Source organism: Embleya sp. NBC_00896 (assembly GCF_045207785.1).
Taxonomy (GTDB): Bacteria; Actinomycetota; Actinomycetes; order Streptomycetales; family Streptomycetaceae; genus Embleya.
On sequence record NZ_CP108776.1, the window covers coordinates 1 to 115,343 of the forward strand.

At 69.7% G+C, this 115,343-nt stretch carries 105 protein-coding genes and 10 pseudogenes (1 of these 115 running past the window's edge); 64 read left to right on the top strand and 51 right to left on the bottom strand.

The features are described 5' to 3' along the window. Positions 1-509: 509 nt before the first annotated feature. Complete coding sequence (locus OG928_RS00005; RefSeq protein ID WP_406277154.1) at positions 510-3,515, top strand: Helicase associated domain protein; 3,006 nt, start codon at positions 510-512, stop codon at positions 3,513-3,515. Between the two features lie 472 nt (positions 3,516-3,987). Here the strand turns inward: OG928_RS00005 and OG928_RS00010 are convergent, their stop codons facing one another. Further along, positions 3,988-4,371 (bottom strand): hypothetical protein, encoded by a 384-nt coding sequence (locus tag OG928_RS00010; RefSeq protein WP_406277157.1) that lies wholly within the window; start codon positions 4,369-4,371, stop codon positions 3,988-3,990. 212 nt (positions 4,372-4,583) lie between these two features. Here OG928_RS00010 and OG928_RS00015 point away from each other — a divergent pair, with 212 nt between their 5' ends. The 10 genes and pseudogenes from OG928_RS00015 (at position 4,584) to OG928_RS00060 (ending at position 12,612) form a co-directional block, all read left to right on the top strand. Further along, positions 4,584-4,985: a hypothetical protein gene (locus OG928_RS00015; protein WP_406277160.1), complete on the top strand. Its 402-nt coding sequence runs from the start codon at positions 4,584-4,586 to the stop codon at positions 4,983-4,985. A 350-nt stretch (positions 4,986-5,335) separates the two neighbouring features. Further along, entirely contained in the window at positions 5,336-6,001 is a 666-nt protein-coding gene (locus OG928_RS00020; protein WP_406277163.1) for a TnsA-like heteromeric transposase endonuclease subunit, read from the top strand. Further along, positions 5,998-7,017 (top strand): hypothetical protein, encoded by a 1,020-nt coding sequence (locus OG928_RS00025; protein ID WP_406277165.1) that lies wholly within the window; start codon positions 5,998-6,000, stop codon positions 7,015-7,017. The genes OG928_RS00020 and OG928_RS00025 overlap by 4 nt, the downstream gene beginning before the upstream one ends. Positions 7,018-7,311: 294 nt before the next feature. Then, positions 7,312-7,707 carry a hypothetical protein gene (locus OG928_RS00030; RefSeq protein WP_406277168.1) on the top strand — a complete coding sequence of 132 codons (396 nt, stop codon included), beginning with the start codon at positions 7,312-7,314 and terminating at the stop codon, positions 7,705-7,707. Positions 7,708-7,770: 63 nt separating this feature from the next. Continuing rightward, positions 7,771-8,172 (top strand): hypothetical protein, encoded by a 402-nt coding sequence (locus OG928_RS00035; RefSeq protein ID WP_406277171.1) that lies wholly within the window; start codon positions 7,771-7,773, stop codon positions 8,170-8,172. A gap of 355 nt (positions 8,173-8,527) precedes the next feature. Then, complete coding sequence (locus OG928_RS00040) at positions 8,528-8,917, top strand: ATP-binding protein (protein ID WP_406277174.1); 390 nt, start codon at positions 8,528-8,530, stop codon at positions 8,915-8,917. A gap of 423 nt (positions 8,918-9,340) precedes the next feature. Continuing rightward, positions 9,341-10,240 carry a TniQ family protein gene (locus OG928_RS00045; protein ID WP_406277177.1) on the top strand — a complete coding sequence of 300 codons (900 nt, stop codon included), beginning with the start codon at positions 9,341-9,343 and terminating at the stop codon, positions 10,238-10,240. Between the two features lie 298 nt (positions 10,241-10,538). Next, positions 10,539-10,932: pseudogene (locus tag OG928_RS00050) on the top strand (amino acid ABC transporter ATP-binding protein); the annotation flags it as partial. A 599-nt stretch (positions 10,933-11,531) separates the two neighbouring features. Next, positions 11,532-11,818 (top strand): annotated as a pseudogene (locus OG928_RS00055) (IS5/IS1182 family transposase); the annotation flags it as partial. A gap of 329 nt (positions 11,819-12,147) precedes the next feature. Further along, on the top strand, positions 12,148-12,612 hold the full coding sequence (locus OG928_RS00060; protein ID WP_406277180.1) for a hypothetical protein: 465 nt from the start codon (positions 12,148-12,150) through the stop codon (positions 12,610-12,612). Between the two features lie 56 nt (positions 12,613-12,668). On the opposite strand, the pseudogene OG928_RS00065 reads toward OG928_RS00060, so the two are convergent. The 3 genes and pseudogenes from OG928_RS00065 to OG928_RS00075 all read right to left on the bottom strand — a co-directional run bounded on the left by OG928_RS00065 (position 12,669) and on the right by OG928_RS00075 (position 15,297). After that, positions 12,669-13,480, bottom strand: a pseudogene (locus tag OG928_RS00065) (transposase family protein). Positions 13,481-14,422: 942 nt separating this feature from the next. Further along, complete coding sequence (locus OG928_RS00070; protein ID WP_406277183.1) at positions 14,423-14,920, bottom strand: ATP-binding protein; 498 nt, start codon at positions 14,918-14,920, stop codon at positions 14,423-14,425. 62 nt (positions 14,921-14,982) lie between these two features. Continuing rightward, positions 14,983-15,297 carry a hypothetical protein gene (locus OG928_RS00075; RefSeq protein ID WP_406277186.1) on the bottom strand — a complete coding sequence of 105 codons (315 nt, stop codon included), beginning with the start codon at positions 15,295-15,297 and terminating at the stop codon, positions 14,983-14,985. A gap of 194 nt (positions 15,298-15,491) precedes the next feature. Here OG928_RS00075 and OG928_RS00080 point away from each other — a divergent pair, with 194 nt between their 5' ends. Further along, complete coding sequence (locus OG928_RS00080; protein WP_406277189.1) at positions 15,492-16,004, top strand: Lrp/AsnC family transcriptional regulator; 513 nt, start codon at positions 15,492-15,494, stop codon at positions 16,002-16,004. Positions 16,005-16,545: 541 nt separating this feature from the next. Here OG928_RS00080 and OG928_RS00085 read toward each other — a convergent pair. Beyond that, positions 16,546-16,871 (bottom strand): annotated as a pseudogene (locus tag OG928_RS00085) (ribonuclease E/G); the annotation flags it as partial. A 180-nt stretch (positions 16,872-17,051) separates the two neighbouring features. Between OG928_RS00085 and OG928_RS00090 the strand changes: the two are divergent. After that, positions 17,052-17,324 (top strand): annotated as a pseudogene (locus OG928_RS00090) (aldo/keto reductase); the annotation flags it as partial. Beyond that, positions 17,321-17,884: a hypothetical protein gene (locus tag OG928_RS00095; protein ID WP_406277192.1), complete on the top strand. Its 564-nt coding sequence runs from the start codon at positions 17,321-17,323 to the stop codon at positions 17,882-17,884. The pseudogene OG928_RS00090 and the gene OG928_RS00095, both read left to right, overlap by 4 nt. Here the strand turns inward: OG928_RS00095 and OG928_RS00100 are convergent. After that, positions 17,834-19,252 (bottom strand): APC family permease, encoded by a 1,419-nt coding sequence (locus tag OG928_RS00100; protein ID WP_406277195.1) that lies wholly within the window; start codon positions 19,250-19,252, stop codon positions 17,834-17,836. The genes OG928_RS00095 and OG928_RS00100 overlap by 51 nt on opposite strands. 294 nt (positions 19,253-19,546) lie before the next feature. Between OG928_RS00100 and OG928_RS00105 the strand changes: the two genes are divergently transcribed. Then, a complete protein-coding gene (locus tag OG928_RS00105) occupies positions 19,547-19,768 on the top strand; it encodes a DUF4267 domain-containing protein (RefSeq protein ID WP_406277198.1) in 222 nt (73 codons plus the stop codon). A 510-nt stretch (positions 19,769-20,278) separates the two neighbouring features. Here the strand turns inward: OG928_RS00105 and OG928_RS00110 are convergent. The 5 genes from OG928_RS00110 to OG928_RS00130 all read right to left on the bottom strand — a co-directional run bounded on the left by OG928_RS00110 (position 20,279) and on the right by OG928_RS00130 (position 26,903). Next, on the bottom strand, positions 20,279-21,565 hold the full coding sequence (locus OG928_RS00110) for a sugar ABC transporter permease (RefSeq protein WP_406277201.1): 1,287 nt from the start codon (positions 21,563-21,565) through the stop codon (positions 20,279-20,281). Further along, positions 21,562-22,356 carry an ATP-binding cassette domain-containing protein gene (locus OG928_RS00115; protein WP_406277204.1) on the bottom strand — a complete coding sequence of 265 codons (795 nt, stop codon included), beginning with the start codon at positions 22,354-22,356 and terminating at the stop codon, positions 21,562-21,564. Before OG928_RS00115 ends, OG928_RS00110 begins: the two co-directional genes overlap by 4 nt. 24 nt (positions 22,357-22,380) lie before the next feature. Beyond that, entirely contained in the window at positions 22,381-23,508 is a 1,128-nt protein-coding gene (locus OG928_RS00120; protein ID WP_406277207.1) for a substrate-binding domain-containing protein, read from the bottom strand. 83 nt (positions 23,509-23,591) lie between these two features. Then, a complete protein-coding gene (locus tag OG928_RS00125) occupies positions 23,592-26,099 on the bottom strand; it encodes a SpoIIE family protein phosphatase (RefSeq protein ID WP_406290689.1) in 2,508 nt (835 codons plus the stop codon). Positions 26,100-26,741: 642 nt separating this feature from the next. Then, on the bottom strand, positions 26,742-26,903 hold the full coding sequence (locus tag OG928_RS00130; protein WP_406277210.1) for a hypothetical protein: 162 nt from the start codon (positions 26,901-26,903) through the stop codon (positions 26,742-26,744). 52 nt (positions 26,904-26,955) lie between these two features. Here OG928_RS00130 and OG928_RS00135 point away from each other — a divergent pair, with 52 nt between their 5' ends. From OG928_RS00135 to OG928_RS00145, 3 genes and pseudogenes are all read left to right on the top strand, one after another. Further along, positions 26,956-27,186, top strand: coding sequence for a hypothetical protein (locus OG928_RS00135; RefSeq protein WP_406277213.1), 231 nt, complete (start codon positions 26,956-26,958; stop codon positions 27,184-27,186). Positions 27,187-27,233: 47 nt separating this feature from the next. Beyond that, positions 27,234-27,518, top strand: a pseudogene (locus OG928_RS00140) (transposase); the annotation flags it as partial. Positions 27,519-27,788: 270 nt separating this feature from the next. Then, positions 27,789-30,041, top strand: a pseudogene (locus OG928_RS00145) (IS4 family transposase); the annotation flags it as partial. A 713-nt stretch (positions 30,042-30,754) separates the two neighbouring features. Here the strand turns inward: OG928_RS00145 and OG928_RS00150 are convergent. Then, a complete protein-coding gene (locus OG928_RS00150; RefSeq protein WP_406290691.1) occupies positions 30,755-31,570 on the bottom strand; it encodes an IS5 family transposase in 816 nt (271 codons plus the stop codon). Positions 31,571-32,404: 834 nt separating this feature from the next. Between OG928_RS00150 and OG928_RS00155 the strand changes: the two genes are divergently transcribed. Further along, positions 32,405-32,764: a hypothetical protein gene (locus OG928_RS00155; protein WP_406277216.1), complete on the top strand. Its 360-nt coding sequence runs from the start codon at positions 32,405-32,407 to the stop codon at positions 32,762-32,764. Positions 32,765-32,791: 27 nt separating this feature from the next. On the opposite strand, the gene OG928_RS00160 is transcribed toward OG928_RS00155, so the two are convergent. From OG928_RS00160 to OG928_RS00170, 3 genes are all read right to left on the bottom strand, one after another. Then, the gene (locus tag OG928_RS00160) at positions 32,792-33,277 is read right to left on the bottom strand and encodes a hypothetical protein (RefSeq protein WP_406277219.1); all 486 of its coding nucleotides are present in this window, start codon (positions 33,275-33,277) and stop codon (positions 32,792-32,794) included. Positions 33,278-33,384: 107 nt separating this feature from the next. Then, positions 33,385-34,056 carry a hypothetical protein gene (locus OG928_RS00165; RefSeq protein WP_406277222.1) on the bottom strand — a complete coding sequence of 224 codons (672 nt, stop codon included), beginning with the start codon at positions 34,054-34,056 and terminating at the stop codon, positions 33,385-33,387. 3 nt (positions 34,057-34,059) lie between these two features. After that, positions 34,060-34,989 carry a hypothetical protein gene (locus tag OG928_RS00170; RefSeq protein WP_406277225.1) on the bottom strand — a complete coding sequence of 310 codons (930 nt, stop codon included), beginning with the start codon at positions 34,987-34,989 and terminating at the stop codon, positions 34,060-34,062. Between the two features lie 261 nt (positions 34,990-35,250). Here OG928_RS00170 and OG928_RS00175 point away from each other — a divergent pair. Further along, positions 35,251-36,056 (top strand): IS5 family transposase gene (locus OG928_RS00175; RefSeq protein WP_406290693.1). Its coding sequence is split into 2 segments (ribosomal slippage): positions 35,251-35,581 and positions 35,581-36,056, totalling 807 coding nucleotides; the frame shifts between segments, so codons are not numbered across the junction. 9 nt (positions 36,057-36,065) lie between these two features. On the opposite strand, the gene OG928_RS00180 is transcribed toward OG928_RS00175, so the two are convergent. Continuing rightward, positions 36,066-37,478 (bottom strand): oxygenase MpaB family protein, encoded by a 1,413-nt coding sequence (locus OG928_RS00180; protein ID WP_406277228.1) that lies wholly within the window; start codon positions 37,476-37,478, stop codon positions 36,066-36,068. A 525-nt stretch (positions 37,479-38,003) separates the two neighbouring features. On the opposite strand from OG928_RS00180, the pseudogene OG928_RS00185 reads away from it, so the two are divergent. Beyond that, positions 38,004-38,509: pseudogene (locus tag OG928_RS00185) on the top strand (IS21 family transposase); the annotation flags it as partial. Positions 38,510-38,610: 101 nt separating this feature from the next. Next, complete coding sequence (locus OG928_RS00190) at positions 38,611-38,892, top strand: transposase (RefSeq protein WP_406277231.1); 282 nt, start codon at positions 38,611-38,613, stop codon at positions 38,890-38,892. Positions 38,893-38,933: 41 nt separating this feature from the next. Here the strand turns inward: OG928_RS00190 and OG928_RS00195 are convergent, their stop codons facing one another. Further along, the gene (locus OG928_RS00195) at positions 38,934-39,584 is read right to left on the bottom strand and encodes a hypothetical protein (protein WP_406277234.1); all 651 of its coding nucleotides are present in this window, start codon (positions 39,582-39,584) and stop codon (positions 38,934-38,936) included. A gap of 200 nt (positions 39,585-39,784) precedes the next feature. Then, complete coding sequence (locus OG928_RS00200) at positions 39,785-40,024, bottom strand: hypothetical protein (protein WP_406277237.1); 240 nt, start codon at positions 40,022-40,024, stop codon at positions 39,785-39,787. 463 nt (positions 40,025-40,487) lie between these two features. Between OG928_RS00200 and OG928_RS00205 the strand changes: the two genes are divergently transcribed. Together OG928_RS00205 and OG928_RS00210 are read left to right on the top strand one after the other, a co-directional pair. After that, positions 40,488-41,606 carry a hypothetical protein gene (locus OG928_RS00205; RefSeq protein ID WP_406277240.1) on the top strand — a complete coding sequence of 373 codons (1,119 nt, stop codon included), beginning with the start codon at positions 40,488-40,490 and terminating at the stop codon, positions 41,604-41,606. Then, positions 41,600-41,872 (top strand): hypothetical protein, encoded by a 273-nt coding sequence (locus OG928_RS00210; protein ID WP_406277243.1) that lies wholly within the window; start codon positions 41,600-41,602, stop codon positions 41,870-41,872. Before OG928_RS00205 ends, OG928_RS00210 begins: the two co-directional genes overlap by 7 nt. Before the next feature lie 309 nt (positions 41,873-42,181). Here the strand turns inward: OG928_RS00210 and OG928_RS00215 are convergent, their stop codons facing one another. Continuing rightward, positions 42,182-42,778: a hypothetical protein gene (locus OG928_RS00215; protein ID WP_406277246.1), complete on the bottom strand. Its 597-nt coding sequence runs from the start codon at positions 42,776-42,778 to the stop codon at positions 42,182-42,184. 726 nt (positions 42,779-43,504) lie between these two features. On the opposite strand from OG928_RS00215, the gene OG928_RS00220 reads away from it, so the two are divergent. Beyond that, positions 43,505-44,161, top strand: coding sequence for a hypothetical protein (locus OG928_RS00220; RefSeq protein ID WP_406277249.1), 657 nt, complete (start codon positions 43,505-43,507; stop codon positions 44,159-44,161). Then, positions 44,158-44,628, top strand: coding sequence for a hypothetical protein (locus tag OG928_RS00225; RefSeq protein WP_406277252.1), 471 nt, complete (start codon positions 44,158-44,160; stop codon positions 44,626-44,628). Before OG928_RS00220 ends, OG928_RS00225 begins: the two co-directional genes overlap by 4 nt. Positions 44,629-44,833: 205 nt before the next feature. Here OG928_RS00225 and OG928_RS00230 read toward each other — a convergent pair whose 3' ends face one another. The 3 genes from OG928_RS00230 to OG928_RS00240 form a co-directional block, all read right to left on the bottom strand. Beyond that, positions 44,834-47,209, bottom strand: a complete 2,376-nt coding sequence (locus OG928_RS00230) for an ATP-binding protein (RefSeq protein ID WP_406290695.1) — start codon at positions 47,207-47,209, stop codon at positions 44,834-44,836. After that, positions 47,092-48,024: an alpha/beta fold hydrolase gene (locus OG928_RS00235; RefSeq protein WP_406277255.1), complete on the bottom strand. Its 933-nt coding sequence runs from the start codon at positions 48,022-48,024 to the stop codon at positions 47,092-47,094. Before OG928_RS00235 ends, OG928_RS00230 begins: the two co-directional genes overlap by 118 nt. Before the next feature lie 241 nt (positions 48,025-48,265). Further along, on the bottom strand, positions 48,266-48,973 hold the full coding sequence (locus OG928_RS00240; RefSeq protein ID WP_406277258.1) for an MBL fold metallo-hydrolase: 708 nt from the start codon (positions 48,971-48,973) through the stop codon (positions 48,266-48,268). A gap of 97 nt (positions 48,974-49,070) precedes the next feature. Here OG928_RS00240 and OG928_RS00245 point away from each other — a divergent pair, with 97 nt between their 5' ends. After that, on the top strand, positions 49,071-49,658 hold the full coding sequence (locus tag OG928_RS00245) for a TetR/AcrR family transcriptional regulator (RefSeq protein ID WP_406277261.1): 588 nt from the start codon (positions 49,071-49,073) through the stop codon (positions 49,656-49,658). A gap of 95 nt (positions 49,659-49,753) precedes the next feature. Here OG928_RS00245 and OG928_RS00250 read toward each other — a convergent pair whose 3' ends face one another. The 3 genes from OG928_RS00250 to OG928_RS00260 are packed head-to-tail and all read right to left on the bottom strand — an operon-like array spanning position 49,754 to position 52,222. Beyond that, positions 49,754-50,959, bottom strand: a complete 1,206-nt coding sequence (locus OG928_RS00250; protein ID WP_406277264.1) for a methyltransferase domain-containing protein — start codon at positions 50,957-50,959, stop codon at positions 49,754-49,756. Further along, positions 50,956-51,966, bottom strand: a complete 1,011-nt coding sequence (tgmB, locus tag OG928_RS00255; protein ID WP_406277267.1) for an ATP-grasp ribosomal peptide maturase — start codon at positions 51,964-51,966, stop codon at positions 50,956-50,958. The genes OG928_RS00250 and tgmB overlap by 4 nt, the downstream gene beginning before the upstream one ends. Continuing rightward, positions 51,956-52,222 (bottom strand): hypothetical protein, encoded by a 267-nt coding sequence (locus tag OG928_RS00260; protein WP_406277270.1) that lies wholly within the window; start codon positions 52,220-52,222, stop codon positions 51,956-51,958. Before OG928_RS00260 ends, tgmB begins: the two co-directional genes overlap by 11 nt. Positions 52,223-52,803: 581 nt before the next feature. On the opposite strand from OG928_RS00260, the gene OG928_RS00265 reads away from it, so the two are divergent. Next, positions 52,804-53,265 carry a hypothetical protein gene (locus OG928_RS00265; RefSeq protein ID WP_406277273.1) on the top strand — a complete coding sequence of 154 codons (462 nt, stop codon included), beginning with the start codon at positions 52,804-52,806 and terminating at the stop codon, positions 53,263-53,265. Then, a complete protein-coding gene (locus tag OG928_RS00270; protein WP_406277276.1) occupies positions 53,262-53,585 on the top strand; it encodes a transcriptional regulator in 324 nt (107 codons plus the stop codon). The genes OG928_RS00265 and OG928_RS00270 overlap by 4 nt, the downstream gene beginning before the upstream one ends. A gap of 168 nt (positions 53,586-53,753) precedes the next feature. Here OG928_RS00270 and OG928_RS00275 read toward each other — a convergent pair whose 3' ends face one another. Continuing rightward, positions 53,754-54,446, bottom strand: coding sequence for a hypothetical protein (locus OG928_RS00275; protein WP_406277279.1), 693 nt, complete (start codon positions 54,444-54,446; stop codon positions 53,754-53,756). 1,573 nt (positions 54,447-56,019) lie between these two features. Here OG928_RS00275 and OG928_RS00280 point away from each other — a divergent pair. The 3 genes from OG928_RS00280 (at position 56,020) to OG928_RS00290 (ending at position 58,609) form a co-directional block, all read left to right on the top strand. After that, a complete protein-coding gene (locus OG928_RS00280; RefSeq protein ID WP_406277282.1) occupies positions 56,020-56,676 on the top strand; it encodes a hypothetical protein in 657 nt (218 codons plus the stop codon). Between the two features lie 15 nt (positions 56,677-56,691). Then, positions 56,692-56,979, top strand: coding sequence for a helicase associated domain-containing protein (locus OG928_RS00285; RefSeq protein WP_406277285.1), 288 nt, complete (start codon positions 56,692-56,694; stop codon positions 56,977-56,979). Between the two features lie 1,147 nt (positions 56,980-58,126). Continuing rightward, the gene (locus tag OG928_RS00290; protein WP_406277288.1) at positions 58,127-58,609 is read left to right on the top strand and encodes an HAD family hydrolase; all 483 of its coding nucleotides are present in this window, start codon (positions 58,127-58,129) and stop codon (positions 58,607-58,609) included. A gap of 967 nt (positions 58,610-59,576) precedes the next feature. On the opposite strand, the gene OG928_RS00295 is transcribed toward OG928_RS00290, so the two are convergent. Beyond that, positions 59,577-59,975 carry a hypothetical protein gene (locus tag OG928_RS00295; RefSeq protein WP_406277291.1) on the bottom strand — a complete coding sequence of 133 codons (399 nt, stop codon included), beginning with the start codon at positions 59,973-59,975 and terminating at the stop codon, positions 59,577-59,579. 273 nt (positions 59,976-60,248) lie between these two features. On the opposite strand from OG928_RS00295, the gene OG928_RS00300 reads away from it, so the two are divergent. Next, a complete protein-coding gene (locus OG928_RS00300; protein ID WP_406277294.1) occupies positions 60,249-60,569 on the top strand; it encodes a carboxymuconolactone decarboxylase family protein in 321 nt (106 codons plus the stop codon). Positions 60,570-61,387: 818 nt separating this feature from the next. Here the strand turns inward: OG928_RS00300 and OG928_RS00305 are convergent. Further along, complete coding sequence (locus OG928_RS00305; protein ID WP_406277297.1) at positions 61,388-61,738, bottom strand: hypothetical protein; 351 nt, start codon at positions 61,736-61,738, stop codon at positions 61,388-61,390. A 97-nt stretch (positions 61,739-61,835) separates the two neighbouring features. After that, positions 61,836-62,285 carry an SRPBCC family protein gene (locus OG928_RS00310; RefSeq protein ID WP_406277300.1) on the bottom strand — a complete coding sequence of 150 codons (450 nt, stop codon included), beginning with the start codon at positions 62,283-62,285 and terminating at the stop codon, positions 61,836-61,838. Between the two features lie 741 nt (positions 62,286-63,026). Here OG928_RS00310 and OG928_RS00315 point away from each other — a divergent pair. Next, positions 63,027-65,378, top strand: a complete 2,352-nt coding sequence (locus OG928_RS00315; RefSeq protein ID WP_406277303.1) for an arylsulfatase — start codon at positions 63,027-63,029, stop codon at positions 65,376-65,378. A gap of 307 nt (positions 65,379-65,685) precedes the next feature. Here the strand turns inward: OG928_RS00315 and OG928_RS00320 are convergent, their stop codons facing one another. Beyond that, positions 65,686-66,684, bottom strand: coding sequence for an anion permease (locus tag OG928_RS00320; RefSeq protein WP_406277306.1), 999 nt, complete (start codon positions 66,682-66,684; stop codon positions 65,686-65,688). A 130-nt stretch (positions 66,685-66,814) separates the two neighbouring features. Between OG928_RS00320 and OG928_RS00325 the strand changes: the two genes are divergently transcribed. Next, entirely contained in the window at positions 66,815-67,522 is a 708-nt protein-coding gene (locus OG928_RS00325) for a hypothetical protein (RefSeq protein ID WP_406277309.1), read from the top strand. A 484-nt stretch (positions 67,523-68,006) separates the two neighbouring features. Here OG928_RS00325 and OG928_RS00330 read toward each other — a convergent pair whose 3' ends face one another. Continuing rightward, positions 68,007-68,276 carry a hypothetical protein gene (locus OG928_RS00330; protein ID WP_406290696.1) on the bottom strand — a complete coding sequence of 90 codons (270 nt, stop codon included), beginning with the start codon at positions 68,274-68,276 and terminating at the stop codon, positions 68,007-68,009. 885 nt (positions 68,277-69,161) lie between these two features. After that, positions 69,162-69,377: a hypothetical protein gene (locus OG928_RS00335; RefSeq protein ID WP_406277312.1), complete on the bottom strand. Its 216-nt coding sequence runs from the start codon at positions 69,375-69,377 to the stop codon at positions 69,162-69,164. Between the two features lie 1,373 nt (positions 69,378-70,750). On the opposite strand from OG928_RS00335, the gene OG928_RS00340 reads away from it, so the two are divergent. The 8 genes from OG928_RS00340 to OG928_RS00375 all read left to right on the top strand — a co-directional run bounded on the left by OG928_RS00340 (position 70,751) and on the right by OG928_RS00375 (position 76,506). Continuing rightward, on the top strand, positions 70,751-71,410 hold the full coding sequence (locus tag OG928_RS00340; protein WP_406277315.1) for a DUF559 domain-containing protein: 660 nt from the start codon (positions 70,751-70,753) through the stop codon (positions 71,408-71,410). A gap of 154 nt (positions 71,411-71,564) precedes the next feature. Continuing rightward, positions 71,565-71,969 (top strand): hypothetical protein, encoded by a 405-nt coding sequence (locus OG928_RS00345; protein WP_406277318.1) that lies wholly within the window; start codon positions 71,565-71,567, stop codon positions 71,967-71,969. 18 nt (positions 71,970-71,987) lie between these two features. Then, entirely contained in the window at positions 71,988-73,238 is a 1,251-nt protein-coding gene (locus OG928_RS00350) for a hypothetical protein (protein ID WP_406277321.1), read from the top strand. Further along, a complete protein-coding gene (locus tag OG928_RS00355; RefSeq protein WP_406277324.1) occupies positions 73,235-73,477 on the top strand; it encodes a hypothetical protein in 243 nt (80 codons plus the stop codon). Before OG928_RS00350 ends, OG928_RS00355 begins: the two co-directional genes overlap by 4 nt. A 154-nt stretch (positions 73,478-73,631) precedes the next feature. Beyond that, a complete protein-coding gene (locus tag OG928_RS00360) occupies positions 73,632-73,841 on the top strand; it encodes a hypothetical protein (protein ID WP_406277326.1) in 210 nt (69 codons plus the stop codon). 556 nt (positions 73,842-74,397) lie between these two features. Further along, positions 74,398-75,006 carry a hypothetical protein gene (locus tag OG928_RS00365; protein WP_406277329.1) on the top strand — a complete coding sequence of 203 codons (609 nt, stop codon included), beginning with the start codon at positions 74,398-74,400 and terminating at the stop codon, positions 75,004-75,006. Between the two features lie 204 nt (positions 75,007-75,210). Further along, complete coding sequence (locus OG928_RS00370) at positions 75,211-75,369, top strand: hypothetical protein (RefSeq protein WP_406291327.1); 159 nt, start codon at positions 75,211-75,213, stop codon at positions 75,367-75,369. A 132-nt stretch (positions 75,370-75,501) separates the two neighbouring features. Beyond that, positions 75,502-76,506, top strand: coding sequence for an LAETG motif-containing sortase-dependent surface protein (locus OG928_RS00375; protein ID WP_406277332.1), 1,005 nt, complete (start codon positions 75,502-75,504; stop codon positions 76,504-76,506). A 1,024-nt stretch (positions 76,507-77,530) separates the two neighbouring features. Here OG928_RS00375 and OG928_RS00380 read toward each other — a convergent pair. Then, complete coding sequence (locus OG928_RS00380) at positions 77,531-77,875, bottom strand: hypothetical protein (protein WP_406277335.1); 345 nt, start codon at positions 77,873-77,875, stop codon at positions 77,531-77,533. Between the two features lie 746 nt (positions 77,876-78,621). Here OG928_RS00380 and OG928_RS00385 point away from each other — a divergent pair. The 6 genes from OG928_RS00385 to OG928_RS00410 all read left to right on the top strand — a co-directional run bounded on the left by OG928_RS00385 (position 78,622) and on the right by OG928_RS00410 (position 83,653). After that, positions 78,622-78,897, top strand: a complete 276-nt coding sequence (locus OG928_RS00385) for a hypothetical protein (protein ID WP_406277338.1) — start codon at positions 78,622-78,624, stop codon at positions 78,895-78,897. A gap of 895 nt (positions 78,898-79,792) precedes the next feature. Then, positions 79,793-80,203, top strand: coding sequence for a hypothetical protein (locus tag OG928_RS00390; protein WP_406277341.1), 411 nt, complete (start codon positions 79,793-79,795; stop codon positions 80,201-80,203). A 126-nt stretch (positions 80,204-80,329) separates the two neighbouring features. Continuing rightward, positions 80,330-80,494, top strand: a complete 165-nt coding sequence (locus OG928_RS00395) for a hypothetical protein (protein ID WP_406277344.1) — start codon at positions 80,330-80,332, stop codon at positions 80,492-80,494. 541 nt (positions 80,495-81,035) lie between these two features. After that, positions 81,036-81,164, top strand: a complete 129-nt coding sequence (locus tag OG928_RS00400) for a hypothetical protein (protein ID WP_406277347.1) — start codon at positions 81,036-81,038, stop codon at positions 81,162-81,164. A 258-nt stretch (positions 81,165-81,422) separates the two neighbouring features. Next, the gene (locus OG928_RS00405; protein ID WP_406277349.1) at positions 81,423-82,706 is read left to right on the top strand and encodes a hypothetical protein; all 1,284 of its coding nucleotides are present in this window, start codon (positions 81,423-81,425) and stop codon (positions 82,704-82,706) included. A 434-nt stretch (positions 82,707-83,140) separates the two neighbouring features. Continuing rightward, positions 83,141-83,653 (top strand): DUF1877 domain-containing protein, encoded by a 513-nt coding sequence (locus OG928_RS00410; protein WP_406277352.1) that lies wholly within the window; start codon positions 83,141-83,143, stop codon positions 83,651-83,653. Positions 83,654-83,729: 76 nt separating this feature from the next. On the opposite strand, the gene OG928_RS00415 is transcribed toward OG928_RS00410, so the two are convergent. Further along, on the bottom strand, positions 83,730-84,557 hold the full coding sequence (locus tag OG928_RS00415; RefSeq protein WP_406277355.1) for a hypothetical protein: 828 nt from the start codon (positions 84,555-84,557) through the stop codon (positions 83,730-83,732). Between the two features lie 215 nt (positions 84,558-84,772). Here OG928_RS00415 and OG928_RS00420 point away from each other — a divergent pair, with 215 nt between their 5' ends. Further along, positions 84,773-85,552: an NYN domain-containing protein gene (locus OG928_RS00420; RefSeq protein ID WP_406277358.1), complete on the top strand. Its 780-nt coding sequence runs from the start codon at positions 84,773-84,775 to the stop codon at positions 85,550-85,552. An 831-nt stretch (positions 85,553-86,383) separates the two neighbouring features. On the opposite strand, the gene OG928_RS00425 is transcribed toward OG928_RS00420, so the two are convergent. The 3 genes and pseudogenes from OG928_RS00425 to OG928_RS00435 form a co-directional block, all read right to left on the bottom strand. Beyond that, positions 86,384-86,878, bottom strand: coding sequence for an IS3 family transposase (locus OG928_RS00425; RefSeq protein WP_406290697.1), 495 nt, complete (start codon positions 86,876-86,878; stop codon positions 86,384-86,386). Continuing rightward, positions 86,875-87,165: pseudogene (locus tag OG928_RS00430) on the bottom strand (transposase); the annotation flags it as partial. The gene OG928_RS00425 and the pseudogene OG928_RS00430, both read right to left, overlap by 4 nt. Before the next feature lie 278 nt (positions 87,166-87,443). Next, the gene (locus OG928_RS00435; RefSeq protein WP_406277361.1) at positions 87,444-87,947 is read right to left on the bottom strand and encodes a hypothetical protein; all 504 of its coding nucleotides are present in this window, start codon (positions 87,945-87,947) and stop codon (positions 87,444-87,446) included. A 560-nt stretch (positions 87,948-88,507) separates the two neighbouring features. On the opposite strand from OG928_RS00435, the gene OG928_RS00440 reads away from it, so the two are divergent. After that, complete coding sequence (locus tag OG928_RS00440) at positions 88,508-88,639, top strand: hypothetical protein (RefSeq protein WP_406277364.1); 132 nt, start codon at positions 88,508-88,510, stop codon at positions 88,637-88,639. A 340-nt stretch (positions 88,640-88,979) separates the two neighbouring features. Here OG928_RS00440 and OG928_RS00445 read toward each other — a convergent pair whose 3' ends face one another. Beyond that, entirely contained in the window at positions 88,980-89,354 is a 375-nt protein-coding gene (locus OG928_RS00445) for a hypothetical protein (protein WP_406277367.1), read from the bottom strand. Between the two features lie 361 nt (positions 89,355-89,715). Next, positions 89,716-90,642, bottom strand: coding sequence for an NADP-dependent oxidoreductase (locus OG928_RS00450; protein WP_406277370.1), 927 nt, complete (start codon positions 90,640-90,642; stop codon positions 89,716-89,718). A gap of 152 nt (positions 90,643-90,794) precedes the next feature. On the opposite strand from OG928_RS00450, the gene OG928_RS00455 reads away from it, so the two are divergent. Then, positions 90,795-91,475, top strand: a complete 681-nt coding sequence (locus OG928_RS00455; RefSeq protein ID WP_406277373.1) for a TetR/AcrR family transcriptional regulator — start codon at positions 90,795-90,797, stop codon at positions 91,473-91,475. Positions 91,476-92,723: 1,248 nt separating this feature from the next. On the opposite strand, the gene OG928_RS00460 is transcribed toward OG928_RS00455, so the two are convergent. Beyond that, entirely contained in the window at positions 92,724-93,320 is a 597-nt protein-coding gene (locus OG928_RS00460) for a TetR/AcrR family transcriptional regulator (protein WP_406277376.1), read from the bottom strand. A 128-nt stretch (positions 93,321-93,448) separates the two neighbouring features. Here OG928_RS00460 and OG928_RS00465 point away from each other — a divergent pair, with 128 nt between their 5' ends. From OG928_RS00465 to OG928_RS00480, 4 genes are all read left to right on the top strand, one after another. Beyond that, the gene (locus OG928_RS00465; protein ID WP_406277379.1) at positions 93,449-94,153 is read left to right on the top strand and encodes a siderophore-interacting protein; all 705 of its coding nucleotides are present in this window, start codon (positions 93,449-93,451) and stop codon (positions 94,151-94,153) included. Positions 94,154-94,203: 50 nt separating this feature from the next. Next, positions 94,204-95,421 carry an MFS transporter gene (locus tag OG928_RS00470; protein WP_406277382.1) on the top strand — a complete coding sequence of 406 codons (1,218 nt, stop codon included), beginning with the start codon at positions 94,204-94,206 and terminating at the stop codon, positions 95,419-95,421. Positions 95,422-95,844: 423 nt separating this feature from the next. Beyond that, complete coding sequence (locus OG928_RS00475) at positions 95,845-96,195, top strand: hypothetical protein (protein WP_406277385.1); 351 nt, start codon at positions 95,845-95,847, stop codon at positions 96,193-96,195. After that, positions 96,192-96,452, top strand: coding sequence for a hypothetical protein (locus OG928_RS00480; RefSeq protein ID WP_406277388.1), 261 nt, complete (start codon positions 96,192-96,194; stop codon positions 96,450-96,452). Before OG928_RS00475 ends, OG928_RS00480 begins: the two co-directional genes overlap by 4 nt. 607 nt (positions 96,453-97,059) lie before the next feature. On the opposite strand, the gene OG928_RS00485 is transcribed toward OG928_RS00480, so the two are convergent. Beyond that, the gene (locus tag OG928_RS00485; RefSeq protein ID WP_406277391.1) at positions 97,060-97,467 is read right to left on the bottom strand and encodes a peptidase inhibitor family I36 protein; all 408 of its coding nucleotides are present in this window, start codon (positions 97,465-97,467) and stop codon (positions 97,060-97,062) included. A gap of 469 nt (positions 97,468-97,936) precedes the next feature. Between OG928_RS00485 and OG928_RS00490 the strand changes: the two genes are divergently transcribed. Next, positions 97,937-98,146, top strand: coding sequence for a hypothetical protein (locus tag OG928_RS00490; RefSeq protein ID WP_406277394.1), 210 nt, complete (start codon positions 97,937-97,939; stop codon positions 98,144-98,146). Between the two features lie 273 nt (positions 98,147-98,419). Beyond that, entirely contained in the window at positions 98,420-98,683 is a 264-nt protein-coding gene (locus OG928_RS00495; protein ID WP_406277397.1) for a hypothetical protein, read from the top strand. A gap of 402 nt (positions 98,684-99,085) precedes the next feature. On the opposite strand, the gene OG928_RS00500 is transcribed toward OG928_RS00495, so the two are convergent. Continuing rightward, a complete protein-coding gene (locus OG928_RS00500) occupies positions 99,086-99,820 on the bottom strand; it encodes an IS3 family transposase (protein WP_406277400.1) in 735 nt (244 codons plus the stop codon). A gap of 287 nt (positions 99,821-100,107) precedes the next feature. Further along, on the bottom strand, positions 100,108-100,239 hold the full coding sequence (locus OG928_RS00505; RefSeq protein WP_406277403.1) for a transposase: 132 nt from the start codon (positions 100,237-100,239) through the stop codon (positions 100,108-100,110). Positions 100,240-100,661: 422 nt separating this feature from the next. Here OG928_RS00505 and OG928_RS00510 point away from each other — a divergent pair, with 422 nt between their 5' ends. Next, entirely contained in the window at positions 100,662-101,978 is a 1,317-nt protein-coding gene (locus tag OG928_RS00510; RefSeq protein ID WP_406277406.1) for a hypothetical protein, read from the top strand. 286 nt (positions 101,979-102,264) lie between these two features. Here OG928_RS00510 and OG928_RS00515 read toward each other — a convergent pair whose 3' ends face one another. Together OG928_RS00515 and OG928_RS00520 are read right to left on the bottom strand one after the other, a co-directional pair. Further along, a complete protein-coding gene (locus OG928_RS00515; RefSeq protein WP_406277409.1) occupies positions 102,265-102,744 on the bottom strand; it encodes a hypothetical protein in 480 nt (159 codons plus the stop codon). Then, positions 102,732-103,787, bottom strand: coding sequence for a serine/threonine-protein kinase (locus OG928_RS00520; RefSeq protein WP_406277412.1), 1,056 nt, complete (start codon positions 103,785-103,787; stop codon positions 102,732-102,734). Before OG928_RS00520 ends, OG928_RS00515 begins: the two co-directional genes overlap by 13 nt. A gap of 353 nt (positions 103,788-104,140) precedes the next feature. Between OG928_RS00520 and OG928_RS00525 the strand changes: the two genes are divergently transcribed. Then, positions 104,141-104,362 carry a hypothetical protein gene (locus OG928_RS00525; protein WP_406291328.1) on the top strand — a complete coding sequence of 74 codons (222 nt, stop codon included), beginning with the start codon at positions 104,141-104,143 and terminating at the stop codon, positions 104,360-104,362. On the opposite strand, the pseudogene OG928_RS00530 reads toward OG928_RS00525, so the two are convergent. Then, a pseudogene (locus OG928_RS00530) lies at positions 104,338-104,590 on the bottom strand (superoxide dismutase [Fe]); the annotation flags it as partial. The gene OG928_RS00525 and the pseudogene OG928_RS00530 sit on opposite strands and share 25 nt — an antisense overlap. 632 nt (positions 104,591-105,222) lie before the next feature. On the opposite strand from OG928_RS00530, the gene OG928_RS00535 reads away from it, so the two are divergent. From OG928_RS00535 to OG928_RS00550, 4 genes are all read left to right on the top strand, one after another. Next, a complete protein-coding gene (locus OG928_RS00535) occupies positions 105,223-106,224 on the top strand; it encodes a phosphotransferase family protein (protein WP_406277415.1) in 1,002 nt (333 codons plus the stop codon). Continuing rightward, the gene (locus tag OG928_RS00540) at positions 106,221-107,555 is read left to right on the top strand and encodes an MATE family efflux transporter (RefSeq protein WP_406277418.1); all 1,335 of its coding nucleotides are present in this window, start codon (positions 106,221-106,223) and stop codon (positions 107,553-107,555) included. Before OG928_RS00535 ends, OG928_RS00540 begins: the two co-directional genes overlap by 4 nt. Positions 107,556-108,422: 867 nt before the next feature. Then, positions 108,423-108,767 carry a hypothetical protein gene (locus OG928_RS00545; RefSeq protein ID WP_406277421.1) on the top strand — a complete coding sequence of 115 codons (345 nt, stop codon included), beginning with the start codon at positions 108,423-108,425 and terminating at the stop codon, positions 108,765-108,767. Positions 108,768-109,723: 956 nt separating this feature from the next. Then, positions 109,724-110,182: a hypothetical protein gene (locus tag OG928_RS00550; protein WP_406277424.1), complete on the top strand. Its 459-nt coding sequence runs from the start codon at positions 109,724-109,726 to the stop codon at positions 110,180-110,182. 310 nt (positions 110,183-110,492) lie between these two features. On the opposite strand, the gene OG928_RS00555 is transcribed toward OG928_RS00550, so the two are convergent. From OG928_RS00555 to OG928_RS00575, 5 genes are all read right to left on the bottom strand, one after another. Continuing rightward, positions 110,493-111,509 (bottom strand): LacI family DNA-binding transcriptional regulator, encoded by a 1,017-nt coding sequence (locus tag OG928_RS00555; protein WP_406277427.1) that lies wholly within the window; start codon positions 111,507-111,509, stop codon positions 110,493-110,495. Positions 111,510-111,543: 34 nt separating this feature from the next. Further along, complete coding sequence (locus OG928_RS00560) at positions 111,544-113,223, bottom strand: glycoside hydrolase family 36 protein (protein WP_406277430.1); 1,680 nt, start codon at positions 113,221-113,223, stop codon at positions 111,544-111,546. A gap of 77 nt (positions 113,224-113,300) precedes the next feature. After that, positions 113,301-114,164 (bottom strand): carbohydrate ABC transporter permease, encoded by an 864-nt coding sequence (locus OG928_RS00565; protein WP_406277433.1) that lies wholly within the window; start codon positions 114,162-114,164, stop codon positions 113,301-113,303. Further along, on the bottom strand, positions 114,161-114,982 hold the full coding sequence (locus tag OG928_RS00570) for a carbohydrate ABC transporter permease (RefSeq protein WP_406277435.1): 822 nt from the start codon (positions 114,980-114,982) through the stop codon (positions 114,161-114,163). Before OG928_RS00570 ends, OG928_RS00565 begins: the two co-directional genes overlap by 4 nt. Before the next feature lie 119 nt (positions 114,983-115,101). Beyond that, positions 115,102-115,343, bottom strand: partial view of an ABC transporter substrate-binding protein gene (locus tag OG928_RS00575; protein ID WP_406277438.1) — the end only. 1,105 nt of this gene lie beyond the right edge of the window; 242 of the gene's 1,347 nt are visible here — the last part of the coding sequence; the start codon falls outside the window, past its right edge — the gene reads right to left on this strand; its stop codon occupies positions 115,102-115,104.

The following is a 115,343-nucleotide window of genomic DNA, read 5'->3' on the forward strand; positions in this document are numbered from 1 at the left end:
CTGCGCGGCTTGCGAGTGAAAGGCCGCCGCGTTGCGGCGGCCGGATGGCGCGTTGCGCCATCAAGTGAAGGACAGCCGCTTCGCGGCTGTCGGAGTCCGCGTTGCGGACTCCCCGGGTCCCGCTGCGCGGGACCCCGACGCCACCCGCTTCGCGGGTGCCTGCGGCGCCGCGCGGCCAGCTGGCAAGTGGGTCCGGGCGTTGGCTTGTTGGTGGAGTCGACTTTGACGTAGGCGAGTTGCCGAAGTGGGCTTCCGTATACGGGGGTTGACGTCTCTTGTCTTTCCCTCGCTGGTGCGACGGAGCCCGGTGCCGGGTCCACCTCACCGCCACGGCCTCCCTCGGCGGCCGAATCCTCCGGGCGCGTCACCGTTCGAGACATCTCGAATCCAACATTCAGACACGTTCGTACGGAAGACAGGGACTAGCGGTGACTCAATTCTTCCACAGGTAAGATTAGACATGTAGCGGGCACCCCGGCAGGTACTCCGGAACCGAATGGAGAAGGTCCATGCGTAATTCCACACCACGGCTTCGACCGCATCAGGTCGAGGCCGTCGACGCCGCCGTGCGAGGCCTGGAAGGCCCTGTGGGGCCCGGAGGAAACCGCGGGCTCCTCGTCTCCGCCACCGGGACCGGCAAGACCCTCATCGCCGCCGAGACCGCCAGATGCCTCGCCCCCACCGGCGGCACCCTCGTCCTGGTCCCCACCCTCGACCTCCTCACCCAGACCGTCACCGCCTGGCGCACCCTCGGACACGACGAACCCATGCTCGCCATCTGCTCCCTCGAAGGCGACACCGCACTCGGCGCAGCGGGCGTGCGCGCCACCACCAGCGGACCCAGCCTCGCCCTGTGGGCCCAACAACACGCCCGGTACACCGTGTTCAGCACCTACGCGTCTCTCGGCGCCATCATCCACGCCCACACCGGGCCCTACGGAATCCCCGCCCTACCGGCTTGGACCCTCATCCTCAGCGACGAAGCCCACAGAGCCGCCGGCCACATCGACAAGACCTGGACCGACGTCCACGACAACACACTCGTCCCGGCGCAGCGGCGGTTGTACATGACCGCCACACCCCGCATCTACGAACCCTTCAAAGGCCGGCGCAGGCGGCGGCGTGGCGAGCGGCGGCGCGGTGGCGCCGGGCGTCCGGGTGGTCAGGAGGCGCTCTTCGAGGCGGGACACGTGCCCAGGGCCCCGAGCCTCGGTCTCGGGGCGGGAGACCACACCGAACCTCACACCCGACCTCACATCGAGCTCCCGCCGATCCCCGACGATATCGATCCGGAAATCGATTCGGAAGACGAGTATTTCTCGCCGGAACTGCAAACGGAAATGATCTACGAAACCGGTGAAATGTCCGCTTTCGCTGACGGTGCGTCAGATGACGACGGCGACGGCGATACGTCGCAGACCCGGGGATCGCGACGCTCGCGCGTCCCCGCACTGCCCGAGGAACTCGCCGTGTCCATGGACGCGATCGAGATCTACGGGCCGCGTTTGTTTCAGCTCGGGCTCGCCGAAAGTGTGCAGCGCGGTCTGCTCGCGAGGTTCGTGGTGCTGGTGGCCGACATCAGGGACAAGGAACTCAACCAGGCCCGGCGCGACGCGCGAAAGGCCCTCGACGACGAGAGCCCGAACGCGCCGAAGCTGGTCGAGGCCTGGCGCGGCAAACGCCTCGCCGCGTTGCAGACCGCGCTCCTCAAGACCGCGCGCGAGAACAACCTGCGCACCGTCATCACGTTCCACCACCGCGTCGCCGAAGCCAAAGCCTTCGCCCTCGGACTGCCCGACGTCGGCCGACGGCTGCGCGCCGAACTCCCGGACCAGGCGCCCGCGGACGTGCGGGCCCAATGGCTGCATGGCGATCACCCGGCCGAGCATCGGCGGCGAGTTCTCGGCCGGTTCGCCGAACCCGGCACACCGGGCGACCTGTCCGTGGTCTCGAACGTGCGGATCCTCGGCGAGGGGATCGACTGTCCCGCCGTCGACGCCGTAGCCATTTTCGACGAAATGTCAAGTATTGTGAGTATCACTCAGGCCCTGGGTAGGGCTCTGCGGCAGCAACCGGGGCAGGGCAAGGTCGCCGGCATCGTCGTCCCCGTCTTCCTCGACGACCACGAACACCCCGACGACATGCTCCTGTCGGATGGCCATCGCTACTTGGTGACGGTGCTCGAGGCCCTGAGGGCCCACGCCCCCGAGCTCGTCGAAGCCCTCGCCGTCCCCCAGGCCACCGCACACGGCGCAGCCAGGGCGGTCGTCGAGGACGAACCCGACGACGACGCGGACAGCGCGGCCGACGGCGGTACAGCGGAAGCCGGCGCAGCGGCGGGCGGCGCGGGGGCCGCCGAGGGCGTGGGAGGGGTCGTGGGAGGGGTCGTGGAGGGCGCGGCCGGGCCGGTGGGTCCGGATGTGCCGGGCGGCCCGGGCGGGGGCGTGGAGGCGGAGACACGGCCGTTCCTGCGGTTCTCCAGCCCACGGGACCCCGCGATCGTCGCCGACTTCGTGCGGCTACGGGTCATCGACCCCGACGAACGCGACTGGAACCGCGGCTACCTCGCCGCACGCCGCTTCCTCCGGACGCGGGGCCACCTCAGAATTCCGCTCGATACACGCGACGAGCACGACCACGACTACCCGGTCGGGCAATGGGCGGCAGTACAACGGAGGGAGTACGCCGCCGGGCGGCTCGACGCCGGCCGCGTCCGCAAACTCGTCATGCTCGGCATGGTCTGGTCACACCCCGACGCCGCCTTCGACGACGGACTCGCCGTCGCACGACGGTATGTCGAACGCGTCGGACACCTCGCCGCGCCACCGGGAGCCGTCCAGGACGGCATCCGCGTCGGCCAATGGCTCGCCAACCAGCGACGTGCCGGGGTTCTCGACGCGCACCCCGAACGCCGCCGGGCCCTGGAGGAGTTGGACCCGTGGTGGCAGCCCGACGGGTGGACCATCGCCTGGCAGCGGGCCGCCAACGAAGTACGCCTGCACCTCGCCCGCGGCGGAGCCCTCGAGGAGCTGACACCCGGACACGTCGCCGGCGGCCAGGACATCGGCAGATGGGCGCAGCGGCACCGGCGAGCAGCCGTGCGGGCACGGCTGGGGCCCGGACAACTCGAACAGCTCGACGCACTCGGCATCCGCCCCGAACACGACGGCGGCGCAGCGGACGGCGACGTGGCGGTGGCTGCGGGCGTCGATGTCGGCGGGTCTGCGGCCGACCGCGACGGGGCGCGGGCGCGCAGGCGCGGTCGGGGCGCGTGGGAGACGGCGTTTGCGGCGGCCGTCGCCTACCGCGAACGCGAAGGCGATCTCGAAGTTCCCCGCGCACACGTGGAGACCGTGGCGACACAGACGGCGACCGGACTCGGTGGTGGCGCGGGCAAGGGTGGCGGTGCCGTCGAGGTCCGGCTCGGCAAGTGGGTCAACAACCAACGCACTCGGCGCGGATCGCTGACCGAGGAACGGGTGCGGCTGCTCACCGAACTCGGCATGCGGTGGTGAGGGGCGGTGTCGGCCGGGGGGGGTCGTGTTTGGCGGGTGTGAGGTTCGGAGTGAGGTCGGGGGATGTCGGTGGGGGTGTTTCGGGTCGCTCCGGTCGGGGGTGAGACGACGTGGTCGTTCATGGGCCGGGTCGCCGGGTGTTACGGGGTGGACGCCGATGCCCTGGCGGGGCACTGGGGGTGGCTCAACCACCGTCCCCGGCACCGGGGTGGAGGGCTGCGGGCGGACGCGGAGGTGGTCCTGGACGCGGCGGGGCGGCGGGTGTTGGTGGAGTTGTGTGGGGTCGGGGAGGAGGTGCTCGGGCGGGCGTTGCCGTCCTGGGGCCGGGAAGAGGACGAGGTTGCCGGGTGGGGCACGGCGGGGATGCCGCAGGGGATGTGGCGTGGGTGGGCGGCGCCGTGGTGGGCCCGGTGGCGTTCGGGTGTCGATTGTGTGCGGCGCGGCGTACCGGCGGGCCGGTGCGGGTGGTTCGCTACGCGGCGCGGTGGGAGCGGGTGTGCGTGCGGCACGGGCGGTGGGGTTTGGACGCGGACGCGGGTGGGGTTCCGGAACACCTGGACTTGCGTGAGGTGCCGGAGGTGGTGGCGGCGCGGCGGCGGTGGGCGGGTGTGGCGCGGCGGGCGGCGCGGGCGGGGGTGGGTCCCGGAAGGGTGTTCGGGGTCGCGTGGGCGGTGGTGTGCCGGTGGTGGGAGTCGGCGTTGCACTGGGAGCGGGAGGAGGTCTGGCCGCAGCGGCTGCACGCGGTCGCGGGCGGGGACGCCGGGGGTGATTTCGGGTGGTGGCGGGTGGTGGGGCGGGACGCGGTCGTCTTCCCGGAGGTGGTCGCGGTGGCGGACGCGTTGCTGGATCCGGGCATGGTGGAGCGGTTGTGGCGCGACAGTGGTGCCGGGCGGCCTCGGATGTTGCGGGTGGACGGGGCGTTTTGCCGTGAACTCGGGGAGCGGGTCAGGCGGGCGTGGTTGGGGTCGGTGGTCGTGGTCGAGGACGGCGGGCCCTTGATCGCGTGGATGGGCGCCGTCGTCCGCCGTCGGCGTGGGGGCGCGGGTGCGGGGTGTGGGGTTGGGGTGGGTGGACGATCCGTGGCGGGTGCGGCAGGAGGATCGGCCGGCGACCGCGGCCGCGCTGTTGCGGTCTCCGGGCAGGGAGCGGAAGGCGGGCGGTTCGGGGACGCTGTGGCGCACGATGGTGCCGGCGGAGGAACGCATGCTGATCGACGAGCTCGTGGGGGAAGCGGAGGAGCAGCTGCTCCCGTTGCGCGGGGCGCAGACCGGCAGCACCGCGGACGCGGCCCGGCACCTGCTGGGGAACCTCTCCTGGGGTGTCGAATTCCTCGAGCGGGCTTTGTGGCGGACCGCTGTCGCGGCGTTGAACGCCGGGGTGCCCGTGCAGGACGTCGCCGGCTGGGCCGGGTTGTCGGCCGCGGAGTTGACGGATGTGCTCACGGCCGGCCGGGACGAGAACGACGAATAGGCGCGTGGCCGGCCCGGGTCGGGTCGGACCGAGGTGGTCGGCGCGTAGGGGCGGGGGCGGACCTGTTGCGGCGCAGCGGTTATCACGGGCTCGGTGTGTGCGTGGGGTGTTCGTGCGGGGGTGCGCTCGTTCGGGTGGTGGTGGGGTTCTCTGTCTTTCTGAGGATTTCTCGCGTACTTGACTACGGGCATGGATGAGCGGTTCGCGGTGGGCGGCGGGGGTTCGGACCCCGGCGGTCTCGGCGGAGAAGTGGCCGGTGTCGAGGCGGAGTTCGTCGACGCGGTGGGGGGCGGTGCAGCGGCCGTGGGTGGAGGCGGCGGGGCTCGACGCGGTTCGAGGAGTTGGCGCCGGTGTCGGCGTTTGCGGTGGTGCCGGGGCGGCGGTGGGGGCCGGGCTGGTGGTGGTCGGCGACCACCGGCGGCCATGTGGTGCACGGGTCGGCCGTGATGCGTGATCGGTTGATGTTCTTGGATCGGGATCCGCGGGTGGTCGGGTTGGCGGGGCGGCCGGTGCGGTTGGTGTGGCGCGACGCGGCGGACGGGCGGGTGCGGTCGTGGGTCCCGCAGGTGTTCGCCCGGTACGCGGACGGCACCGCGCTGCTGGCCGACTGCCCGGGTTCGCCCGGTGCGGGTGGGGTGCGGGCGTTGCGGGCCGGTGGGGTGGTCGCGGCGGCGTGCGAGGCGGTCGGCTGGTCGTATCGGCGGCTCGAGCCACCGGACCCGGTTCTCGTGGCGAACGTGCGGTGGCTGGCCGGATACCGGCATCCCCGTCATCGGGGCTCGCCCGCCGTGGAGGCGGCCGTGATGGACGCGTTCGCCCGGGCGCGGCCGTTGATCGAGGGTGTGCGGGCGGTGGGTGATCCGATCGTGGTGTGGCCGGTGGTCTTTCACGCGTTGTGGTCGGGGCGGTTGTCGGTGGTGTTGTCGCGGCCGTTGCACGAGCGGGTGCCGGCCTGGGCGGGACCGGGGGTCGAGGCGGTGGTCGGCGCGGCGGCCGAGGGTGGGGTGTCGTGGTGAGCGGCGGGGGTCGGCGGCCGGTGGTCGCGGTGGGCGCGCATGTGGTGTTCGAGGGGCGTTCGTGGCAGGTGGTCGCTCTGGAGGGTCCGGTGGTGCGGCTGGTGGACGAGCGGGGTGTGGTCGGGTCGATGCTGGTCGGGTACCTGTGCGCGGCCCCGGACTTCGCGCTGGTGGGTGCGGCGCCTGTGGCGGGGGTGCCGCGGTGGGGGCTGTTCCAGACGGTGCCGTTGCGAGAGCGCGAGCGGGCGCTCGCGTGGCAGCGGCACATCCACGAGATCGAGTGCGGGTTGCCGGACGGCCCGGGCGGTGTGGGGGTGGCGCGTGCGCAGTACGGCCCGGGTCGGTCCATGGCGGAGCGGGAGCGGGCCAAGGTCGAGGAGATGCGGGCGTCGGGGTGGGCGGTGAGTGTGGCGACGGTGCAGCGGATGCGCGGCCGGTATCGGCGGCAGGGCCTGTGGGGGCTGGTCGACAAGCGCGCCACGCGCGGCGCGAGTGCGACCGGGCGCAGCGACGAGCGGGTGGTGGTGGCCGTGTTGGAGGCGTTGCGGCGGCAGCGGGGGCGGTCGAAGGGGACGGTGGAGGGGTTGCGGCGGTTGGCCGGGGAGATCCTGGACCGGGCGCATGGGCCGGGTGTGGTGGCCTTGCCGTCGCGGGCGACGTTCTATCGGTTGGTGAACGCTTTGGCCGATCCGGCGGAGTTGCCGGGGCGGCCGGCGCGGACCGCGAGCGCGACGACGCCGCCGTTCGCTCCCGTGGGTGCGTCGCGGCCGGGTGAGCAGGTCCAGGTCGACAGCACCCGCTTGGACGTGATGGCCGTTTTGGACGACGGGCGGTTGGGGCGGCCGGAGTTGACGATCGCGGTGGACGTGGCGATGCGGCGCTCGGCGCGGTGTTGCGGCCGGAGGGTCTGCGGCGGCCGACGCCGCTTTGTTGCTCGCGGAGATGGTGGTGCCGCATCCGATGCGCCCGCACTGGCCCGAGGCGTTGGAGCTGTCGCGGGCGAGCGTGCCGTATGAGCGGCTGGCGACGGTGGATGGGCGGTTGGAGGGCGCGGCGGCGCGGCCGGTGATCGTGCCGGAGACGATCGTGGTCGACCGGGGCAGGGTGTTCGTGTCCGAGGCGTTCCTGGCGGCGTGCGAGACGTTGGGGGTGAGCGCAGCGCCACCCGCCGCGCAGGCCCGCGGCGAAAGGGGTGGTGTGGTTTTGATGTTCGGCGCGATCAACACGCTGTTCTGCCAACACGTGGTTGGTACACGCCGGGTCGAACACGACCCGGCGCGGACAGGGTGGAGGACGAGGCGTGTTGGACGGTGCCGCAGTTGCAGGACCTGCTCGACGAATGGATCACCGTCGGGTGGCAGGGCCGGCCCCACGAGGGGCTGCGGCATCCGATGATGGCCAGGGCGGCGCTGACGCCGAACGAGATGTGGGGCGCCCTGGTGGGGGCGTGCGGGTATGTGCCGGTGCCGCTCACGGGGCGGGACTATGTGGAATTGCTGCCGGTGCGGTGGCATCGGGTCACCGACCGCGGGATCCGCATCGACCACCGCACCTACGACCATCCGGTCCTGGGGGCGTGTCGGGGACGGTCCTCGGGAGTGACCGCGCGGCAGGGCAGGTGGAAAACGACCTACACGGCCGCCAGGCGTGGGTGCGCCTGCCCGGCGGGGAGTTCGCCGAGCCGTGGATCCACCGCGACCACGTGAACGCGCCGTTCGACGTCCACGCGTGGAGGCACGTGAGGGAGAGCGTCGAACGACGCGGGGACCGTGAGCGCAGGACTCGCCGGCGCCCTCGCGGCGCTCCTGCGCGAGGTCCGCCCCGCCGTGGGGCCCGCCCGCGGCGGGAGCCGAAGAAGTCGTGGACGCGAGGACACCGCGGCGGGTCGGGCGGTTCCCGGGGCGCGCCGCGTCGTGGAGCAGGCGGGCACCGGGCACGACGGGCATGCCGCGAACTCGGAGGGGGTCGCGGGATTCGTCTTCCCGGGACGCGTACCGGGCGCGGCGGCGCACGACGGTGCCGGTGTTGGTGTGGAGAGTCTGGACGACCTCGACGGCGGCGGCGAGTTCCTCGACGAGGACACGGACTCCGAGTCGAAGTCGGGTGGGGCGTCCGGCGGAGCGGGCGGGTTCGGGTTGTACGACGCGCACGCCGAGGCCGAGTTGTGGTGACCGGCGCGGAGGCGGCGGAGGGCCGGTGGCCGTCGCCCGTGACGTGGGACGGGTTCCGGGACTTCGTCGAACGGCCGCCTGTCACACCGCCCGAAGCGGGCGAGGCCGGGCGTGGGGTGGAGGAGCGTTTGGCGTATCACTCGCGGTTCGCCGTCGTGCGCACCCCGACGATCGACGCGATCTCGCGGACGGTGCGCACCCTGATGATCCTGGGCCGCCACCAGGAGACGGGCGCGCGGCCGTGTGATCGTCACCGGGCCGCCGACCACGGGCAAGACCACCGCGCTGTTGCAGGTGGGTCGGGCATGCCACAATTGCCGAGCGCCGACGCGGCGGAAGGGCGTTGGAGGGGTGGGTGGCGTACGTCCTGGTCCCGCCCGGTGCCAGCGCGAAGGCCCTTTCCACCGAGTTCGCGCGCTTCCTCGGGGTTCCGGTGACCGCGAGGGCGACCCAGGCGCAGATTGTCGACGCGGTGTGCCACACCTACCGCGAGGCGGGGGTGAGGTTGGTCGCGATCGACGAGATCCACCGCCTCAACCCACGCACCACGACGGGGGCGGAGGCCGTCGATTTGTTGAAGGATCTGACCGAACGCATCGGCGCGACGTTCGTGTTCGCGGGCATCGACGTGGTCGCCACACCGTTGTTCGGGGGTGTGCGCGGGGCGCACGGCTTCGAGCAAGCGCCACGGTCGTCGATCAGGCCCGTCTCTCGGCGGCGGGGGCGGGCGGACGCCGTTCCGTGACCTGGTCGCGGCGATGGAAGCCTGTCTGGACCTGCGGGCACACCGCGCGGGGACACTCCCTCGCGCGGCGTCGTATCTCCACGCCCGCACCGGCGGACGCATCGGCAGCCTCGCCCGCCTGCTCCGCCAGGCCGCGATCGCAGCGATCCTCGACGGCACCGAGAAAATCACCAAACCGGCCTCGAGGGGATCGTGCTGGACCACACCGCCGAGGACCACTACCGCCCCCGCGTCACCGGACGCACCCGCACCGGTGGCCGCACACGGCGACACGACACGTGAAGGCGACCGGGACCGGCCCGCTCCCGGGAGCAGGGTCGGGGTCGGGAGCACTTGCAACACACGATGGCGCGAACCCTCGGGGCCCGGCTGCCGAACCCAAAGCCGTGGGCCGGACCGGACACGCGACCGGGCGCGTTCCGTGTGGCTCCCCTGCCTTACGAGTCCACCGCCTCCTGGCTCGGTCGCGTCGCGGCGACGTATCGGCAGAGCGTGCCCGAGTTGCTGGACGGCATCGGCATCACCACCACGGGCGCGCGAGGCGCCGACGACACCGACACGACCGAGATCCACCTCGACGACGCGGCACGACACCGACTCGCCGTCTTCGCCCGAGTCCCCCACCACCACCTTGCGCGGGCGCTCCCCCACCTCGAACGGCCCCGGGACGCGAACCCGGCCCGAACACCGGACGCCGTCGGGGCAACCGGGGCGGGCAGCGCCGCGTGGTATCGCCCCGACCCGTACGAACAACCCTCGTGGGCGTGCCCGTGGTGCCCCCTGCGCCACACCGCAGGCGCCACCGCACGCGCACGGATGTACCTGCCTGCCCATCGGGTGTGGTGCTCGCGGCATTCGTGTTGGAGCACCCGTGGGCTCCGACCGCGGCTCCTGGACACCCGCGGCCTGCCCGAACTCGCCCACACACACCGGGAACACCGCAGGCTCCTGCGCCGGCCGAACGCGAACACCGCCTACACGTGGGCACAGGCCATCGTCACCCGCTGGTACGACCACCGGCTGTATCTCACCGGCCGGTGGAAGGCGCGAGGGCGCCGCCTGGCCGCCTTCAACCCCGACCACACGACCACGCAAGGCAGTTCCTGGGAACTCACCGCCCGGCCCGTGATCGTCCATCCCGAAACGGTCGTCCTCGCCCGCGTCCTCGCTCGTACGCGCCTACCGGCGACACCCCGGCCCGACCGGCACCCGGCCGTGACCACATTCCTCGAACACACCGCCCACACACTCGGACTCGCACGCCTGGCACCCGGACCCGACGACCTTTTGCGGTCCTGGATCCGCCACCACACCCGACCCTGAAAACCCCGGGCTGCGGGCCGATCCCCCGGGACCACCCGAGAAGAACCGCCAAACGCTGCCGCCTACGGCATTCCCATCCGAACCGCACAAAATCTCAGTGCATCCCACAACACCCGCGAAACCCAACGGAAGTGAGAAAACCCCAGCTCACAACCCCGCCCGAGCCCACCCGAACACCCCACCCGCACCCCGAAAACCACGCCCACCAACCCCACGCCCGGAACAACCATCCCAATACAACTGCGAAACCCCCGGCCCACACACCCCACACCACCCCACAACCAACGACCACTCACACCGGGCCGCGGCCCGGGAGCGCGCAGCGCCTCCTGGAGCGGGTCGGCCTGTCCGACAAGGCCGACGCGTATCTGGCCCAGCTCTCGGGCGGTCAGCAGCAGCGCGTGGCGATCGCCCGCGCGCTCGCGATGGACCCCAAGCTGATGCTGTTCGACGAGCCCACGTCCGCGCTCGACCCGGAACTGGTCGGCGACGTGCTCGACGTCATGCGCAGCCTCGCCTTGGACGGCATGACGATGATCGTGGTCACCCACGAGATGGGCTTCGCGCGCGAGGTCGGCGACTCGCTCGTGTTCATGGACGACGGTCTGGTCGTCGAGTCGGGCAACCCGCGCGACGTGCTGGGCAACCCGCAACACGAGCGCACCCAGGCGTTCTTGTCCAAGGTGCTCTGAAGCGGCCGGGAGGGCGCTCCGGGCCTGGCCCGAGCCGACGTCGAGCTCGGTCCCACGGTGTTCCGAGGGTACTCAGGGGTCCGCCGAACCTCAGCCGCTACGACCACCGCAGCCCCGGAGGCCCCCGGCTGAGACCCGGCCGCGCACCACACCGCCGCCCCGGACGGGCCCAGAGACCAGGGGCTCTCGCCGTCGAGCAGTGCGGTTTGCGCGAGCGGCGAGTTCGTCGGCGTGCGGCTCCGTTCGGACGATCCCCCGCCTCGTGATCTCACCTGCGCGGGTTGGTGGGAACCGATGATGACCGAGCGCGGCCGCGAGCCATCCACCAGGTGTCCTCGCCCTCACCGTGATGACCCCGCCGTCCTCGGCGACCCTCCCGACCACCAGCGGCGCGAGACCCGAAAACACCACGCCCACAAGCTCGTTCGCACTCAACACCCACACGCGATCACGGACTCACAGCCCGTCACCACCGAATGTGAGGCAGAGCCGTTGGTTTCACAGTCCCGCCCAGCCGGCTCTGCCCGTGGCGATGGGGACGGCACACGCTTCGACGTTCCCGAACCGAATACGGCTTCAACCGTTTACCCAAGGGCCCCGGCGACAAGGCGCACAGCTCCCGCCGCGACCGCCTTTACCTGCGGCGCAGGCAGATCAAGCGCGCACCATCCCCGAGCGCCGCGACCAGCGGGCCCACCGGCAAAGGCGCGGCAGCTTTGGCGGGAGGCCCGCCGGCTTCGATCGAGTCCCGTCCGCGGGAACGAAGTCGAGCGGACGATCAATGCCTTCAAAGGATTCCGTGCCGGTGCCACACGCTTCGACAAGCGCACCTACGTCTTCCGGCACGATCACTGTTGCAGCGATCCGGCCGTGGCTCGGCTCATGAACCCCGGTGCAGGCGCTCGGTCACGGTTGTCAAGCGGGCGGCGCGGCTGCGGTGACGGAAACCGTTCGACCGTGACCGTCAGCTGCGTATCAGCCCCTGGCGCGGCCCCACCAGGCCGGGGACACGCTCAACGAGGTTTTCTCAATGGTGATCGCTTTCAGATTGCGATGAGGTCCAGAGCGGGGCGGGGCGCTCTCGCCGTTGCGACTGGGGCTGATGGTGACGCGCTGCAGCTCGCCAGGATTGCTTGAGCTCCGCGGCGGTGCGCTCGCGCAGGCGCTGCGTATGAGGCCTTTGACGATGCGGGTGCCCCCGCAGAGAATGGCGTCGTGACTGATCTCTATGCGGTACGGGTGCTGGCCGTCGATCCACCGCTCCGCCGCATACAACTGCGGGTCACTGCCTTCAACCCGGATGTATGGCACTGGCCGCTGCCCGACAAGAGCTTCTTCCTCCGTGATCTGGAAGAGGATGAGACCATACTGGACCTTCTTGTTGACGAGGACGACGGGGTGGATCACGACTTCGTCGAGCGTGTGGAGCGGACTGCGACGCGCAACTACCCCTTCACCGCGGCGGCCGAAGAACGGCTGTCTGAGAGTGGCAGCGGATTTCCCTGGGAGGATGAAGGGCCGTTCAACGAGATGTCCCCTGAATCCGCCGCGGCCTTCCTCCGATGCGAGGAGATACGCGTAGGGGCCGATTACGACGTGGTGGTTAACGACTCACGGCTGATCGAGCATCTGAAAGCCGGCCTCTGGTGGCGCACCACCGCTTACCCTGGTGCAGACTAACGCGGCGAAGCCGACGGGAGCATGGGAGTCAGGCAGTGACCATGTCCCAGTGATGATCATTTCCAGATCGCATTGAGTGCGAGGGCGGCGCGGGCGATGTCCCCGATCCGGCTGGGGCTGATGGTGACGCGCTGCAGGGCTCGCCAGCGCTGTTTGACTTCGGCGGCTGAGCGTTCTCCGGGTGCTCGGATTCCTCTGATCAGGTTGTTCCTGGTTCGTGTGTCGGCGTGCAGGGCCTGTTCCGACTGGCCTTTCGGACGGCGGATCGGAACGAGGATGCCGATGCCGGCGCCGATATAGCCCTTGTCGGCGAGGGTGGGCAGACCGTCGGCCGCCGCCTTGTAGAGGGCGGGGAATGCGTGGAGGCGGGCGGCGGTGATGTCGGGGGTGGAGCCCGGTTCTCGGCGTTGGAGACCCACAACGGGGTGCCGTCAGGGGCGGCCAGGAACCGTACGTTGCCGCCGAACGCCTTGTGCTTCTGGCTGAACCAGAGGTCGTTGCCGTTCTCGCGGAGACCGGCGACGCGGTCGGAGGCGATCAGCGTGCCGTCGAGGATCACGTGTGTCATGCCCTCGCGACGGCAGCGGCCGAGAACCTCGTGCAGGGCCGGCGCCCGGTCGGCGAGGACGTCGATGCCTTCGTGGAGGTAGCGGTAGCCGGTTGCCTGGGAGACGTCAGCGTCGCGGGCGAGGCAGTGCACGCAGCTGCGTTCGCGGAACCAGCGCAGGACCAGCACTGCTTGGCGGTACGGGCCCAAGGCGCGTGAGTTCCTCGGAGTCCCGATCCGGCGGCGATGGGCGGCCGGCAGGCGGGCAAGGTACTCCACGACGTGGCGTGGGACGTCGAGCGTGGCAACATGGGTGACCAACGTGCGGGCCTCTGGTTTTTCGCAGCGGACGATCTTGTGAGAGAGAACCGTCCTACCAGGGGTCCAACGCTTGTCTGCAGCCGGGGCTTCGCCGACCCGACCCGCTCAACTGGTGCCTTCCACAAGCCCCGTTGGTCACTTCGCTGAGAAAAAGTCAATGCCCACACGTCGCCCGCTTGGTGAGCCTCCTGATCATCGACATCATGGTCGCCGCCCCCATAAGGGTCAGGGTCGTTGACGACGAAGATACGAGCACCGGACCCGGCCACGCGATAGCGGTGGACGTCCCCCGACAGGTCGTCGGGCTCGACGGTACTCCCCAGAGACAGGATCGCGTCCTGCAATTCCGTGAACCGAGCGCGTGGCGCGAACTCTCCATACTGCCCTGTCAGAGAGGTCGGCACGAAGAGGCCGTGGATCAACCGGTGGATCTGCACACTGATCCCGAAACAGGACAGAGGCTCTTCGACATCCGAGAAAGAGAGCTCCACCAGCCCGTAATCCCGGCGCAGCAGACCCTTGCCCGGATCGTCGAGGTAGTCCGTTCCCACCGCTGCGTCCCATGCGCCGGAACCGGATCCGATGCCGGCCCCGAAGACGTCGGAGCGCGTGGCAACGTGGGCGTAGAAGTCCAGATCAGACACTCGTTGATCTCCTTGGGCCAGTCCGCGTCGAATCGAGGGGCGGCGATCTGCTCTCCCACGAGTCGGTGCGCTCACGGGCCATGCGAAGACGCGGATCACCGAGCGCGGCGCGCACGTCCGGATATCCGGTGACCAGCCGGGCCAACGGCTCACCTCGGGGAAGCCCGCGACAGGTCCAGGTCGCGACGGCCGGATCGTCGGAGACGACGGTGGGGCGGATGACACCGCCGCCCGGCCGGCCCCGACGAGATATGCAGCCAGTCCCTACCGGTTCGTCCGCGAACCACTCAAATGGCGGCTATGGGCTGGCGACGGTGAGGTCGGCGATCATGCTCGTGGCGTTCGCGGTGTTGATGCGGTCGAGGCGGTGGGCCAGAGCGCGCACGATGATCAGACCACGTCCGTGCTCGTCGGTACTTTGCTCGTCGCCGCTCGTATCGATGGCAGCGGTACGGGTATTCGGGCCGAAGTCGGTGACCTCGATCCGAAGCGTTCGGCCGGTAAGTCTCAGTGTGACGGACAGGTCCGCACGGCCGTGCACGGCTGCGTTGGCGGCGAGTTCGGCTGTCACGAGGATCGCCGAGTCGAGATCGTCGGGCGGCAGCGACCACGAACCGAGCGTCACTGCGGCGAAGCGGCGGACGTCGGAGATCCATCGCGGGTGGGCGGGAGCTGATACCGATGCCACCCGAGGTGGAACCGTGCTCCCCTGCGCATTCGGCGTCCGGTGCGGTGCCCGGGGGGCCGTGGTAGGCATCGTCCGGTGGTCGTCGGGGGAGGAAACGCTGGTGAGCATGGTGGGCTCTCTTCGGGCTCTTGAGCAGATGGTTCGTGTGGTGGTGGCGCGGTGACGACGGATCAGACGTTCATCCCGCGACTCCTGACCGATCGAGTGCCTCGGCCCCGATCCGTAACGTGCCCGGTCGTTCGGCGCGGGGTGGCCCCGCTGGTCGTGAGCGTGGTGACTCCGGCGGCCGCGAAGTCGGCCATGCGTTCGGGCGGGCCGAGACGGGCGGCGAGGTTGTCGACGTTGCGCAGGAGGGCGTAACGCGCCGGAGCCACCACGGGGAGGTCCTGATCCGCGATCCAGGCCGGCAGGACCTCGGGCTTGACCGCGCCCCACTCGACACCGGGCCGCTGCCCCAGGGACTCAAGGGCGACATCGTCCAACACGGAGGGACTCCGATCCATGGAAGGTGACCGCGAAAGGCTGGGCGCAACAGCTCGCCCGCGCGTGTCCGGAAGGGCGTCCGCGGGCATCGTGGCGGTGGGCCGCCCCGGCTTCGGAATGCGCTTGCAGTCCGATCGTAGGCCGAACGTCGATCCACGCGATTGACAATTTTCGCGGCCCGGTGCAGCTTTATTGCGTGCCCTCGACTCCCGCTCTCGACGAGATCGATCACTTGCTGCTCGACCTCGTGCAGATCGACGCGACCCAGCCCCTGCACGAACTGGGTGACAAGGTGGGACTGTCCCCAAGCGCCGTACAGCGCAGGCTGACCCGACTGCGCCGCACGGGCGTGATCCGCGCCGAAGTCGCCGTCATCGACCCGCAAACCGTGGGACTGGGCCTCACGACGGTGGCGATCGTGGAATTGATGGAGAACGACGACGCGCAGCACGCGGCCTTCTGCGCACGACTGCGGAAGGAGCCGACGGCACAGCAGTGCTACTCCGTCCTCGGCCAATGGGACTACGTCGTGGTGCTGGTCACCGTCGACCTCACGGCGTACCGCGAGGTGTCCCGGAAGCTCTTCATCGAGGACGAGACGGTGCGCAGGTACGAAAGCCTCCTGACGTACGAACAGGTCAAGCCGGGGTTCAAGCTTCCGCTCCCCGTTCCCGGCTCCGGGCATCCGGGCCCCTCGGGTCGTCCGTGACGTTTGCGTGGCGGTACGCGCGAACGGGCCGGCGCACCGCCTGGCGAGCGGTCGACGGCGCATGCGACGCGGCGTGATGCTTCCCCTCGCCGGCTGCTCGCGCGAACGCCGGTCCGGGTGCGCCCGGCGGAGCACCTGCGGGATCGCAGTCCGGAGGTGAGTTCGAATTCCAACGCAGCGACGAACGAGTACGGCCCCCGGGGATCGGATCCACGAATCGGGCTGGCCCGGCATGTCCGCTCGCATCGTCCGCGGACGAGGGCCGCCCTGCGTTGCCGGTGCCCCGATTCCGGTCCTCCTCGCTCGGCGGCGCGTGTTGCGTGGTCCGGCGGATGAGGAATCCCCGGACATGCGTGTCGTCCTCGACCACAAAGGCCCCAGACCGTCGACTCGATCATGATTCGCATGCAATCCAACCTCGCCACCGTCTCCGGCGACCCCTCCTTCCCCCCACCACCCTGGACCGACTCGCGCGCCGCGCCGCCGAACTCCTGCGCACCGCCGTTTGCGACTGACATCCGGTAATGGGGCGCCGTCGGCGACCCTGGCCGACCCGCTTGCGGGCCATCTGGACCAGGCCGAGCGAGGTCACCTCGGCGACCTGGTGTTTGGTCCGGTCCCGGCCAGGCACTCCATCAGGCGCCGCAGCACCAGGTCGCGGTTGCCCTCCAGGACCATGTCGATGAAGTCGACGACGATGATCCCGCCGAGGTCGCGCAGCCGGAGCTGACGGACGATCTCCTCGGCCGCCTCCAGGTTGTTGCGGGTGACACTCTCCTCGAGGTTGCCGCCCTGACCGGTGAACTTCCCGGTGTCGACGTCGACCACGACCATCGCCTCGGTGCGGTCGATCACCTGCGAGCCGCCGCCGGCGTGCGCTCGGCGAAGGGGTCGAGGCCGAGCGGGAGGCGACGAAGGCGGCGGGACGGCCCACGAGTGTGGCCACGGTGCGCCGCACGCGGGCTCGCTACCGGAAGCAAGGAGTATGGGGGCTGGTGGACCGGCGCGGCACCCGGACCAAGTCCCCTTTGGGGCGGGCGGATCCGCGCGTTCGTGCCGTTCTACGCCATCGCCGGTACCGGGCGCCAGGTCGGAGCCGTCGGCACCAAGGCGGCCGAGGTGCTGGAGGTCGCGCGGGCGCACGGGGTGAGCGCGGCGCAGGTCCGGATCGCCTGGACGCTGCACCAGGGGCCACACGTGCTGGCCATACCCGGCACCGGCAACCCGGACCACCTGGTCGCCAACGTGGCCGCCGGCGCGCTGCGGCTGACCGAGGCCGACCTGGCCGTGTTGGGGGACCTGCACCGACGCGAGGCGTGAGCGAGGCGGCCGGCGGCCGAGCCGCGTGCGACGACCGGCCGCGCACGCCGGATCGGGGCGGCGGTGTCGCGGGGTCGGGGGCGGCGGCGGTGGTGAGCGTCGCTACGGCCGTCGGCATGAACCCCGATCCCGCCAAGCGCTTCGACCCGCTGCCCGGACGCACCGGGCATGTGGCCGGCATCGAGTCGCTCGTCCTCGACGGGCGGCGCTACTACTTCGGCTTCGACGGCACGAGCGACATGGTCGTCTCGCCGTTGATCGACGACCCGGACACGATGGCGGCATTCGCGAGCGAACACATCCGGCAGACCGACGGCCGGCACGAACCGGCCTACTGGGCGGACCTGGTCAGCTGGGCCGTCCAGGGTTCGGACCTGGTGGCACAGGACGCGGACCGGGAGTTCGACACGGCCCGACTGCGTGTCGAACTCCCCGCTCCGGGAGGTCACCTGCCCTATCTGCTCGACGCGGTCGCCGGGTGGGACGAGGCGTTGTCCATGCCGGACGCGTCAGGCCAGTGCCTCCTCTCCAGCGGGCTCCGCTGCGGCTTGGAGCCGTGAGTTCTTGCGGCTGTAGAGGAGGTAGACGGCCAGGGCCAGGGTGAGCCAGCCGCCGAAGAGGAGGTAGGTGTCGAGGGGCAGCTCGTAGATGAGGTAGCCGCAGGCCAAGATCGACAGGATGGGGACTACGGGGTAGCCGGGGACTCTGAATCCGCGGTCGAGGTCTGGAGCGGTGCGGCGCAGGATCATCACGCCGAGTGCCACGACGGCGAAGGCCACGAGGGTGCCCATGCTGGTGAGGTCGGCGAGCAGGTCAAGCGGGAAGACTGCGGCAAGGAGTGCGACGAAGCCGCCGGTCAAGAGGGTGGCGAAGACGGGTGTGCCGGATCGCCGGCTGACGCGTCGGAAGGCGGAGGGCAACATGCCGTCGCGGCCCATGGTGTAGAGGATGCGGCTCTGCCCGTACAGCACGACGAGGGTGACGCTGACGAGGGAGAGCACGGCCCCGGCGGAGAGCAGGACGGCGGGCCAGCCGGCTCCGGTGACGTCGCCGAGGATGGCGGAGAGTCCTGCCTCTTGTCCGTCGAAGGCTGTCCAGGGCTGGGCGCCCACACCGACGACGGCGACCAGGATGTACAGGATGGTGACCACGATCAGGGCGCCGATGATGGCCAGGGGCAGGGTGCGGCGGGGGTTGCGGACCTCTTCGCCGGCGGTGGAGACCGCGTCGAGGCCGATGAAGGCGAAGAAGACTGTGGCCGTGGCGGTGCTGACGCCGGCCATCCCCATGGGGGCGAAGGGCTGGAGGTTCCCGGAGTCGAAACCGGTGATGCCCACGGCGATGAACAGGACCAGGACACCGAGCTTGATCAGCACCATGACGGTGTTGACGAGGGCCGATTCCTTGGCGCCACGGACCAGAAGCAGGCAACACAGGCCCACCAGGACGACACCGGGGAGGTTGATGCTTCCGCCCGCGCCCGGCGGGGCCGATATCGCGTCGGGCATCTGGAAGCCGAAGAGGCGCTGAGTGAGGTCGTTGAGGTACTGCCCCCAGCTGACCGCGATGGCTGCGCCGGAGACGGCGTACTCCAGGAGCAGGCACCAGCCCACGGCCCAGGCGGCGAACTCGCCCAGGGTGGCGTATGCGTAGGAGTACGAGGAGCCGGACACCGGCACCGCCGAGGCCAGCTCGGCGTAGCAGAGCGCGGTGAGGGCCGCGGCGACAGCGGCGAGGGCGAAGGACACGATCACGGCCGGTCCGGCTTCGGGCACCGCGCTGCCGAGCAGGAAGAAGATGCCGGTGCCGATGGTGGCGCCGATGCCGATCATCGTGAGCTGGAAGGGGCCCAGGGTGCGACGCAGCCCGCCGCTTTCCGACTCGCTCGCGAAGGTGTGCAGGGGCTTGCGTCTGAGTACCTGTGTCATATCCCGGATTTGAGGGCCGGTTGAGTCGTACGCTGGCGGGGTGTCCGAGGGGGCCGGGTGGGCCTGGAAGCGGGATTGTCCGGGGTGTGGTGAGCGACTGAGGCCGGGAGCGAGGCCCCAGGCGGTGTACTGCTCGGGGGCGTGTCGGGCCAGGTCGTGGCGGAAGAGGCCGACCTGGATCCATCGGGCGTCTCACCACACGCTGACAGAGAGAGCCCCGCCCGCATGGCCCGACAGCCGTGTCGTCGATGTGGCGGATCGCGTGGGCGTGGCGAGCCGATGAAGTAGCTTGTCGTGGAGCGGAGTTCGGTTTACCTCACCCTGTTTCCGGCCGGGCAGCGCAGGGGGCTCGGGCCGGCGATGGCGGCAATGGCCGTCGTCCCGGTCGGCGACATGCTGATCGTGCTGAACGAAGGAGGCCCGGCGGCGACCGCGTTCGGCGTCCACGGGCTGGCTGCGGCGGTGGTCGCCGTGACCGCGGGACTGCTGCTGCGCGAGCGGCCGGCAGCCGCCTGAGGTCCGCACGAAAGTGGATCCTGGTCCGGGGTGGCCGTCGTTGGGATGGGAAATACCGACGGAGGGTCGACGGGCTGTTCCGAAGCCGTTGTTGCCGGCCGCGCGCAAGCGCGGCCGGCCGACCGCGTTCGTCACTGAGCACCCGGCCCCAAGGGCAACCAGGGGCCGCCGCCGCTGGCAAGTGGGGGCCGAACCCGCTTCACGGCGAACGACCGCCTGCGGAGCCAACGGGTAGACATGACCTTTGGCCACTCCTTGATCACACGATTCTCCCGAGACGTCCGTGTCGGTGGTCGAGGGCGGATGAGCGCTTCCGTTTTCGCGCCGGCCGGCGGCACCGTTCGTTCTGTGGGTGTCGGTCCTCGGCCGGCCGAGTGGAACGTCCGAAATGTGGCGCCCTTCGGGGACGGTGGTTCGGACGGCCTCACGCGGTGTCTTGTGATGAGGATTCGGCGGACATCCACCGCCGTCACCGTGTAATGCCGATGTCGGCATCTGTGTAGGTATCGGCTACCGCACCACGCCGTGCGACTTCCGAGAGTGACGGGAGAGCGAGTCGAGGACCACTGCGGCGAGCAGCACGCCACCGGTGATCATCGACTGCACGGACGTCTGGATGCCAATGAGCACCATCCCCGAGGCGATCGACTGGACGACAAGGATGCCGAGCAGCGCGGACCAGGGCGTGCCGCGTCCGCCGAAGAGGCTGGCGCCACCGATGACGGCCGCCGCGAAGGCGTCGATCAGTAGGTTGGTGGAGCCTGAGGTCTGTCCCACCGAGGCTACGCGCGAGGCGAGGAACAGCCCGCCGAAGGCGGCCAGCGTCCCGGAGACCGCAAATGCCGAGACGCGGATCCACACCACGTTGAAACCGGCGAGGCGGGCTGCCTCGGCACCGCCCCCGATCGCGAAGATCTTTCGCCCATATCTGGTGCGCCGCAGGACGAAGTCCAGGCCGACGACAAAGACCAGGAAGATCAGCAAGGCGAAGGGCAGGCCCTCGAACTGGTTCAGCACGTACGCCGCCGCGAAGCCGATCACCGCCACGGCGCCGGTGCGCACGGCGATCTCGCCGAGCGAGCGGGAGGAGACCCGGGCCGCCCTGCGGCGTCGCTCGTCGTGGTACGACGCGAGGAAGTACGCGACCGCTCCGATCGCCGCGAGCCCGTACGCGACGGCCCGGTTGTGGAAATAGCGTTCGGTCAGGGCCGACACCAAGCCGTTGGGGTGCAAGTTGATGGTGCCGTTGGCGCCCAGGACGTAGAGCATCAAGCCGTTCCACACCAGCAGTCCAGCCAGGGTGACGACGAAGGCGGGTACGCCGATCCTGGCGAAGAAGAACCCCTGAAGGGCACCGATCCCGGCACCGACGAGCGCTGCGGTGACGACCGCCAACCACTCGGGCATGCCACTGTTGACGTTCAGCACGGCGAACACCGCCGCCGCGAGTCCGCTGACCGCACCCACCGACAAGTCGATCTCGCCGAGCAGCAGAACGAAGACGAGCCCGACCGCAATCAGCCCCGTGCCAACGATGTCCACGCTGAGGTTGGAGAGGTTACGCGGGGACAGGAAGTGGTTGTCCAGGAGTTGGAAGGTCGTCCAAATCACGATGACCGCGCACACACCCGGAAGCGAGCCGAGTTCACCGCTGCGCAGCCTGAGGACGAAGTCGCTCGCGTGGCCCTTCAGACCGGGTGGGCGATCCCCGGTCCTCGGGTCGCGAGCACTGGGCCGATCGGTGACGACCCCAGCCCTGCTGCGATCGATGCTGCCCGATGTTTCCGTGCCGGTCACAGCGTCGCCTCCCACGGCCGCGTCTTCCGGTGGGTCACGGCGTTGTCCGTGGCGCCGGTGATGGACGAGATGATCTGCTCTTGCGACGTGGTCAACACGTCGAAGAACCCGTTGTTACGGCCGAGGCGCAACACCGCGACGTGGTCCGCGACGGCCTTGACATCGCCGAGGTTGTGGCTGATCAGCAGGATACCGAGGCCGCGTTCCCGCAACCGCTCGATCAGATCGAGGAAGTGCGCGGTCTGCCCCACGCCCAGCGCTGCGGTGGGCTCGTCGAGGACGAGGATCTTGGGCTCGCTCAGCAGCGTCCGGGCTATCGCGACCGCCTGCCGCTGCCCCGCGGAGAGCGAGGCGACCGGCACCCTCGTCCTGGGGATGCGGACGGACAGCACGTCCAGCAGGTCGAGCTCCCTCGCGCGGCGCTCCATCGCCACCTCGTCGAGCACGCCCGCCCGGCAGATCTCGTGACCCAGGAAGAGGTTGCCGACCACGTCGAGGCTCTCGCACAGGGCCAGTTCCTGGTAGACGCTCGCGATGCCCAGCGACTGGGCATCGCGGGGCCGGGCGATCCGCACCGGCCTGCCGTTCCACTCGATGACGCCCTCGTCGGCCGGGCCGGCGCCGGTGATCACCTTGACGAGGGTGGTCTTGCCGGCTCCGTTGTCGCCCACAAGGGCGACGACTTCCCCGGTGTCGATCTCCAACTCGACGCGCGTGAGCGCGTGGAGGGCGCCGAATCGCTTGCAGATCCCGCGCAGAGCCAGCAGCGGCGTCGTTGTCACGTGGACCATCTCCTTCGCCGCGACCGGTGGCGACTAGGTGGTGAGTCCTGCCTTCCGGCAGGCGGCCCGGAGATCCGGGGTGCAGATCTGCGCGATCGTGTACACGCCGTCCTTGACGAGGGTGCTCTCGATGGTGTCGACGGTCACGGGCGTCAGGGGACCCAGAACGGCGGGTATCGCGCTGCTGGTGTCGTTGCCGACACGGTCTTTCGCGATCGCGTCGATGGACGCGCCGCGGCCCAGGGCGAGTGCCATCTCGACGGCGGCCTCGGCCTCGGAGACGAAGGATTTGTAGACGGTGACGTACTGCTGGCCCGCAACGATCCGCTGCACGGCTTCGCGGTTGGCGTCCTGGCCCGTGATGGGCGGCAGCGGCTTGACGCCGGCGGCCTTGAGGGCGGTGAGGACGCCGAAGGCGAGGCCGTCGTTCGCCGAATAGACGCCGTCGAGACGGTCCGGGCCCACCTGCGCGATAGCGGCGGACATGTTGGTGAAGGCTCTCTGCGGTATCCACCCGGCGGTGTAGTACGACTTGACGATCTTCGCCCTGCCCTTGAAGACGGAGAGCGCACCCCTCTGTAGAGCTGCGGCGTTCGGGTCGGTGGGGTCGCCGTTCATCATCACGATCTGCGGTTCGTGCGTCCCGTGCCCCATCGCCGTGAGCAGCGCCTCGGCCTGGAGCCTGCCGATCTGCTCCGAATCGTAACCGGAGTACGCCGAGATGGGACCTTCCGCGAGGCGGTCGTACGAGACCACCGGGATGCCCGCGTCATGCGCCCGTGTGATCGAGGAGCGCAGCGCCTTGTAGTCGACCGGGTCGAGGATGATTGCTCGTACCCCGCTGGCGATCATGGAATCCATCTGCTGCTGCTGGGTGGCCACATCCCCCGAGGCGTTGGCGTACTTGACCACGCAGTCGGGGCACAGCTGCCCGACCTTCGCCTGGATCAGGGGCTTGTCGGAGGCGGCCCAGCGCGCGGTGTGGGTGTCGGGGAGCAGCAGGCCGACGGAGAAGCCCCCCGTGCCCGAGTCACCACCGCTCGGTGCCGCGACCGGTTCCAGCGTGCCGCAGGCGGCCAGACCGGCGATGAGGGACGCCACTGCGGCAGCCACGACGGCACGCCCGACAGCGCCTCGTGCGGGGCCGTGTCGTCGCTTCATGGCAACCATCCAGGGAACATCAGGACACCTGATCCGACAATACCCCCGCCGTCCGGTGGCAGGCCGTTCCAGCCTGTCGCGCCTCACGCCCCCCGTGGGGGAAGGAGTACCTCCCCCCACACCTGCTTGCCGCCGCTCAGCGGCACCGAGCCCCACGCCTCCGACATCGCCTCGACGAGCAACAGGCCCCGACCGCCGGTCACCTCCCAGTCGACGCTGGCCGGTTTGACGGGTGCGCGCGGCGAGGAGTCGCTCACCGCGACCCGGAGGCGATCGCCGGCGAGCGTGAGGTCGAGGCGTACTTCGCCCTGGGTGTGCGCCACGGCGTTGGTAACCAGTTCGGAAACGATGAGCAGGATCGCGTCGGTCTCCTCGGTCACCTGCCAGGCACGCATCGTGCGCGCGGTGAAGCGGCGCGCGTGCATGATCGCATCGGGTAGCCGCCACACCGCCCAGCCGGCGCGCCGCGGGCGCGCGGTCAGCCCGTCGTAACGCATGAGCAACAGCGCCACGTCGTCGTCGCGGGCCTCGGCGCCGCGGATCAGCTCGTCGGCCATCCGGTCCACGTCGGACGGATCCGCCGCCGAGAGCGTTTCGCAGACCCGCCGGACACCATCCTCCAGAAGGAGCTTGGAGGACTCGACCAGACCGTCGGTGAGCAGCGTAAGCACCGACCCCGGGGGCAGCGGAGCCGTGGTCAGCGGGAACTCCGCGTCCGGGAGCACCCCGAGCGGAGGCCCGCCCTCGGTCTCCACCTCCCGGGTCGTGCCGTCCGGCTCGCGCACGACCGGCAGCATGTGCCCGGCCCGTACGAACCAGGCCTCGCCCTCCTCCGTGTCCAGAGCCACATAGCAGCAGGTGGCGAAGGCGTCGGTCTCCATGCCGGCGAGCAGGCGGTTCGTGTGCGAGACGACCACGTCGGGCGGGTGGCCTTCGACGGCGTAGGCACGGATCGCGGTGCGGATCTGGCCCATCACCGTGGCGGCCTCGGCGCTGTGCCCCTGCACGTCGCCGATGACGAGCGCGACGAACCGGTCCGACAGCGGAATGACGTCGTACCAGTCGCCACCCACCGCGAGGCCCGCAGTCGCCGGTAGATAGCGCGCGACGGTCACGCAGCCAGGCAGCGACGGGAGCTTGCGGGGCAACAGGCTGCGCTGAAGCATCGCGGCGAGTTCGTGCTCGGCATCGAACGCCCGGGCGCGTACGAGGGCCTGCCCCACCAGACCTGCGGTGGCGGTCAGCAGGGAGCGCTCCTCCGTGCCGAACCGGTGAGGCTTGTCCCAGCCCAGCAGGCACAGGCCGACCACCCGGTTGCCGTACGGCAACGGCAGTACGGCGAGACCACCGCGGCCGAGTCCGTCGAGGCCGGGCTCGAGGCCGGTACTGGTCGCCCACAGGCATGTGGTGCCGTCGCGGAGCGCGGCCGTCAACGTCGGCAGGGCACCGGTCAGCGCGTCGGGCCGCTCCGGCCGCCACTCGCTGCGCCAGTTCTCCGGCCACGCCGTCGGCTCCGGCGGGTCCAGCACGGTGACCACCAGCCGGCCACCGTGCAACTGCGCCAGCGCCAGCCGGTCGGCCCCCAGCGGCTCTCGAAGTGCGGTCACCAGGCTCCGGCCGACATCCCGCACGGCAAGGGCAGTCGCCAGCAGGGCCGACAGCCGCTGCACCATGGAGACCTCATCGGTGCTCGACCGCAGATGGGAGGCATCGACGAGCACGCCCAGCAGCCTGTCCGGCCGGCCCGAGGGGTCCAGCAGCACACGACAGCGCAGCCGCAGCCACCGCAGTTCGCCTGTGGACCGGCGGATCCGAAACTCCAGCTCCCGACCGCCTGGCATCGCATGCCCCGGCTCGACGACCGACATGAGTGCGGGCAGGTCTTCCGGGACGGTGTGCGCCAACAAAGTCTCCACCCGCCCGTCGAAATCGTCGGGGGCGATACCGACCAGGTCGAGCACGTGCTCGTCCGCCTGGATCCGCCCCGTGCTCAGGACCAGGGTGAAGGACCCGGCGCGGTCGCCATCCAGAGCCGGGGCGAGTCGCGTCTCCGACCGTCTCCGGCCGACCGCCGCGGTTCCGTCCGCGCCGCCGACGGCTCCACCGCCGGCTGCTCCGCCCGATAGGCCGCTTGGAAGGTCGGGTTGCACTCGACCGTGGTCGGTCGAGCCGCCCGACGCACCGGCGAGGCCTCCGCCGGATTCGGAGCCTCCGCTCGCCGCGCAACCGGCTTCGACACGCACCGCGACCTGGCCTGCGTACAGCTCCAGAAGGCCGCGCCGCTGGGCGTCGAAGCCGTCACCCGTGCGGTCCACCACGACCAGGCACCCCAGGCGCCTGCCGTCCACGTCGAGGGGCAGCGCGCCCAGCGAGGCGCCTGCCGCGGGCACGCCCGCACCGCCGCCCGGAGCTGCGGTCTCGGCCGAGGACAGCCACAGCGGCCGACCGGCGCGGAACGCGTCGGCGACGGGCGAGCCCCCGGACAGCGCGTACCACGGCCACAGTCCGTACGCGGCGCCGGAACTCTCCCCGACCGTCTCGGTCAGTCGCAGCCCCTGCGCCTCTTCGTCCACCATGTAGACGGCGACCATCGCCACCCCGGCGGAGGCCAAGACTTGCTCTGTCACAGTCGGCAACGCCCTCTCAGCGGTAGGTCAACGGTGGACTTCCCGGGCCATCACGGCGAGATGAAGCCGGGATGGCCTCCTCCAACCTCATGCCTCATTCCAGTGTGCGCGTAACCCTGCTGCTCAGGGCGCCATCGGTGCGGAGACAGGACGACTCGGGAATTCGGCTATACTTTCCCGCGAGATGGGCTGTCCTCCACACGCACCTACGGACTCCACCCTTCACCTGGTTACGTTCGGTAAGGCGGCGCAGCAGCTGCTTGCCCCGATCGTCGTAATCCGAGGCTGGACACCCTCGCACCGTTCGCACAGCTGTTTTCTGGAACCGGCGAACTGGTTACGGCGGCGCGGACACGGCGCTGCCAAGGACGAGTTCCCTTTTCCACCGCTCCGGACCTTGCGTTCGGCGATGAGGCGTTGCGGTCAGAGCCATGCCTCCATGCCCGATCGTGCGGGCAGCTCCGCGCGTTGCCGAGCGCATGGGCCGGCGGTCTCGAACCATCCGCCGCGTGGGCACCGCCCTCGCCGTCCCGGCCGCGCCCCGCGCGGCGGCGGTCGGCCGCGACTTCGTCGCCCCGGCTCCGAACGGCTGCCGGGTCGCGGACTTCACGCGCGCCCCTCCAGGAAGCGGCCGAACCTCGTGTCTCCGACCTCGAACACCCCCAGCCGCTCGAACAGTTCCTCCGCCGACCAGTCGGGATTGCGGAACACGTGTCGATGGATCAGTGCCCGCACGCTCGTCGTCGACGAGCCGGTCCACGCCGCCATCGATCGTCGTCCAGAATCCAGAAGCGCTCCAACAACCGCACCGGTCGTGGCGGTGGATCAGCTCGTCAAGGTCGATCACGTGGGCAACCTCGCGCCGCACCCGGCCCGGGATCGTCATCACCGGCCCGGCTTCCCAGACGGCATCCTCGAGCGCGAACCTCTCCATCCCGCGACTCGGCACGCGCTGGGAGTCGAGGAAGGACTGGGCGACCTGGAGGAGGTTGTCGTCCGTGAGCGCTTGCAGGCACGCATCCAGGCGCTCGCTCTTCGTACCTGTATCTGAACCGCCCCGGGTGAAGTGGGGACTCGATTACGTGTAGGGACCGAGTCATGGCACGTCCCTCCTCCTATCCACCCGAGCTACGCCGTCGTGCGGTGCGCATGGTCGCCGAGGTCCTCGGCGACTACCCGACCGAGTCCGCCGCAATCAAGGCGGTCTGCACGAAGCTGGGCATCGGCTCGTACGAGACGCTGCGCAAATGGGTCCGCCAGGACCAGGTCGACGCAGGACAGCGGCGTGGGACGACCAGCGAGGAGTCCGCGCAGGTCAAGGCGTTGAAGAAGGAAGTCGCGGAGCTGAAGCGGGCGAACGAGATCCTCAAGGCCGCTTCAATGCCGCTCAGTTACGCACATATCCGTGTGCCGTCGCCGGTGATGGTGATGTTGTAAAACGGCGGGTTCCCGGGGGACGTACGAGGGTTTGGCGAACACAGCAATGTCTTCGATGGTAGGACGGGCGGTCGACAAGACAGCTCGTTCGTAAGGAATCTCGTTGCCCATCGAATGTGGCGTGCCCGCTGTGGACGAAGCGGTCGACCCGGCCGGCAGACCTTCATCACGGAAGGCGGATGAGGGGCCCGTGTCGGCGACCACATCGATCTGGGGGTGCCGACCGGCGAGTTGCCACCTTCGTTGATCGACGAGGTGCTGCGGGAGACCGGGAAGCGGGAGAAGCGTCATCGCAAGTTGCCGGCTCGCGCCGTGGTGTATTTCGTCCTGGGAATGTGCCTGTTCAGCGGAGCCGACAGTCTCCGCCCACCGGGGTACCGGTCGATCATGGGCAGCCTGCTGAGCGGCCTGCACGATCTGTGTCGCAGCCGCGGATACCTCGCGGCGACGAGTTCGGCCCTGACGCAGGCCCGCCGACGGCTGGGCGCCGCTCCGCTCAAGGCGTTGTTCGACCGGGTGCGCGGCCCGATGGCGCCCGAGCGGGCGCCCTGGGCCGAGGCGTTCGGCCTGCGCGTGGTGTCGTGGGACGGTACGACGTTGGAAGTCCCCGACAGCGACGCGAACGCCGGCCGTTTCGGCCACCACGGCCATCACGAGGACAACCCGGGCACGGACGCACGCGCCCGGGCCGTCGCAACCGTCGCCCGGTCCGGTCGTCGACACGGCGCGAGCCTGGGATCCAATCCGTTGGTACGGCTGATGATGCTCGTCGAGTGCGGTACCCACGCGGTCGTCGACGGGGTCTTCGACTCGGCCGCGTCGGTATCCGAAACGGTCCTCGCTGCACGGATGGTCGACTCGCTCGGCCCGGGAATGCTGCTCCCGGCCGACCGGAACTTCGCCGGACACGCATTGTGGGGCCGGTGCGCGGACACCGGCGTGGATCTGTTGTGGCGGGTGAAGAAGAACGTGGTGTTCTTCGTTGTGGAGCCGCTGCCCGACGGGTCGTTCCTCTCGGTGATGCCGACTCCGGCGGAGAGTCGGCGGCACGGGATGGCCCGATTTCACGGCAGGCCGATCGACGTGCCCCCACAAGGGCACGTCATCCGGGTGCTCGAGTACAGCGTGACCGTCACCGGGGCGGACGGATCGGTACGCGTCGAGCCGTTTCGGTTGGTGACCACGCTGCTCGACCACCGCCGGGCACCGGCCGTCGACCTTGCAGGCCTGTATGCGCAACGCTGGGAATCGGAGACCGTCTACTCGAAGTTCAAGACCCGCATGCGCGGAGCCGACACGGTGCTGCGTTCGCACAGTCCCGAAGGCGTGGAACAGGAGATCTACGCGTTCCTGGTCCTCTATCAGATCCTGTGTCGGATGCAGGTCGCCGCGGCCACTCACGGGCACATCGACCCCGATCGGATCTCGTTCACCTTCACCATCCGCGTCGTCCGGGCACGCACCGCTCGACCGAACGCTCTACTGACCCCGCGTCAGCAACGGCAGTCCCGCGCCGACTTCCTCGACGAACTCCTCCGTCACCGGCTGCCGCAACGTCGCTCCCGCCAGTCCCCCCGCCAACGCAGACCTCCGAAGAGCAAATACGCCCCCAAGCGCCGCGATCAACCAACCCCGTCCACCCGAACCGTCTACCAGATCCGGATCACCCGCTCACCGGCGACGGCACACGGATATGTGCGTAACGAACACTTCGAACAGCGTGCTCGTGCTCAGTCTCCAGGCGCGACACCCGCGAAAATGCCGGTACCACCGGAAGCGACACCGAGACGACAGCACGCCCACGGTCCGGGAGCCGGCGACACGAAGAGAGAAACCATGCAGCATTCCTTGCCACTTTTCCCGTCCCAGACCTCACCACATCCCACGCGCCGGCCGGTGTCGCCACTGCGTCCGCACCAGCGCGAGGCTGTGGACGCGATCGTCCGTGCCCTGGAGAACCCCGACGTGGACGCGGCCCCGGACGGGCCGCACGGCGGCGCGCGGGCCACCGCGGTGATGGCCTGCGGCACCGGCAAGACGAGGATCGCCGCCGCCGTGGCCGCCGCCCTCGCCCCACGCGGGCGGGTGCTGGTGCTGGTGCCCACTCTCGATCTGCTGACCCAGACCGTCACCGCCTGGCAGGCCGCCGGACGCACCGCCGGAAACCAGATCGCCGTGTGCTCCCTGGCCGGCGACCGCACCCTGACCGAGACCGGGGTGCGGTGTACCACCAGCGCCCCGCGAATCGCCCTGTGGGCGGGCGTCTCGGGGCCTTTGACGGTGTACGCCACCTACCAGTCACTCGGCGCCGTCCTGACCGCCCACCAGCGCGCCTACGGCCTGGCCTTGACCGGATTCGACCTCGTGATCATCGACGAAGCCCACCGCACCAGCGGATCCATCGGGAAGGAATGGGCCGCCGTCCACGACAACACCCGACTCCCCGCCGCACGACACCTCTACCTCACCGCCACACCCCGAGTGTGGGAGCCGCCCGCGAACAGCGCCTACAGCGAAGCCACGTTGTCGGACGCCGACCCCGAACTGCCCCCGGCCCTGGCCCAAGACGACGCGTGGGAGGACCTCGACCCCGCCACCGACCGGGCCGGCGGGGGTGAGACCGAGGAGCGGGACAACGAAGGCGGGGACGACGATCGGCCTGTTCGCGTGCGGGGCGGGCGGCCCGTGCACTCGGCCCTGTCGGCGCACGCGGTCGCATCGATGGACGACGAGACGATCTACGGCCCGGTGATCCACCGCCTCGAACTCGCCGCCGCGGCCCGCATGGGCCTGATCGCACGGCCCAGGGTGGTCGTCGTCGAGATCACCGATCCGGAGGTCCAGGAGCTCGCGGCGGCCACGGGCAGCGACCTCAACCGAGGCCTCGGCCGGCGCGGCATCGACGAGGTCGAGCGGTACCGGGCCGCGCGTTGTGGAGACTGCGGTGGCCGGTTCGGTGGTGCCGCATCGGCGGGAGGGGGTGTCGGTGGAGGTGTTGGCGCCGGTCTATCGGCAGATCGTGGAGTTGGCGGACGCTCCCGAGGCCGTGGCGGGGGTGCGGGTGAAGGATCTGGCCCGTGGGCTGGGGTTGGAGCCGGTGCCGGGGAAGGTGGAGGGGGTGCGGTCGAAGGCGAAGCGGCTGGTGGCTCGCGGGTGGCTGGCCGAACCGGTGCCGGGGGTGTTCACGCTGCCGCGGAAGGCTGGGGCCGCGGGTGTGCCGCGGCCCGGCGGGCCAGGCGCCGGGTCATGAGCGTCGTCATCGACCACATCATGATCGCTTCGCTGCTGGTGGGGAGGGTTTCGTAGTCGCGGGCCAGGCGGCGTGAGCGCATCAGCCGGCCGAACGTGCGCTCCACCACCCAACGGCGCGGCAGCACGGTGAACCCGCGGGCGCCGTCGGGGCGTTGGACCACCGTCAAGGCGATGTCCAATGCGTCGGCCGCCCAGTCGACCAGGGGCCCGGTGTAGGAGCCGTCGGCCCAGACCAGCCGGATGCGGCGGTGCCGGGCCCGGATTCGGGCGAGCAGGGTGCAGGCTGCGGCGCGGTCGGTGGTGTCGGCCCCGGTGACCAGCACCTGAAGCAGCAGGCCGAGCGTGTCGACGACGATGTGCCGTTTGCGGCCGTTGATGAGTTTGCCGCCGTCGAAGCCGCGGCTGTCGGAACGGACCGTAGCGGCGGCCTTGACCGACTGGGAGTCGACGATCCCCGCAGTCGGCTCGGCGTCCCGGCCGGCCTCGGCGCGGCACCGCGAGCGCAGCCGGTCGTGGAGTTCGCCGGCCAGGCCCTGGTCACGCCGGCGGCGGAAGAACGCGTAGACGCGGTCCCAGGGCGGGAAGTCCGCCGGCATCGCACGCCACTTGACGCCGTTGTCGACCAGGTAACGGACCGCGTCGAGCATCTCGCGGTGGCAGTACGCCTCCGGCTGCCCGCCCCGGCCCTCCAACCACGCCGGCACCGGCAACGCCGCCCGCACAACACGCCACTCGGCGTCCGTCATGTCCGACGGATACGCGGGCGCCCGGCCCGGCCGGGCGCCCGCGTTCCCGTACACATGCGCGAGGCAGTCACACTCCCGGTGGAACAGATTGGACGTGCCCGCCGCGACCGCGTACAACCGTGGCAACAGGGCCTCCTGGACCTCTCGTTCGGCGTAGACAACCACCGAGATTCCAAGAGGCCCTGTCTTCATGCACGGATGACGTCGGTATCACCCCAACGAGAGGCCAAGTCCTATAAACCGACACCAACTTCGGTAAGACAACGGCTACTCACCCCATAACCCCATAACCCCCACAGGCCCACAAGCCCACAAGCCCACAGCGACAACCGCGGCCCCGCACTCCTTTCCGAAGGAGTGTGGGGCCGCGGTACGCCCACCGACAACCGACCAACAGCTGCGCGCCTCGCGCCTCTTCGGGCCGATCACCCCACCGGCGAGGCCATGTTGGCCTGGCCGTAGTCTCTGGCGGTCCCCCATCGCCGACGCCGCGCCCTCGGGGCGCGGGGGGCGCGAGCGATCGGGAGGGGTCCTGTTGCCGAACTGCTCGGCGCTCGCGTCGTCCCGGGAGTGTTCATGCGCGGAGTTGTCTTGCCTGTCGCGTTGATTGTGACGGCGTGTCTGGCCGGTTGTTCGTCGACCCGTTCGGATGATGTCGCGTCGTCCGACGGTGCCAGGCCCACGGCCTCGGGGCAGCATCCGACGGCCGCCGGTGCCCCGTCAGTGGCCGCCTCTGCGGGGGTGACCGCGAACCCGCCGTCCGGCATGGCGACGGGCTCGACGACCCAGGCGCGTGATACCCCGGCCGGAAGTCTCCGGAAGGCGCTCGAAACCGTGCGGGCCGCACGCTCGTTCCGGCTGGTCGTCACCGTCCGGCGGCCGGGCGAACCCACCCACGTCGAGGACAACCGCATCGTCCGCGGCGCGGGCGCCCGCATCAAGAAGGCCGACGGGGACACCGTCACGGAGGAGGCGGTGTACATCGGCGGCAACGTCTACCGACGCGCGAACACGGGAACGTGGGAACAGGGCACGGTCCGAGAGGATTCCGAGCCCGCGAGCAACCTGCTGTACCGGAACACGTCCTCCCTGCTCGGGGAACTGTACGACGCCACGACCGAACCGAAACCACACCAAAGGACGTTGTCCGTCAGGACGGCTTCGCGCACGCAGCCGTCCCTTGTCCTGCTGTGACCACGCGTCCAGCGCGTCAGTCGTCAGTCATGAAGAGGACGGCGAGGGGGGTGACGGCGACCCCGGCTGTGGTACGCCGGCGGTGTTCCGCGGCATGCACAGCTTCCACTTGCCGTCCAACCGCACCAACTCCACGGTCGCGGGCGGGAGTTGGGGACGCTTGACGACGGCGGTGGCCTTGTCGCCGTCGACCCGGATGGACGACACCTCGATCGCGATCGGTGTCGCACCGGGGGCCGCGGGTGCGCCCGATGCGCCCGACTCCGTCGCGGGAATGTTCTCGTTGTCGGCGAGGCTCTCTGCCTCCTCGGGGCACAGCAGGCTCGTCATCGTCGGCACGTCGCCAAGGTCGACCGCCTTGGCGAAGTCGGTGATCGTCGTGGTGATCTTGGGCTTCGCGTCGTCGGACGACTTCCCGGGTATCAGCTTGCAGCCAGAGACCACCGTGGCCGCGACGACCGCCGCGGCGGTGATCCCGAAGAGTCGGCGCCGGGCGTGCCGGCGATGTCTCATACACGCTGAAGCGGCGGACGCGGTGGGTGTGTCCGGCTGCGGAGGAGTGACGCGATCGTGCTCGAATGCTGGGGCCATTCGGCAACTCCCATTGTTCTCTGGGGGATTCAGGGCTCGAGGCGGCGCGTCATCAACTCGTCGAGCGCGGCGCCGAAGTCCTGTGGGTCGATGTCGCCTTGGTAGACCAGGGCGACTTCCCCGACCGGGAGATCGGGTGAGAGGCAGTAGTCGAGGCTGCCGCTGTCGCCGCAGACGCGCAACAGGCGGGTCGAGGCGATGTCGGCGTCCTCGTCCCAGTCGGGGATCCCCTCCGGGAGCCCCGCCAGGTCGGCGAGTGTGGCCATGAGGGCGGGAGGGGCGATCCCGTACGAGGTCGGCGCCTGCGACGCGAAGCCCGCGTGCACCTCGCGTAGGAAGTCCTGCACCGGGGCGGGGAAGCACTCGTCCCAGAACGGCGGCTGCTCGAACGCGGTCGGGTGGTGGCCGACCCACGAGACGGGCCCGCCGTCCGGGCCTTCCAGCACGTAGACCAGCACCGGCTCGGCGCCGGTGAACGCGACGCGGACGTCGGCGCACCGGGTGCGAAGCGCTGCCGCGAACTTCGGCACGAAGTCGAGGAACCCGTCGTTCCAGCGGGCGAGTGCGACGCGGACGCGTTCCGCGGGGTCCGCCGCCTCGGCGATCGGGGCCCATGCGGGCGGGACCCGGTCGGCGTCGTCCGGCGTGGCGAACGCCGCCGGCCAGGCGGCAAGCGTATCGGCGATCGGCTGCAATTCCACCGGTCAACCTCCGTTGAGCTGGGTCTTGAGCAACTGCTGGATGAGGTCCCGGAGATCCTGCCGCGCCTGGATCTCCAGTTGGGTCGCCTGGGCCGCCCACGCCGGGTCCACGCCGGTGATCGCCGCCGCGGACCGTGAGGACTTCGAGTAGTTCGCGGCGTACGACAGCCACTGGAAGTTGATCGGAGCGCGGGTGATCGCGTACATGTTCTGCGGGGTGAGCTTGGTGAACCCCGGCATGCTGATGATCTCGGCCAGCGGCACGATGTGGTCCGCCGACACGCCCGGCCCGGCGCCGTTCTTGCTCGGGCCGATCACGCGTTGCGAACCGGCGGGGTAGGCCGGGTCCACGTCGCCGACCTTCGGACGGGCCGCGCCTTGGAACTTGACGTCGCCGACGTCCGGCGGGTTGTCCTTGCGCAGTGTGTCGAACAGGGGCCGTGCCTTGTCGGTCTTGGGGACCCGCCAGTAGCCCTTGGAGTCCGGGCCGGCGGGCGCTTTCCAGTCCGCGGGCAATCCGGCGATCGCCTTCGTCAGTTCGTCGATGACGCCTTTCGACGGGGCGTACAGCCCCGCCCCGCCGTTGCCGGGGTCCGCCAGCTTCTGCATCGCGAGCAGGCAGTCCAACAACTGCTGGGCAACCGCGTCCCTTTGCCCGTTGAGCTGGTCGGCCTCGGCGTTGTACACGGCGTACGCGGCCTGTTCGTTCGGCAGCGTGAATGTATGCGGTTGCGCATTGTGCTGCGATATCTGCGCTTCGAGGGATTCCCTGGCGGCCTTCTGCGCCGCGCACAATTCGTCGGGGGTGGACCGCGCGGCGACAGCAGGCCCCGCGACGCCGCCCAGTGCCAGTGGCACGGTGAGCGCGAGCGAAGCCAGAAACCGCCTGAGCCGTTGGGCCTTCCCCGTCTGATGCCATGTCATCATGCCCATGCGGGAGGCTACCGCGAGTCAGGGGCCGCATGACGACGGTCTTCCCTCAACCCGGCCGTTGCCTCCCGGGCTCGGTCGGTCAGGGCCCGGTCGCCGGCCGCGACGGACCGGGCCGCCCGCGCGCTCTGCGATGACCGGTCCGCGCTGATCGGCTGGTTCGACGTCCCCGCGGACGAGTAATTCCTCGCAACACCCCCTAAGGGCATGTCTCACGTGGTGAGTTCGCGAGCTGCGGCATGATGGCTCTTGGTGGGTGTTGATCTGTCGCAGCGGCTGGTTCCTGACGAACTGTGGGATCTGGTGGCGCCCTTGCCGCCGCCGTTCAGGCCGCGTCCGCAGGGCGGCGGAACCGCGCCGGTGGACGAGCGGGCGGTCTTCACCGCCGTGGTGTACGTGTTGACCAGCGGGTGCGCGTGGCGGCATCTCCCCCCGACGTTCGGGGTGTCGCCGGCGACCGCGCACCGCCGGTTCGCGACATGGACCGAAGCGGGGCTGTGGCGGCGGCGGCATCGGGCTGTGCTCGACCGGTTGGGTGCCCGCGGCGAGTTGGACTGGACCTCGGCGGTCGCGGACGCCGCGTCGGTGCGGGCGAAAAGGGGGGTGCGCCGACCGGGCCGAACCCGGTCGACCGCGGCAAACCCGGCAGCAAACTGCACGTACTGTCCGACGCCCGGGGCATCCCCCTGACGGTCGGGGTGTCCGCGGCAAACACCAACGACATCCTGGCGCTCAAGCCCTTGGTGCGCGGAATACCGGCCGTGCGGTCCCGTCGCGGACCGCGTCGTCGGCGGCCCGTCAAACTCCGCGCCGACAAGGCGTACCACTCGGCGGACATGAGGGCCTGGTTGCGCGAACGCGGCATCGTCGTCCGGATCGCCCGCCCAGGCGTCGAGTCCTCCGAACGACTCGGAAGGCACCGTTGGAAGATCGAACGCACCATCGCCCGGCTGTTCGGCTACCGCCGCCTCACCGTCCGATACGAACGCAAAGGCAGCCACTTCCTCGCCTTCCTCGGCCTCGCAGCAGCCCTCCCCTGCTACAAGAAACTCGCCAAACTCACCACGTGAGACAAGCCCTTACGGGCGTCCGAGGAGTTGGCTGCCGGCCGTGTTGTCGGTGCGGGCGGTGAAGTACTCGGTGAAGGCTTGGACGAATTCGTCTTCGGTGATACGGCCGTCTCCGTCGATGTCGAGCTGGCGGAAGCCGTGGTTGAGTTCGGCGGGATGGACCCGGGAGCCGCCGAAGATCGTGCGGTACTCATCCGCGCACAGGTGTCCGCTGCCGTCGGCGTCCGCGGCGTGGAAGACGGCCCGCACCGCGACATGCAGCCCCTGCTCGAGGTAGGCAGGGCTCGTGTCGATACCGGCGAGCATGGCGGTGACGAACTCCTCGCAAGTCACGTGTCCGTCACCGTCGGCGTCCATGCCGGCGCGCAAGTGCTGCCACCACGTCTCGAACGCGGCGTAGACGTTTCCTTCCCGCTCGGGGTCGAGTTCCAGCGGCCAGCACACGTTGTGCGCCATGGCCTGCAGGTCGGCGGAGCCGATACGCCCGTCGCCGGTCTGGTCCAAAACTTGGCGGAAGAACGTCCGCAGGCGCGCCGGACGGCTGTCGCCTCCTTTGCGCCGTCGCGGCGCGGGAAGCCGGACCCGGCTGGAGGGCGGCGAGGACGGGCGTCCGGCGTCGGCGGTGGGTGACTGAGGTGTCGACGGGATGCCGTGGAGTGGGGTGCGGTAGCGCCGGTGCTCGGGCAGCGCGCTCATCACCAAGCGCATGCCGCGGTGCAGCGTGAAGGAGAGCAGGGCCGCGCGGCGGGTGCGGGTCAGGTCGAAGCGTTCCCGGAAGGCTGCGGGGAGGTCGGCGATGGTCAGCTCGCGCACCACGTAGGCGGCCACCGTACGCAGGAGCGGCCAGGCCGGCTTCAGGCGGCCCAGGCGGCGCGGCGCCGGTGCCTCCCTGAGGATGTCGAACAGCAGGTAGCGCACCGCCTCGCTGTACTCGAGGCGGTCCACGATGGTGCGGTCCATGTACGCGGGCACATCCGCGGCCGTCGCCGGGAACAGCTCGTCCGGTAGGTCGAACTCCGCGCACACTGTCCGGAATTCGCCGTAGATCCGAGCCAGTTCAGACGGTGTGAGAGGGTGCCCGGACAGCTCCCGCATCGCCGTCATGCACTCGTACAAGGTGACCAGCACCCACACCCTCACCACCGGGTCCAGCGCGGTGAACGGCCTGCCGTGATCGTCGGTTCCGGCAAGCCGGCGGTGCGTGCGCTCCAAGCGGGAGACCTCGCTGCGCAGTCCCTCCCGATCGGCGAAGAACAGCCGCTTACCACTGTCCATGGTGTGCTCGACACGCCGCCAGGGATGGGCCCGGTAGGTGGAGAACTGCGCCATACCGGCGGCAACCGCCGGATCGGCGGTCTGCAGCACCAGCAGACGCCACGCCACCAACCCGATGCGCCACTCCCCCAGCGTGCGACGCAACAACGACTCAGGACCGGGAAGAGCATCGGTAGGCAAGGGACGTCTCCAAACGCGTACCAGGAACGGACCGGGGGACGATCGAAAATGCGGCCATCCACTCAACTCAACGAGCCAACCGACGGCCCCGGCCTCACCCACACGGGCGATACCCTCGCAAGGTTGTGATTCGAAGGCGACTTGCTGGAACACCACACGGCACCGGACCTGTGGCTCTGTTCGCTTCCAAGAGCAGCATTTGTCCACGGATTTTTTGAGCGGCAGCTGACGTATCCGGCAGTTGGTGTTGATCACGGGAGGCAACGGCGCCGGAGGCGGGCCACCACGTGGACGGTCATGCTGCGGTCGCGTGTGGGGTCTCAAAGGCACTGGCAACAAGGCCGGACGGTCCGTGGCATGGCTTGACGGCGGTCGCGGAAAGCTCCCATAGGCGGTCATTTGTCGCCCCGCCGGCGGCCACGAATTTCCCCAATGGCGGACAAATAACTCCCCGCGTGAACGGTTCCGATCGCGGTCGGCGACGGTCGACCGGTGAAGAACGACAGGGAGATCATGGACATCCTTGAGGCATACGACCTCACGGGGAGTTACCGGGCTGCGGCTGCGCTCGCGGGCTGCGACCACTACACGGTGGCCCGGTATGTGAAGTTGTGCCAGGCCGGCGAGAACCCGGTCGAGCGCGAGCATCGCGCGCGTCCGGTCGACGCGTTCATGCCGAAGATCGAGGAGTTGGTGGTCCGCTCCTTCGGCCGGGTCCGGGCGGACGTGGTGCACACGCGGATCACCGCGATGGGGTTCACCGGGTCCGATCGGACCACGCGTACGCGCTGACCGACAACGAGAAGACCGTCACGCTCGACCACGTCGCCGGCGTCGCGGTCCGCAATCCGGAGATCGTCGAGGTCGGCCGGCACTACGGCATGACCGTTCGCACCTGCGCCCCGGCCGACCCGCAGTCCAAGGGCGGGTCGGAGGCCACGGTCCGCATCGCAAAGGCGGACCTGGTGCCCACCGACGCGAACCTGCGTGAGCACTACAGCGGTGCTGTGCTGCACCAGCCGGGCCAGGCCAACTCCCGCGTGAAGGCTCTGTACAGCCGACCCGCCAGACCATACCCGCGTTCGCAGAGCCGACCCGCGTGGGCGTCGGTAACGAGAATTCCAGGCAGGCACATCCCCGCGTTCGCGGGGCCGACTTCGCCGACCGCGTCGACTGGCTGACCCTGGTCTTCCTGCCGCCCCATGCCCCCGATCTCAACCCGGTCGAGGGCGGTTGGGCGCACCTGAAGAGCGGGCCCCTGGCCAACCTCGGCGCCCGCACCCTCGACGAACTCGTCACCGTCGCCCGCCAAGGCCTGCGGCAGATCCAACACCACCCCGCGCTCCTCAACGGATTTCTCGCAGCCACCGACCTGATATGACAACCACAACAACCCAATCCGCAAAGATCAGTAGGCGTCCTTCAGCCTTGTCGCAGCACGGCGAGTGCGAAGGCGAGGCGGCGGTCGAGCCAGGCAGTGGCGGGGCGGTAGGCCCTGACGCCTTCGAGATAGCCGGACGTCATGACCACCTCGTCGTCGGCGCGCCAGGTCACCGTGTTCTGTTTGGTGGAGCCGGAGCCTCCGTCGCCCGGGCCGAAGATGGCGGATTCGACGACGCCGCCCACGATCCGGCCCACGCTCGAGACACCGCGCGAGGCGACGTCCTTCGAGGTGCCCTTCGCCCACGCATAACCCGCCACGATGTCCGGGTGTCCGGATTGACGGATCCACCAAGTGTGCTGGATTGTGCGTTTGTGGGCGGGCGTGCGGTGTATATGGCCGAGTTCGCGGTGACGGGCGTCGGTCACGCGGTAGCGCGCGTTGTCCTCGGGGTCCGGTGCGACAGCGCAGACGAGCAGGTGCGGGTCGCGAGCGTCGCGCAGTAGGAAGGACGAGACGTCCGGGTCGGGCTGGGTGACGAGCGCGGCGGGCGCGAAGTACTCGGCAGCGCCGTACGGGTAGGGAAACCGCACGGCGAGGTCGCCGGTCTGCGGTTTGCGCGCGCGTCTCGCCGGACGGACCACGTTGCCGACGACGAACGGCGCGTCGCGGTCCCAGGGCATCGGCTCCACGGGGGGCTCCACGGTTCGTCTTCCGAATGCCATCCGCCCGCTCCTCACTGGTGTCTGCTCGGTGCCGCCACTCCTGGACTCCGAGGTCTCATCATGGCGTAGTTCTGGCCATCGTGATCTTCGGGGTCCGAAGTGGGGCTACTCAGGGGACTGCCGCGTCCACTGGCTCATCCTGAGCTTGCTCCGCTTAGTAGTTGAGGTCAGCGTGGCCGGCGACGGTCATCCTCGTCCGAGCTTCCCGTGCACTCGACTACGAACACTTGTCGCCTGTGCGGCCAACTACGGGACCGCAGGAGGTCGGGGACGTCGGCGATGGGTTCGCCGCCGTATGGGCGGCAGCCGACGGCCGGCCCGTGCAGGTGCTCCATCGTTGCCCAGTCCACCGCGTCGATCAGGGCGGCGACGGAGTCGGGGTTGGGCAGGGTCGTGTCGGCGAGCATGTCGGGAGCATTCGACACCAGGGCACCGGCACGGTCGTTGGGCCAAAGACGCGCCATCGCCCGATGAACCCCAGGGCCTCCCACCGCGACCACACACGGCGCAGCGGACGACGCCGTCGGGACCGGGCCGGCACAGGGCCGGACGACTGCGCAACGAGGACCGCGAACGACACGGGCGGCGTCCCGGGCTCGTGCCGGAGGAATCGGGCCGGCGCTCGACGCGGCCGGCGCCGTCGTGGTCGGGATGCGGATGGCCGGGCCGTCGGGGTACGGCCGGGTCGAACGGTCGACAACCGACGCGCCCGGCGTGGTTCGCTGTCGGGCGAGCGGAAACCGCTGCCGACGGCAGCTCGGCATGCGCCGGTGAGGCCGTGTCGGTCCGAGGGCTTCGTGTGCGGTGGGGTGTGAGGTTCGCAGTGAGGTGGGGGCTTTGGTACCGGTGGGGGTGTTTCGGGTTGCCCCGTTGAGGGGTGAGACGACGTGGTCGTTCGTGGGTCGGGTCGCCGGGTGTTACGGGCTGGACGTCGACGCCCTGGCGGGTCGTTGGCAATGGGTCACCTATCGCCCCCGGCACGGGAGCGGGGCGCGACGGGCGGACGCGGAGGTAATCCTCGACACGGCGCGGCAGCGGACGTTGGCGCGGTTGTGCAGGGTCGAGGAGGGGGTGCTCGCGCGGGCGTTGCCGTCCTGGGGCCGGGAAGAGGACGAGGTTGCCGGGTGGGGCACGGCGGGGATGCCGCAGGGGATGTGGCGGGTGGGCGGCGCCGTGGTGGGCCCGGTGGCGTTCGGGTGTCGATTGTGTGCGGCGCGGCGTACCGGCGGGCCGGTGCGGGTGGTTCGCTACGCGGCGCGGTGGGAGCGGGTGTGCGTGCGGCACGCGCGGTGGAGTCTGGACGCGGACGCCGACGGCGTGCCGGAACACCTGGACTTGCGTGAGGTCCCGGAGGTGGTTGAGGCGCAGCGGTGGTGGGCGGGTGTGGTGCGGCGGGCGGTGCGGCGGGCGGTGCGGGCGGGGGTGGATCCCGGGGAGGTGTTCGGGGTCGCGTGGGCGGTGGTGTGCCGGTGGTGGGAGTCGGCGCTGTCTTGGGAACGGGAGGAGATCTGGCCGCGGCGGCTGCACGCGGTCGCGGGCGGGGACGCCGGGGGTGATTTCTTGTGGTGGCGGGTGGTCGGGCGGGACGCGGTCGTCTTCCCGGAGGTGGTCGCGGTCGCGGACGCGCTGCTGGATCCGGTCATGGCGGAGCGGTTGTGGCGCGACGGCGGTGCCGGGTGGCCTCGGACGTTGCCCTCGGACGGGGCGTTTTACCGCGAACTCGGGGAACGGGTCGGGCGGCCTTGGCTGGGGCCGGTGATCGCGGCCGAGGACGGCGGGCCTTTGATCGCGTGGATGGGCGCCGCGACGGCGTGGAGGTGCGGGTGCGGGTGTGGGGTTCGGGTGGGTGGACGACCCGTGGCGGGTGCGGCAGGAGGATCGACCGGCGACCACGGCCGCGCTGCTGCGGGTCTCTGGGCAGGGAGCGGAAGGCGGGCGGCTCGGGGACGCTGTGGCGCTCGACGGTGCCGGCGGAGGAACGCATGCTGATCACCGAGCTCGTGGATGGTGCGCAGGAACAGTTGGTGCAGCTGCGCGGGGCGCAGATCGGCAGTACCGCGGACGCGGCCCGGCATCTGTTGGGGAACCTTTCCTGGGGTGTCGAATTCCTCGACCGGGCTCTGTGGCGGACCGCTGTCGCGGCGTTGAACGCCGGGGTTCCCTTGGAGGACGTCGGCGGCTGGGCCGGGTTGTCGGCCGCGGAGTTGACGGACGCGCTCACGGCCGGCCAGGACCAGGAAGACGACCACCGGTAGGCGCGGGGCTGGCCGTGTTCGGCCTGATCGAGGTGGTCGACGCGTAAGGGTGGGGTCTGGCAGGCGCGGCTTTATCACGGACCGGTGTGTGCGTGGGGTGTTCGTACGGGAGTGCGCTCGTTCGGGTGGTGATGGGGTTCTCTGTCTTTCTGAGGATTTCTCGCGTACGACGTGTATGGGGCGACGTTGCCAACAGCCTCCGACAACGCACATGGCGCCCGCCGGGCGTCGATCAACGACACATCTCGACCAACGTCTCCATTGATCCAAATGAAGCTGCCCAGCCTCACCCATCGCGAAATCTGAAATCTATTGCCAAGGGTGGATTCCTTGATCTGCGAGGGCTTGTTCGTCGTCTTCGTGGAGGAACCTCGGTTCGGACCATCCCGCCAACGACATGTCGCTGAGCGGCCAACGTTCGAAGTCGTCGTGGAGCAGTTTCACGAGGAATTCGGACATGGTGCAGTGGTGGATCGTCCACGCCAAGTCAGCGCGTGCGTATACGGCGACGGGCCACGTGTCGGGGTCCGGATCCGAGGTGAGCCAACACAGAGTGTCGGCTTGGGCGCCCTCGCCCCACAGGAGCATCAGGTCGAGCCCGTACCTCGTCGCGTGGGTCGGGTCTCGCCATCGGTTCACGGACGGTTCTGCGAGTGCGTGCGGCGCGAGGCGGGTCACTCGTGTGTGGACCGGGTCCGCGTGGATGCCGGGGGCGCGTATGTCGAGCTGTCCCTCGATCGAGCCGCTGCCGAGTGAGGTGATGAAGCGCTTGTAGTCGCGCGGCAAAGGGGTTCGGTGGAATTCCTCGACCTCGGCCCAGTCGATGTCACTCCCGGCGGTTTCGCCCATGGGGGTGAGGAGTTCGAGAAGAACCTCGATCGGCCTTCTGGGGGGAGGGTTGTTCATCTATCCCATCCGGTGGTCAGGGAACGCGGGTTCCGGAGTGTGCGGCCGTTCATCACATGGGTCGTACATGCGGTGCGGCACGATTTCGTCGATGCCGATGCGGGGGCCTCCGATCGCTCCCGGGTGTTCGCACTTGGAGGGCGGGGGGCTGCTTTTCGTCCCTCGTACTGCGGAACAACGCGGTGGCCACCGATCGGCGTGGTGTCCAGCCGCAGGCGTTTGCGCCACGAGCCGCCCGGTCTGGTGGAGCCGGGCCAACCCCCGGGAGACGAATCCTCGACCCGTCACCGCGAGGTGGTGGTCCCCCGCCGGGATCGGCCACTCGGCGGGCATCAGGGGCGGCGACTCGTGGTGCGGGCCGCCGTCACCGATGCGCAGCGCGGTCTCGAACGACTGCTCCCGGATGTGGGAGTAGTCGTCGTCGGGTGGGGCGGACCACGCCTCCGCGCGTGGTGACGTCCCGAGGTTGTTCTGGTGTGGGGGCAAGACCACGACCCGACTCGTGTCGGCGGCGATCCCGTCACCGGCAAGGGCCCGGCGCAGCAGCTCCGATTCCCGATCCCCGTCGTACTCGTCCGCTCGCGCAACGGGAATTGTCCGTAGTCCAGCGCGACCACGTCATCCCGAGCTGTGACCGCATCCGGCATTCCCGCTCCTTTGGCGTCCGAGCCGTCGATCGTGCGTGTTCGTGACTTTGCCGGCCGACACCGACACGGACGCCTCGGGGTGGGTTCCGGCGCGATGGCGGCGGGGCTGGTCGAGGTGCGGCTCGGCAAAAGTCGACGCATGCCGTGGAGTTCACTCGAGGATCTCGCGCCCGGGTACACCGTCGGCGGCGAAGACATCGGCGCCTGGGCGCAGCGGCAGCGCACAGCAGCCGTCCGGGCCGAACTCGAGCCCGGGCAGGTACGGCAACTCGACCGACTCGGGAACATGCTCAAGGATCTGGGACAGGTCCGCTTGTGGCTGTCGGCCGAGGGGCTGGCGGCGACCGACCTCAACGAGGAGCGGTTGGCGAAGTTCCTGGCCGCGCGCCTTGACACTGGCTGCCGAAGGGTTCCCGGGATACGCGGAATAGTGCCGCTGCTGAGCTATCTGCGCGAGATCGGCATGGTCGCGGCGATCGAATCCCCGCCGACGCCACTGATCGCTCTGCCGGAGCGGTACCGGTCCCGGATGGAGACGGAACGAGGCCTGGCTCCGGCCACGGTACTGCGTTACGAGAACGCCGCACGGCGTTTCCTGGCTGAACAGGCAATGACCGACGGGGCGTTCACGCCGGAACGTCTGGGCAGGTCGGACATCAACGCGTGGCGGAAGAAATCGGCCCCGAGGTCGACCGGGACAATCCGCGGCCGGGACTGCGCCGGTGGGTCGCGGTGAACACCACCCACACGGAATCGTCGGCGTGGAAGGAGGCTTGGGCGAGCACGCACTACGACGGTTGCGTGACGCTGACGGCGGTGGTCGGCGGTCATCCCGTCGGCCGCACCGAGTCCCTCGAAGGCTGGCAGGTGCAGTCCTCCGCGGTGGAAAGCGCCGTCGCCGACTTCATGGCGCTCGTCCGGGTCACAGCCCGCAATCTGGCCACACCCGAGTACGACGTCAGCATCGGCATCGCCTGGTCGGGCGATACACCCTTGGTGTTCGGATCCGCGGACGCCCTCAGATATATGTACGCAGGCGCCTTCACTCCGCTCCACCACTACACCCCGGTGACCGTTACGGTGGCCGCCGACTCCGACGACATCGACTTCCACTGGCAGGTCCACGACCTCGCTCAGGACTGCATCAACCAGGGAGGCATCGCGCGACCGGAGATGATCCACCCTCCCGCACGCAACGACTGACCCGCACCGCCGGCCCGACAACACGGATCATCTGTCGTCCTTCGACACGTGGTCGTGTGGCTGTGTTCCCACCCACCACTGTCCAGCTGTCGCCGTGTGCCTTCGACGCGGGACCAGCGGGAAGTTGTGCTGCGGTGGGGCGTGGCTGTGCCGCCCGAGGCCGGATCCGTCCTCGATGCTGCGGTTCGACCGGGCCACGGGTCGGTCAACGCTGCTCTTCGTCGAGTTCCAGACGTTGGCGTGCGATGCGCGCGTTGTCGAGGGCAATGTCGGCCTGGGGCGACGCGCCGGCTTGGGTGAACAAGTCTGCCGCCTCCTCGTGTGCCTGTTCGGCGGCCGCGAAGTCGGCGAGCTCGACCGACAAAAGGCCCAGTTCGTTGAGCACCACGGCTGCCGCGAAAAGGTCATCCTCCCCGCGGAACAGGACCAGCGCCTGTCGCCAGGCGTGCACGGCCTCGTCGTATCGACCCGCTTCGCCAAGGGCCCGGGCTTGACCGTCGAGCGACCGGGCCAGGGCGCGGGTGCGGCCAAGCTCGCGGTTGATGCGGGCGGCTTCCCCATGGGCAGCCAGCGCCTCATCGAGACGTCGGCACTGGCGCAGGATGAGGCCGAGGTTCTGCCACGAGTCCGCTTGCCCTTCGAGGTCGTCCATGTCCAGGAACAGGGCGTGTGCGGCGCGGTGGGCGTCCTCGGCTTCGTCGAGGCGTCCCAGTTCGCCGAGGGCAATGCCGAGATTGTCCAGGGCTGTGGCCTTGCCGTGGCGGTTGCGATGCTCGCGAAAGATGTCCAGTGCCTCGCGGTGTGACCGGACCGCTTCGGTAGAACGTCCTTGCTGCCGTTGGACCACGCCGGTGTTGTTTCGGGTGAGTGCGAGATTGTGCGTGTCACCGAGTTCCTCGAAGATCCTCGCGATCCCTGCGTAGGTGGCTTCTGCCTCGGCGAGTTCTCCTCGTTGTCGCTGGATGATCGCGATATTTCCCAGGCTCATGGCTTGGGCTCGGCGATCCCCGCTCTCGCGAGCCTCGGCCACGGCTCGGCGATACGCGGCCATGGCCTCGTCGTGGCACCCGGTGGCGAAGCGGATCAACCCCAGGTTCCCCCAGGCCTTGGCCTTCAGTGCGGGCTCGTCGAGTTCACTCGCGAGATCGAGGGCGCGCTGCTGGTGCTCGAGGGCTTCGGGGAAACGTCGGCCGTGGCGCAGGGCCAGGCCGAGTTCGGCGTGCATGTTCTGTTGCGCGGCGCGGTCGTCGAGGCGGCGGGCGGTGGCGAGGCCGTGGTCGGCGAGGGTGATCCACGCCTCGACGCGTCGGGCGCGGACGAGGTACATGCCCAGGCAGGCGGCGAGTTCGACGGCGGCGCCCGGATGGCCGAGGGCGTCGGCGTGGCTGGCGACGGCGAGGAGGTTGGCGCATTCCGCGTCCAGCCAGGCCATGGCCTTGCCCACGGTCTTGAACTGCGGCGGCGCGGTGACCGGTCCCCCGAGGTGCGGCACTGCGGCCCGGGCGTGTCCGCAGTAGTAGTGCAACAGTCGGGCGACGGCGGGGGTGTCGTCTGTGGGGGCCTGTTCGGTCGCGTACAGGCGCAGCAGGTCGTGTATGGACCAGCGTTCGTCGTCGATGTCGAGGAGGTGTCGGCGGGCCAGTTCGCGAAGGACACGGTCGGTGTGTCGTTCGGTGGTGTCGAGCAGCGCGGCTGCCGTGAGGGTGGAGATGTTCGGGCCGGGGTCGAGGGCGGTGAGGTGGAAGGCTCGGGCGTGTTCGGGGTCGAGTCGGCGGTGTGAGAGTTCGAACGCGGCGCGCACGGCCAGGGGGCGGCCTTCGGCGTCGTGGTCGTCGTAGGCGACGGTGTCCAGGCGGTGTGTCTCGTCGGCGAGGTCCTCGGCCAGGGAGGCCAGGGTGCGTCCGGGGTCGTCCAGGAGCAGCGCGGCGACGATCCACAGCGCGAGGGGCAGGCCGGCGCAGGCGTCGGCGATCGCCGCGGCGGCTTCGGGTTGGCGGTCGACGCGGTCGTCGTCGGGGTCGGTGGCGCGGAGCAGTGTGGTGAGCATGGCCGTCGCATCGCCCTCGGACAGTGGATCGAGGCGCACTCGGGCGGTGGAGGGGAGCGGGAGGGTTTTGCGGGAGGTGACGATCATGCGGTGGGGCGTGCCGGGGCGCAGGGTGTGGATCTGTTCGGTGTCGGCGGCGTTGTCCAGGATCAGGAGCAGGCGGTGTTCGGGGGCGGTCCTGCGGGCCAGCAGGGCTCGCCACGCGTCGGCGCGTTCCGCGCCGGGGCCGGGGATCTCCGCGTCGGGGTTGAGGTGTTGGAGGAGCCGGGCGAGGATCGCGTCGGTGTCGGGGCCGTCGCGGTCGTTGTAGGCGTGGAGGTCGATCCACACGATGCCGCCGGGGAACCGGCCTTGTTCGACGGCGTGGTGCGCGGCGCGCTGCACGAGGGCGGTCTTGCCGACACCGGGCATCCCGGTCACCACGCTCGTGTCCGGGGCCGACGAGTCCAAGGGGTGGTCGGGGTTGAGGAAGTGGTTGAGTTGGTCGAGTTCGTCGTTTCGGGCGACGAAGTTCGAGGGCGCGCGCGGCAGCACCACGGGTGGCGGGGGGGGTCGGGCGACGAGGTCGGGGGCGAAGTGGTTGGGCCTGTGTCCGTGGGCGGGGAGGTGGCGCTTGCGGTGGCGGTTTCCTGCAGGAGACGGCGCAGAGTGGTGAAGGTGCGGTGGTCTGCGGTGGTGGCCTTGAGGATGCCGAAGTGGTTGCCCGGCAGGGCGGCGGCGTCGCGGAAGAAGGATCGGGCGGAGGTCACCGAGACGACGCCGTCGCTTTCGCCGGCGTAGACGGAGAACGGGATGGGACAGGTCCGCTCGGTGACCTCGGATGCGTGCAGCACCTGGTTCACGATGGTCCGGCGGGTCTTGGCGACCTGGTCGTTCAGCGGCCGGAGTTCCCTCTCCTGCGGGTTCCTGCCGCTGCGGCCGAAGATCTCCCGGCGCAGTGACCACGCCAGTTCGGAGCCGTCGTTGGGACAGGCCAGCATCACCACCCGTCGGATCCGGGCCAGTTCCCGGCCGTGGCCCTCGTCGAGCATCCGCGCCAGGTACCGCTGCGCGACCAGGCCGCCCATGCTGTGCGTGACCAGCACCAGGTTCTCGAACGGCTCGCCTTCGGTCCGCAGGTATTCCTTGAGGCTGTCGGCCACGGTGTCGATCTCCGGAAGCACCCGCAGTGGCCTCCACGCTTTGAGGCCTGTCGAGTAGCCGAAAGGCAGCACCCGCACGAAGTCCAACGATCGATCCTGCGCGATCCGCTCCCGCAGTGGCTTCCAGGTTTCCGGCTTGGACCTGAACCCGTGGATCAGCACCACACCCAACCGTCCGTCGCCCACCAGCAGCCCCCCACCACTCACGCGGACTGAACACGCTATCCGCCGACCGTCCGCCCGCGCTGCCCGACGACACGATCGGCCGGGTGCCGTCGGGCGATGCCCCAGGCGCGGCAGGCCGCGGTGTTGATGACGCTCTTTGAAATCGGCCACCGGATGCTCAGGGTGGGACAAACCTGCTCAGGTGATCTCCCCACCCGTCAGGTGGTCGTGATCAGCGTGATCGTCCCCGGCGCGGATCAGGAGCCCGTCCAACCGGGGAGCCTCAGCTCTTTCTGACCGCCTCGCCCACTTGTGCCGGTGAGGTGCGCCAGGGGGCGCCGTGGCCCGGGAGCACCCAGGACGCCGTCAGTCCGGCGATTCGGTCGAGGGAGGCGAGCGCTTGGGCCGGGTCGTCCGTGAAGGGCGCGGGTTGCGGGCCGGCGCGCCCGGTGAGGACGTGCCGGGTGGTCAGGGCATCACCGACGAAGACCGCGTCGGCGAGCGGGACATGCACCGCGACGCTTCCCGGGGAGTGTCCCGGCATGCCCACGATCGCCGGAGTCCCGGGCAGGTCCAGGACATCTCCGTCGGCGATCTCGGTTACCTCGCCGACATAGCGGGCGCGTAGGGCGTTCTTGCTGAGGGAGTACCCGAAGAATCCGAGCGTCGGCACCAGACGCATGGGGCCGAACGGGGTCTTGGGTTTGTCTCCCGTGCGGGCGCGGGCGGCGTCGGCTGCGTGCACGAACACCGGTACGCCGTGCTCGCGTCGCAGGCGTTCGGCGAAGCCGATGTGGTCGGAGTCGCCGTGGGTCAGCACGAGTCCGCGGATGTCGTCGGCGGACTTGCCCAGGGAGCGGAGCTCACGCTGCAGGTCCCGCCAGTGGCCGGGCAGTCCCGCATCGACGAGTGTGATGCCTTCGGCGGTGTCGATGAGGTAACACGCCACCACATCGTTGCCGAGGCGGTGCAGATGGGGTGCGAGTTTCATTGCGTCTCTCCCGGAAGCGAAGACTGCGGGCCAGCGATGGCTATGCTACGTAGCTATGATGGCTAACATCAATAGCTTCGGTTCGAAAGGATGGACTATGCCGACCCCGGAGAAGACCTCACTGATCAGGATCGTCGCCGCCGGCCGCGATCTGCTGGAGGCGGGCGGTCAGCACGGACTGACGATGCAGAGCGTCGCCGAGCGGGTGGGAGTGCGCGCTCCGTCGCTGTACAAGCACGTCGCCGGCCGTGCGGCCCTGCTGTCCGCCGTGGCCGAGGCCACCGTCGACGACCTGGCCGCCCGGCTGAAATCGACCGACGGCTCGCTCGAGGAGTTGGCACGCGGCTACCGGCGGTTCGCCCGGGCGCGGCCCGAGGGGTTCCGGCTGATGCACTCCGCGCACGTTCCCCCCGAGGTTCTCGCCCGCGCGGCCAGCCCGATGCTGCGCGTCTGCCGGGAACTGGTGGGCGAGCGGGAGGCGCTCGAAGCCGCGCGGCTGGTGACGGCTTGGGCCACCGGCTTCGTCGAGATGGAGCTCAACGGTGCCTTCCGACTCGGGGGGGATGTCGACCGCGCCTTCGAGTACGGCCTGGTCGGCATGCGCCGAGCGCTTACGGGCGATCATCAGGCCCCGCCCACCCGACAGTCGCCGGGCCTTCACTTGCGCGACGGCCGCCTCCGTTGAAACCTGAAGCAAATGGGGCGAAGAGCAGCACTGGCCGTTTTCAGAGATCCTCATCAGTGTGGAGGTGGGCGTTGCGGCCGCGCACTACGGTTTGTTCACAGCATCCAGGTGTACGCACGCCCGTCGGGGGCGGCGAGGCGGACGTGTTGGCCGGTCGGCCCCGCCTCGAGGGTGAACCACTCGCGGCGCGGCCGATTCAGCTCCAGCCACAGGCGGTGCGCTCGCTCGATCGGCGCCCACAGGTCCCGCCCGCCGAACCGGGCGACCTCGGCGCCGTGGTCGGTCTCGGTGACGGTGGCGGCGCAGCCGTCGGGGGTGCACAGGGTGGTGGTCTGGCGGCCGTCGGTGTGGGTGAACGTGCGGGTGGTGTGGGGGTCGAGGTGAAGTTGGGCGAAGAAGGAGAAGGTCCAGTCGTCCAGGGTCTTGGGTGTCAGCGGTGAGGTGCGGGTCTCGTCTGCGGCGTGGCCGGCCTGCGGGTGGGCGGGCCGAGGGCGGCCTTCGGCGTGGTCGGTGTCGGGCAGGAGCGGCATGAAGGCGGCGGGGGTGTGCATGAGGCGGCCCGCCGCGGTGCCGTCGGGGAGTTTCTTCAGCCAGGCGATCGATCCGCCGGCGAGGGTGCCCTTGAGGGGGACCACCAACACCGCGCCCGGCGCGCACTGTTCGATCCACGCCCGGGGGACGCGTGGGACCGAGGCCGTCGCGATCAGCCGGTCGTACGGGGCGTTCGGGGCCCAACCGGTCGTGCCGTCGGCCGGAACGACGTCGGGGGTGAATCCCGCGGTCTTGAGACGTTCGCGGGCGGTGTCGACCAGGTGCGGGGTGTGGTCGACGGTGGTGACGTTGTCCGCCCCGACGAGCCGGGAGAGCAGGGCGGTGTTGTAGCCGCTGCCGGTGCCGATCTCCAGCGTGCGGGCGCCCGGGACGGGGTCGAGGGCGTCGAGCATGTCGGCCATCAAGTCCGGCGCGGTCGACGACGACGTCGGCACCCCGGACACACCCGCGGGCGGGGCGTGTTCGGCATGGACGCCGTCGACCTCGGTGATCAGCGACTCCCCCGAGTACACCGCGTCCCACCAGGCACCGGCGCCGCGGTCGGGGTCGGGGTCGCCCTCGGAGGGGGCGGACCAGGGGATGAAGCGGTCGCCGCTCTCGCGGCGGTAGAACACCGGGGTGAAGACATGCCGGGGGACGTTGAGGAACGCCTCGGCGATCCGGGACGAGAGCACGACGTCGCCGGAGGCGATGCGCTCCACCAGGCGCACTCGGGCGGCGATCAGGGCCCGGTCGTCGAGGATGCTCACGTGGTTCCTTCGAGGTAGTCGGCGATCGCCGCGGTGATGGGTAGCCCGGTGGCCTGTTCCACGAATCCGTATTGTCCGGACGGGTTCACCTCCAGCATCACCCACTCGCCGGTCGGGGTGACGACGAAGTCGAACGCGCCGTACGGCAGACCGAGTCTGTCGAGCACCGCCAGGACGCCCCGGGTCACCTCTGGGGGCGGGTCGCAGATCTTGTAGGTGAGGTGGTCGTAGTCGCGGCGCCAGTCGACACGTGCGGCGTCGGAGCCGGCGTGGATCTCCGTCGCGAACACCCGACCGGCGACGACCGTCAGACGGCACTCGTAGGCCTTGGGGACCGCTTCCTGGAACAGGTGCGCGGTGGTCGCGATCGCCGGTTCGTCCAGGGCGGCGGGGTCGACCACGCTCGCGTACACCGCGACCGAGCGGCCGTCCACCACCCCGCGGACCGGACCGAAGGGCTTGTACATCACCGGGCCCGCGACCTCGGCCGCGAACGCCCGCGCGGCGGCCGGGTCGTTGGTGATCAGCGTGCGTGGCACCCTCATGCCGCATTCGACGGCCACGCGCAGCTGGAGCGGCTTGTACTCCGCGTCCGCGGCGCGGCCCGGAGGCGGCAGCCACCGGCAGGGCAGGGCGGCGAGGAGTCCGCCGAAGCCCAGGCGGGCCTCGCGCTCCGCGACCCGCAGCGCCGGCACCGACATGCCGGCGGGGAAACGCGGCCGAGTCGGACGGCGGTAGTAGACCGAGCGCACCTCGGCAAGGTCCAGCTCGCGCCGGTCGTTCCGTAACGTCCCGGACCAGGCCGTGCCGTCGAACGACGCGGCCAGGGACAACTCCATCGGGAACTCGGCCAGGTCCGCGCGAAAGACTGGAACCGTTCGCCGGTTGAGCTCCTCCACCACCAGATCCGCGGTCGGATCGAAACGACCCGACAGGACCAGGACATGGCCCTCGCGGCGCAGCGGCGGGGGTGGGGATATGGGTGGGTTGCCGGGTTCAGTCGTCACTGGTGCCGGGGTCGTCCGGGGCGTCCATCTGGCCCGACGGTTCGGTGGGGCCGTAGGTCTTGGGCGGGTTCTTCGTCATGTACACCCCGGGTGGGAGGTCCTCGTATGCCCCGGTCTGCGCGTCCTCGTCGTAGGACAGATCCTCGGGGAGGACGCCGTCGGTACCGGTGACCGTCACCAGGAACCGGAACGCGAACGGCACCGGACCTTCCCGATCCGACAGGTCCGGCAACGGCTCCACCCCCGACGGATTCACCGGCAGACGCGACTCCGGCGCGTCCAACGCCCATCCCACGGTTGACCGTTCACGTGCACCCGTATCGGCCACGGCCGTCCCCTCCCCGCGGTGCTGACGGTTCGAGCGTGCACACCCACACACCGCCACCACAAGAGGGGCAGGGGACAGGCACGACCTCGCCTTCGCGGGCGGGCATTCGCCATGGAGATTTCTCGACCGTGTTGCGCGGCCCTCTCAACCCCTGCGACACCGCAGGTCATCTGCCCTCTCGGCCACAGGCACACCGAACTCCCTGCAGCAAAAATGTAGGTCGCAGAGTGCAGCACAGTCTTCTCAATCCATGCCGCACCGCAGGTCGGACCACCACTCGACGGACTCGGCGTTGAGACGACACACCCCCGAATGCCGGACGAGACCACCACCGACGCCCCACCGACCCTCGAACAGGGGCGGAGCACCCGAGACCCCGGAAGCGGGAACGAGCGGCGCGGGTTGCGCGATACCGGCGCCGGACGCCGATTCGTCCGTCTGGTGGCCCTTGACTTTCCCGGTGGGAAAGTCGGATGCTTACTTTCCCACCAGGAAAGTGAGGTTCCATCATGACCGACACCGCTCCGGAGCAGGCCCGCGCCGCGCTGGACGCCGTCGACCGTGCCCAGCGCCACGTGGCCGACGAAGTCGGCCTGCCCCGCGGCTACTGGTGGGCGATGGCCGCCGCCTGGACCGTGCTGGGCGTGCTCGGCAGCGTATGGCCGTGGCTGGGCGGAATCGCAGCCGCGGCCTTCGGCACCGGTCACGCGATCGTCGCGACGCGCCTGCTCGGCGGACGCCGACGCACCGGCCGAGTGCAGGTCAGCACGGCCGTCGCCGGGCGCCGCACCCCGCTGGTGGTGATCGGCATGCTGGTCGTACTCGTCGGCGCCACCATCGCCGCCGCGCTTGCACTGGACGCCGACGGCGCGGAGCACGCCGGCATCTGGGCCGCGGTGCTGGTCGCCGCCGTCATCGGCTTCGGCGGACCGGACATCCTGAGCGTTCTGCGTCGGTGGGCACGGGCATGACGGCGCCGCGGTTCGACGAACTGATCCACCCCAGCACCCGGTTGACGCTGGTGGCGACGCTGGCCGCCGCCGACTGGGCGGAGTTCGCCTACCTCAAAGACCAACTGGGGCTCTCCGAATCGGCGCTGTCCAAGCAACTCGCCACCCTCGAAGAGGCCGGGTACGTAACCACCGAGCGCCGCCTCAGCAGCGGTCGCCGCAAGGTGCGCGCCCGCCTGACCGGTGCCGGCCGGAACGCCTTCGACGGGCATGTCGCGGCGCTGCAGGCCATCGTCGCCGGCGCCACAAAGCCCACCGAGAGTCCCGCTACCCGCTCCTGACGCGGCCACGGCCGCGCATCCGGCGCACCACTCGCCCGGCGCACGCCCCGTCGGACCTGTTGGAAACCCTCCTGATCGGCCGCGGCGACACCGATCACGGACCGTGACGCGTATCCGGCGACCGCTTCGAACACCGACGAGCCCGGCGAGGCGCCCCGCTGGGAGGGGTCAACACTCCTCGCGGAGGGCCCGGGCGAGATCGTCCCTGATCTCGACGAGCGACCGAACCGCCATCTTCACGGTCTCCGTGTATCCGGCTTGTGGCATGTCGTCCGGGTGTACTCCGTAGGGAAGTCGCAGGGCTTTCCAGCGGTCGAGGACGAAACGTTCGACCGCCCGTGCCTGCCGGCCGAGGAGATCCACGCGGCTGTCCATCTCCCAGCCGCAAAGCAGGTGCTGTGTGAGGCGTTTGCCGCCAAGCTTCGCGATACCGATCTTGGCCGCGCCATGGACGGGATGGGTCATCAGATAGACCAGGGCATCGTCGTCGGCCTTGATTCCATAGGCTCCGCACGCCTCGCAGGCACCCGTCCCCGCGTGCTTGATGCTGTCGAGAAGCGCATGGATCTCCTGCTTGCACTTGTTGTTCAAGCATCTGGCATGCCAGCGCACCTTGATCCCCGGGTACGGCTCCAGCGGTTCGGCTCCCGCCCGGCGAAGCAGGTCTTCCGCCGCACTCGCGTTGATCGGACCGTTGCGGCGACACACATCGCAGCACTTCGGCTGTTCTTGGCCGATCGCCTTGATCACGCTCGACAGGGTGGGGGCGGTCACTCCGCCGCAGTTGCCGCACTCCGACTTCCAGGGCTGTCCGTTGGCCTGGTACGGGACCAGCGGCGTCAGGCCCCGCAGCGCCATCACCGCACGAGCTTGTGTCTCGGTCTTCTTCTGCGCCCCGCTGCAGGGGCGGCACGGCCCCTGTTTCGAGTTCGGGGAACAGAAGTTCCTGAAGAACGGCTCGCCGTACTCGCCGCATGTCTTGCAGTGCCCGGGCCACCTGTGCTCCGCGCCCGGGAACGGGACGGACGGTATCCACCCCCGGGATTGGGCCCTCGTCAAAGCAACCTCGGCACTCAGCGGGGCCGGCATGTGTTCCCTCGTTTGCACGGTAACGGCGTGGTCGCTGTGAGTCTCACACCCGCTACCGACACGGCACCCGACGCGAAATCGGGCAGGACCCGCAACGCGCCCACACGAGACAACGACGCGACGATCGATCACCACGTCTTCGGGTCCGAACAAGGCGCAACGGCGGGCGACGCGGGTCGTGGCGCAGCGGCGCAGGAGGGGCCGGCGAGGTGAGAGGAGATGGGCTGCGGGCCGGTGACGATTCCGGCGCGGCGGCGGGCGGTGGTGGAGACGGGCGTGGCGCGGCAGGGCGTCCGGGAGCCGCGTTTGGCGCTGTCGTGTGGCCGGTCGCGTCCCGAGGGTGCGGGTCGCCCCGTAGTCGCGGCATCTCGTCCGGCGGCGCCTCCCGCGTTGCTGTGCGCGCGGTGGGCGGAACGGTTCGAGGACATCGACCTACAGCGAGCTGGGGTCGCGTTTGTTGCCTTGGATTCGGAGCATGACCGAGGTTCGTGGTCGGGGGTCTCCCGCAGGGCCGGCGCGCTGCTCGGCGCCACGGTTGAACAGGCGTTCCACGTCGTCTGCGACGAGTCCAACAACCCGCCCGAGAGCGTTGCCGACGGCAGGCTTTTCGTGGATGTCGGTGTGGCCGTGATCCTGCAAACCCAACGGTCAACACATGATCAATCGACAAGATCTTTCAAAACAGCCGGGACGGAGCACCCACAGCCGGCACAACGCCACACAGCGCCATCGACAGGCCCGGCGCCGATCGACAACCCGACCCGAACATCGTGAGGAAAACCGGACAGGAAAACTCGACAGGAAACCGAGGAGGCACCGCAGGAACCACCGCACCCGCGGCGCCGGTTCGGCTCAACCGCCCCAGGACCCGCCGACCGGGCGTTCCAGACCTCACCCGCCGGGGCAGCCGTCGGAAAGGACGCGGATCAGGAACGACACGAACGGCCGCCGAGCACGGTTCCGACGCACGAACACACAGCCCTCCACAGGGAATTCTCAATCGCGTTGCGCAGCCCTCTCAAACCCTGCCACACCGCAGGTCAACCCACCCATCGCCGAAAGACACACCCACCATCACAAACCGAAATCCCAGGTCACCAAGCACACGCCAACATTCTCAATCGGTGCCGCACCCCACGTCAGAACACCGCACCCCGAACCCGCCACTGAGAAGACGCAGCCCGGGCCGCGGGCGTCGAGGGCGTCTTTCAGGTTCGGCCGGCTTCTGCCGGCCGAGCGGATCGCCGCGTTGGACAGGGCCAACTCTCCCCCAGTCCCGAACGGGACGATTCGCCGAGCCGCAGGGGCCCGTTGACTCGCCTGTGCCGTCGGTCAGCATGGTCCGGTGACAGACCGGGCAGGACCATCACCGTTACGGGCCATCGCCCTGCTCGCCGTCCTGGCGGGAACACTCGGCGTCTGCGGCTGCAGCAGCGACGACAGCGGCGACGCCGCCGCCCCGGGCGCATCCTCGGCCACGTCGGCGAGACCGCCGTCCTCCGTCGCGGCCGCCCCTGCGGCGCCTGCGTCCCCCACGCCTTCCTGTGTCCGGGGTGACAAGGACTGGCTGGACGGCGATCTGCGCGGGCGCAGCGTGAGCGGCTTCCTGCCCGTCGAGTTCGGCGGGCCGCCGAAGCTCTGTGAGCCCGTGAGCGTCCACGTCGACTATTTCGACGTCTCCTTCACCACCGTCCTGGAGGGGGCGAAGCTGAAGCAGGGCTACACGGTGAAGACGGTCGACCGGCAGCAGTTCACCGTCGACGGCTCGGCGCCGGTCAGGGCGAACCCGCCCGGCGGCGACGGTTCCACCTACTCGTGCACCGCGCGTCTGATGGTCGTGTCGCTCGGCAAGCAGGTGGAGCCCGGCGACATCGAGAACATCGGTTGGACGCAATACCGGGGGAGCGACGCCATGGGGAAGGTGGGGATCTCGTTCAAGGAGAACGCGAGTATCGTCCGATACGACCTGCAGACCCCGACCCGGGCGGTCTCCAACTGCTGATCCGGCCACCCTCGCATGGGGCACGAGCGGCCACCGGCCGGCTCGGCCGGCGACCGGAACGGGCCCAGGCCCAAGCGGACCCGGGAGCAGGCGTTCGAGATCGCGCTGAGTACGGCGGCGGCGTACCGGGCACGCGTGGGGAGCCTGGAAGTGCCGCGTGGGCACGTCGAGTCGGTCGTGGCGTTCGACGGGTGGCCCGAGGACGTGCGCTTGGGGGTGTGGATCACCACCACCAGGAACCGGCGGCCGAAGCTCCCGGCGGAGCGGATCGCCGCGTTGGACGCGCTCGGCATGCGGTGGTGAAGGTGTGAGGTTCGGTGTGTGAAGCTCGGTACGAGGCGTCGATCGGTATACGGTCGGCGCCTTGCCTTGTACGTGTCCGGGCGCGGCCACGCGGCGCTGCGACCGGGGGTCGTTCGGGCCTGCGGCCGCCGCGGCTTTCAAATCTCGGCCCAGGCCTGAGGTGCCTCGTCGAACGGCCCCGGCCCCTGCCCCGGCACCACCGGGGCAGGCCGGTGTCGAGGTCCCGGAACACCGCGCCGCGCCGCGGCGGCGCACGGACCGATCTTCTGCCCGGACACAAGAGAATCCATGAGGATTCCCGCGATACATCCGGCATTCCAGCCGAAATACGGAACCGCAGGTCACAGCGCCACAGGTCCTCGACCGGAACCGGACACTCAGCAATCCGCGCAGGTCAAACGACACTGCGGGGACAACACGGATCCGTCCAGCCGAACCCCGGGACCACAGCCCGGGCCCACAAAGAAATCCCGAGAACTCACACTGCCGAAACGATCGACCGTGTCGGCGACACACGGGTGCGTTCCCGGACGTGGCCGTGCTCCTCGCCGGGACCGGGGGACGATCGTGACGACCACCGCTCCCCGCAGACGCCCGAGCCGAAACCGAGTCGGCCCCACGCGAGGCCCGCCCGGTCGGCCTTGCACCTGTCCGGCGGAGGTCGACGACTTCCACCCCGCCTCTGACGGCCGAGCCCGGGCTGATAGGTCTCGGTCGGGCCCAGGACGCTCGCCCGCGCGGGGGGAATGCTCGTTTCCCGAGCCATTGCACGTATGCGCGGCTCTGAGCCGGGCTCGCCGACGTCGCGCCGCTCAGCCGCGTCGCCGCCGGCAGGCGATCGCACTCGGGAGCGGCGGCGAGTTGCTCGGACCGGCGGCGTTTGGGCTGCGCACGACTCGTTTCACCGTGTTCCACCCGCCCGCACGGATCGGGTACACGTCGCGCGCCGGAGACAGGCCTCGTTCCGCTTCCCTCGGGGCAAGGCGCACACGGCCCTGGAAGCGGTGCCCTGCCGCTCACCCCGGTGACGACACGCCAAGGACCAGTAGTTGTTCCGATGTGGAGAGTATTCGACCTAACGTAATGATCGTTATGTCTCGGGCCAAACCCTATCCGCCGATATCCCTCTCGAAAGGAAGGGCGGCGCGTGGAGTCGATTCCGAACGTCGGGCGCAGAGCCGCCCGGCGATCCGCATCTCTCGATCGGACGGAAACGTACGAGTTCGCCCGCACCGGGAATGTGGCGGCGGGCTTCGCGCCCTTGGCCGTGGCGAGCAACTGCCCACGCGATGTCGTGGAGTCCGGCCTGGCGCACGCCGGGCTGCTCCCGTACTTCACCGACATCGTGGTGCCCGACGCGATCCTGCGTCCCAAGCCCGACCCGGACGTCTACCTCGCGGCCGCGCGTGCCTGCGGTGCCCCGCCGTCCGCCTGCCTGGGGGTCGAGGATTCCTACTGCGGCATCCTGTCCGCCTCGCGCGCGGGCCTGCGGATCCTGGGCGTGGGGGCCAACCCACGCAGCGAGGAGCTGGCATTGGTCGACATGTGGGTACCCACGTTCGCGGACACCGCCCTCCTGGACTGGGCCGGCTCGCGGGAGGCGGTGGGCGAGACCTGCGCACGGGTCTGAGACCCGACCGGTCCTCGCGTCCGTGACAGGCACCTCCACAGGCGGCTAAGCCGACGACGAACCCTTCGACAGGACACACCACTTCCGCTGGGCCTCGACGGCATTGCCGAGACGTTCGCCGACGTGCGGGAGGGTCTCGTCGACGGCGACAGACCGCAGAACGTCTGTGGATCGACCGCCCACAGGCAGCGGTTCCGTCCGAGCGTTCGCCGTACGGGCTTGGGGCTCGTCGATGACCCGACCGTCGTCTCGGGCGTCCGGCGGCTTCGACATTGTCTCGGCTTCACCGCGCACCGGAACACGAGCACGTGCAGTTGGTGTTCGGCCACGGCATCGGTCAATGCCGGGCGGGTGCACCGGTGCGAATGTCGTTCCCGGCCTCGGCGGTGAGGCCTCCCCGGCTGCCCGCGCGGGGTGCGGCCCGGACCGCTCGAAGTCGTCGGACCGCGCGACGCGTTCGTGGCCGCGAGTGTCGCGCCGACGGGGTCGCCCGGAACATCAACACGGGGTCGCCCATGAATCGTCACGAACGCGGCTTCCCGGCGGTCCTTTTGCTCGCGGTCACCGTCGTGCCTCGGGGGCGGCGAGCACGAGAAGGGCGGATCGAGACCGGCCACCGCGGCGAGTCTTCGTACCACGACGACGGATTCGGGGTCGGGCTCGCCGGGCCGGTCAGTGCGTCGCCGCCGCAGCCGGGCAGGACGTCGATCGTTCGCCGGTCTCCGAGTCGGTCGGGACGGTCATGTGGCGTTGGCGGCGCTCGAGCGAAGTCGTCGACGCCCGGGACTCGCAGCGGTGGAGGCGGAAGCCGCGGCAGCACGCACAGCGTGGTCAACCGCGCTATCGCAGCGCTCACCAAGGAGGCATCGCAGTGCGGATCGCAATAGTGGGTGAACCCCGCCGCATCCGGCCGGTCGAAGGCCACCGCAAGCGAGGTGGCGGCAGCGCGCCGACCGCCCTTCGCGGCTCACCGGTTGCTCCGTTGTGGGCCGGCACACAACGCCCAGATGATGGCGATGTCGACGGCGATCACGACGATCGACCACAGCGGATAGTGCGGCAGCCAGACGAAGTTCGCGAGCATGCTCAGCCCCGCCAGGAGCACGCCGAGGAAGCGGGCCCAGAGGGCATTGGTGAACAGGGCCAGGCCCGCGAGGAAGATGACGATGCCCAGGATCAGGTGGATCCAGCCCCAGCCGGTGGTGCTCCACGAGAAGGAGTAGTTGCGCGTCTGGACGATGACATCGTCCTTCGCGATGGCGGCGATTCCCTGGAAGACCGCCAAGACGCCGCCGACGGTCATGAGCACCGCGGCGAACGTGGTCCAACCCGACGAGCGAGTGGTCGGGTGCGTGTGCGTGGCCATGTGAAAGCCTCCTTGCCGAGGCAACCTTGGGTGGAAGTCCCCTCCTCCCACACTGACCTCTCCGGTGAGTTGCTGCGACTGCAGCCTCCCGGATCGTCCCGCGACCGGGAACAAACCCGCGACGCGGGGAAGCCGGCGTCCGGACCGGGCCCGGCATCGAGGTTCCCCTGAGATGCACCCGCAGGCAGGCGGGCCTAGCGTCGAACGGGAGACCCGGTGAGCCCGGCGCCGGCGTGGCGCCCGGCAACCACGAGATCCGCGAGGAAACCGATCATGACCACATCGCAGGACACACCCGTCCTGGACACCCTGGCCGCCATGACCCTGGACTCCCTGGAGCGCTGTGGCCTGGCTCCCGACACCCTGATCCTCACCCGCGTCGCCGCGCTCGTCGCCATGGACGCCCCCGCGCTGTCGTATGTGGCGCACTTCAAGGCAGGCGCGGAAGCCGAGTTGACACCGGAGCAGATCCAGGACGTCCTCGTCGCCATCGCGCCCGTCGTCGGCACCGCACGAGTCATGGCCGCGGCCACCCACATCGCCGAGGCTCTCGGCATCGAGATCGCCGCCGCCATGCCGGCACCCGAGGGGTGACGCACCACGGGCCGACACCCGGCGAATCCCTCCCGGCCGGTCGACGAAGATACGGCGGCACGGAAGGCTCGGGCCATCCGCACTTCACACGGTTCGCGCACGAAGTGGTGGCTGTGCCGGGTGTGCGAAACGGGCCGCGAAGCCTGCCGAGGCACCACACGAGCGGACCCGGACCGCCGCGGCACCATCCCGCCGCAACCGGGTGGCCGGTCGTGTGCTCGCTCCGCCGGTCGGTAATTGGCGACATGCCGAATATCTGCCGGGACCGGCGACACCCATGAACACGGGAAGCTCGACCGGTTTGTCTCCCCCGTATCAATGCGCGGTTGCCATCGGGTGTTCAACCCGATGGGGAGGGCGTGCGTCAAAAGTGCGCCGACGAGCGCGGTGGCGTGCCGCCTCGCTGTGGTGGCCTCGTCCTCTCGCACGGCGGCACGTCGCACCGCCTCGCCGCCCGCCGCGGGGACGACGCCCGCCGGCGTGCGGGACACGTCGGCGGGTGGTTGGTCGCGCCGGCGATCCGGCACGGCCGGCGGCGCTTGGGCAGGACCGGCGGCGCGGGAGCAGTTCGCCGTGCGGGCAAACGTCCTGGCTGGACCGGGCCGCATCGACCATGCTCTGAGCGTCGGTCCTCGGGCGCGGCATTCGTCAACTCAGGACGACGATCCCGACATCGGCATATGTAAAACCGGTTCCGTATCCATACGCGGTGAACGAGCACGGATGCGGCGCGGTTGCGGGTCATGCGAATGTCCGCAGCCCTCGTCCGCCTGTGCGCTCCGGGCATTGCCAGGTAGGCCCCGGGCCCCGTGGTTCGCTCAGTCGTCGGCGTCGAGCAGCCAACGCAGTTCGATCTCGAGCCAGTGGCTTTCCGTCCGCCAGGTGTCCAGAGCGGTCACCAGCCGGCGACTCAAAGCATCGACTGTCAGGGTGCGCCAGGAACAGCATCCGAGAAACTCGAGGAGCACTTCGATTCGCTCGTCATGCCGCGTCACGGGCATCGTCCCGGTCGCCACGTGACCGTCGACGGCCGCGAGCGCGCGACGGCTCACCATTTCGGGGGTAAGTCTGCGCCACCCGTAGGGACCGAGAGTCTGTATGACCGCGCGCACCCGCACATCGTCCAGGGAAGCCTGCCGCACCTTACGAAACTCTCCCTCGTTGGACACCCCAGGGCAGAATTTTCGCACCCTATGCCGGACTCGGCGTCGGCTGCCATGACCCGAATCACAACCGTGCGGCTCGGCCGTCGCCGGGGTGGCGTTGTCAGGACCGCGCCCGTGAGCGCAGCGCGTTTCGGCCTTCCGCGTGCAGTCGGACCGAGCGCAGGACATGCCATTGTATGAGCTTGACGAGGGGGCGGCTCGCCCACAGCAGCGGGGCGGCGGGCGCGGCGGCTTGGGCGGCGAGGGTCCAGACGAGACGGGAGCCGCCCAGAGCGGGTTCGATGACCCAGTCCTCCGCCACGCGGCGCAGGCCGGGGATGGAGGCGCCCACGGCACTGAAGGTGTAGCGCTTGTTCTCCTCCCATCGGAAGAACCGCTCACGTACGGTGAGCAGCCGCAGCAGCGTGACCTCTCGAGTCGCGCCCAGGCCGGACGGCGGGTCGGGGTGCCAGGTGAGAGCGGTGAACGCCAGAGTCCATTCGACCAGCGCATCGCCGGTGATGATCTCCCAGATGCGTGCAGGCGGCGCATCGACGTCAACGGAGTGCACGCACCGGAAAGGCGCGGACTTCAAAAAGACGTCTCCGCTTTCGTTAAGTGGATGCCAGTGTCCAAGCATGAAAGGCAACCTCCGCACGCCGAACGCGTGTAAATTGCTGCATCCCCGATCCGTCCCCTCCGGCGGCTCGGTTGGGAATCATTGGGATTTCCTCGGAATGAGGGCCGGTCAGAAGCGCCACCCAAGCGACCGCCGGCGCTGCCACGTCAATCCGGTTCGGGGCCCTTGCACGGGCGTGAACTCGTCGTCGACGGGCTGGTGGCCCTGCGCAACTGCCCGGGTCGGGCGCCAGGGCGCGGTCCATTGCCCAGCCGCCTCTCCGGCCGCGGCATGTTGAACGCATTGGGAATTACCCGGAATAACGTGCCGGAAACACGCTGCATGCCCCAGTGGCATCTGCTTCCGACAGCACCTACGATGAATATCGTGCGATGCGCACGGAAGGGGTGGCGCCCGAAACTCCCGCAATGGTGGGTTGCGCACCCGAATATGCTGTGCGTCATCTCGCGGCACCGTGTCACTCGAGCGAAGCGCGGGGCCTCATTCCACCACACGTATTTCCGCGGGCGTTTCATGGTCTCCGCGATACCCGGAGCCCTTTCGTCAATGCCCTCGGGTGCGTGCTGGGCGGGCACGGTACGCCTGACCGACTCCGTCGGCCATCTCATGACGTCCCTCCGCCTGCCAGAGCGGCGTACACGCATGGGATCGATGAGAAGGAGGACGGGCGCGATGCCTGTTAACGAGTACAAGTCGGGCAGTACGTTTCCCGGAGTGATCGGGCGGACGACCGAGGAGTCCAGCCCGGCGTGGCCGGAGCCGGTGCGCGCCGTACCGGGAGCGCCGAACGTGTTGTTCATCGTTCTGGACGACACCGGGTACGGGCAGTTCGGCTGCTACGGCAGCCCGATACGGACCCCGAACCTGGACAAGCTCGCCGGCGGCGGCCTGCTGTACAACAACATGCACACCACGGCCCTGTGTTCGCCGTCCCGGTCGTGCATCATGACCGGCCGCAATCATCATGCCAACGGCTTGGCGGCGGTCACGGAGATGGCCACCGGTTATCCCGGCTACAACGGCAACATCCCCTTCGAGAACGGTTTCCTGTCGGAGATGCTGCTGCAACACGGATACAACACGTACATGCTCGGCAAGTGGCACCTGATGCCCTCGGAGCAGGAGTCGCCGGCAGGGCCGTACGACCGTTGGCCGCTGGGGCGCGGCTTCGAGCGGTTCTACGGGTTCCTCGGCGGCGACACCAACCAGTGGTATCCGGACCTGGTCTACGACAACCACCAGATCGACCCCCCTGCTTCACCGGAACAGGGCTACCACTTGACCATGGACATGGCGGACAAGGCGATGGCGTTCATCGCCGACTCCAAGCAAGTCGCCCCCGACAAGCCGTTCTTCATGAACTTCTCCACCGGCGCCACCCACGCCCCGCACCACGTGCCGAAGGAATGGGCCGACCGCTACCGCGGGCAGTTCGACGACGGCTGGGACGCGTACCGGGAGAAGACCTTCGCCAACCAAAAGCAGCTCGGTGTGGCACCGCCGGATGCCGAGCTTTCCCGGCACGACCCGGACGTGCCGCAATGGGACTCCCTCACACCCGAAAGCCGGCGCCTGGCAGCACGCATGATGGAGGTCTACGCGGGCTTCCTGTCCCACACCGACCACCAGATCGGCCGCCTGATCGACTTCCTCGCCGAGACCGGTGAACTCGACAACACACTGATCATGGTCGTCTCCGACAACGGCGCCAGTCCGGAGGGCGGCGTCACCGGCACCGCCAACGAGTCGCAGTTCTTCAACAACGCGCCCGAGCCGATCGAGGACAGCCTCAAGGCGATCGACGACCTCGGTGGCCCCACGACGTTCAACCATTACCCGTGGGGCTGGACCTGGGCGGGCAACACTCCCTTCCGGCGCTGGAAGAGGGAGACCTACCGAGGCGGCGCGAGCGACCCGTTCCTGGTGCACTGGCCGCGCGGAATCAAGGCACGGGGAGAGGTGCGCACCCAGTACGCCCACCTCATCGACATGGTCCCGACCGTGCTGGACATCCTCGGGGTCGAGCCACCCGAGACCATCAGGGGCGTCACCCAATCACCGCTCCACGGCGTCAGCTTCGCCCACACCTTCGACGACGCGTCCGCGGCCGGTCGCCACCGGACCCAGTACTTCGAGATGCTGGGCCACCGCGCCATCGACCACGACGGATGGCGCGCGGTGTGCCCGTGGCCCGGTCCCTCGTTCACGGAGTCGGACCAGCCGTTCGGCACCCCCATCACCTCCGAGATGCTCTCCGCGCTGGACGCCCACAACTGGGAGCTCTACCACGTCGAGGAGGATTTCGCCGAGACCCGCGACATCGCCGCCGACCACCGCGACAAGCTGGTCGAGATGATCTCGCTGTGGTACGTGGAGGCGGGGAAGTACGGCGTGCTGCCCATCGACAGCAGCACCCTCGCGCGAATGATGGTCGAACGCCCCCAGATCACCAGAGCCCGCGAATCCTTCACCTTCCGGCCCGGCACCCAGACCCTCCCGGCGTCGGTCTCCCCCCGGGTGCTCAACCGCCCCCACAGCATCACCGCCGACGTGGAGATCCCCGCCGACGGCGCCGAAGGCGTGCTGATGAGCCAGGGCACCAGCGCCGGCGGCTGGGCCCTCTACCTCAAGGACGGCAGGCTGCACTACACGCACAACTACGTCCGCCGCACGTGGGACACCGTCACCTCCGAGGACCCGGTACCCGAAGGCCACCACGAGCTGCGGTTCGAATTCGAGCCGACCGGCAAGCCCGACCTGGCCGCCGGCAAGGGCACGCCGTGCCGCGCCCAGCTGTACATCGACCGCCGACTCGTCGGCGCCAAGGACTTTCCGGTCACCACACCGATCATGTTCAACCCCGGCGGCCTCACCTGCGGAGCCAACCCCGGACCGCCGGTGACCCCCGAATACACCTCACCCTTCCGCTTCACCGGCACGCTGCACACCGTGACCATCGACGTGTCCGGCGAGCTCATCACCGACGCGGAGAGCGAGATGCGCATGCATCTGGCCCGCCAGTAGACCGGCCGACTCGGTCCCCACATCGTCGGTTGGTCCGCGATCGACCGACCGCGGCGCGGGGCGGAACGCCACCTCACCGACGGCGGTGAGGTGGCGAGGCCACCCCCGGCCGAGGCCTCCGCCCCAGGCACGACGTGCCCGCTCTCGTCCGCGACCTCACCCCTGCTCGGTCTTCCGGCCCCGAGGATGGTGGCGGTGCCCCGTACGGCGAGGTCGCGGCCTGAGGCTGTCGGCTCTGCCGGGTCTTCTCGACCTGCCCCGGCGACCTGCCGGACGCCCGGGCTGGGGCTGGGCGCTGGGGCGTGCGTCAGATGCGGAAGAGGTCGTGGGCGATGACGTACGTCGCGGCGGCGACCAGGCCGGCCCCGGGGAGGGTGAGCGCCCAGGCAACGAGGATGTTCCGTGCGATGCCCCAGCGGACTGCGGAGAAGCGCCTGGTGGCGCCGGCGCCGAGAACGCCGGCGGTGATGGTTTGCGTGGTGGAGATCGGGGCCTTCCAGATGAACGCTGTCGCGTACAGCACGCTTGCGGCGGTGACCTCGGCGGCGAACCCGCGGGGCGGGTCGAGGTGCACGATGCGGCGGCCGAGGGTGCGGATGATGCGCCAGCCGCCCGCGTAGGTTCCGGCGGCCATGGCGATGGCGACGGAGAAGATGACCCATTCAGGGACGTCGAAGCCGTCCTGATAGCCGACGGTGACCATCGCGAGGACGATGACACCCATGGTCTTCTGGGCATCCTGGAGGCCGTGGCCGAGTCCCATCGCGGCCGCCGAGGCGGTCTGGGCGATCTTGAACCGCCGGTGGGTGGCCTTGGGCTGGGAGCGCCGGAACAGCCACAGGATGGCGACCATGAGCAGGTAGGCGATCGCGAATCCGATCAGCGGAGACAGCAGCATCGGGATGACGACCTTGTCGACCAGCCCATTCCACTTCACTCCGCTGGAGGCGCCGAGCGCCGCGCCGACCAGGCCGCCGATAAGGGCGTGGGACGACGACGTCGGCAGGCCCAGGCGCCAGGTGACCAGGTTCCAGGCGATGGCGCCGATGAGCGCCGCGAAGACGATGAGCAGTCCCCCGCGGCCGGTGGGGGTGTCGATGATGTCGGAGCCGACGGTCTTGGCCACCCCGGTGCCCAGGTGGGCGCCGATGAGGTTCATGACGGCGGCCATCGCCAAGGCGGCCCTCGGGGTGAGGGCGCGAGTGGACACCGACGTGGCGATCGCGTTGGCCGCGTCGTGGAAGCCGTTGGTGAAGTCGAAGGACAGCGCAACCATGACGATCACGATCACCGCAGCAAGGTCCACGGGGTTCCTTCACCAACTTGGCGGTGTGGCTCGGCCGACCTTCTTGTTGGGCGAATGTCTATCATGAATTGTGGTGTGGATCACTTCACCACGGTTCGTTCGGTCGGCCCGTCGAGGAGGGCGTGTGGCGATGCCGTGGCATCCGGAGGCTCCGGCGGCCGCGCCGGTGCTGAGCCGGGGCATGCACATGCATCCGCGCGATGGGGCGTGCTTGATGGAGTACGTCAGCCTGTTGGCGGGGGCGCCGTTCAGCGACACGCCCGCCTGCACGGACCGCTTGGTCGCCCTGGTGGCGATTCTGGCCAATGACAACGTGGAGGCTCCGCGCCGGGGCGAGTTCATCGCGTACGCGTCCGCGCTCGCATCCTGTGCGCCGCGCACCCCCGAGCAGCGAGCCGCAACGCTCGAGGCCGTTCTCGAGGTGGCAATGCGGCATTCCGGCGACGCCGGACTCGCCCGGCGGCGGCGCCATGCCGAGAGGCGGCGGACCCGCTTGGCCGGTCGTCCCGCGCGTACGGGCATGGTCGCCCGAACGGGCGCGTGCCTGTGGTTGTCCGGCCCGGCTCGGCGTTGTCTGGAGTACGCCGTCGCCGTCGTGGCGGAACTGCCCGCCGATCGCCGCGACGCGACGCTGCTCGCCATACTCGAAGCCGCCATCGCCCCGGATCCAGGGACACGGGCAACGGTCTCGGGGAGGACGCACGGGACCGCGAACCGCGTCCCCGGCTCGGCTTCGTCATCGGCTTCCGGCTCATCCCCGCAGCACACGCAGCCTGCGTACGGGCGCCCGGACACAGACGAGGCACCGGCCGATGTGACCGGCACCCGCACCGTGTAGCGGGAGTTGCTCAGAACCACGTCAGCACAACGCGCGGCATGTCCGTTCCGGGCGATCGGCAAGCCCACGTGCGGCTACCGAGGTCCGCGGTAACCCCGCGACTGGTGCGCGTCGTCGGCTGCGAGTGCGTTCTCCCGTAGCCCAGTTTTTTCGGCATCCCGCCGAGAACCGGTGCTTTTGCTGTCAGCCGCACGCACTTCTCGCATCTCGGGGGAGCCTCAGCCCACCAGTCGATCATCGGCGACATGCCCGGATACCTGCCGAGACCGGCGATACCCATGAACACGGGGAAGCCCGACCGGTTGGTCTCCCCGGTATCAATGCGGGTGCCATCGGGCGTTCAACCCGATGGGGAGGCCGTGCGTCAGTAGTGCGCCGACGAGCGCCGCGGCGTGCCGCCGCGCACAGTGCGGGTCGGAGCCGACGACATCACCGCGGGCGCGCCGGTCACGGGCAGGATTTCCAGGTCGCACGGACAGGAGAGTTACGGGAGTGTTGCGGCGTGGCCGGCGCGTACGGCGTCAACGGCGGCTTGGTGAAGTGCGCGGGCCTGGGTTTCGAGGCGGCAGGCCCGTGGGCTGCCGGTCATGGTGAACCATTCGGAAGCACCGGTGTATTGGACCGCGACGTGGGCGCGTCCGCCGACCCAGGTCGTGTGGACGGTCAGGTCCCCGGCGACGACCCCGGCTTCGTCGGTCCTCACGCCTCCGGTTCCCGTGTAGACGCCGGGGCTGGTCCACGCCGCCCACTCCACGCCGTCACTCTCGGGTGGGCCGGCCGTCATGGGGCCTCCCCCCTGCGGCGACGCCGGGTAGTGGAAGACCACCGACAAGGCCATGACCACGGAGCGCGCGACCGAAAGCAGCGGCCGCCGGCGTTGAACAGAACGGTCACAATCTCGCGTTCCCTTCGTAACGTCCCCCTCGGCGCACGTCACTCGTCGGTTCACGGCAGTCGAGCCGGGCGGTCGGCTGCGGCCTGGGGCGCTCTTCACTATGTATGACGAAGACGAAGGTGCGTCCCGCGGCCGTCGCGCAACCCATTTTGGATGGGACCACGCAGCTCCAAGTGCCAAATGCCGGGCCCTCGATCAACTGCGACCCGACGACCGTGTCACCTCCCCCACAGTGCGAGAGAGCCTTCGGTCTCCATTGTCCTCCGAGCGGTGCGGCGCGCACCTACAACGCTGCGTCGGCCGGCCCTGGTGACTTGATCGATGGTGCCTGCTGGTCCGACCCCGGCCGCGCTCGACCGGCCGGAAGCCCGAGCGCGCCGGGCAGCCCCTCACGACGCGGACCTGCGTCAGGCAACTTCCGGAGGCGGCGCGCCGACGATTGCGTCCCAGCGGCGGCGAGCGCCGAGCCCGCCCCGACCAATGCCAATCCCCACTCACTCATGAGGCGGCATCCTTCCAGTCGGCACGGGCCCCACGGCAAGACACGAGATTCCGCCTCGCTGCGGCGGATCCGGTAGGCGACGGCGATCAGCAGCGGCCGGAGGTCCTCGAACCCTCGTTACGGGTCACGTCAGCCCTTCCGTCAAGTCGCCGGCTTACTCGTCCTGGAGAACCGCGAGTTCGTCCACCACCTTCGTCTCGTGGTCCACCCGAGCAGACGTCACGACGATGAATCGTTCGGGGTTAAACAGTCGGGGCGGTTCCGTGTGTCCCTGCGGGCGCGCCGACCCGGCGTATTTCACGACGGCCGCGCAACTGCGCCGGGGTGATGATCGTGTAGCGCTTGACCTGGTAGAGCGTCCTGCGATGGTTCAACCTGCGCTCGACGATGTCGAGCCCGTACTGCTCTTGGCCGCTGCGCCCGTAGAAGTGGACGCCGAGATTGTGTCGGCGACTCACGAGCTCTGCCGCCACACGCTCGAAGACCCCAGGATCCAGTTGTTCCAGGGGCAACACCGGCGGATTGGGCAGTGGCGGCGGGAGATGCCCTGTCTGCGTCCGCCGAGTCAGTCGAGCCCCCTCGCGCTCGGACGTCTTCGTCGTGCACCAGGGGTGCGGTCGCCTTGGTCCCGGCCGGAGAGGGTGGTCCGTGCCCGGCGCGTCGCCCGCGTGTGGCGAAAGGGTTTGTCTCGTTCGGGAACAGCGCGCGCCGGGGCGGGTGTCGGTTGCAGGGTGGGCGGGCGGCCTTCGTGGGGTCCTCATATATCCGCCTCGTGCGTGGCTGTGCGGGCTGTGCCCCGCGACGGAGGTGAACCGGTATTGCCCACCAGGCCGCCGACACGATGGGCGGCGGCGACTCCGCCCGCGGCTGCGCGACGGCCTGACCGCGATTCGCGACATGGCCGCCGTGCGCGACTTCCTCGACTGCGCACGTTAAAGGCCGTCGGGCCGGAGTGACCGTCTCGCATCACGTTGTCGACCACCTGCGGATGCGGCCCTGATCAACAAGTGCAGGATCCGTGCACTGGCCCGCCACGTCAGTCGGCCGGGGCGGAGCGTTGACCACCGCCGATGTCGGAGGCCGCTGCCACACTGCGCCATGCCCGTCACGCTCACCTGCGCGCGCTGCGGCCGGATCTTCTCGGTCCCACCATCGGTCCGTCGCACGTACTGCTCGACCGCCTGTTTCCGTATCGGCCAGACGGAGGCCACGGACTGGATCAGCCGGGAGTGCGAACAGTGCGGCGGCGCCTTCCGGCTCCGGGGCAAGGAAGCGGTCAAGCGCCCGGCGCGGTTTTGCTCGGTCACCTGCGCCGTGGCCGCGAAGCGGCAACCTCCGCGCCAATGCGCGCAGTGCGGAGGCGACTTCGTCCCCAAGAACCCCGGGGCCGCCTCGGATGACTCCATCGTTGGGCGGTACTGCTCGAGGCGGTGCTCGGGGCTGGCGCACCGCAACCGGACGAGGCAGGCCTGCCGCCACTGCCGCACCGAGTTCGAGATCAAAGCCTCCCGGGCGGACACCGGCCGCGGCCGGTATTGCTCGAAGGACTGCTACACCGCGGCGTTCACCGTCGGGGGGGGTGTGCCGGACGTGCGGTACGGCCTTCCAGGCGCCGTTGAGCGTCGTCGCACGCGGGTGGGGCACCTACTGCTCGCGGAAGTGCATCGCACGCCAAGTCCGGCGCGCGTGTGCGCAATGCGGCGCCGCGTTCACCGCCAAGCTGTCGGTGGTCGGCGGCGGTGGTGCCAGGTACTGCAGCAACGCCTGCCGTCACCTGGGGCGTCGCAACCGCGTCGAGCGGCCATGCACCGAATGCGGCCAGGTGTTCAGCATGCCCGCGTCCGCCGCTGCCCGGGGTCGGCGCACCTGCTCGCGCGCCTGTTGGGCCCGCCGACTCGCCCAGGACCCGCACATGCGCGCCGTCCTCGCCGCCGCGCGCCACGCGATGCTCACCACGCGAACCGAGACCCGGCCGGAGCGGATCCTGTACGCGCTCCTCGACCGACTCGTCCCCGACCTCGCCCCGGGCACCGCCTGGGCGCGGCAACTGCGACTCCTGGACCGGTGGACGGTCGACGCCGCCATCCCCGATCTGCGGCTGGTCTTCCAAGCCGACGGCGACTACTGGCACGGACTCCACGAGAGGGACCGCCGAGACCCCCGTGTCGCCGCGAACATGGCCAACGACGCCTACCAGGACCGCAAACTCACCGAAGCAGGCTGGCAGGTGCTGCGCTTTTGGGAGACCGACCTGATCAGGCGCCTGTCCGACTGCGCGGACCGCCTCACCCGGGCCATCGACACCCGCCGGCACCAACTCGCCGGCGGACCGCCGCCGCGTCACCGCCTCCGACGCCGGGTCGTCGCGGGGCAACGTGTCTACGAACGGCAGATCCTCGCAGCCGGATCCCGCCGCGCCCCGGTTCCCGAGCTGCACGGCACCGGGAATCCGCGCACCGAACCGACCTCCGACGGAATGGTCCGAGCTTGAGCCCCTCGTCCGGGAGCGAATCCGAGGCACGGGACGCCGAGAGTGCCCCGCCCTCGCGGTAGGGGCGCAGCCGGCCGCTCAAAACCGGTGGATTTCTGATTATTGTCCGAAGTATTCTTTCCCGCACGATCATGACAACCGAATAGGGGTGCCGATGGCCGAGGAGAGCGAGAACAGCGGTGCAGCCGAGAACTGGGGGACTTTCTCCCGGTTCAAGCGGTTCGAGCCGCAGGAAATCCGGAAGAAGTATCTCGCGACCCCCGGGGCGAGTGATCTCCGATTCGCGGGATCATTCACCCCCGCACTGGTGCCGATATGGAATCGGACGTCCTCCGGCGTGTGGGTCCCCGAGGGCGTCGGACGGCATTCCCCGCTGGACGGCATGATCACCTACATCACGGCCGAAGAGATTGCCGGCTTCAGCGTTCCCTTCGAGCGTGTCCTGGAGGAACTGCAGGGGCTGACCGTCGAGACGGTGCTCGGGTTCGTCGCGGGACTCCTGAATGAGCTCCAGGTCTTCTCCCGGGACGAGGTGGACCGCAAGTACGCCGAACTGTGATTCAAGGGCCAGGGTCTCGTGCGCGTGAACAACCTGCTCGGCGACCGCGAGCACCGACGCGGCCTCGTCGCACCGCCGGTCCTGCTGGTGCTGCTGAAGCTGGCGCTCAAGTACTCCGGGGACAGCCTCCTGCCCCACGTGAAGCCGGGGGATGTCGTGCTGGCCATGCTGGTCGTCGCCCAGCACATCGGCAGCCACCTCGGCGGCGACGGCATCGCGACGGTCATCGACGACGCGCCCGGGCCGCTCGGGCGTGACCTCATCGCGAACCAGCTGTTTCACGGCTCGTACTCCGCGGCCCACGTCATGGGGCGCTTCGTGCGCAGGTGGCACGAACTACCGGTGGAGATGGCCGGACAACGCGACGTCTGCGACCTGCCGGGCACGTACGAGGACGCGACCGGTGTCCCGCTCGCCGACCTCACCCTGGTCGGCACGGGACTGTGGGCATCCGCCCATCAGGGCAGATGGGTCGTCCCCCCGGAGTACTTCACGACCACCGACCTCACCCCCGAGCACCTGGAGCGCGTGCTCGCACTGATCGCGACGGACGTTCCAAGGTTGCGGGCCGACGTGCGGGCGGAGACAAGCCCGACGGAGTGGTCGTTCGAGATGTTCCGCCGTTCCCCGGTGGTCCGCCTCGCAGACGGCAGGCTCCTCGTCCTCGACCAGGAGCTGCTGATCGACAGGGTCTTCGGGTGGTGGCCGATGCTCGACATCAAGAAGCCACCGAACGGGCGCCCCGCGGACAAGGCGCGGTCGGACGCGGCGGAGGGCTGTCTGCGGCACCTGACGGAGGTGGCCGTCACCGAGGTGCTGTCCGCGATCGCCGGCACCGGCACGGCGCGCCGCATGTACGGGGACGCCGAACTGCGCGCTGCCTTTCCCGGCCAGGGCCAGAAGATCACGGACGCCGCCATCGACTACGGCGACGCCTGGGTCCTCGTCGAGGTGACCGCGGTGCGTCTGCGGCAGAACTCCGTGAACGCCGCATCGGAACAGGCCCAGATCGACGACATGGACAAGCTCGTCAAAAAGGCCCGCCAGATCGATGCCACGATTCGCGCACTGAAGAATCGCGAGAATCGGCTCACCGGAGTGAAGCCCGCCCACCGGAAAACCTTCTACCCCGTGTTGGTGATGGCGGAGGGTTTTCCCGCGAATCCGGTGACGTTGACGGTGCTGCGGGAGCGCGTGAGGAGGCCGGCCTTCTCACCGGCGCGGGAATCACGCCGCTGGAAATCCTCGACGCGGAAGAGGTCGAGATGATCGAGGCACTTCAGGAAACGGGCGGGCCAGGGCTGCGCGACATCCTCGAGGGGAAGAGAAACGCCGACCTCTACCGGGCCAGCGTCCGCGACATTTCGCGCACGCAGCGGTTCCACCGACCCGCTCCGCCCCACGAGGAGTTCGAGCCCGACCCGGGAATGCTGCTGCGGACCGATCTGGGCAGCGACCTGCCCGAGCAGACCCCGGAGGAACACCGCGATCCCCGCCCGGCTTGGTAGGCCCCACCACGACCTCGTCGGCGTCCCCCGCCCCTCAGCCTTGAGAGCCGGCCTTCAATCCGACCCGAACGACCGAAGGAGAGGTCCACATCCCCGCCCACGCGAGCGGCTCGTGCGCCAAGAGGAACCGCCGCGGCAAGAGACCTTGGTGGGGGTGGCGCAAGGCCTCAACCGGGACGAGCCCGCGTCCGCTGCGGAGGAGACCGCGTCGGTCGTGCTGGTCGCAGAGGTCCTCGGCAGGACACGCCGGGTCCACATGACCCTCTCCGGCGAGGACCACGACTGGGCGGTCATCGCCTGTCAACGCAAGGTGCCGTTCACCGTCACCGGCATGTTGGGCTTCGAACGCCGGGCGCGCGGCTGACGGACGTCGACGTCGACGCCGGCTCCCTGCGCCACACCCTCGGCCTGGAGCACCCGCCGAACGACACCGGGACCGGCTGGGTCCTGTCCGGTCGATCATGTGCCGGATCCGGGCCCGAGTCGTTGATACGACCATGGGACGGGTGATCTGAGTGACGCCGAGTGGGAACGGCGGGCCGTTCTTGAGATGGCCTGAGATGAATTGACGAGATCCTGCATGGAACAGGTCCGGGAGCGTGGGAAGAACCCGTGACCTCTTGCAGCGAAGGTGGAGCGATTCTCAGTGAAGGCTGGTGAGGCAATTCTTCTCATCGACGGTTAAGCGCTCTGGTCAGAGCGCTGCGTCGTGGACCGAAGAAAGGAGCGCCACGCCCCGGCCATGGGCGCCAGGGTGGAACCGTGCTTTTCCTGCGGCGTGGCCAAGTCACGGACGAAGATGAGTAGATGGCGTTCCATCACGCAAGAGCTTGGCCGACACGCGAGGCTGCCGGCCGTCCTGGTGTTCCGGGTGGCTGCCCTGGGTGCCGTCGGCCGCTGACAGAAGAGGGGGAGGAAGCATGACGCAGCAGGAGCGCTGGGGGCACTGGCGGCCTCAGTTTCGCTCGGGGGAATCGGTCCGCCTGATCCGTGCCTGGTATCGGCGCGTGGAGTGCCCTGCCTGCAACGCGGCCGCCGGCCGCGCCTGCCGCTCTCCCTCCGGCTACTCCACCAGCCACCACCGAGTCCGACGAGATGCTGCCGGACAGCCCCCGTACGAGGAATGGAGCAAGCAGGGGCTTATCCCGGAGAACAAGCGCATGCCTGTCCCCGCCGTGCTCGATGCCAGCCGCGCAGCCCAGGACGAGTTCGGGATCGACGAGTCTCTTGGCGACGCCGTGGCGGTCGTCCGTCACATCCTGGCCGACCTGCCCGGCATTGCTTTGGGCGACGACACCACACTCGACCGGCTCGATGACGCAATACGTGCTCTGGTCCTGGCGCGCGGGCCTGAGGGGAGTGCGGATGTGATCACCGTCCTTACCTCTCAGGTGGCCACGCTCACCCTCCGCCTTGCGGGGCCAGATGGTGACCCCGCTGCGCTGTTGACAACCTTGATCCGCTCGCAGGTCGACCACGTACGCCGGCAGCGGCATGCTGAGCTGCGTGTGCGCGTCCGGGAGACATGACGGCGTCGGCCGGCATGGGCTTCGGTTCTCGTGCTGGGGACCGCCGGGTTTGATTCGACTGGAAAACGGCGCAAACCGTCGGTCACCAGCCTCCGGTGAGAATCGCTCGACCTTCGCTGCAAGAGATCAACCCGGTAGCCATCTCCAGCGCAGGTGACCGGCCGACTCGTTGCGGAATCCGATATCTGAGGATATGGAGCCCCATTGAAGTTGACCATTGATTGCAATGCGCAGGGTCGAGACCTCATCGTGCACGACGACCCGGCGAACGACCCGGTCGACGACAAGGTGATCTCGCACTTCTCTTCCGCCGCCCTCGCCGGTGGCACCGCGCGCCCCCAACTCAAGGCCGTCGCCCGCTAATCCGGGGGGTTGACGAGCCTGTTGGAGCCGGTGTAAACCTTCCTTTGCCATTGGAGACCCGCCGTTCCTTCGAACGAGCGGGTTTTCCGTTTTCTCGCAGGGGTGGGGAATCACTGCATGTCACGTTTTCACGTGAAGAGGATTGCCGCGTTGGGGATCGCGAGCGGGGCCGTCCTGGCCGGTGCGATGGGCCTGAGCGGAACGGCTTCTGCGGCGGGTGGGATCACGATCACGCCGTCCACGGCCACGGTCGTGCCGGGGGGTGCGAACGTCAAACTCACCATCACGGCGACGGAGCCGTTCGATGTGAGTTTCAGCGGAACCGGCAGCAGGTCTTTCGGCTGGTCGGTGCCTCACGACGTCTGCGAGTGGGACGAGGTCGTATCCTCGCGGCTCACGTGTACTCCCGGTGCGGACGGCAAGGTTGTCTTCCCGGTGGGTACCGAGGAGGGCAAAGAAGGCGAGAAGGTCACTTTCACCGCCAAGGCCGTCAAGGGCCATGCCAAGGCGACTGCCGAACTGACCTATGGAAAGCCGGTCAACGAGGCCGATCTCCAGATCCGGAACCCCACGTCGTTCACGTACCTCAACCCGGGTGGCGAACTGGGTAAGGATTTCGCCATCGAATACTGGGACGGGCACAACAAGAAGGCCGATGCCACGATAACCGTCACCGCGGTCAAGGGGTTCAAGTTCTCCAAGGCGCCCGAGGGTTGCAGGCTGGACGGCGCGGGGTTGGTGGTCACCTGTGCCAAGACCGGCGTCGAGGGCGGTATGCCGAGTTGGCTGATCGGCTTCAAGGGCACGATTTCCGGCAACGAGCAGATCCTCGAAAGCCGGATCACCGGCCCGATGCCCGACAGTGAACCGGAGAACAACGTCGACCGCACGGTGTACTCGAACCGTGTCGACCCGACCGGGCCGAGCGCCAAGCCCACCGAGGTGAAGCCGACGGGCAAGCCCGCCACGGGCCGGCCGAACGTGAGCAAGCCGACGAAGCGCCCCGAACTGGCCGAGACCGGAGCGGACGACGACAACAACACCATGGTGATCGGCGGAGCCGCCGCCGCCCTCGTGGCGGTCGGCGCCGGTGGGGTGCTCCTCGCCCGCAAGCGCCGTGGAACGCACCAGGCGTAACCGCGACACGTCGTAACACGAACCGCCGTCGGGCCACGCGGCCCGGTGGCGGTTCCGTGCGTCAGCCGTCAGGCGCCGAGGAAGACCCCGTCACAGGTTCGGTTCGCCCGAACAGGACGGCCGCCCGAACACACAGGTCAACCAGCCGTCGATCCGGACACCGAACCCCCGGGCCGAAGCGATACCCCAGGCCGGAAGAGAACCGGCGTCGGCAGGAGCAGTCGCGCAGGACCTTCCGGTTCCTGTGGGAGAAGACGTGCTCGACACGGGCCCGAACCCGACGCTGGTCGCGGTTGTGCCCCTCCCTTCCAGGCCACGAGCTCGATCCGCACGGCGATGCGGGATCAGGGCGCCGGTTCCCCAATCGGCACCGTCCGCCGAAACCGAGGCGTCGCCCTCACGTCCGGCGAATCGCCAGGCGAGCCAATCCGTTCAAGACATCGTTCGAGCTCGGAAGGCAACGAGCATGCCCGGCCCAGAGCCGTTCCAACCCCATGGCCCGGCGTAGGTCCTTCGCGCGGCCCAACGCGCGTTGCATCCGGATGAGGTCCGCGCGATCCGGTATCCGGATCTCGAGGCCATCGGGGCCGGTGACGGTTACGGCACGGTCGAGGACCTCCCGCAGATCCACTCCGCCCCATGGCAACGACGGTGTGCAGCAGTCCCCACTTGCCCGCGGGGACTCGAAGGCGACCTTGGGGCGCAGGAGTACCTCCGGTTCGAACGGCGCAGCGAACGCCCCGTCGTCGCCACGGAGTCTGCAACCGGCAGCGACGAACGCTGCCCCGAGTGCGCCGGCTCGATTGGGATCCGCATCGGGACCGGATCGAAGCCCGAGTCGCGAACCCCATCGGCGCTGGGTCGGCGGACCTGCGCCGGACCGGCTTCGCCCCCCGTCGGCCGGGAAGTCTACTTCACGGTGACCACCGACGCCCCACGGCCCTTTCGGCCCGGAGCGACGGGGCCGATCCGGAACGGCCGTTCTCTTGCGCGCTCGTCCGGCGAGCGTCGGGGTTCGCGGTCGTCACTCGATCAGGGCCGACATCACCATCCACGGCACCACGGACAGCGCCAAGCCGGCGAACCACCACGGCCACCTGCCATCCCGCGACGAGAGCGCCCCGTACGTCCCCACCCCGCCGGCGATCAGCGCACCCACCACGGGCAACCACAACGCCAACGGCGTGAACCACCCGGACTCGCACTGAAACGTCTTGTCGTAGTCGCAGTGCCCCGTGGACATCATGCTCCCGAACACGACCGCCCAACCGGACAGGACACACCAGAGCCACAACACCACCACCGACACCGCCCGCACGACCCTGCTCCCCGTGCCCCGAACCCGAGTCCCGCCCGTCACCGTCGTCATGCCCGCGAACCTATGGACGTCGTCCCCCGAGCACCCGGGCGCACGTACTCATCGAGGTACTCGACCTGGTACTCACCCCAAAGCCCTTCGCCAGTGGTGTCGAGCGCGAGCGTGGGCAGCGAGTACGCGGCGACGATTGAGCGGGCCGCAACTCGTCGCGCCGGGATGTCCTCCCGTGACGGAACCCAGAACGTGCCGGCCCGTGGGTGGAACTGGTTCGCCCCGGCCCGTCCCGCTCGACGAAGGCTGACCGGCGACGGTTGTGCCCCGCCGGCCCGCGGTTCGGCGTCCCGATACCGCCCGGACCCGTTCCGCCTCCTGTTCGGATGGTCGACCCTCTCCACAGTGGCCCGATCTGCCGACCAGGGTGACGACATCGATCACACCCGACTCCCACACATCCGCAATCGGGCACGGAGCGGCACGGCGTTCCGACCGGCCCGGTTCGGCACCGGTCGAGGATCTCGCCTATGGGCAGGCTTCGGCGACCGTCTCGGCGCCGCCCCGGCCACGGTGACCAGGAGATCACGTCACCCTTCAAGCGCTGCACAGGACGAGATCAATGCCTGCCTGGCCGCGTCATCCGAGCGCGCGTTCAGCATGGCGTGAGTCGGATGCCTGCGCTGACGTCCGCACTGTCGCGCGACCCACGAACCAGTCCTTCTCCAAACTTTGGCAGGTCTCACGAAACGTTCGGGCGGCCTGCGCCTGCGGCTTTGGTCGCGTTCGGCGGGTGTGGCCGGTCGATGCCTGGCACGCTGAGTGCTCTGTCCGGGAGTTGGAGGGCGTGGGGGAGCGTCGGGCGTGCGTTGGTGGTGGGGATCGGGCGTTTCGACGCGGACGGTGTCCCGGACTCACCGCTGCGGCTGGCCGACGCGCCGGCCATCATCGCGAACGTCGCGGCGCTGGTGGTCCTGGGCAAGGCAGTGGGCGACACCTGGACGATCCACCTCGACGAGGGATGGGTCCAAGACGTGCCTTGCGGATCACCTGATCGTCGGATGGTGTGTGGGGTCGAGTGATGTGCAGTGGGCTCGGATCGAGCCGTTGTTGCCGAACCGGGCGCCGCGGCGGGGCGGGCAGTGGCGGGGCGGCGGTGGCGGGCATGGCGGCGGCTGGCGACGAGCGCCGGCCGGGACCGGTGGACCGGGTGCGGGAGTGCCCGATGAAGTACGGCTGATGTGCTCGGCTCCGGGTCACTGCGGCGGATTCGTCTCGAGGCTGCGACGATCTGCCCGTGCATGAGTTCGTCGAGGTTCTGAGGCAGGAGTTCCGGGCCGACGAGGGGAGCTTCCTTCTTGGGCTTCGTGGTGATCTGGAGTGGGAGCGGGCTGCCTTCACTCGTCTGGAGCGGGCGATGCGGGCCGCGTGCGAGCGGTATCGCTCCGCGCCGAAGTACATACGAGGCCGCATCCGGACGGCCTCGTGATGGTCCTCGATCACCCGGATCCGGCTCGCGTCACAACGGGGCTCCTCACGATCCTCCATGCCGCCAATCCTCCCGCACAGACCGGCCGTTGGGGCCATCGCCGGTTTCGGCGTCCGGGTGCCCGGAGACGACGATGGCGGGGCACTGCACACGCAGGAGGCCTCCGACGCGCGCCGTCGGCGGAGCTGCGACCGACCTCAGGCACCCGACCTGTTGAAGCGGCGGGACGGACATCGGGTCCACGTCCGGACCGACCTGTGAGCTCCGCGCAACGCGGGGCCGAACCGAGACACCCCGAAGGCGGCCGTTGGCGGCGCAGTGGTGGGCGCGGGCGCGAGGTTCGAGAGCGTCGGACTCCGTCGCGGCCTGTGAGGGAGCGGGGAAACGCGTGTCATCGGTATCGGTGAGGTCGTTGGGGCGTTAGGCGTTCCGCATGGTGACAGTGAGGGGCTTCATCCCTGCTTCGACTCCTGCGGCATGCTTCGTCCATGAGTAGAGACGCCGATATCATCGTGCTCGCCCATGACGCCGAGGCCGTCATGGAACCCCTGACGCGGCCGGACGACACGCGGACCTGGCCGGGGTTCTTCAAGCCCGTCGACTACGGGGACTTCTACCGGGGCCTCCGGCAGCACGACCCGGGCGCGCCGAGCAGTTACTGCTACATGTGGATCATCAACTTCGGGCGTCCCACGTGGCACAGCCTGTTGCCCCATCTGGAAACGCTGCCGTGGCCACGTCCGGAGTCGGTGCAGGTCTTGGTCCGCGACGAGGAGGACGACTGCTTCGGCCTGTGGATGATGTACGACGGACGCCTGACCGAGGTCCCCCTCCCGCGCACCGAACGAAAGAACTTCGCCGGCCCGCCCCCGGGTGTGCTGCTCCGCAGCGACCGCTGATAGGCGATGGCCGAAGTCGCAGCGGAACCGACATCCAGAGTCGCGCGTCGGGCATGTCGCCGCGCCGAGCCGCGGCAATTTCGATGGAGAGGATCCGCCGTCGCCGTCGCCGTAGGGTCGATCGGTATGGGGACAGTTGAGCCCGGTGAGGGCGTCAGGGCACGTGCCGAGGCTGGCGACGCGACCGCGATCCACGTCCTGGTCGAACGGGCCGCCGCCCGGGGCGAGTTCGACCCGCACGGTCGTGGTTGGGCCGGCTCGGGTGCCGCGAGGATCCGCGCGAGTTGGTGAGTGTCGCGGCCGACATCTGGGCCTGGTGCGCCTTGGGGAGGCTGCCGCCACAGGTTCGCCGATCCCCACAAGTTCTTCGGTGAGGACGAGGGATCCGCCGCCTTCACCGTGGCTTCCCCCGACAACGATGCGGCGACCGAGGCGCTGAGACGCGCCGCCGCGGTGTTCATGCGTGTGGTCGACACGGATGCATCCTGTCCTGGGAGGCCATCGAGGACGACATCGACCCGAACCACCCCGGCGACCACGGCACGTGGCTGCACAGCGCCAGCTACGTCTCCGACGTCCAACTCACCCCCTCCGGTGGTCACCGCCGTCCAACATCCGCCGTGTCTGGGTGGCGACGGCGGTGTGAGCGGGCCTGTCGGGGTTCGTCGGGTCGCACTTCCTGGCCGACCGCGTCGACCGGGACCCGGTCCGCCGCGCCGACAACGACTGCCTCCGGATCGCGGACGAAATCTGGGTCTTCGGCGAGATCTCCGGCGGAGTCTTCCTCGAAATCCGGTACGCACTGACCCTGGGCAAGCTTCTCGCTCTCCACGTGGGTCGACGAGATCCGCGAGATCTCACCCGAGGAACCTCACTGGAGAGCGAGGCCAAGTCCACCGTCGACCTGCCGGAGACGAGCCTGCGCGAAGTCATCATCGCGGCCGCGCAGAAGGGCCGGTGAAACGGGCTCCGGCGGATGATTTCACCGACCCCATCCACGGGTGGCAAACATTGCTCGTCCTCCGCCGTTTTCATCCGCGTCCCGCTCCGGGAAAGAGCCGTGAAGACGGAGCCAGGGCTTCGACCGGCGCGATCCGGACGGCCGGCCGAGGTCCTCGTCGTCGCTCCCACACCTGATCCGCGTCAGCCCGGCCGTGTCAGCCCGCCGCGCGGGATATTTCGCCGGCACGGTCCAGTGGCGCCCGACTAGGGTCGCCGCATGACGACTCCGATTCCGGGATGGGCCCACCGTGACGCGCGTGGGGTGTGTCCGCATCTTGCCGTGGACGACGCGTCGTTCCTGCGGGTCTTTCATCCGGGCAGGCGCACGTTCGACTACGTCTGCAAGCTCTGCGCGGAGCGCGCGACCGCGGAGGGGAACCGTGGGGCCGCGGGCCTCGCCTTCGCCTCGGCCGAGGTCGTCGAGCGCCTGGAACGCGACGGCTTCTGGGAAGGGGTCGTGGGATTCCCCGAGGCGATCGACGGTCCGGACCGGCTCGCGCTCCTGCGCCGTCCCGCAGATGTTCGCCTCGACGGCTTTCGGGCCGTGGTCCCGGTCGTCGATGCTCCGGGCGAGCGCTGGATCGTCGCGTGCGACGGCGTGTTGCTGGAACTGGACGGTCGTACGGGACGCACACGGGAGATCGCCGCGATCCCCCTGGACTCGCACGGCAAGGGCGCGAACCGCGAACTCGTCGTCGCCACCGACCGCGCCGGAAGTTTCGTCGCCGTCGCACAGGCGAAGGGTCGACAGGGCGCGGTGCTCGAGACCGCGTCCGGGCGGGTCACGATGCGACTCGACCGCGGCGACTATCACGAGGACGCCTGCGAGTTCCCCGTCGCCTTCGCCGACGTCGCCGGACGCACGGTGCTGGTGCACGCCACCGCGTGGAATCGGCTCGACTGTTCCGACCCGTCGACGGGCGCCGATCTCACCGAACGCGAGTCCCCGAGCCACCGGCGCGAGACTCCCGCCGACGAGCACTACCTCGACTACTTCTTCTGTGGTCTGAGCGTCTCGCCCGCAGGACGCCGCATCGTGTCGGACGGATGGATGTGGTCTCCGTGCGGCGTCCTCGCGGTGTGGGACCTCCAAGCGTGGCTGACCGTCAACCCCTGGGAGTCCGAGGACGGCCCCACCCGCCGTGAACTCGCCCCCAGACTCGAGGCCTGGGACGCCCCCCGGGTCTGGCTCGACGACCGGCGGCTCGCGATATGGGGATTCGGCGTGGACGAGGAACTGCACGACGGTGTACGCGTCTACGACGCGGAAACCGGGGCCGAGACCGATTGGTTCCCGGGACCGGTCGCGAACCTCGCCGCCGACGGCACCCTTGTCTACTCCCTCCAACCCCACCTGGCCGTCTACGAGATCGCCACCGGCCTGCGACTCCTCGTCGAACCGGACTTCGCGGCCCGGGCCCGCCATCCCCGCACCGGACGCCTGCTCGCGATCGACGACACCGGACGCGTCGAGTTCGCCGAGGTGACCGACACCCGGTAGACACCGTGGCCTCCCGCGGATCGTGGCGTGCCGGTTCGCCGGGCTGTCGGCGGGCCATCGGCACGAGCTTCTCGGCGTGATCGCTGCCGTGACCGAAGCGGAACCCCACTGCCGGGGCGGTGCGTTCATCGAGCGCTTTCCGGACGCGTGATCGGCGAAGAGGTGGGAGAGGTCGCCGAAGCCTGCCAAGGCGTCATCGGCGCGAACCCGAGGAAAGGTGTTTCGCACACACTGCCGCACGTTGGGACCGAGTTGTGCGATGTCATCGTGGCCGTCGCCGTCGCGCCGGCAACCGTCACCCCCGAACGCGGAAGCGGTGTTCCGCGCCCGTATCGACCGCCTCGTGAAACGCGACCTGTCGTCGGCCCATCGACAGGCTCGACGGCCCCAATGAAGGCGGCAAATCCCGTGGACAGCGTCGGGATACTGCCGTCATGGCCGTCACCCAGCAACTTGCCCGAGTATCGGCGGAATACCTCGCCGCCTGCCGTCAGTCGGCCGAAGAATCACCCGACGGAGATCATCACTGGGATCCGCCGTCCGAGGACTGGCTGGATCTGGACTGGGCACCCTCCATGCTGGAGCGTGCCTGCGAATTGACGCGACTGGACGCTGTCCGCCTGGAGGCCCTCAAGCGCGCGACCGACGGCGACAGCGACATCGATCTGGGCTTCCTCAACGCAGACCCGCATGCGATCGCCTTCTTCAGCAACTCCACCGCGACGGCCCTGTGTCCGGACGCAGTCGTCCAGGTGTCGGCACTGCTCGAAGAGATCGACATGCACGCGATCCTCCGGTCGGTCCTGAACAGCGGCACGGAATCCGAGCTCGGCTACGGGTTTATCGGCGATCCTACGGAGTACCTGCTTGGCCACTTCGGTGCGCTCCGTGACTTCTACACGCAGGCGGCCCGGAGGGGCCTTCTCGTCGTGCTGTGGTGGGACTGACCCAGTACGCCGCCTCGACCAGCCGACAGCAGTGACCGGGACGGCCGGCTCCTGCCGGCGGGCAGAGCCTCGGGAATTACGTGACTACAGCCCTGGAATGAGGCCGCCGACCGGTCGCGGGAGGCGGCGGGCGCCCTGAGGCGACACAAGGAGTCGGAGCGACCCGCAGGTCGGTCCCCGAGAGGCGGCGACGTCCGCGGTCGGCGGATGTCACCACGACCGATGGGTGGACGTCATATGTCGTCGGGGACGGCCAGATGGATGCTGCCTTTGCCACCGAGAAGGCGGTCGCCGGGCGCGACGACGATCGACGCGCCGTCGGGCAGGACGATGCGGTGCAGCGGGTCGGGGCGGAACTGGAGGTCGCCGTCGTAGGGGATCGTCCCGCCGTGGTCCAGTACCCACGCCAGGAGTGCGGTGTCGTCTTCGGGGACGTGTACGGCTCGAGGTCTTCCGGGGCGTCGTCGGGTAACGGGGCGGGGGTGCCGTCGATGCCGGGGACGTGGGCGAGGTGCCGGCCGGCGACCTCGAACACGTCCCGATGGACGACGTAGCGGCCGCGCATGTCCGCGACCAGGTACTGCTCGACCAGTTCGGCAAGCACCGCGGCGTACGGTGCGGCATCGCCGGCGGGCGGGTGGTCGCGCAGGTGCGCGCGCAGCGCGGCCATGCCGCGGCGCATCACCGCGTCGCGTTGCGCGCCTTCGTCGGCACGGGCGCTCATCTCGCGTCTGAACTCGTCAAGGCATTCCCGGGTGTGGAAGACGGTGACGGCGCCGGAGGGTCCGGCGCTGATGACACTCTGCGTGCCCGGCTCGGCAGAAGCATGGCACTTGCCGCATTCCTCGATGGTCCGTGGGGGTTCGGGCCGTTGGTCGTAGCCGTCGCCGTCGTCGTCGTGCACGTGCCTGCCTTTCGGTCCCTCGTCGATCCGGCCCTCCGCGGGGAAGCACGAGGGCCCCTGTCCTGGGGCAGGGGCCCGGTGCCGGGAGCCGCACGCCGGAGGGTCACCCCTCGGGCATGCGGGCGGAGGCGCCCGGCGACGCAGGACACCGGACCTCTACCGGGCCGTAAACGGTAGACCTCGGACCTTCCGGCGAGCGAAGACCTGTCGAGCGCATGACAACAGAAGCCACCGCGAAACTGGCGGTACTGATCGACGCCGACAACGCCAACCCCGGAGCGATTCCGGAGCTGCTGGCCGAGGTTGCCAAGTTCGGGACCGCCCACGTCAAACGCGCCTACGGCGACTGGACCGGAACGCGACTCAAGGGCTGGAAGGACCACCTGCTCGACCAGTCGATCCAGCCGGTTCAGCAGTTCGCCTACACCACCGGCAAGAACGCCACCGACGCCGCCATGATCATCGACGCGATGGACCTGCTGTATTCGGGGCGCTTCGACGGGTTCTGCATCGTTTCCAGCGACAGCGACCTCACTCGGCTCGCGGCTCGCATCCGTGAGTCCGGCCTGACCGTATACGGATTCGGCGAACGCAAGACTCCGCAGCCGTTCGTTGCGGCGTGCGACAAGTTCATCCACACCGAGAATCTCAAGAGCGTCACCGCCCCCATCGAGACGAAGCCGACCTCTCGGGCCACGGCGCCCCGGCTGAAGGGCGACACCGCCCTGGTCAACCTGCTTCGTCGCGCCGTGGAAGCAGCCTCCGACGACGACGGCTGGGCCCGCCTCGCGACCGTCGGTCACATCATCACGAAGCAACGCCCCGACTTCGACTCCCGCTCCTACGGCTACCCCAAGCTCAGTGACCTCATTTCCGCGACCACCCTGTTCGAGGTGGACCGCCGCGGTTCCGGCGGCGGAAAGTCGCCCGTCATCTACGCCCGCGACAAACGCCCGCTCGGCGGCGACCCCAGGCAGGCAACGACAGGGGGATGAGCCTCGGCAGACGGTCGGGGTGAGCTCGCTCGGGGGCGGCAGGGCGGTCCGGCCGGCTTCGTCGACCGTGCCCGGGAGCGCGAGTTCGGCCAGGGCGCGGTCGTAGCGGTCGGGGTCCCGTCGGGCGTGCGCGGGTCGGGAGATCTCCAGGACACGGCCCGCGTGTTGCTCTTGCTGTACGGCGCGGTAGAGCGATGGCAGGGTGTTCGTGGTCGGCGACGGCAGGGCCTCGTCCGGGTGTTCCCGTATCCAGTGGTGCAGGGCCTTCACGTTCCCGCCCAGGTCCGACAGGCGCGCCCACAACTCGTCCGTGACGGTGAAGGAGTGCCGCCGCGGGGCGGGTTCCGCCCGGCCGGACTCGCGGGCGATCGCCAGCCGACGTCACACGGTGCGCGGCGACACCCCGGCCGCGGCGGCGGCGATCCGCACGTGGACCGTCTCCACCGTCCCGGTCTCGTCCAGGACCAGAAGACGGGGCCCACCACCAACCGGCGTGTCAGGGCACGGTCTTGTGACACGGACGCGGGTGACGACGCTTGCGCGGCAGCGGCGGACGGCGGCGGCGTGCGGGACCTGCCCGGAGCCGAAGACACCAGCGGCGGAGACGACTGGGCACTCATACCGCCGGCACATCCTGCGACCGCGCCGAGCGACACAGGAGTGTGCATCCCCACGACAGCCAGGCCACGCATGTGCCGGGCCACGACAGCAGTTCGGTCACCCCACGACAGCCGGCGAAACCCCCTGCCAGCCCGACAAAACCCAGCTCAACAAAGGGGAAGCCAGAACCGGAACCGCTGACACCAACCCCGCTGACACCACCCCACACACTCACAGAAGAACTGGCGCATTCCCGCCAGCCAGGCTGCGCGGCGGGCGGGCGAGGAAGGCTTCCAGGTCGGCGGTGGTGGCGCTCGCCCAGGTGGTGTGGCTGACCCACAGCCGGTTCGGCACCCGGGCGGTGAAGTCGCGTCGCACGAGGTCGGGGGCGAGGTCCGCCGCCGGGTCGCGGCGGGTGAAGCCCTTGGGCCGCCGATTCAGGCCGATGCCTTGCAGGCCTGCCTCGCGCATCAGGCGTTCCACCCGTTTGCGGCCCACGCGCACGCCTTCGCGGGCGAGGGTGGCGTGCACGCGCGGGGAGCCGTAGGTGTGGTCGGATCCGGCGTGGATCGCGGTGATTCGCGCGGTGAGTTCCAGGTCGAACCTGCCTCGTTCGCAGGGGACTTCGGCTGCTCGGCGCCAGCGGTAGTAGGTGGAGGCGGGGATGTGGAGTTCCCTGAGGACGGGCTCGGCCCCGAGGTCCTTGTGCTCGTCGAGGAACGTCAGGACCTGCGCAGGGTCGGGTCGAGCTCCCGGGCGAAAAAAGCGGAGGCGGCCTTGAGGATCTCGTTCGCCCGTCGCAGTTCCCGGTTCTCGCGTCGCAGCGCGGCGAGTTCCTCCTTCTCGGCGGTGGTCGCCGCCTCGCGTTCGCCGTGGTCGGCCTGGTCCTGGCGGATCCAGTTCCGCAGGGCCTCGGGATGGACGCCCAGGTCGTCGGCCATCCGGCGGATCACGGGCTTGGGTTCCGCGGCGCGATACATCGCCACGGCACGCTGCCGCAACTCGGGCGGGTACTTTTCGGAGCGGGCATGTCGATGGCTCCCTTCTCATGGCCCATCAGGCCACGGAATGTCACCTTCCGCATTTCGGGGGAACCTCAGTTTTCAATCCGCCTGTTGGTATGGGAGTGGCCGTCAGACATGAGCGTCGGCGTGTGCGGCCATGGCCGACGTTCTTTTCCGGGATTTCGGAATGCGAGCAACCGATGTCAATCCTTCAGGCCTATGAGTCCCCAGCCGCGCTGGGCCGCTTCCGCAACCACTTCGCCCCAGCTGCAGACCATGTCGTCGAACTACTCGAAGCGGTCGATAAAGCCGCTCGAGACGTGGGCGGTGAAGGGTCCGCGTAGGTCGGCAAGGAGCGGTGCCGCGTGGTTCCATGCCCTGGCCAAGGCGGGCATTGCCTGCGGCGGTCGGGCCAGCAGCAGGTCCGAGTGCCAAGCGTAGCCGTCCCCGGCGAACAGCTTCTCCTCGACCTGCACGCCCTCGTCGTGGAGCCCGTCCCAGACCAGGCCGAAGAGCAGTTCGTCCAGCGCCTGGCGCAGGCCGGGATCGGCGTGCTCGCGGACGTCTTCCCACGCCTCACCGGTCCCCCGGTGCCGCATGTACTTGGCGAACCGGAATTCGTAGCCGGCGAACCAGGACACCTCCGTCAGCGGCGGCCACCACCCCCTGGTCACATCCTCATACTCGTCGTCCGGATATGACGCGTCGTAAAGCGATTCGAGTCGCCGCCCGATCGGAATCTCCTCAAGGTGCTTCCAATCGACAATGAGCGCCGCAATGTTCAATCCCATCCCGACAGCGTAGAGAGGGCTCCACCCCTCGCCGTCGACGGAGCAGGCCGGCGGCTTCCAAGAAATCGAACTCCCGGTGCCGTGAAACAACCTCGAAGGCCGGCGGCGGCACGCGCAGGGTGCCGGCCGTGATCCACGGGTGATGGGCACGGGGGGGGCGGCCGGGGCGGCGGCTGTGGCGCAACGCGGCGGACGGTCGGGTGCGTTCGTGGGTACCGCAACTCATGGAAATCACGACTCTGCGAGGACCCCACCCTGCTGTCTCCCCAACTTCCCGCACGCCACGCCGTCAGTCGTGGGCCCGCCCGGGACGGGTAGGCCCTCGACCCATCCCGGGCACGGCAGTGCGGTACGTGCACGTTCCCTACAGGTCCCAGCCCGCCGCCCCCGGCACATGCGACTCCACAGCGGCACGGCCGGATCGGCCAGGGCGCTGGAACGAAGCCGGGGCGGCACGAGCGCGGCGTGGGAAGGGCGCCCGAAAAACCGCGCTCGCCGCAGCGGTGGTCCACCGCGAACGCGAAGGACACCCGGAGGTCCCCCGCGCGCACGTCGAGACCGTGGCCGCAGTCGGGTCGAACGAACAGGTCCGGGTGTGGCTCGGCACGTGGATCAACGACCAACGCACCGGACGGGACTCGCTGTCGGTCGAACGTGAGCGGCTTCTCACCGAACTCGGCATGCGCTGGTAGAGGGCGCCTGGGGTCCGGCTCAGTCGGGGTGTGATGGGAGGTTCGACGGGAGGCTCGACGAAGGGGTGAACCTCGCGGTTGTTGCCGCCCCACTCCGACCCGGTCGGCCCGTTTCCACGCGGCAGCGAAGAGGAGAAGCCGAACATCGGCCACGTCCAAGGCGTTTTGACCGGACCCCGTTCCGTCGGCCGCAGTCAGGGTCACCAACGGGACCTGCACGGGAGCGCCGTTCGCATCGACAACCCCCACTCGACGACCTTCGGACCGAAGCTCCGGGGTGAGACTCGACCCGTCGCGGCGTCGGCCGCTGTTCGGCTGGCAATGTCCTCGACCGTCGGCGCTACCGGGCGGCGTACGCGACCTGCAGGCGACCGAACATGTCCCGCGTGTCGGCTGCGGAGAAAATCGTCACCTCGGCGTCTCCCGCAGTGACGGAGAGTTTCCATTCGCCCTCATCGTCTTTCCATGGACTGCTCATATACATCGTTCCGAAGCCGCGTTGGACCACCACGAACGCGAAACCGCGATTCGACATCATGCGGCTCATACCGGAGGGCCCCATGAGGAGATCGGCGAGCGCTTCGGTGGCGTTGTCGCCGCGCACGACGTCCGAGAACGTGGCGAACTCCCTTGCACGCAGATGCCTGAATGTCAGCGCCGTATGCGTGCAGTCCTCGTCCCGCTGCCACGGCGGAACCGTCCATTCGAAAGCCATGAGCAACTCTCCCACGGTGCAGGGCACACCGCCGACCCGGAAAAAGGTGGCCAGGCCGGAACGGCGGGACGAGGCAGAGCGCCTCGCGCAGGACCGCGCCCGCGTCCAGGTGCGCGGACGTGCCCGTCCCGTCGTGGCGGGCCCGGACGCGGGTGGGTTCGGGCAGTGGTTTCCCAGGTCCCGAGAATCGCGGCAACGCTCGTTGCCGTGGCGGACGTGCGGGTCAACTCCTCGGTGATCGCGGCGACTTCGATCCGCGTGGGGCGGCGTGGAGTCCTGTGCGGGTCGCGCCGGGCAAGGCCGTTGCGTCCGTGGCCGCCCCGCGGCGGGTGGCTGGTTGCGGGCCGCATCGTGCGCCGGGTCAGGGCACGGTGATGACGATCTTGCCGCGTGCGTGGCCGGCGGCGCTGACGTCATGGGCCGTGGCGGTCTCCTTCAGCGGGAACACGGCGTGCAGCGGGACGGTGAGGTGGCCCTGATCGGCCAGGTCCGCCGCCAACGGCAGTCCTGCCCAGCCCGGTGACTCGCCTGCCTCGGAGCGGGAGAACCGCACTCCGTGCCGAGCGGCGTCGAAGTCCGCGATGGTCACCACGCGGTGCGGGTCGCCGGCGATGGCCACCAGTTCGGCAAGAGAGCCCTTGCCGGCCGCGTCCAGAACCACGTCGACACCGCGCGGAGCCAATGCGGCGAGGCGATCGGCCAGCCCCGGCCCGTAAGTGACCGGTACGACGCCGAGCCCGTCGAGAAAACCGTGATTGCCCTCGCCGGCGGTGCCGATCACGGTGAGGCCGCGGGCCCGGGCGAGTTGCGCGGTGATGGTACCGACACCGCCGGCGGCACCCTCGATCAACAAGGTCATGCCCTCGACGGCGTCCAAGGCTTCCAGTACACGCGTGGCCGTGTCGATATTGCCCGCGGCGCCGCCCGCTTCCTCGAAGGACCACGACCGAGGCTTGGGCGCCCACGCCTCCAGCACGGCGTACTCGGCCGCGGCGCCGCCCTGGTCCACGAAGGGAACGAGACCGAAGACCGCATCCCCCACGGCGGTGCCGGTCACCCCCTCCCCCACCTCGTCGACGATGCCCGCGGCATCCATGCCCGGTATATGGGGGAAGTCCAGGGAGGCGAAGTCCCGCAACATCCCTGAACGCAGGTACCAGTCGGCAGGGGTGACGCCGGTGGCACGCACGGCGATGCGGACCCGACCGGGCCCGGCGTGCGGCTCCTCGACCTCCTCGACGGCGAGAACCTCGGAACCGCCATAGCGGTGGTACTGCACAGCAAACACGGACAACCTCCGTACGCATGGCACGTCGTTCGACAGGAGAACCCACAGCCGCTCACCTCCGCGGCCGGGAGCCGACCGCGGGAACTCGCGGCATCACGTCACGCTAACCCGCTAAACGGTCGACCTCTTCCGTTTGTGCTTAAGTGGGAGACATGCCTGACCGACTGTCTCGGAACCCGTCCACCTCCCCCGCCGGCACCCCCGCCCCGGGACAGCGAGCCGACGCCCGGAACAACCGCGCCCGGCTCCTCCGGGCCGCTCGCGACGCGTACGCCCTCGACGGCAGCGACGTACCCTCCAGCGCGATCGCCCGCCGCGCCGGTGTGGGTGCCGCCACCCTCTACCGGCACTTCCCGACCCGCGACTCGCTGATCGCGGCCGCGTTCTCCGAACAACTCGGCCGGTGCATCGCGACCGTCGACGAGGCCCTCGAGGACGACGATCCCTGGCGCGGACTTCGCACCGCCCTCACCAAGGTCTGCCGAATGCAGGCCGAGGACCGCGGCTTCAGCGCCGCGTTCCTCGCCGAATTCCCCGACGCACCCGACGTCCGGCGTGCACGTGCCCGCGCCGAGGCGGGCCTCGCCCGGCTGGTACAGCGGGCGAAGGACACCGGACAGTTGCGCGAGGACTTCGACACCAGCGACGTCACGCTGCTGCTCCTGGCCAACAACGGCGTCCTGCGGGACTCCCCGGCGGCCTCCATGGCCGCGTCCCGCCGCCTGCTCGCCTACTTCCTCCAGTCCTGCCGGCCGACGGACGACACACCCCTGCCCGAACCCGCGCCACTGCGCCTCGACGACCTGTACAGGGCACCGCGTCGAACGGGGTGACCGGGTTGACGAGGACGAGTTCGGTGATCCGGTGGGTGGTCGGCAGGCGGTGTGCGGCCAGAATGCGCAGGACCAGCAGGACCAGCAGGTGCGGCCGGGTCGGAAAGTGCGGCCGGATCGGAAGGTCGTCGGGAAGACCGCTCGGGAAGGTCCTCCCGAAAACCCGGGTACGGGGGCACGTGTCGGATACAGGGCACGAAGGTGGCGATCCGCCAGTCGAAGACTCGGGGGCCGATCGACGTCCCGCCGGCCGGGCAGGGGCGTACGCGTACCCCGTCCACGTCAATGGTGAAGTCCCAATCCGTGACGGGGCGGGGGTAGTCGCCGCCGGGGACGGGTGATCCGTCAACGCGCTCCGGGTCGTCGGCGGCCACGGCCACGGCTACGGCCACGGCTACGGCCACATCGACGAGTCCCCGGCGGAGCGTGATCGGACACGCCCCGGCACGCATCGCCCCCACGCACCGTCCGAAGGTCCCCGAGCACGGGTAGGCGCCCGTGAGGCGGGCACCGGCAGAGCTGCGTTCCCGGCGGACGCGGAACCGCCGGACCGGCACGTCTGGGCAGACCAGGAGCCGTGCCGTTCGTGTCCCGGCCGTCCGGCGGTGCATACCCGGCGGCGGCTCTGCCGGCGGCACAGCAGCCGGTGGTACCACCACCGCAAGGCCAACGGCCCGGACACGTTCGAGGAATGGCTGATCGGCGAGGACTCGTTCGCCGGCTTCCGCGGCTGCCTGGCTGCGGTCCGCCCAAGCCTGGCCGCCTCACCGCTGGGACTGTGCGCCGCGCCCGACGACGCTGCGGTGACGCAGGTCGTCGACACCGTGCCCACCCCGAGCCTGTCCTGCCAGGCCGTGGTGTGGTGGACATGCTCGACTCGCTGCTTCTGGAACCCGGGCACCGGGTCCCGGAGTCGGGCACGGGGAGGGGGCGGAGCGCGGCGCCGGCCGCCCGACGCGCCGGGCCCGCTCGCGTGGGTGACACAACCCCGAACCGGCCTCCGCGGGTGCGCTGGTCGTGCGTTCCCGGTGGCCCGGGGCGCCGGCCGGTGTCGGGGCCGGCGCCTCGTGCCTGTCGGGGCACGATCACGTGCCCTCGTCCGCCCGGCTCGTCGAGGAGCACTTCCGGCCGGGCCCGGTTTTCACATGAGCGTCCCGGGGTGAGGCGCCTCGCCGGCCGGGGCCCGAGCGACGACGAACAGCCGCGTGGTCGAGGGAATCGGGTCGGGCTCGGGCTGTGCCGAGCGGCTCAGCGCGGGGGGCCCGCTGTCCAGGCGCCGAGGAGGAGCCCGGTGTGGTCGGCGAGTTGGGCCGGTGTCAGGGGGTTCCCGGTCTCCAGGATGACGGCGACGACGGGGCCGGCGAGTTGGGCGGCGGCCAGTGGCGGAGTGGGCATGGCGGGGGCGTGCGGGCGTACGCGGGCGAGCACGGCCGAGGTGGCGGTGCCGACGAGGTCGGCGGCGCGGACGAGATCGCGTACCGCGGTGTCGTGCTGCGCTTCGCCCAGCAGTGCCCGGTAGGCGAGGCCGGCCGGCGAGGTGGTGAGGAAGGTGGTCAGCGCTTCGAGGAAGGCGAGGAGGTCGTCGGCGGGACGGGCCTGCGGCTCGACGTCCAGCTCGTGGGCGGCGTCGGACGTGCTCGCCTCCAGCAGGATCTCCGCCTTGGTGGACCACCACCGGTAGACGGTCTGGCGCCCGACTCCGGCGCGTTCGGCGATGCCCTTCATGGTCATCGCCGCGTACCCCTGCTCGACGAGCATGTCGTCGACGGCGTGGAGAACGGCGATCCGCGCCGATTCGCTGCGGGGGCGTCCGGGTGTGGCCTGTCCGTGGGCTGTGCTTGGCATGTGATCAGCTTATCAAGACACCGTGCCTCGGAATGGTGCTAGCCTCATATCGAGGCACGCTGCCTCGAAATCTATGCGGGCGGCCGCAGGCAGGTCCCCGGCCGTCCCCGGACACCAGAGGAAACCCGATGAAGACGACCCATCGCTGCACGGTGCTGGCCCGGCACCGCCTCACCCCCCGCACGGTCAGACTCACCCTGGGCGGCCCGACTCTCACCGGGCTCACCCCCCTGCCGGCCCAGGACATCGAGGTGCTGCTCGCCGACGCCCGCGGAAGCCGGGTCAAGCGGCACTACACCATCCGGCACGCCCGCCCACAGGCCGGCGAGTGGGACATCGACGCGGTCCTGCACCCCGGCGGCGGGCCCGGCAGCACCTGGGCGGCGAGCGCCGAACCCGGTTCCCCCGTGGAGTTCGTCGGCCCCCGAGGGAAACTGCAACTACGGCCGGCCGACGGCCATCTGTTCGTCGGCGACGAAGCCTCCCTGCCCGCGATCGCGGCCCTGACCGAGGCGCTGCCGGCCGGTCAGGACGCCACCGCCGTCGTCGAGACCGAGTCTCCCGCCGACCGGGTCCCGATCGCGGCGGGCCGGGTGCGCTGGCTCGAACGCGGCAGCCGGCCTGCCGGCGACCCGCAGGCGCTTCTCGCCGTGGTGGCGGAGGAGATACGGGCGGGCCGCTTCGGCCAGGTCTACGTCCTCGCCGAGGCCGGCGCGGCGCGGGCGGTCCGCGAACTCGTGCACGGCGCGGGCGTCCGGCCGGACCACGTCTTCGCCAAGGGCTACTGGACGGCCGACCGCCGCCCCGCCGTCACGTCGCGGAACCCGACGTGACGGCCGCAGCGCCCGAATCTCGAAGCGGACCGACGGCGCGACAGCGAACGGTGGCCTTCCGGGGACTTCTGGTCGTCCGGCTGCTCGGTGCCCTGGCCGACGGCGTCATGCTGCCCTTCGTCATCCTGTGGGCCCATCGTGTCGGCGGGCTGAGCGGAGCGGCGGCCGGCGCGCTGTTCCTCGTCCAGGCCGTCGGCGAGTTCACCGGCGGCCTGGCCGGGGGCGCCCTGGCCGACCGCATCGGCCACCGCCGCATGCTGCTGCTCTCCACGACCGGGATGGCTCTCGGCTACGGCAGCCTCTTCCTGGTGCACCACCCGGTACCCGCCCTCGGTCTGTTCCTCGCCGCGGGACTCTTCGAGTCGGCGTTCCACCCCACGATCGCAGCGCTCGTCGGCGACCTGCACGCCGACGAGGACCTCCCCCACGCGTACGGCCTGACCCGCGTGGTGGCAAGCGTCGGCGGCGTGATCGGCCCGATCCTCGGAGCCGCAGCCGTCACCCTCTCGCTGTCGGGAGTGTTCGCCGCGGCAGGCGTCCTGCTCGTCGGCGCCGCCCTGACGGTGCTCCTCGCCGTTCCCTCCGACCGCGTCATCGGCCCGGAGACGACCGAGACGGACACCGGGGAGGACGCCAAGGAGGCGTACGGCGCGCTCGCGCGAATCCTGCGCGACCGCAGACTGGCGCTGCTCGTCCTCGGCGGCAGCCTGCTCAGCATCACCTTCACCTGGTGGCAAGCCGACGGCCTGGTACTCCTGCAGCGGCTCCACCCCCTGGACACCACCGCCTACGCGGCCCTGTTCGCCGTCGACGCCCTCGCGATCGTCCTGTTCCAGATCCCGGTCAGCCGCTGGACCCGCCGACACGACACCGGGCGCCTGCTCTTCCTGGGCGCCGCGCTCCAAGGCGTGGGCCTCGCGGGATTCGCCGCCGCCGGACTCGGATACCCCGCCCTCGTCGCAGCCGTTCTCGTCACCTCCCTCGGAATGATGATCTCCGGACCCACCACCTCGACATTCATCACCCGCCACGCCCCACCGGGACGCAGCGCCACCTACCAGGCCGCCCTGTCCACCACACAAGACATCGGCGCCGCGATCGGCCCCACCTCCGGACTCGCCCTCGGCCGCATCGGCGCACCGGCCCTGGTATGGATCTCGGCGCTCCCCCTGGGCCTCCTCGCCGGCCTCGCCACCGCGCGGGCCACCCGCCCACCGTCACGACCGGACCCCGACACCGCGACGGCCGGCAGCGCACACACGTCGTGAAACACGAGCCTCGTCGCGGCGGAAGGGGGAGAGCGGGAGAAGCGCCGGTGCGCTCAGGCGCAGGACGAGACGGTCACGGTGCAGACCGTCGGCGCCGGTCGATGTGCGGTGGTGAAGCGGTCGCGTGGCCGGGCGTGGCGGATGTGATGTCCGGTGTGAAGCCGTGAGCGGCCACGAGGACCCCACGCGCGAACTCGACGCGCAGGACGCGTTCCCCGACGCCGCGTGGGCGCGCGAGGCGATGCGGGCGGTGCGGCGCGAGGCGTTCCAAGGGGACCATCAAGGGCCTGATGCCGTTGGTCGCGCAGGTCCTGGAGGGCCGGCAGGGTGACGCGGCGGTGATGCCGCCGCAGGCCACGTTGTATTGCCGGGCGCGGCACTAGAGTGGGGTCGAATCGGGTTGTCGTGAGGGAGGGGTGTGGGGTGACCGCCGAGCCCGAGTACTCGACTCCGGTGATCGCACGGCCGGAGCGCACGATCGAGGGTGTGCGTGCGGCGATCGCGTTGTTGGCGCCGCACTGGCTTCCCGAGATGGACCGGTCCCAGCGCGAGGCGACGGCGAAGGCGCTGGAGATCAACCGGCTCGATCCGTTGCGGGGCTGGTTGCGGCACTGGGCGGCGATCGCGGAGATCGAGCGTCACCCGGACCTCGCGTTTCGCTATCACCACGCCGAGCAGGTCGACACCGTCAGTGACGATCCACGGGTGCGTGCTCGCGGTGTTCGGGTCTCGGGCGAGTTGTTGCGGGCCGCCTACGCCGCGGTGGGCGTGTGAGCTGGAGCTGGGAGTACGAACCCGACCAGGCGAGCGTGGTGGGCGGCGCGCCGGAGGCGTTCGTCGCCCGTGTCGAGATCGCGTTCGCGGAGATCGTGCACGCGGCCGAGGCCCTGTATCTCGACGGGACCCTGTACGAGGGTCCCAATCCCCGCGCGGGAACGGCCTACGTCGACGACGGCATGTTCGTGTACCTGATCGTGGTGCGCAGCGAACGCGTCTACATCCTGCAGACGACGTACCTCCCCGCCCACTGACGACACTCCATGTCGATGGCCGACACATCGCGTCCGTGTTGGGGGCGGCGGCCGGGCATGGCCTCCGCGTACGGTGCGGGACGCACGACGCTCGACCTCCGCGGACACACGGGCGTCGGGGCCGTCGACGCCCGACGAGGCCCCGCCCACCCGCGCGTCCGCGGAGACGGCCGACACGCCGTCGCTCCCGGACACATCCGGACCGCACCCGATACGCCCAACCCGCCGCGCAGACCGGCTGCGAAGGGCATCGCATCTTCGCCCGGTGCCGGCACAGCCGGCCCACCGCCTGGTTGAACAGCGCCACCGGCCGCTCGGCGTGCGTCCACACCCGCCCGTGCGGGAACGTACGGAACTTCCGCTCCCACTCGGCGTCCTGGTACTCGTGGTACTCGTAGGCGTCCGGATCTCCCGTGCGCTCGTACGCCGTCGGCTTGCGCTCGGTGTACTGCTTCACGCACGAGACGTCCTCGATGCCGAAACGCGTCAACACGGCAGACCCCCAGCCGCGCCCCGACCCGGGACTTCGCGCAGACCGTTGGACCATGGTGACCTTGATCCGAGTGTTCACAGAGACCGCCGGGAGCGGACCTGGACCGAGGAACGCTCAGCCGTCCTCACCGGGCGGTGTGCCGCAGCTCGGGCCTCCCGGGCCGTCGAACTGCACCGAGCTGAAGAAGTCCCGATAGACCGGAAAGAAGTTGCCCTTGCCGGTCGGGCCGGCGGAGGTGACGGCCGTGCAGCCGGTGTAGTGCGCGTCGGACCACAGGTGGATGGTCGAGGAAGTCCGATTCCAATCCGACTCGGCCCGGTCGTTCATCCCGAGCGCCGCAAGGTCCGGCGTGCTGCTCCTCAGGGTGATCATGTCGCCGGTGCCGTCCAGGCCCGAGAACATGCAGTAGTAGCCGTCCGGGCACCGGTCATACCCGTCGGCCGCATGGACCGGCAAGACCGGCAGCGCGACGGCAGCCGCAGTGGCCACCGGCACAAGCAAAGACCGCAACGTGCTCTTCATCTGCCATGCTCCTTGACCCGAATCCGGAGATCTACCGACTCGGACGAATACGAGTGGTCGTTGTCGTCAACGAACTCTTCCCATCGCGGTAACGGCCGGCGGGCACACCACACGGGCCGACCGACTCGCCGGATCCGCCCGCCCAGGACCCTCGCGACCGAGCCGCCTGACGTTGACGCGTCGTCGATCGACCACCTCGGCATCACACCCGAATCCGATGGCGGCGCACCGGCGCGCGGCGGAACTGACGAGGGCGCAGCGAGCCGCAGGACGGGGCCGACGCAGCGGGTGGCGAGGGGCGTCGGGGCGCAGCGGCGGGCGGGTGGAGGTCGGCGACGCGGTGGTCGGCGCTGCCGGGAGCAGTTCCGGCGCAGCGACAGGCGCCGCTGGAACGGTGAATCCCCGTCCGCCTTCGACCGACATCGGTCACACGGGCGGCGATGCGGACACGACGGGACGATCCCGGCCGGTGACCACCCGGCAGGGCCGGCAGGACTTCGCGGCCACACCGCCCCCGACACCGCCCAAGCCCGGCACACCGCCACGCGGCCGGGAAGAACGTCCGGCCTATCACTCCGCGTTCGTGACGATCGGTACCCCGGCCATCGACACCCTCGCCATCAGCGTGCGCACACTGATGATCCCGGGCCGCCACCAACAGACCACCGCCCGGCTTTGATCGACACCGGGCCGGCGTCCGCCTGGTCCTCATCGACGAGATCCACCGTCAACCCCCGCACCACCACCGGCGCCGAAACCGCCGACCTGTCGAAGAGACCTCACCGAACGCATCGGCGCGACGTTCGTCTACGCGGGCATCGACGTGCCGCCACGCCATTGTTCGGTGGTGTACGCGGGGCACAACTCGCCGGACGGGCCTCACTCGTCGAGTGTGGGGCGTTCCCGGCACGGCGCGGGAAAACGCGAACCGTTCACAGAGTCGATCGCCGAAGTGGAAGCCGCCCTCGACCTGAACGCACACCCGCGGGCACACCCCCCCCACCTCGCGTGCTACCCCCACCAACGCACCGCCGACCGGATCGGCAGCCTCACCCGCCTCACCCGCCAAGCCGCCAAGCCGCGATCACCGCCATCGACGACGGCACCGAACACACCACCAAAACCCGGCCTCGACAACATCCGCCTGGACCACCTCGCGGAAACACACCACCGCCCCGGCACCACCACCACCAAGTCCCGCACACCCGGTCGGTAGGCCACCCCACCCCTGCGGCCAAGCCAAACCCTCGTGACCAGCACAAACACGGGCCGGAACTCGACGGTTCGAGAGCCGCACGGCCGATACCTATGCCGGCGTCCCGCTGCCGCCGGCCTTCACGCGGTGCCGGCACCAGCCTGGCGAGGCGGTCGGGTGAGCAGGTGAGCAGGAGCGCGCGATCGGTGCCACGGCCCCTCGTAGTCAGGTGTGCGGGTGCCGCCCAACTGCCGGGCCGGATCAAGCCCCAAGCCCTCCGGCATCAGTTCACGCACAACGTCACGGATGTCACGGATGTCACGGATGTCACGGACAACGATCCGCACGTGGCCAAGGCCGTTGGGAACTGGGCCTCCGCGCAGATGGTCAACGACGGGCACGCCGACCTCCACTCTCCGCAGTTCATCCACCGCGCCGAACAAGGTCCGGGGTAAGGAGCAGTGACCTCGACCGCCGCCCGGCTGCTGCCGGTGGTCGGCCCGAGGGCCCCGCGCCGACTCGCTTCCACGGGACCGGCTGGAGCTGCTGAACGCGCTGATCACGGCACCTCGGTTCGACCCGGTCTACCGCACCGACGTCGTGCACATCCCGCGCGACCACCCGATCTACGGCTGGGCCTGCGGAGTCACGGGCTGCGAACGCACCCGCGACGCGCACGACGACTACCGCAAGGAGCACAGTGACGACTGGAAGGCCGTCCGGAGCACACGAACTTCCTGGCCACCGCCCTGCCCAAGAAGCCCCTGGCCTGGCCGACCCCTCCGCCCTGCCTCGTCTGCCCCGACGTCCCGACCCGCAGCCGGCGGCAGCTGTGCTACTTCCACGCCCAGCAGTGGAACTCCCACCGCCAGTATTCGCGCACCAAGCACCAACGCGAGGCCGTGTTCGAGGAGTGGCCGGCCCAACCCCCTTCCCTAAGTCGCGGCCGACCAGGTCCGGCACGGGCCCGGACGCCGCCTGGGTGCGGGACCAGCGCTTCGGGCGGGGCGGGCACGGCATCAGGCCGGGCTCACGCATGATTTGACGCACCGGTTCGGGGCCGACCAGGGTGTTCCGGCGCAGCAGCCGGGCGTGGACGCGGCGGTATCCGTAGGTGCTGTCGGACAGGTCGAACGCCTTCGTGACCAGCAGCTTCAATTCCTCGCGTCTTTGCGGTGTCGCGGAATCGGGGCGATGCCGCGAGTCGTAGTTCCCGGACCGGGAAACGCCGAGGCGGTCGCAGATGAATGCGACGGGATATGCGTAGGATATGCGTACTCTGCGGTGTCGAATCGCATCGGCTCGGTGAACTCGTACTTGCCGGCTACCGGGGATCCTTCGCGAATTACGCTGCGGCTTTTTCCGGGAAGGAGTTTTCCATCTCCAGCTCGCGGATGCGGCGTTCGAGTTCCTTCAGCCTGGCGCGCTCGTCCACGGAAGACGGCTCAGGTTCGGAGCCTTTGCGGGTGCACATCGAGTTCTCGCGCGGTCTGCGCGATCGGCCGAAGGGCGGACTTCAGCGCCAGTCGAACCGCTTCCTCGTGGAACTCTGGCGTGTACGAGCTGGGACGTGCCATGCGCTGCTTTCCTCGAATTCCTTACAGGACAACCCTATTGGGTTCCGGACCGGAAGCCTCGAGGTGCCTCACGCCGCTGGACACACGCCCGCGCCCGGGGCCGGCCACCCACACCGTCCAGGCCGCGGGCAGCGGCCGCTACCACACCCTCGCTGCGCGCGTTGAGATCACGGCCGGCCAGGTCCTGCCCGGCGCGCCCGCCTGATCAGTCCGCGACCTTTGTCATCGATCCACCTGTTTTCCCTGGTGGACACGCCTTCCATATCTGAGGGCTTGCGGATGGCCGAGAGTAGCGTCTGCAAGAAGACATAGGCGGGTGGCAGCCGTACCCGAGTGATCTGCCGGATGAGACGTGGAATCTGATCCAGCCGGTCGGCACGGCGGGGAGAGCGGTCACCGCCCCTTCCTGAAAGGAGGTCTTTATGGCGCGCGACGACGAGTTCACCGCTTTCGGACCGCCGTGGGCCGGCTCGGGATTTCCGGCTTCGGCGTTCTCGACCTGGGCTGACACCGGCATGGTCTACGGCGGGAACATGCAAGGCGAGAGGGCCGGCATGTACGCCGAGAGCTCGCGCGGCGACACCAACCGCGAGGCCGACGTCGAGGGCGTCGGCGTTTTCGGGGTGGGTGACAACTTCGGCATCTTCGGGAAGACCGTGCCCAGCCCTGGACGCCCCGGCATCGCCGGGCTGTTCGGCCAGCACAACCGGGGTGGTGTCGGAGCCATCGGGGCGACGATGCGGGGCGGCATCGGCGTGGTGGGCACGAGCGTGCAGTCACTGGGCAACCCGCTGGCGACGTTCGGTTCCGGCCCCGGGCCAGGTGACGGATCCGGAACCGGGGTGCTCGGCACGAGCGGCAGCGGCGTCGGCGTGCACGGGATCAGCCACTCCGCCGAGGGCGTCCGCGGCGAGAGCGCCCAGGGCGATGCAGTGGTGGGCCACAGCACCGGTGGACGAGGCGGACGTTTCCAGTCCGGCCGTACGGCCGCCGGTGCCCCCATCGGCCAGATCGGCCTGGTGCCCCAGCCGCTGTCGGTTTCCGGTCGGATCACCGCCTCTCCCACGATGTACGACGGCACGGCGCTGGAACAGTTGCCCGCCGAGGGTAGCGGGGGCGATCTGCTGGTCACCCAGTCTGACGACGGCACCTGCGCCTTGTGGTTTTGCACGAACTCCGCCCAACAGGAACGCCGCGCAGTCTGGCGTGAGGTACTGCTCGGTCCTCCGCCGGTGCCGCAGGCGGTGGAGTTGGTCGACTGGACCGTGGTCGAGGCTGACCCCGCGACGGGAACCGCCCAGGGGACTTGGCGCGGTGCCGGTGTGCGGTTGGTGGGGCCCATGGGCACCGGCAGCGCCGTAGATGGGACCTTCCGCGGGTTTTCCTCCAGCGCGTTCACTCCGCCGTTGCCGTCCAGCGATGCTCTGGAGATCCGCGGCGGAACCGCGCACGCCTTCACTCTCACCTTCGCGGCTGCCATCAAGGACCCGGTGCTGTATCTGGCGTCGATGGGATCGATCATGCAGTTCCCGGCCGGGACGGAGGTGACCCTGGTGAGCGGGCAGGGGATGAGCGTGTCCGGAAGCACCGTGACAGGCCTGGTTGGACCGGTCGACTCGAGCGGAACCATCAGGCTTGCGGGCGTGTTCACCACGATCTCGTTCACGGCCACGACGAATGTCCCCACGCCGGGGGTCATCGATGGGATTTTCCTGCAGATCGGTGGTGTGTCAGCGTAGTGCTATCGCCGGGGAGGTAAGGTCGCGCGGCGATGGTGTAGGCGGACCGCGCGGACGGGCCCTCGCGCCGGCAGGACCGGCGATGCTCTCGGCGGTTCGCCGACACATGAGTGTTGGGCCCGGTGTAGGGATGGCGGGCGCGGGTTGGTCGGTCCGCTGCGAGAGCATGGATGAGGTTTTCGACACCCACAGGGCGGTGTCGACGTCGGCGGCGCGGTGGCGCCGGCCGGCGGCGGTGCGGGAGGTGGTCGTTCCCGGGCCCGGGACGGTGGGCGGTGGGCGGTGGTCAGCCCGCCGCGATGCGCTGGATGAGTTGGAGGAACACGGCGTCGCCGTCCCACTTGCCCTTGGTCTGGGCCTCGACGAGGCTCCGGCGCAGATCGCGGGCCTTCTCGGCGGCCTTGCCCGTCTCGCCGCTGCGCAGCCTCTGGGCGATCTCGTTCACGTCGCGGCGGGCTTCCCGGGCCAGGTTCTGCTGCATCGACGCGGACGCGGCGGGGTAGGCGGCGTTCAGGTCGGCAGCCAGTTGCGCCGGGCCCGCGGTGGACGGCGGGGCACTGCTCGCCACGGTCGAGGGCAGCGCGGTGGACGGCGTGCCCGGCGTCGTGTTCGCGGGAGCGGGGGCGCCCGGACCCGTCGCGGAGGCCGTCGCCTGGGCGCCGCCCGGAGCGGCCGACGCGGATACGCCGGTGGTGCTCTCGGACGCCGGACCGGCCTGGCCGCCTCCGGTGTCCACGGCCGCGAGCAGCACGATCACCAGCACCACCGCGAGCGCCGCGCCGACCAGGGCCCCGACCAGCAGCAGGCCACGCCGGTCGCGGGGTCGCCGCGCCGTGCGCTGTGCGGCGGCTCGTCGTCGGACAGCAGCGATGGCAGCAGCGCGGTGGCCCCGTCGTCGGGCAGTGCGGCATCGGCCGGCGCGGACGCGGGTACGGGCGGCAGGAGCTGTGTCGCGCCCTCATCGGGCACCGTGACCGCGGCGGGACCCGGCCCGGCCCAGGCGGCCAGCGCGTGCGCGGTCTCGGCGGCGGAGCGCGGCCGGTCCTGCGGGTTCTTCGCCAGCAGCCGGTGGACGAGCGCACCCAACTCGGCGGGGGCGTCCGGGCGCGCCTGCGCGACCGGTGCCGGTTCCTCGTGGACGTGCCGGTACAACACCTCGGCGGGGTCGTCGCCGACGAACGGCGGTTGGCCGGTGAGGGCCTCGTACAGCACACAGCCCAGCGCGTACAGGTCCGCCGCCGGACCGGTCGGGTTCCCCAGGGCACGTTCCGGGGCGGTGTACGCGGCCGTGCCCAGCCTCGACGCGCCTCCCGCATCCGGCGCGGTGTCGGCATCGGCGGTGGCGGCGATCCCGAAGTCGACCACTTTGACCACCTGGTCGTCGGTGACCAGCAGGTTCGACGGCTTGATGTCGTGGTGCACCACCGACGCCCGATGGGCCGCGGCCAACGCACGCGCGGTCTGCGCGCCCAGATCCGCGACGGTCGGCCACGGCAACGGGCCGTGCCCGCGGATCAGCTGCTGCACACTCGACCCGCGTACCAGCTCCATCACCAGGTAGTCCCGGCCGTCCGGGGCGCGGCAGACATCGTGGACCGCCGCGATGTTCGGGTCGCTCAGCCGCGCCACCGCCCGCGCCTCATCCCGCAACCACGACCCGGCACCCGGGTCCCCGGGCACGGCCGTGAGCAGCTTCACCGCCACCGCGCGCTGCAGTTCGGCGTCCCACGCCTCCCACACCTCGCCCATGCCACCCCGGCCGAGCAGGCCCACCCAGGTATAGCGGTCACCGAGCTGCTGCGTCTGCACAGGGTCCACCCTTCCGAAGCCATCCCCTCGCCACCGGTTCGGTCACCGGCGCACCGGACCCTACCAACCACCGACGGACGAACACCCACCTGCGCACAGCCACGCGGGCACAGCCCGGACGGGCCTCGACGGCATCGGTGCTTCGGCCGGGGGTTCCGAGCCGATCGAGGCTCCGCCGTCGATGATGCGGCTTCTGTGGGACGGCCGGACCTCCCGCCACGGCAAGCAGACCCCCACTCGTCCCGAAACCCTCGAAGAGCCCGCGTCGCCGTCCACGCGGCGGCGACGCTCGTGCGGTGGTTCACCTCGGGTCGCGACGTGATGGTGGAACTGCCTCACGTAGGGAGCGGCTCGTGCGGCAGGAGGAACCGCCGCGTCAGGAGACGCCGGTGGGCGTGGTGCACGGCCTTCATCGCGACGAGGCCGGCCCCGACGAGGAGGAGACCGCGTCGGTCGTGCTGGTCGCCGGGGTACTCGGCAGAACACGCAAGGTCCACATGACCCTGTCCGGCGCGGACCACGACTGGGCGGTCATCGCGTACCACCGCAAGTTGCCGGAGAGGCTGTGCCAGTAGAAGGTGTGGTTCCGGGTCTGCGCGGCGTTCTCGAAGATCCGGCCCGACGCCTTTCCCGACGATGTCCTCGAGGGTCGCGCTCTCCCACTCGGTGCCCTTGGCGAGGTTGTTCGGGTTCGTCACGTAGGTCCGGTGGTGCCTGCCCCAGTGGTATTCGAGCGTCTCCTGCGAGATGTGCGGGGCGAGGGGGTCGTTGGCGTAGGGCAGTTCCGGGAGCGTGACCGTCACGAGTCGTTCTTTCGATCGCAGTCAGGGCAAGGCCCCTTGCACGGGCCGGGATCCGCACCCGCCCCGCTATCCTGCCGGCCCCCGACGCGCTCGACGCCCCGTCTTGGGCGGCTTCGTTCCGATCCGCCTCCGGTCTCCCCCTTCCGGCCCGCTCCCGCACGCGGACACGAATTCCGTGCTGCAGGTGTGCCGTGTCGTGGCATCCGGCGGGGAGCTTGGAGGCTGTGGCTTCCATCTCGGGATGGTCACTTTCGATCATCGGACCGAGACAGTAGCTACGGCTGTTCAGGGTGCTGTTCGCGGGGGACGAACCGGACTTCTGGGACCTGGTGTGGCGTGACGTCGAAGGCGTGGCGGTCAACGCTGTCGAGGTCATCGATGATGCGGTCCGTATCGACGCGCTGGTCTCCCGGGCGGGCCAGGCGTTGCGGTTGCGGTGGCGGGTGGGAGGAACCGCTCCGGACTCCGTGCCTGCCGTCGTGTCTGCACGCACGCTCCGCGGGAGGTGGCTTCACGGCGGTGTTTCCGCAGGCCATGGTGCTCCGAAAGGAGCCGAGCGCGAATACCTATCGGACGCTAGGTTTTCGGGGTTACGGTGTCATGTCCAGCGCCGGAACCGAAGGAGCAGCCCCGTGGACGCGGTCACCGAGAGCATCACCAAGAACCGCCAGGCAGACGGCGCCCTGCGCGCCATGGTCGCCCGGTCCTTCGGCCCGGGGCAGATCCCCGACGGCGAGGGGTGGGCCGAGGAGCTCGGCCACGGGTGGTTCAACGTCGCGTACAAGATCCGGCTGCGCGACGGCCGGCCCGTCGTCCTGAAGATCGCACCGCCGGCGGCGGTGGAGGTGATGACGTACGAGACGGACATGATGCGCACCGAGGTCCACGCGCTCCGGCTGGTCGCCGAGCACACCGACGTGCCCGTGCCCGCGGTGCTCCACATCGACGACACCCGCGAACTGTGCGACGCGGACTACTTCTTCATGGAGTTCGTCGACGGCGACAACCTCGGCGTCGTCGGCGCAGACCTCGCTCCGGAGCTCTACCGCGCCTACCAGGTTGCCCGGGGCGCGGCCAACCGCGCGCTCAACGGCATCAAGGGCGACCACTTCGGCCCGCTGCTCGGCGAGGCCACCGGCGGCACCTGGCGCGAGGTGTTCACCGGCATCGTCGACGACGTCCTGGCCGACGGCGCGCGGCGCGGCGTCGACCTGGGCTGGGACTACGAACTCATCCGCCGGACCGTGCGCGACAACGCCCACAGCCTCGACGAGGTGACTGAACCGGCCTTCGTCGAGTGGGACCTGTGGGACCCCAACGTCATGGTCCGCGACGGCCGCATCACCGGCATCCTCGACCACGAACGCGCGCTGTACGGAGACCCGCTGATGGAAGCCGGTTTCGTCGCCGTGGAGATGGGCGAACTGCCGGGCGACCTGCCTGGCTTCCTGCGCGGCTACGGCAAGGACACGTTCACCGACACCGAGCGCCTGCGCCGCCGCCTGTACAACCTGCACCTGATGCTCATCATGGTCATCGAGACCGTCTACCGCGGCCACACCACCTCCGCCCAGTACGACTTCGCCCGCGGCGGCCTTACCCGGGTCATGGAGTCCCTCGGCCACGGGAAGTGACCGGGCCGGACACCACGACGCGGGACCACGTCGCCCGGCTCGGCACCCGGCCCGTCGGGCGGCTGTTGTGGAGCAACACCGCCCAGGCGACCGTGGCGGTGGCGACCTACGGCATCTACGCGCTGACCAACGCCCTGTTCGTCTCGCGCGGCGTCGGCGCGACCGCGTTCGCGGCGGTCAACATCGTGGCGCCGGTCCTGCTCGTCCTCGGCGCGGTGTCCACCACCGTCGGCACCGGCGGCGCGTCCCTGGTCTCCCGCAGTCTCGGTGCGGGAGACACCCGGCAGGCCGCCCGCGCGACGGGCAACACGTTCGTCGTCTACTGGACGGCGGCCCTGCTCATCGGCGGCCTGGGCGCGGTCGCCCTCGACCCGCTGCTGAGCGTGCTCGGCGCGACCGGCGAGACGCACGAGTACGCCCACGACTACGGGCTGATCATCCTGGCCGGATCGATCACCGCGACCGGGTTCTCCAGCCTGGTCCGCGCGGAGGGTCGGCTGCGTTACGCCACCATGCTCTGGGTCGTACCGATCCTGGTCCAGATCACCCTCGACCCCGTACTGATCTTCGGGTTCGGCCTCGGAGTGCGCGGGGCGGCGCTGGGCACCGTCGGCGGCCAGGCCGTGTCGCTGGGCATGAGCCTGTGGTTCTTCTTCGGACGGCGCGACCGCCCGTACCGGATCACCGCGGCCGACCTGCGCCCCCACGGGCCCACACTGCGGCAGCTGGTCTCCGTGGGCGCGCCGTCCTTCCTCGGCCGCTTCGGCGCCACCCTGGTCGTCGCCCTGGCGAACAACCTGCTGATGGACAGCGGCGGCGCGACGGCGCTGAGCGCGTACGCGATCTGCGTCCGCATCGGCACCCTGGTCCTGATGCCGCAACTGGGCATCTCCCAAGGCATGCAACCCCTGATTGGCTACAACGCCGGACGGGGCCTGGACAAACGGGTCGACCGTACGCGGACCCTGGCCCTGCGGGCGTCCGTCGTCTACGGCACCGCCGCCTGCCTGCTGCTCCTGCTCTTCGCCGGGCCACCGGCCGGGGTGTTCACCGACGACCCGGAGGTACGCGGTCAGGCCGTACAGGCGCTGCGGATCCTGGCGCTCAGCTATCCCCTGGCCGGCGTGGCGACCCTGGTCTCCGCCTATTTCCAGGCGCTGGGCCGGGCCCGCCCCTCCTACGTGATCTCCATCGGCTCGCTGATCGCCGTACAGGTACCGCTGCTGCTGGCATTCAGCGCGTTCGGCAGCCTCTGGCTGTGGATCAGCTTCCCGGTGGCCGAAGCAGTCGCCGCAGGAGCCGCGCTGGGCATCCTGCGCCATCTCTCATGAACACACCACGGCCGCCCCAGCGTCAGACGGTCCCGCAACCCGCGACAACCCCGTCGACACAGTCTCCCGGGTGACCACCAGCCGAGACGTCAACTCGTCCACCTCGACCTGGTGTTCATCGGCCCGTGACCGGCCACCGCCTCCCGTGTCAACGGCCATCTTCGTGGCCACGGTCAGAAGCCGTCGTCAACAGCCGGACACTGCAATGCAGTTCCGGAGCCGCCGAGGCACCAGCGGCCGGCGGCCCACGCAAAGACCGGACATGAGCAACTCCCGGACCACACCGCAGGAACCGTGCCGCGGCACGGGGTCCCCACGGACGACTCGACGAGGAGCTCGTCCGCATGGTCGCGACGTGGCATGCCCGCGCTGACCGGGGAGACCCCGGCAACGCAGTGACCCGCCGCGTCCATTCGCGCCGACGCGGCGACCGTGGGTGCCCTCGACATCGAGGGCACCACGCCGCTTCCGTCTCCACGCCACCGCTCCCGCCGACGCGGCGCGAGGCGAAAGTCGGTTCGCAATCCTCGGACAGGGAAATAACGCCGCAGGTAGGGCCCGGTGTCTTGTCCCGGGACACGTCCCGGACGCGTCCCGGACACAGCTTCGGTGGTCCCGTGCCTCTCGTGCCGGGAAGGCTTGCCACCGAACACAGGCCCGCCCGGGGTCCGTCATCTGGGCAGGGCGGGCTCCGAGGACTCCCGCAGCACGCGAGATCAAGGTCGTTGTCGATCGCCGCGCACACGATCCAAGCGCCGGCGTCGTCGCGACGATCACGCCGGGCGAAGGAGCGACCCGTTCGTGGGTCGTCTCCCCCTTCGGGAGTCGCACATCACGCGAGGTTCTTCCACACGAGGAGACAGTCTCATGCGTTTCGGCCGTTTGCACACAGCCATTGCCGTCTCGGCGCTCGGAGCCGCCATCTGCCTGGTCGGCTCCCCGGCACAGGCGGCGACGGAATCCGCTTCCGTCAGTTGCGTCGTCCACACGAACCAGCCGACCTACAACCCCTCAACGGGGAACATCATCGCCACGGGTTCCCTCTCTTGTCCCTCGAGGGTAAGTCGCGCGACGATCAACGTCGCCGTCTACAGGGACGGCTCCCGGGTCGGCTCGACAGAGAAGACCGGCCGCAACGTCTCCTACCTGTCGGACACCGCGCTTGCCACCAACCGGTCCGGTCCGGTCCGCAGAACTGGTGCACGAAGGTGACCGGTTACTGGGATGGGGGGAACGAGCTCGTCGGTCCGCCGAACTGCAAGACCTGGTAATGACGTTCGGCGAGCTCGACACCCGGACGTGAACGGTTCCCTGCGGTCTTGGCCCGGCGCACGCCGGGCCAAGACCGCAGGGGTGCACCTCGTCGGGGCCGGGCGGACGGTCCACGAGCCGGTGGTGGCGCGCGTACGTGAAGAGGAGATCGGGATCCGGCGCCGGCGTTGTCCCGCCACTGCGCCAGAAGCGTCGGGAGGCGGCCGCGCGGGGCGAGCATTCCCTGAGCGACCGCAGTGCGGCCGACATTGCCGCGGCGTACATCGTCCATGCCGACGCGGCACCCCTGTGGCAGGATCTCGCGGCGTTCATGGTCGACGGGCGTGTCCAACGGATGGCTCGTTCCCCGGCTTTCGATCGTCTGGCCCGTGAGCGGCCTCCGTTGCCCGGCGGCTTCGCGGGGAACTTCCGGGAACGCGCCGAGACCGTGTTGCGGGACACGAGCATGGCCGACGTCTTCGAGCCGGCACCCGCCCTGGTCCCCTTCCCGAGGCGTTGCGCTTCCTGGCCTGCCACGGTCTCGTCGACGAGATGAGGTCGCCTCGACGGGATGGGGTCGGTGCCGCGTGCGGCATGTATACGCGAATCCGTACAGGGCGGAGGGAGTTCCGGCGCACGCGTGGCCGCCGGGACCGGTCCGACGGCGCCTCGCGTCAGACGTTGCACAGCCGGCGACCCGACCCTGAAAACCCCCGCCCCGAGCCGATCCCCCGGGACCACCCGAAAAGGGGCCGCCCAACGCGGCCACCTATGGCATTCCCATCCGAACCGCACAAAATCTCAGTACATCCCACAACACCCGCGAAACCCAACGGAAGTGAGAAAACCCCAGCTCACAACCCCACCAGACCCCAGCCGAACACCCCACAACCAACGACCACTCACAAGAACCTTCGATGGTCCGCGTTCCACCGGCATTACGGATTCACTCCTTCTATTGCGAGCCGGGTCTGCGCGGCGCCCACGAAAAGGGCGGAGTGGAGGGACAGGTCGGCTACTTGCGCCGCAACTACCTCACTCCCGTTCCGAAAATCGCCTCCCTGGACGACCTCAACACCCGCGTCCGCGAGTTCGAGGCGATCGAGGAGAGCCGGCGGATCGGGTTGCGCATCCACACGATCGGCCAGGCCTTCCTCCACGAGGCCGGTCTGTTGATGGGCCTTCCCGACGATGCCTTCGAGACCGGCCTCGTCCTCACACCGGGGGTCGACCGCTACGCGTTGATCACCGTGGCGGATGTGTCGGTACTCGGTCCCGGCCCCGATTCATCGGCCGCAAGGTCCGGGTCGTGTTGCGCTCCACCGACCTGGTCGCCTACGACGGACGCGTCGAGATCGCACGACACCCCCGATTGACCGGTCGCGGCGGAGAACGCCTCGTCTTGGACCACTACCTGGAGGTACTGCTGCCGAGCTCCGGGAAAGGCCAGGTCACCAACCGGACACCCCGGCCCGAACCATCACTCACCAGCAGACCCAAACCCGCACGCCCCCACCCGCCCGGGCGTGTTCTCAACCGACCCGCAGGATATGCAGTCAGCAGCGGGGATGAGGAGTTCAAGGGCAGACGCGGAACTGCCCACCGCGGTGGGCCGGTAGATGTCCGGGGCGTACTCGCCCACTTGCTGCAACCTGCAGTTCACGTCTGGGCACGGTCAGGGTGCCGCTACCTGTGTCCACGGGACCCGGCCCCGGGCGCGGGCCCCGTCGTCGCGCGGATCACCAGCTCAGGGTCGAAGAGAAGCTCCCCCGTCGGGACGTCCCGGTTGCTGACCAGAGCCAGAACGCTGCGGCCCACCTCCAGTGCCAGTCGGTCTCCCGGCTGGCGCACCGTCGTCAGCGGCGGATCCACGAATTCCGTGATCATCGATCCGTCGTAGCCAACGACCGAGATGTCGTCGGGCACCGAGCCGCCCTGCCGGCGGATCCCGCGGATCGCGCCGAGCGCCATGTAGTCGCTGGCGGCGACGATGGCCGTAACCCCCAGTTGGAGCAAGACATTCGCAGCCGCCTGACCGCCCTCCAGGGTGTAGGACTGGCGGCTGACCCATCGCTCCGGCTCCTCGACTCCCCGTTTGGCCATGGCTTCGATGAAGCCACGCACGCGCCGGTCTGCCGGACGGTTTCCCTTCGGCCCTGAAGCCATGCCGATGGTCCGATGACCTAGTTGGTACAGATGGTCGACGGCCAGCTCCGCGGCCAGCGCGTCGTCGGTGGAGAAGACGGGCACGGGCACGCCGTCGGCGAACTCTCCGTTGATCCCGACATACGGGATATGCCGGGACCTGAGGATTTCGTAGGTTTCCGGGTCCGCTCCCTCCACGGTGTTCGATGCGGAGAGGAAGACGACGGCCGCGATGCCCTTGTCGACGATCGAGGTGATGAACTCGCGCTCCTGGACACCACCGGGGAAGGACGGGCAGATCACGGTCTTGAGGCCATGCGGGGCGAGCGCGGACTCGATGCGTTCGGCGACGTCGGCGAAGAAGGGGTTGGACACGTGCTCGGTGACCACGGCCACGAGCTGGCCCTGCACCGGGCGCTCGTAGCCCAGCTCGGCCATGACGCGCTCAACCGCTTCCCTCGTCTTTCGCGCGACACCCTGCCGGCGGTTGATGACCCGGCTGACGGTTGCCTCGCTTACGCCCGCGCGCGCTGCGATCTCGACGATGCCGACTTTCATGTACTTCCTTTTTCCAGGTGGTTGATCGTGCCGTTCAGGTGCTGCTCCGAAAACGGACCAGTCCCATTCTCGGAACCGGCAGCCTGTGCAGACCGGGCAGGAGAGAGATCCGGGACTGTCTGGTCATACGACCGGTGGGAGCGTGCACCTCGATGTCCACTGTCGCTCCGCCGTCCCGCACGTCCAGAACGACATTGTCTGTGGATGTCGCATTGATCAGCACGGTCTCCGAGAAAACGGTGGGCCGAAGGGGGACGGTCCGCTCGCTGTACACGCTGAGCACGCACCGGCCGTCTGCCACGGCTTCGACGAGCGAGTACAGGTCGTCGGGACGGCCGGGCTCGACGATCCCGTCGAGCAGCTGCGGCCGCAGACGCTGCCACTCGGCCAGCCAGAAGCGCGTGGTCTCGAGCTGCTCCTGGGTCAGCGTGTCGAGTCTGACGGAGATCTGGGGCACTGAGTGCAGCGTACCGATGAGCTGCCGCGCCGCCGCCTCGGCCGACGCCGAGGTGTCCCACAGCAGCATGTCGGAGTGGACTGCGCCGCCCACGGCCAGCAGCGAGGTGTCGATGGTGCGCACCCGGTTGGCTGTCGCATCGGCGGGGCAGTCGATGGATCTCAGCATGTTCCCGAAGGCCGCCATGCCGGGGCCGACATATGGCTGACGGAGTTCGAGCAGCACGTCGGGGCGTACGGCTTCCAGCGCGGATCGCAGCTCGGTGAGCAGCTCGGTGAGCGCGTGCCCGATGTCACCGCGGCCGTCACCGGCATAGACCATGGCTTCGTTCAGGAAGTCGACCTTGAGGCCGTCCAGGCCGTAGTCGTTTACCAGGGACACGCACATGCGAACGACGTGGGCGCGTACTTCCGGTCGGCGCGGGTCGAGCACCCGAGCTCCGGGCACCCTGGCAGCGGCCGGTGCGAAAACCGCCCACTCCTCGTAGCACATCGCGAGTGGGCCGAGGAGAAACGGGGCAATCCATGCCATGTATCGAATTCCCCCCTCGCGGACGCGCGCCACGTGCCCGGCGAAGTCGGGAAACTTGTCGGGGTCGGGAACCCAGTCGCCGCACCCCGCATACCCTCGGCCGCTTCCCAGGCTCTGCCAGCCGTCGTCGAGGATGAGGACGCCGCAGCCCAGGCCCGCAGCCAGATCTGCCTGTGTTTCGACCGCGGCCGCGTTCACCTGCTGGTTGAAGGCGTACCAGGTGGAGTAGACGGGGACGCGTGCGGACTCCGGGACGGGCATGGCCGGCACTTCGGCCGCAAACCAGTTACGCAGCATCCGCATTGCGGCGGCGACCGACTCGGCACGCGGTACGAAGAGCAGTTGACGGGCAGCGGGAGCCGCCGGCAGGTCCAGATGCACGACGTAGGTGTCCTGCTCCTCGGACACCCCGAAGCGCAGGGTCACTTCTGACACCGGGTCGGCCGCGGCGAATGTGAGCATGGTCGCGCCGGCGTAGTCGTAGAGGCACCCGGCGGCGAGCCCGTCGACGAGGCTGACACTGGCCCGGCCTTCCCAGTCCGCCACCAGCGTCCTGTTCCAATCGGCCTGGGGGTGCCAGTAGCCGGCCGCGTCGCCCAGCGGGACGGACAGCCGGATCGTGACCGGCCTCCCAGGCGCGTCGACGCTCAGCATCTTCAGCCCGCCGGGAAGTTCGGACAGGGCCCATTCCGCCTCGGTGCCGGAGGCCAGGACGGCGACGTGCACGGTGTCGAGAAGTGGGTGATACGACGTCTGGACCAGCTCGGCGGTGGTGACGGCTTCGTGGGACAGGATGCTCACATTCACTCCTTGACGGCCCCGGCGAGCAGGCCGGAGACAAAGTGGCGCTGGAGGGCCAGGAAGACGATGACCATGGGGATCGAGGCGACGGCCGTCCCGGTGAAAAGTGCTCCGTAGTCGGTGTCATCCACGCCCTGCAGCGAGGCGAGCGCCACGGGGATGGTGAAGGAGGTGTTGTCTCGCAGCACGATCAGCGGCCATATGAAGTCGTTCCACTGGTAGAGGAACAGGAAGATCCCCAGTGCCGCGAGCGCCGGTTTCATGGGAGGCAGGGCCACCTTCCAGAAGAGCCGGAACTCTCCGCAGCCGTCCATCCGGCCCGCATCCAGCAATTCGTCGGGGAGGGCCGCCATCGACTGGCGCATGAGGAAGATCCCGAAGGGCAGTGCAAGATTCGGCATGATGACGGCCTGGTAGGTGTCGAGCCACTGCAGCTCGGCCATCATCTTGAACAACGGCACCAGTGTGACCTGGGTGGGGATGACAAGTCCCAGCATGAGCACGCCGAACAGCGCATCACGTCCCTTGAAGCGGTACTTGGCGAATGCGTAGCCGGCCAGCGTGCAGACCGCTCCGGCGCAGATGGTGTAAATGGCGGCGATGAGAGCCGAGTTGAGCACGACCCTGCCGAACGATGCCGTCTCCTGGAGGCTCGCGAGGTTTTCTCCCAGGTGCCCGCCGGGCAGCAGCGGCGGCGGCGAGCCGAAGATATCGTCGGAGCTGTGCGTGCCGGCGATAACGAGCCAGTAGAACGGGATGGCGACGGCCGCGAGAGCGATGGCAAGGCCGGACGTCAGCAGGATGCTGTTGCGGCGCCGGGATGCAGGAGCGCCGAGGCGGCTGAACCCTGTGGAACGGCTCTTCATGGTCTGTCTCCCAGGACACGGAATTGGATCAGCCCGAGGACTCCGATCACAACCGCCAGGGCGTAGGCGATGGCCGAGGCATAGCCGAAGTCGAAGTACATGAAGGCGTTCTGGTACAGGTACACACCGATGGTGAGCGTCGCGTTGTCCGGACCGCCCTGTGTCAGGATGTAGGGCTCGTCGAAGATCTGCAGGGTGCCGATGGTGGAAAGCACCGTGGTCAGCAGGATCGCCGGCCGCAGGCCGGGCAGTGTCACGTGGCGAAACGTCCCCCAGGCTCCCGCACCGTCGACCGCGGCGGCGTCGTAGAGCTCCGAGGGAATCGTCTGAAGTCTCGCCAGCAGGATGACGGCGTTGTATCCGGTGTAGTGCCAGGTGAGCACCAGACCGAGCGAGATCTTCGCCCAGAGCGGGTCGGTCAGCCAGGGCACCTCGCCGATCCCGACGAGCCCGAGAAGCCAGTTGACCAGACCGGACTTCTCATTGAGGAGCACGGAGAAGATGACTCCGTAGGCCACCAGGCCGGTGACCATGGGGAGGAAGAAGCCGAGGCGGAAGACCGAACGTGCCCGCAGAGTCGCGGAGTTGAAGGCGAGGGCGAGTCCCGTGGCCAGGGCCAGCATGAGAGGGACCTGGATCAACAGGATGACGCAGGTGTTCTCCAGCGCGGTCCAAAAGAGCGAATCACGCAGGAGCCGTTCGTAGTTGTCGGCTCCAACGAAGGTGTCGACGCCCCCGACCCTCCTGTGCAGGCTGAGGACGAAGGACCAGCCGATGGGATAGAGCTTGAAGGCGGCGAAGAGGAGCACTGCAGGCATGACGAACCCGTACGGCGCGACGCGACGTGCGGTCAGCCGTCGTGACGGCGGGCTCTGCGTACGCCGCAGGGTTTGAGCCGGTTCCTGCGGGGGGCGCGGCTGTGCGCCGACGGTGGTCGTCACAGGACCTTGCGTCCCGTCTGCTCTGCCAGCTGCTCGGCGGCCTTCTGCAGTGCCGAGGCAGGATCGGCTCCCTTGAGGAGAACCTTCGTCTGGGCGTCGGCGACGACCTTGAGCGCACGGGCGTAGTCGGCGCTGTAGTTGAAAGCGGGCGAGGGAGCCTTGAGAGCCTCCAGGAAGACCTCTCCCTTCTTCTGGCCGCGGAAGAACTCCGACGGTGTATGGAAGACGAGGTCGTCAT

Bases quoted from the DNA above. Each gene is read 5' to 3' on its own strand.
- OG928_RS00210 (WP_406277243.1), top strand. From the start codon at position 41,600: ATGCTGATCACCGAGCTCGTGGATGGTGCGCAGGAACAGTTGGTGCAG.
- OG928_RS00150 (WP_406290691.1), bottom strand. From the start codon at position 31,570: ATGACGGACGCCGAGTGGCGTGTTGTGCGGGCGGCGTTGCCGGTGCCG.
- OG928_RS00115 (WP_406277204.1), bottom strand. From the start codon at position 22,356: ATGGTCCACGTGACAACGACGCCGCTGCTGGCTCTGCGCGGGATCTGC.
- OG928_RS00005 (WP_406277154.1), top strand. From the start codon at position 510: ATGCGTAATTCCACACCACGGCTTCGACCGCATCAGGTCGAGGCCGTC.
- OG928_RS00200 (WP_406277237.1), bottom strand. From the start codon at position 40,024: ATGCTCGCCGACACGACCCTGCCCAACCCCGACTCCGTCGCCGCCCTG.
- OG928_RS00215 (WP_406277246.1), bottom strand. From the start codon at position 42,778: ATGAACAACCCTCCCCCCAGAAGGCCGATCGAGGTTCTTCTCGAACTC.
- OG928_RS00390 (WP_406277341.1), top strand. From the start codon at position 79,793: ATGAGTAGAGACGCCGATATCATCGTGCTCGCCCATGACGCCGAGGCC.
- OG928_RS00315 (WP_406277303.1), top strand. From the start codon at position 63,027: ATGCCTGTTAACGAGTACAAGTCGGGCAGTACGTTTCCCGGAGTGATC.
- OG928_RS00545 (WP_406277421.1), top strand. From the start codon at position 108,423: ATGCGTTTCGGCCGTTTGCACACAGCCATTGCCGTCTCGGCGCTCGGA.
- OG928_RS00240 (WP_406277258.1), bottom strand. From the start codon at position 48,973: ATGAAACTCGCACCCCATCTGCACCGCCTCGGCAACGATGTGGTGGCG.
- OG928_RS00410 (WP_406277352.1), top strand. From the start codon at position 83,141: ATGGCCGTCACCCAGCAACTTGCCCGAGTATCGGCGGAATACCTCGCC.
- OG928_RS00300 (WP_406277294.1), top strand. From the start codon at position 60,249: ATGACCACATCGCAGGACACACCCGTCCTGGACACCCTGGCCGCCATG.
- OG928_RS00555 (WP_406277427.1), bottom strand. From the start codon at position 111,509: ATGAAAGTCGGCATCGTCGAGATCGCAGCGCGCGCGGGCGTAAGCGAG.
- OG928_RS00465 (WP_406277379.1), top strand. From the start codon at position 93,449: ATGAAGACGACCCATCGCTGCACGGTGCTGGCCCGGCACCGCCTCACC.
- OG928_RS00395 (WP_406277344.1), top strand. From the start codon at position 80,330: ATGGGGACAGTTGAGCCCGGTGAGGGCGTCAGGGCACGTGCCGAGGCT.
- OG928_RS00345 (WP_406277318.1), top strand. From the start codon at position 71,565: ATGGCCGAGGAGAGCGAGAACAGCGGTGCAGCCGAGAACTGGGGGACT.
- OG928_RS00295 (WP_406277291.1), bottom strand. From the start codon at position 59,975: ATGGCCACGCACACGCACCCGACCACTCGCTCGTCGGGTTGGACCACG.
- OG928_RS00565 (WP_406277433.1), bottom strand. From the start codon at position 114,164: ATGAAGAGCCGTTCCACAGGGTTCAGCCGCCTCGGCGCTCCTGCATCC.
- OG928_RS00550 (WP_406277424.1), top strand. From the start codon at position 109,724: ATGGTCCGCGTTCCACCGGCATTACGGATTCACTCCTTCTATTGCGAG.
- OG928_RS00010 (WP_406277157.1), bottom strand. From the start codon at position 4,371: ATGCCCGGATCCAGCAACGCGTCCGCCACCGCGACCACCTCCGGGAAG.
- OG928_RS00340 (WP_406277315.1), top strand. From the start codon at position 70,751: ATGCCCGCGTCCGCCGCTGCCCGGGGTCGGCGCACCTGCTCGCGCGCC.
- OG928_RS00420 (WP_406277358.1), top strand. From the start codon at position 84,773: ATGACAACAGAAGCCACCGCGAAACTGGCGGTACTGATCGACGCCGAC.
- OG928_RS00130 (WP_406277210.1), bottom strand. From the start codon at position 26,903: ATGGCGGCGTGGACCGGCTCGTCGACGACGAGCGTGCGGGCACTGATC.
- OG928_RS00445 (WP_406277367.1), bottom strand. From the start codon at position 89,354: ATGGCTTTCGAATGGACGGTTCCGCCGTGGCAGCGGGACGAGGACTGC.
- OG928_RS00325 (WP_406277309.1), top strand. From the start codon at position 66,815: ATGCCGTGGCATCCGGAGGCTCCGGCGGCCGCGCCGGTGCTGAGCCGG.
- OG928_RS00245 (WP_406277261.1), top strand. From the start codon at position 49,071: ATGCCGACCCCGGAGAAGACCTCACTGATCAGGATCGTCGCCGCCGGC.
- OG928_RS00510 (WP_406277406.1), top strand. From the start codon at position 100,662: ATGGCGCGCGACGACGAGTTCACCGCTTTCGGACCGCCGTGGGCCGGC.
- OG928_RS00160 (WP_406277219.1), bottom strand. From the start codon at position 33,277: ATGAGACATCGCCGGCACGCCCGGCGCCGACTCTTCGGGATCACCGCC.
- OG928_RS00380 (WP_406277335.1), bottom strand. From the start codon at position 77,875: ATGACGACGGTGACGGGCGGGACTCGGGTTCGGGGCACGGGGAGCAGG.
- OG928_RS00455 (WP_406277373.1), top strand. From the start codon at position 90,795: ATGCCTGACCGACTGTCTCGGAACCCGTCCACCTCCCCCGCCGGCACC.
- OG928_RS00435 (WP_406277361.1), bottom strand. From the start codon at position 87,947: ATGGGATTGAACATTGCGGCGCTCATTGTCGATTGGAAGCACCTTGAG.
- OG928_RS00070 (WP_406277183.1), bottom strand. From the start codon at position 14,920: ATGCTCACCAGCGTTTCCTCCCCCGACGACCACCGGACGATGCCTACC.
- OG928_RS00125 (WP_406290689.1), bottom strand. From the start codon at position 26,099: ATGGTCGCCGTCTACATGGTGGACGAAGAGGCGCAGGGGCTGCGACTG.
- OG928_RS00570 (WP_406277435.1), bottom strand. From the start codon at position 114,982: ATGCCTGCAGTGCTCCTCTTCGCCGCCTTCAAGCTCTATCCCATCGGC.
- OG928_RS00265 (WP_406277273.1), top strand. From the start codon at position 52,804: ATGACCGACACCGCTCCGGAGCAGGCCCGCGCCGCGCTGGACGCCGTC.
- OG928_RS00270 (WP_406277276.1), top strand. From the start codon at position 53,262: ATGACGGCGCCGCGGTTCGACGAACTGATCCACCCCAGCACCCGGTTG.
- OG928_RS00100 (WP_406277195.1), bottom strand. From the start codon at position 19,252: ATGACACAGGTACTCAGACGCAAGCCCCTGCACACCTTCGCGAGCGAG.
- OG928_RS00365 (WP_406277329.1), top strand. From the start codon at position 74,398: ATGACGCAGCAGGAGCGCTGGGGGCACTGGCGGCCTCAGTTTCGCTCG.
- OG928_RS00460 (WP_406277376.1), bottom strand. From the start codon at position 93,320: ATGCCAAGCACAGCCCACGGACAGGCCACACCCGGACGCCCCCGCAGC.
- OG928_RS00120 (WP_406277207.1), bottom strand. From the start codon at position 23,508: ATGAAGCGACGACACGGCCCCGCACGAGGCGCTGTCGGGCGTGCCGTC.
- OG928_RS00385 (WP_406277338.1), top strand. From the start codon at position 78,622: ATGCCTGGCACGCTGAGTGCTCTGTCCGGGAGTTGGAGGGCGTGGGGG.
- OG928_RS00355 (WP_406277324.1), top strand. From the start codon at position 73,235: ATGATCGAGGCACTTCAGGAAACGGGCGGGCCAGGGCTGCGCGACATC.
- OG928_RS00285 (WP_406277285.1), top strand. From the start codon at position 56,692: ATGGGGCACGAGCGGCCACCGGCCGGCTCGGCCGGCGACCGGAACGGG.
- OG928_RS00485 (WP_406277391.1), bottom strand. From the start codon at position 97,467: ATGAAGAGCACGTTGCGGTCTTTGCTTGTGCCGGTGGCCACTGCGGCT.
- OG928_RS00505 (WP_406277403.1), bottom strand. From the start codon at position 100,239: ATGGCACGTCCCAGCTCGTACACGCCAGAGTTCCACGAGGAAGCGGTT.
- OG928_RS00170 (WP_406277225.1), bottom strand. From the start codon at position 34,989: ATGGGCATGATGACATGGCATCAGACGGGGAAGGCCCAACGGCTCAGG.
- OG928_RS00405 (WP_406277349.1), top strand. From the start codon at position 81,423: ATGACGACTCCGATTCCGGGATGGGCCCACCGTGACGCGCGTGGGGTG.